Origin of the sequence: Streptomyces sp. NPDC057287, from assembly GCF_042667905.1 — a bacterium.
In the GTDB taxonomy this organism is placed as follows: Bacteria; Actinomycetota; Actinomycetes; order Streptomycetales; family Streptomycetaceae; genus Streptomyces.
Map to the genome: position 1 here is coordinate 1 of NZ_JBHUYV010000016.1, position 115,343 is coordinate 115,343.

At 71.9% G+C, this 115,343-nt stretch carries 97 protein-coding genes, 1 rRNA gene and 1 pseudogene (1 of these 99 running past the window's edge); 69 read left to right on the top strand and 30 right to left on the bottom strand.

The genetic code is table 11. The annotated features are described in order from the left end of the window. Positions 1-92, top strand: a 5S ribosomal RNA gene (rrf, locus tag ACFUNE_RS27315); the annotation flags it as partial. 6 nt (positions 93-98) lie between these two features. Here rrf and ACFUNE_RS27320 read toward each other — a convergent pair. Then, positions 99-1,811, bottom strand: a complete 1,713-nt coding sequence (locus ACFUNE_RS27320) for a hypothetical protein (RefSeq protein ID WP_383573458.1) — start codon at positions 1,809-1,811, stop codon at positions 99-101. A gap of 78 nt (positions 1,812-1,889) precedes the next feature. Here ACFUNE_RS27320 and ACFUNE_RS27325 point away from each other — a divergent pair, with 78 nt between their 5' ends. Further along, positions 1,890-2,660: a hypothetical protein gene (locus ACFUNE_RS27325; RefSeq protein WP_383573461.1), complete on the top strand. Its 771-nt coding sequence runs from the start codon at positions 1,890-1,892 to the stop codon at positions 2,658-2,660. A 192-nt stretch (positions 2,661-2,852) separates the two neighbouring features. Here the strand turns inward: ACFUNE_RS27325 and ACFUNE_RS27330 are convergent, their stop codons facing one another. After that, entirely contained in the window at positions 2,853-4,133 is a 1,281-nt protein-coding gene (locus ACFUNE_RS27330) for a DUF1015 family protein (protein WP_383573464.1), read from the bottom strand. Positions 4,134-4,205: 72 nt separating this feature from the next. Here ACFUNE_RS27330 and ACFUNE_RS27335 point away from each other — a divergent pair, with 72 nt between their 5' ends. From ACFUNE_RS27335 to ACFUNE_RS27350, 4 genes are all read left to right on the top strand, one after another. Next, positions 4,206-5,234 carry an HAD hydrolase-like protein gene (locus ACFUNE_RS27335; protein ID WP_383573467.1) on the top strand — a complete coding sequence of 343 codons (1,029 nt, stop codon included), beginning with the start codon at positions 4,206-4,208 and terminating at the stop codon, positions 5,232-5,234. A gap of 108 nt (positions 5,235-5,342) precedes the next feature. Continuing rightward, positions 5,343-6,359, top strand: a complete 1,017-nt coding sequence (locus ACFUNE_RS27340) for a FecCD family ABC transporter permease (protein WP_383573815.1) — start codon at positions 5,343-5,345, stop codon at positions 6,357-6,359. A gap of 125 nt (positions 6,360-6,484) precedes the next feature. Next, on the top strand, positions 6,485-7,474 hold the full coding sequence (locus ACFUNE_RS27345; RefSeq protein WP_383573817.1) for a FecCD family ABC transporter permease: 990 nt from the start codon (positions 6,485-6,487) through the stop codon (positions 7,472-7,474). 56 nt (positions 7,475-7,530) lie between these two features. Further along, complete coding sequence (locus tag ACFUNE_RS27350; protein WP_383573469.1) at positions 7,531-8,361, top strand: ABC transporter ATP-binding protein; 831 nt, start codon at positions 7,531-7,533, stop codon at positions 8,359-8,361. Here the strand turns inward: ACFUNE_RS27350 and ACFUNE_RS27355 are convergent. After that, positions 8,345-8,692 (bottom strand): alkyl sulfatase C-terminal domain-containing protein, encoded by a 348-nt coding sequence (locus ACFUNE_RS27355; RefSeq protein ID WP_383573473.1) that lies wholly within the window; start codon positions 8,690-8,692, stop codon positions 8,345-8,347. The genes ACFUNE_RS27350 and ACFUNE_RS27355 overlap by 17 nt on opposite strands. Before the next feature lie 42 nt (positions 8,693-8,734). Between ACFUNE_RS27355 and ACFUNE_RS27360 the strand changes: the two genes are divergently transcribed. The 5 genes from ACFUNE_RS27360 to ACFUNE_RS27380 all read left to right on the top strand — a co-directional run bounded on the left by ACFUNE_RS27360 (position 8,735) and on the right by ACFUNE_RS27380 (position 13,897). Beyond that, entirely contained in the window at positions 8,735-9,049 is a 315-nt protein-coding gene (locus ACFUNE_RS27360) for a hypothetical protein (RefSeq protein WP_383573476.1), read from the top strand. Positions 9,050-9,056: 7 nt separating this feature from the next. Further along, positions 9,057-9,872: a TlyA family RNA methyltransferase gene (locus tag ACFUNE_RS27365; RefSeq protein ID WP_383573479.1), complete on the top strand. Its 816-nt coding sequence runs from the start codon at positions 9,057-9,059 to the stop codon at positions 9,870-9,872. Beyond that, on the top strand, positions 9,869-10,792 hold the full coding sequence (locus tag ACFUNE_RS27370; protein WP_383573482.1) for an NAD kinase: 924 nt from the start codon (positions 9,869-9,871) through the stop codon (positions 10,790-10,792). Before ACFUNE_RS27365 ends, ACFUNE_RS27370 begins: the two co-directional genes overlap by 4 nt. Before the next feature lie 83 nt (positions 10,793-10,875). After that, complete coding sequence (gene recN / locus ACFUNE_RS27375) at positions 10,876-12,639, top strand: DNA repair protein RecN (protein WP_383573485.1); 1,764 nt, start codon at positions 10,876-10,878, stop codon at positions 12,637-12,639. Between the two features lie 175 nt (positions 12,640-12,814). Beyond that, positions 12,815-13,897, top strand: a complete 1,083-nt coding sequence (locus ACFUNE_RS27380; protein WP_383573488.1) for a glycosyltransferase family 4 protein — start codon at positions 12,815-12,817, stop codon at positions 13,895-13,897. A gap of 109 nt (positions 13,898-14,006) precedes the next feature. Here ACFUNE_RS27380 and ACFUNE_RS27385 read toward each other — a convergent pair whose 3' ends face one another. The 3 genes from ACFUNE_RS27385 to ACFUNE_RS27395 form a co-directional block, all read right to left on the bottom strand. Then, positions 14,007-15,635 (bottom strand): PucR family transcriptional regulator, encoded by a 1,629-nt coding sequence (locus ACFUNE_RS27385; RefSeq protein ID WP_383573491.1) that lies wholly within the window; start codon positions 15,633-15,635, stop codon positions 14,007-14,009. A gap of 106 nt (positions 15,636-15,741) precedes the next feature. After that, positions 15,742-17,139, bottom strand: a complete 1,398-nt coding sequence (locus ACFUNE_RS27390; RefSeq protein ID WP_383573493.1) for an FAD-binding oxidoreductase — start codon at positions 17,137-17,139, stop codon at positions 15,742-15,744. 97 nt (positions 17,140-17,236) lie between these two features. Next, complete coding sequence (locus ACFUNE_RS27395; protein WP_383573819.1) at positions 17,237-19,039, bottom strand: glycoside hydrolase family 15 protein; 1,803 nt, start codon at positions 19,037-19,039, stop codon at positions 17,237-17,239. A gap of 438 nt (positions 19,040-19,477) precedes the next feature. Between ACFUNE_RS27395 and ACFUNE_RS27400 the strand changes: the two genes are divergently transcribed. The 14 genes from ACFUNE_RS27400 (at position 19,478) to ACFUNE_RS27465 (ending at position 35,186) form a co-directional block, all read left to right on the top strand. Continuing rightward, complete coding sequence (locus ACFUNE_RS27400; RefSeq protein ID WP_383573496.1) at positions 19,478-21,148, top strand: CTP synthase; 1,671 nt, start codon at positions 19,478-19,480, stop codon at positions 21,146-21,148. 77 nt (positions 21,149-21,225) lie between these two features. Then, on the top strand, positions 21,226-21,852 hold the full coding sequence (locus ACFUNE_RS27405) for an NUDIX domain-containing protein (protein ID WP_383573499.1): 627 nt from the start codon (positions 21,226-21,228) through the stop codon (positions 21,850-21,852). 301 nt (positions 21,853-22,153) lie between these two features. Then, a complete protein-coding gene (locus tag ACFUNE_RS27410; RefSeq protein WP_383573502.1) occupies positions 22,154-24,226 on the top strand; it encodes a tetratricopeptide repeat protein in 2,073 nt (690 codons plus the stop codon). A gap of 144 nt (positions 24,227-24,370) precedes the next feature. After that, positions 24,371-25,486: an alanine dehydrogenase gene (ald, locus tag ACFUNE_RS27415; RefSeq protein ID WP_383573821.1), complete on the top strand. Its 1,116-nt coding sequence runs from the start codon at positions 24,371-24,373 to the stop codon at positions 25,484-25,486. A 359-nt stretch (positions 25,487-25,845) separates the two neighbouring features. Continuing rightward, on the top strand, positions 25,846-26,964 hold the full coding sequence (locus ACFUNE_RS27420) for a ParA family protein (RefSeq protein WP_383573505.1): 1,119 nt from the start codon (positions 25,846-25,848) through the stop codon (positions 26,962-26,964). Next, positions 26,949-27,551 (top strand): hypothetical protein, encoded by a 603-nt coding sequence (locus tag ACFUNE_RS27425; protein WP_383573508.1) that lies wholly within the window; start codon positions 26,949-26,951, stop codon positions 27,549-27,551. Before ACFUNE_RS27420 ends, ACFUNE_RS27425 begins: the two co-directional genes overlap by 16 nt. A 101-nt stretch (positions 27,552-27,652) precedes the next feature. After that, a complete protein-coding gene (locus ACFUNE_RS27430) occupies positions 27,653-28,885 on the top strand; it encodes a segregation and condensation protein A (RefSeq protein ID WP_383573511.1) in 1,233 nt (410 codons plus the stop codon). After that, positions 28,882-29,532 carry an SMC-Scp complex subunit ScpB gene (gene scpB / locus ACFUNE_RS27435; protein WP_383573514.1) on the top strand — a complete coding sequence of 217 codons (651 nt, stop codon included), beginning with the start codon at positions 28,882-28,884 and terminating at the stop codon, positions 29,530-29,532. Before ACFUNE_RS27430 ends, scpB begins: the two co-directional genes overlap by 4 nt. Further along, on the top strand, positions 29,532-30,773 hold the full coding sequence (locus ACFUNE_RS27440) for a pseudouridine synthase (RefSeq protein WP_383573516.1): 1,242 nt from the start codon (positions 29,532-29,534) through the stop codon (positions 30,771-30,773). The genes scpB and ACFUNE_RS27440 overlap by 1 nt, the downstream gene beginning before the upstream one ends. Before the next feature lie 129 nt (positions 30,774-30,902). Next, positions 30,903-31,556: a nicotinamide riboside transporter PnuC gene (gene pnuC, locus ACFUNE_RS27445; RefSeq protein ID WP_383573519.1), complete on the top strand. Its 654-nt coding sequence runs from the start codon at positions 30,903-30,905 to the stop codon at positions 31,554-31,556. Next, positions 31,553-32,632, top strand: coding sequence for an AAA family ATPase (locus ACFUNE_RS27450; protein ID WP_383573522.1), 1,080 nt, complete (start codon positions 31,553-31,555; stop codon positions 32,630-32,632). The genes pnuC and ACFUNE_RS27450 overlap by 4 nt, the downstream gene beginning before the upstream one ends. After that, the gene (locus tag ACFUNE_RS27455; RefSeq protein ID WP_383573525.1) at positions 32,629-33,372 is read left to right on the top strand and encodes an NUDIX domain-containing protein; all 744 of its coding nucleotides are present in this window, start codon (positions 32,629-32,631) and stop codon (positions 33,370-33,372) included. The genes ACFUNE_RS27450 and ACFUNE_RS27455 overlap by 4 nt, the downstream gene beginning before the upstream one ends. Further along, positions 33,369-34,391 carry an ADP-ribosylglycohydrolase family protein gene (locus ACFUNE_RS27460; RefSeq protein ID WP_383573528.1) on the top strand — a complete coding sequence of 341 codons (1,023 nt, stop codon included), beginning with the start codon at positions 33,369-33,371 and terminating at the stop codon, positions 34,389-34,391. The genes ACFUNE_RS27455 and ACFUNE_RS27460 overlap by 4 nt, the downstream gene beginning before the upstream one ends. Before the next feature lie 3 nt (positions 34,392-34,394). After that, positions 34,395-35,186 (top strand): DNA polymerase beta superfamily protein, encoded by a 792-nt coding sequence (locus ACFUNE_RS27465; protein WP_383573531.1) that lies wholly within the window; start codon positions 34,395-34,397, stop codon positions 35,184-35,186. A gap of 19 nt (positions 35,187-35,205) precedes the next feature. Here the strand turns inward: ACFUNE_RS27465 and ACFUNE_RS27470 are convergent, their stop codons facing one another. After that, positions 35,206-35,772, bottom strand: a complete 567-nt coding sequence (locus ACFUNE_RS27470) for a helix-turn-helix domain-containing protein (RefSeq protein ID WP_383573534.1) — start codon at positions 35,770-35,772, stop codon at positions 35,206-35,208. A 47-nt stretch (positions 35,773-35,819) separates the two neighbouring features. Between ACFUNE_RS27470 and ACFUNE_RS27475 the strand changes: the two genes are divergently transcribed. Next, positions 35,820-36,758, top strand: coding sequence for a class I SAM-dependent methyltransferase (locus ACFUNE_RS27475; RefSeq protein ID WP_383573537.1), 939 nt, complete (start codon positions 35,820-35,822; stop codon positions 36,756-36,758). A 1-nt stretch (position 36,759) separates the two neighbouring features. Here ACFUNE_RS27475 and ACFUNE_RS27480 read toward each other — a convergent pair whose 3' ends face one another. After that, entirely contained in the window at positions 36,760-37,452 is a 693-nt protein-coding gene (locus ACFUNE_RS27480) for a DNA polymerase beta superfamily protein (protein ID WP_383573540.1), read from the bottom strand. Between the two features lie 10 nt (positions 37,453-37,462). After that, positions 37,463-37,900, bottom strand: coding sequence for a Rieske (2Fe-2S) protein (locus ACFUNE_RS27485; RefSeq protein ID WP_383573543.1), 438 nt, complete (start codon positions 37,898-37,900; stop codon positions 37,463-37,465). A 219-nt stretch (positions 37,901-38,119) separates the two neighbouring features. On the opposite strand from ACFUNE_RS27485, the gene aroH reads away from it, so the two are divergent. The 5 genes from aroH (at position 38,120) to der (ending at position 42,583) form a co-directional block, all read left to right on the top strand. After that, the gene (gene aroH, locus ACFUNE_RS27490; RefSeq protein WP_383573546.1) at positions 38,120-38,482 is read left to right on the top strand and encodes a chorismate mutase; all 363 of its coding nucleotides are present in this window, start codon (positions 38,120-38,122) and stop codon (positions 38,480-38,482) included. Beyond that, positions 38,479-39,564, top strand: coding sequence for a prephenate dehydrogenase (locus tag ACFUNE_RS27495; RefSeq protein ID WP_383573548.1), 1,086 nt, complete (start codon positions 38,479-38,481; stop codon positions 39,562-39,564). The genes aroH and ACFUNE_RS27495 overlap by 4 nt, the downstream gene beginning before the upstream one ends. 111 nt (positions 39,565-39,675) lie before the next feature. After that, the gene (cmk, locus tag ACFUNE_RS27500; protein WP_383573551.1) at positions 39,676-40,392 is read left to right on the top strand and encodes a (d)CMP kinase; all 717 of its coding nucleotides are present in this window, start codon (positions 39,676-39,678) and stop codon (positions 40,390-40,392) included. Further along, complete coding sequence (locus ACFUNE_RS27505; protein ID WP_383573554.1) at positions 40,389-41,057, top strand: lysophospholipid acyltransferase family protein; 669 nt, start codon at positions 40,389-40,391, stop codon at positions 41,055-41,057. Before cmk ends, ACFUNE_RS27505 begins: the two co-directional genes overlap by 4 nt. A 56-nt stretch (positions 41,058-41,113) precedes the next feature. Then, a complete protein-coding gene (gene der, locus ACFUNE_RS27510) occupies positions 41,114-42,583 on the top strand; it encodes a ribosome biogenesis GTPase Der (RefSeq protein WP_383573557.1) in 1,470 nt (489 codons plus the stop codon). 63 nt (positions 42,584-42,646) lie between these two features. Here the strand turns inward: der and ACFUNE_RS27515 are convergent, their stop codons facing one another. Both ACFUNE_RS27515 and ACFUNE_RS27520 read right to left on the bottom strand, forming a co-directional pair. Then, a complete protein-coding gene (locus tag ACFUNE_RS27515; protein WP_383573560.1) occupies positions 42,647-42,952 on the bottom strand; it encodes a hypothetical protein in 306 nt (101 codons plus the stop codon). A gap of 137 nt (positions 42,953-43,089) precedes the next feature. Beyond that, positions 43,090-43,872 carry a hypothetical protein gene (locus ACFUNE_RS27520; RefSeq protein ID WP_383573563.1) on the bottom strand — a complete coding sequence of 261 codons (783 nt, stop codon included), beginning with the start codon at positions 43,870-43,872 and terminating at the stop codon, positions 43,090-43,092. A 300-nt stretch (positions 43,873-44,172) separates the two neighbouring features. On the opposite strand from ACFUNE_RS27520, the gene ACFUNE_RS27525 reads away from it, so the two are divergent. Both ACFUNE_RS27525 and ACFUNE_RS27530 read left to right on the top strand, forming a co-directional pair. Then, complete coding sequence (locus ACFUNE_RS27525; RefSeq protein ID WP_383573566.1) at positions 44,173-45,453, top strand: glycosyltransferase family 4 protein; 1,281 nt, start codon at positions 44,173-44,175, stop codon at positions 45,451-45,453. A gap of 432 nt (positions 45,454-45,885) precedes the next feature. After that, positions 45,886-46,101, top strand: coding sequence for an I78 family peptidase inhibitor (locus ACFUNE_RS27530; protein WP_383573569.1), 216 nt, complete (start codon positions 45,886-45,888; stop codon positions 46,099-46,101). A 90-nt stretch (positions 46,102-46,191) separates the two neighbouring features. On the opposite strand, the gene ACFUNE_RS27535 is transcribed toward ACFUNE_RS27530, so the two are convergent. Further along, a complete protein-coding gene (locus ACFUNE_RS27535; RefSeq protein ID WP_383573572.1) occupies positions 46,192-47,235 on the bottom strand; it encodes a phosphatase PAP2 family protein in 1,044 nt (347 codons plus the stop codon). Between the two features lie 480 nt (positions 47,236-47,715). On the opposite strand from ACFUNE_RS27535, the gene ACFUNE_RS27540 reads away from it, so the two are divergent. Together ACFUNE_RS27540 and ACFUNE_RS27545 are read left to right on the top strand one after the other, a co-directional pair. Then, positions 47,716-49,443, top strand: coding sequence for an MFS transporter (locus ACFUNE_RS27540; RefSeq protein WP_383573576.1), 1,728 nt, complete (start codon positions 47,716-47,718; stop codon positions 49,441-49,443). Positions 49,444-49,532: 89 nt separating this feature from the next. Next, on the top strand, positions 49,533-50,762 hold the full coding sequence (locus ACFUNE_RS27545; protein WP_383573579.1) for an acyl-CoA dehydrogenase family protein: 1,230 nt from the start codon (positions 49,533-49,535) through the stop codon (positions 50,760-50,762). 23 nt (positions 50,763-50,785) lie between these two features. Here the strand turns inward: ACFUNE_RS27545 and ACFUNE_RS27550 are convergent, their stop codons facing one another. Next, complete coding sequence (locus ACFUNE_RS27550) at positions 50,786-51,226, bottom strand: cell division protein SepF (protein WP_383573582.1); 441 nt, start codon at positions 51,224-51,226, stop codon at positions 50,786-50,788. A 309-nt stretch (positions 51,227-51,535) separates the two neighbouring features. On the opposite strand from ACFUNE_RS27550, the gene ACFUNE_RS27555 reads away from it, so the two are divergent. Beyond that, complete coding sequence (locus ACFUNE_RS27555) at positions 51,536-52,738, top strand: DUF5685 family protein (protein ID WP_383573585.1); 1,203 nt, start codon at positions 51,536-51,538, stop codon at positions 52,736-52,738. A gap of 21 nt (positions 52,739-52,759) precedes the next feature. Here the strand turns inward: ACFUNE_RS27555 and ACFUNE_RS27560 are convergent, their stop codons facing one another. Beyond that, the gene (locus ACFUNE_RS27560; RefSeq protein WP_383573588.1) at positions 52,760-53,704 is read right to left on the bottom strand and encodes an ABC transporter substrate-binding protein; all 945 of its coding nucleotides are present in this window, start codon (positions 53,702-53,704) and stop codon (positions 52,760-52,762) included. A 451-nt stretch (positions 53,705-54,155) separates the two neighbouring features. On the opposite strand from ACFUNE_RS27560, the gene ACFUNE_RS27565 reads away from it, so the two are divergent. The 10 genes from ACFUNE_RS27565 (at position 54,156) to ACFUNE_RS27610 (ending at position 64,623) form a co-directional block, all read left to right on the top strand. Next, positions 54,156-55,022 (top strand): amino acid ABC transporter permease, encoded by an 867-nt coding sequence (locus ACFUNE_RS27565; protein ID WP_383573591.1) that lies wholly within the window; start codon positions 54,156-54,158, stop codon positions 55,020-55,022. Beyond that, a complete protein-coding gene (locus tag ACFUNE_RS27570) occupies positions 55,019-56,860 on the top strand; it encodes an FAD/NAD(P)-binding protein (protein WP_383573594.1) in 1,842 nt (613 codons plus the stop codon). Before ACFUNE_RS27565 ends, ACFUNE_RS27570 begins: the two co-directional genes overlap by 4 nt. A gap of 40 nt (positions 56,861-56,900) precedes the next feature. After that, the gene (locus ACFUNE_RS27575) at positions 56,901-57,803 is read left to right on the top strand and encodes an amino acid ABC transporter permease (RefSeq protein WP_383573597.1); all 903 of its coding nucleotides are present in this window, start codon (positions 56,901-56,903) and stop codon (positions 57,801-57,803) included. 35 nt (positions 57,804-57,838) lie between these two features. Next, on the top strand, positions 57,839-58,591 hold the full coding sequence (locus tag ACFUNE_RS27580; RefSeq protein WP_383573823.1) for an amino acid ABC transporter ATP-binding protein: 753 nt from the start codon (positions 57,839-57,841) through the stop codon (positions 58,589-58,591). 30 nt (positions 58,592-58,621) lie between these two features. Further along, positions 58,622-59,596: an ABC transporter substrate-binding protein gene (locus ACFUNE_RS27585; protein WP_383573600.1), complete on the top strand. Its 975-nt coding sequence runs from the start codon at positions 58,622-58,624 to the stop codon at positions 59,594-59,596. Positions 59,597-59,612: 16 nt separating this feature from the next. Further along, a complete protein-coding gene (locus ACFUNE_RS27590; protein ID WP_383573603.1) occupies positions 59,613-60,686 on the top strand; it encodes an LLM class flavin-dependent oxidoreductase in 1,074 nt (357 codons plus the stop codon). After that, on the top strand, positions 60,683-61,972 hold the full coding sequence (locus tag ACFUNE_RS27595) for an NtaA/DmoA family FMN-dependent monooxygenase (RefSeq protein WP_383573606.1): 1,290 nt from the start codon (positions 60,683-60,685) through the stop codon (positions 61,970-61,972). Before ACFUNE_RS27590 ends, ACFUNE_RS27595 begins: the two co-directional genes overlap by 4 nt. 4 nt (positions 61,973-61,976) lie before the next feature. Further along, entirely contained in the window at positions 61,977-62,783 is an 807-nt protein-coding gene (locus ACFUNE_RS27600; RefSeq protein WP_383573609.1) for a DUF1684 domain-containing protein, read from the top strand. Between the two features lie 270 nt (positions 62,784-63,053). After that, positions 63,054-63,956: a S1 family peptidase gene (locus ACFUNE_RS27605; RefSeq protein WP_383573612.1), complete on the top strand. Its 903-nt coding sequence runs from the start codon at positions 63,054-63,056 to the stop codon at positions 63,954-63,956. Positions 63,957-64,143: 187 nt separating this feature from the next. Next, positions 64,144-64,623, top strand: a complete 480-nt coding sequence (locus ACFUNE_RS27610) for a hypothetical protein (RefSeq protein WP_383573614.1) — start codon at positions 64,144-64,146, stop codon at positions 64,621-64,623. A gap of 12 nt (positions 64,624-64,635) precedes the next feature. Here the strand turns inward: ACFUNE_RS27610 and ACFUNE_RS27615 are convergent, their stop codons facing one another. Then, positions 64,636-65,565 carry a DUF4231 domain-containing protein gene (locus tag ACFUNE_RS27615; RefSeq protein WP_383573616.1) on the bottom strand — a complete coding sequence of 310 codons (930 nt, stop codon included), beginning with the start codon at positions 65,563-65,565 and terminating at the stop codon, positions 64,636-64,638. A 342-nt stretch (positions 65,566-65,907) separates the two neighbouring features. On the opposite strand from ACFUNE_RS27615, the gene ACFUNE_RS27620 reads away from it, so the two are divergent. From ACFUNE_RS27620 to fxsT, 4 genes are all read left to right on the top strand, one after another. Continuing rightward, on the top strand, positions 65,908-66,585 hold the full coding sequence (locus ACFUNE_RS27620; protein WP_383573618.1) for a hypothetical protein: 678 nt from the start codon (positions 65,908-65,910) through the stop codon (positions 66,583-66,585). Between the two features lie 651 nt (positions 66,586-67,236). After that, complete coding sequence (fxsBH, locus tag ACFUNE_RS27625; protein ID WP_383573620.1) at positions 67,237-69,519, top strand: radical SAM/SPASM protein FxsBH, inactivated beta-hydroxylase extension form; 2,283 nt, start codon at positions 67,237-67,239, stop codon at positions 69,517-69,519. A 152-nt stretch (positions 69,520-69,671) separates the two neighbouring features. Next, entirely contained in the window at positions 69,672-70,976 is a 1,305-nt protein-coding gene (gene fsxC / locus ACFUNE_RS27630) for an FxsC protein (RefSeq protein ID WP_383573622.1), read from the top strand. Continuing rightward, the gene (fxsT, locus tag ACFUNE_RS27635; protein ID WP_383573624.1) at positions 70,973-74,908 is read left to right on the top strand and encodes an FxSxx-COOH system tetratricopeptide repeat protein; all 3,936 of its coding nucleotides are present in this window, start codon (positions 70,973-70,975) and stop codon (positions 74,906-74,908) included. Before fsxC ends, fxsT begins: the two co-directional genes overlap by 4 nt. 51 nt (positions 74,909-74,959) lie before the next feature. Here the strand turns inward: fxsT and ACFUNE_RS27640 are convergent, their stop codons facing one another. After that, positions 74,960-75,844, bottom strand: coding sequence for an alpha/beta fold hydrolase (locus ACFUNE_RS27640; RefSeq protein ID WP_383573626.1), 885 nt, complete (start codon positions 75,842-75,844; stop codon positions 74,960-74,962). A 437-nt stretch (positions 75,845-76,281) separates the two neighbouring features. Here ACFUNE_RS27640 and ACFUNE_RS27645 point away from each other — a divergent pair, with 437 nt between their 5' ends. Next, entirely contained in the window at positions 76,282-77,367 is a 1,086-nt protein-coding gene (locus ACFUNE_RS27645; RefSeq protein WP_383573628.1) for a S1 family peptidase, read from the top strand. An 82-nt stretch (positions 77,368-77,449) separates the two neighbouring features. Here ACFUNE_RS27645 and ACFUNE_RS27650 read toward each other — a convergent pair whose 3' ends face one another. From ACFUNE_RS27650 to ACFUNE_RS27670, 5 genes are all read right to left on the bottom strand, one after another. Then, a complete protein-coding gene (locus tag ACFUNE_RS27650; RefSeq protein WP_383573630.1) occupies positions 77,450-78,460 on the bottom strand; it encodes a hypothetical protein in 1,011 nt (336 codons plus the stop codon). A gap of 140 nt (positions 78,461-78,600) precedes the next feature. Further along, the gene (locus tag ACFUNE_RS27655) at positions 78,601-79,173 is read right to left on the bottom strand and encodes a hypothetical protein (protein WP_383573632.1); all 573 of its coding nucleotides are present in this window, start codon (positions 79,171-79,173) and stop codon (positions 78,601-78,603) included. A gap of 399 nt (positions 79,174-79,572) precedes the next feature. Beyond that, positions 79,573-80,184, bottom strand: a complete 612-nt coding sequence (locus tag ACFUNE_RS27660) for a DUF6461 domain-containing protein (protein WP_383573634.1) — start codon at positions 80,182-80,184, stop codon at positions 79,573-79,575. Positions 80,185-80,339: 155 nt separating this feature from the next. Continuing rightward, positions 80,340-80,837 (bottom strand): phospholipase, encoded by a 498-nt coding sequence (locus ACFUNE_RS27665; RefSeq protein WP_383573636.1) that lies wholly within the window; start codon positions 80,835-80,837, stop codon positions 80,340-80,342. Positions 80,838-81,140: 303 nt separating this feature from the next. Next, on the bottom strand, positions 81,141-82,187 hold the full coding sequence (locus tag ACFUNE_RS27670) for a DUF3533 domain-containing protein (RefSeq protein ID WP_383573638.1): 1,047 nt from the start codon (positions 82,185-82,187) through the stop codon (positions 81,141-81,143). Positions 82,188-82,341: 154 nt separating this feature from the next. Between ACFUNE_RS27670 and ACFUNE_RS27675 the strand changes: the two genes are divergently transcribed. From ACFUNE_RS27675 to ACFUNE_RS27685, 3 genes are all read left to right on the top strand, one after another. Further along, a complete protein-coding gene (locus ACFUNE_RS27675; protein WP_383573640.1) occupies positions 82,342-85,797 on the top strand; it encodes a DNA polymerase III subunit alpha in 3,456 nt (1,151 codons plus the stop codon). Next, positions 85,794-86,792: a hypothetical protein gene (locus ACFUNE_RS27680; protein ID WP_383573642.1), complete on the top strand. Its 999-nt coding sequence runs from the start codon at positions 85,794-85,796 to the stop codon at positions 86,790-86,792. The genes ACFUNE_RS27675 and ACFUNE_RS27680 overlap by 4 nt, the downstream gene beginning before the upstream one ends. A gap of 241 nt (positions 86,793-87,033) precedes the next feature. Continuing rightward, a complete protein-coding gene (locus ACFUNE_RS27685; RefSeq protein ID WP_383573644.1) occupies positions 87,034-87,927 on the top strand; it encodes an esterase/lipase family protein in 894 nt (297 codons plus the stop codon). 47 nt (positions 87,928-87,974) lie between these two features. Here the strand turns inward: ACFUNE_RS27685 and ACFUNE_RS27690 are convergent, their stop codons facing one another. The 3 genes from ACFUNE_RS27690 to ACFUNE_RS27700 all read right to left on the bottom strand — a co-directional run bounded on the left by ACFUNE_RS27690 (position 87,975) and on the right by ACFUNE_RS27700 (position 91,809). Next, positions 87,975-89,018, bottom strand: a complete 1,044-nt coding sequence (locus ACFUNE_RS27690) for a lytic polysaccharide monooxygenase (protein WP_383573646.1) — start codon at positions 89,016-89,018, stop codon at positions 87,975-87,977. A gap of 390 nt (positions 89,019-89,408) precedes the next feature. After that, positions 89,409-90,983 carry an alkaline phosphatase D family protein gene (locus ACFUNE_RS27695; RefSeq protein ID WP_383573648.1) on the bottom strand — a complete coding sequence of 525 codons (1,575 nt, stop codon included), beginning with the start codon at positions 90,981-90,983 and terminating at the stop codon, positions 89,409-89,411. Between the two features lie 127 nt (positions 90,984-91,110). Further along, a complete protein-coding gene (locus tag ACFUNE_RS27700; RefSeq protein ID WP_383573650.1) occupies positions 91,111-91,809 on the bottom strand; it encodes a response regulator in 699 nt (232 codons plus the stop codon). A 132-nt stretch (positions 91,810-91,941) separates the two neighbouring features. Here ACFUNE_RS27700 and ACFUNE_RS27705 point away from each other — a divergent pair, with 132 nt between their 5' ends. Genes ACFUNE_RS27705 through ACFUNE_RS27720 form a run of 4 tightly spaced genes read left to right on the top strand, consistent with a single transcriptional unit; the run spans position 91,942 to position 96,480 of the window. Then, the gene (locus tag ACFUNE_RS27705) at positions 91,942-92,925 is read left to right on the top strand and encodes a Bug family tripartite tricarboxylate transporter substrate binding protein (RefSeq protein WP_383573652.1); all 984 of its coding nucleotides are present in this window, start codon (positions 91,942-91,944) and stop codon (positions 92,923-92,925) included. Further along, positions 92,922-93,476 (top strand): tripartite tricarboxylate transporter TctB family protein, encoded by a 555-nt coding sequence (locus ACFUNE_RS27710; RefSeq protein ID WP_383573654.1) that lies wholly within the window; start codon positions 92,922-92,924, stop codon positions 93,474-93,476. The genes ACFUNE_RS27705 and ACFUNE_RS27710 overlap by 4 nt, the downstream gene beginning before the upstream one ends. A 3-nt stretch (positions 93,477-93,479) precedes the next feature. After that, complete coding sequence (locus ACFUNE_RS27715) at positions 93,480-94,988, top strand: tripartite tricarboxylate transporter permease (protein WP_383573656.1); 1,509 nt, start codon at positions 93,480-93,482, stop codon at positions 94,986-94,988. A gap of 13 nt (positions 94,989-95,001) precedes the next feature. Then, on the top strand, positions 95,002-96,480 hold the full coding sequence (locus ACFUNE_RS27720; protein WP_383573658.1) for a trifunctional class I SAM-dependent methyltransferase/NUDIX hydrolase/VOC family protein: 1,479 nt from the start codon (positions 95,002-95,004) through the stop codon (positions 96,478-96,480). A gap of 279 nt (positions 96,481-96,759) precedes the next feature. Here the strand turns inward: ACFUNE_RS27720 and ACFUNE_RS27725 are convergent, their stop codons facing one another. Then, on the bottom strand, positions 96,760-97,260 hold the full coding sequence (locus ACFUNE_RS27725; protein ID WP_383573660.1) for a DUF402 domain-containing protein: 501 nt from the start codon (positions 97,258-97,260) through the stop codon (positions 96,760-96,762). Positions 97,261-97,491: 231 nt separating this feature from the next. Between ACFUNE_RS27725 and ACFUNE_RS27730 the strand changes: the two genes are divergently transcribed. After that, positions 97,492-97,866 carry a GntR family transcriptional regulator gene (locus ACFUNE_RS27730; protein WP_383573662.1) on the top strand — a complete coding sequence of 125 codons (375 nt, stop codon included), beginning with the start codon at positions 97,492-97,494 and terminating at the stop codon, positions 97,864-97,866. A gap of 30 nt (positions 97,867-97,896) precedes the next feature. Next, positions 97,897-98,154, top strand: a pseudogene (locus tag ACFUNE_RS27735) (VOC family protein); the annotation flags it as partial. 115 nt (positions 98,155-98,269) lie between these two features. Here the strand turns inward: ACFUNE_RS27735 and ACFUNE_RS27740 are convergent. Continuing rightward, complete coding sequence (locus ACFUNE_RS27740; RefSeq protein WP_383573664.1) at positions 98,270-99,364, bottom strand: DUF5925 domain-containing protein; 1,095 nt, start codon at positions 99,362-99,364, stop codon at positions 98,270-98,272. Between the two features lie 239 nt (positions 99,365-99,603). On the opposite strand from ACFUNE_RS27740, the gene ACFUNE_RS27745 reads away from it, so the two are divergent. Next, a complete protein-coding gene (locus ACFUNE_RS27745; RefSeq protein ID WP_383573666.1) occupies positions 99,604-100,413 on the top strand; it encodes an SGNH/GDSL hydrolase family protein in 810 nt (269 codons plus the stop codon). Positions 100,414-100,492: 79 nt separating this feature from the next. On the opposite strand, the gene ACFUNE_RS27750 is transcribed toward ACFUNE_RS27745, so the two are convergent. Further along, a complete protein-coding gene (locus ACFUNE_RS27750) occupies positions 100,493-101,605 on the bottom strand; it encodes a serine/threonine-protein kinase (RefSeq protein ID WP_383573668.1) in 1,113 nt (370 codons plus the stop codon). 208 nt (positions 101,606-101,813) lie between these two features. Here ACFUNE_RS27750 and ACFUNE_RS27755 point away from each other — a divergent pair, with 208 nt between their 5' ends. Next, positions 101,814-102,077 (top strand): hypothetical protein, encoded by a 264-nt coding sequence (locus ACFUNE_RS27755; protein ID WP_104790182.1) that lies wholly within the window; start codon positions 101,814-101,816, stop codon positions 102,075-102,077. Between the two features lie 156 nt (positions 102,078-102,233). Here ACFUNE_RS27755 and ACFUNE_RS27760 read toward each other — a convergent pair whose 3' ends face one another. The 3 genes from ACFUNE_RS27760 to hmgA all read right to left on the bottom strand — a co-directional run bounded on the left by ACFUNE_RS27760 (position 102,234) and on the right by hmgA (position 105,730). Beyond that, positions 102,234-103,457, bottom strand: coding sequence for a type ISP restriction/modification enzyme (locus tag ACFUNE_RS27760; RefSeq protein ID WP_383573670.1), 1,224 nt, complete (start codon positions 103,455-103,457; stop codon positions 102,234-102,236). A gap of 136 nt (positions 103,458-103,593) precedes the next feature. Further along, positions 103,594-104,367, bottom strand: coding sequence for a GntR family transcriptional regulator (locus ACFUNE_RS27765; protein WP_383573672.1), 774 nt, complete (start codon positions 104,365-104,367; stop codon positions 103,594-103,596). A gap of 43 nt (positions 104,368-104,410) precedes the next feature. Further along, positions 104,411-105,730: a homogentisate 1,2-dioxygenase gene (gene hmgA, locus ACFUNE_RS27770; protein ID WP_383573674.1), complete on the bottom strand. Its 1,320-nt coding sequence runs from the start codon at positions 105,728-105,730 to the stop codon at positions 104,411-104,413. Positions 105,731-105,841: 111 nt separating this feature from the next. Here hmgA and ACFUNE_RS27775 point away from each other — a divergent pair, with 111 nt between their 5' ends. From ACFUNE_RS27775 to ACFUNE_RS27805, 7 genes are all read left to right on the top strand, one after another. Further along, entirely contained in the window at positions 105,842-106,471 is a 630-nt protein-coding gene (locus ACFUNE_RS27775; protein WP_383573676.1) for a TetR/AcrR family transcriptional regulator, read from the top strand. 154 nt (positions 106,472-106,625) lie between these two features. Continuing rightward, the gene (locus ACFUNE_RS27780) at positions 106,626-108,806 is read left to right on the top strand and encodes a molybdopterin oxidoreductase family protein (RefSeq protein WP_383573678.1); all 2,181 of its coding nucleotides are present in this window, start codon (positions 106,626-106,628) and stop codon (positions 108,804-108,806) included. Positions 108,807-108,927: 121 nt separating this feature from the next. Next, positions 108,928-110,337 (top strand): CitMHS family transporter, encoded by a 1,410-nt coding sequence (locus ACFUNE_RS27785; protein WP_383573680.1) that lies wholly within the window; start codon positions 108,928-108,930, stop codon positions 110,335-110,337. Beyond that, positions 110,337-111,623: an MFS transporter gene (locus tag ACFUNE_RS27790; protein WP_383573682.1), complete on the top strand. Its 1,287-nt coding sequence runs from the start codon at positions 110,337-110,339 to the stop codon at positions 111,621-111,623. The genes ACFUNE_RS27785 and ACFUNE_RS27790 overlap by 1 nt, the downstream gene beginning before the upstream one ends. Before the next feature lie 116 nt (positions 111,624-111,739). Next, the gene (locus ACFUNE_RS27795) at positions 111,740-113,074 is read left to right on the top strand and encodes an ABC transporter ATP-binding protein (protein ID WP_383573684.1); all 1,335 of its coding nucleotides are present in this window, start codon (positions 111,740-111,742) and stop codon (positions 113,072-113,074) included. A gap of 146 nt (positions 113,075-113,220) precedes the next feature. Beyond that, positions 113,221-114,615 carry an aldehyde dehydrogenase family protein gene (locus tag ACFUNE_RS27800; protein WP_383573686.1) on the top strand — a complete coding sequence of 465 codons (1,395 nt, stop codon included), beginning with the start codon at positions 113,221-113,223 and terminating at the stop codon, positions 114,613-114,615. Between the two features lie 29 nt (positions 114,616-114,644). After that, a protein-coding gene (locus ACFUNE_RS27805; RefSeq protein WP_383573688.1) for a Zn-dependent alcohol dehydrogenase crosses the window boundary here: on the top strand, positions 114,645-115,343 show its 5' portion. Its footprint extends 381 nt past the window's final position; 699 of the gene's 1,080 nt are visible here — the first part of the coding sequence; its start codon is at positions 114,645-114,647; the stop codon falls past the right edge of the window.

The window sequence follows — 115,343 nt, forward strand, 5'->3', positions numbered from 1 at the left end:
CGCCCGGTTACATTCCGAACCCGGAAGCTAAGCCTTTCAGCGCCGATGGTACTGCAGGGGGGACCCTGTGGGAGAGTAGGACGCCGCCGAACAATCTTTCAGGGCCCTTGGTCCCAGCGTTCATGCTGGGGCCAAGGGCCTTTTTTATTTTGCCGAAGCGCGTCGGATGGTCGGCTGCGCGAGAATGTCTGTGGTACCCGATGACAGGAGTCACCCCCATGTCCACCAACTCTTCCGACGACCGTCCGGAGCGCGAGCCGCGTCGCCGGGACGGCGGTGACGGGGGCGGCTTCCGGGGCGGCCGCGACAACCGGGCCGGCGCTCCTCGACGTGACGACAACCGCGGTGGCAACACCGGCGGCGGTTTCCGTCGCGACGACAACCGCGGTGGCAACACCGGCGGTGGGTTCCGTCGTGATGACCGTGCTCCGCGTCGTGATGACGAGCGTGGTGGGTACCGCGGTGGTCAGCGTGACGACCGCGGTGGTCGCCCCAGCGGTGGCTTCGAGCGTCGTGACGACCGTTCCAGCGGCCCCCGCCGCGACGACAACCGCGGTGGCAGCACCGGCGGCGGCTTCCGTCGCGACGACAACCGCGGTGGCAACACCGGCGGTGGGTTCCGTCGTGATGACCGTGCTCCGCGTCGTGACGACCGCTCCAGTGGCCCGCGCCGTGATGACAACCGTGGCGGCAGCACCGGCGGTGGGTTCCGCCGTGATGACGAGCGTGGTGGGTATCGCGGTGGTCAGCGCGACGACCGCGGTGGTCGCCCGAGCGGTGGCTTCGAGCGTCGTGACGACCGATCCAGCGGCCCCCGCCGCGACGACAACCGTGGCGGCAGCACCGGCGGCGGTTTCCGCCGCGACGACAGCCGCGGTGGCAACACCGGCGGTGGGTTCCGTCGTGATGACCGTGCTCCGCGTCGTGATGACGAGCGTGGTGGGTACCGCGGTGGTCAGCGTGACGACCGCGGTGGTCGCCCGAGCGGTGGCTTCGAGCGTCGTGACGACCGTTCCAGCGGCCCCCGCCGCGACGACAGCCGTGGCGGCAGCACCGGTGGCGGTTTCCGTCGCGACGACAGCCGTGGCGGAAGCAGCGGCGGTGGGTTCCGTCGTGATGACAGTCGTGGTGGAAGCAGCGGCGATGGGTTCCGTCGTGATGACAGTCGTGGTGGAAGCACCGGCGGCGGCTTCCGGCGCGATGACGAGCGTGGTGGGTACCGCGGTGGTCAGCGCGACGACCGCGGTGGTCGCCCCAGCGGTGGCTTCGAGCGTCGTGACGACCGATCCAGCGGCCCCCGCCGCGACGACAACCGTGGCGGCAGCACCAGCGGCGGCTTCCGCCGCGACGACCGCGACCGTGCTCCGCGCCGTGACGACGACCGTTCGAGCAACTTCCGTCGTGATGACCGTGCTCCGCGCCGTGATGACGAGCGTGGTGGGTACCGCGGTGGTCAGCGCGACGACCGCGGTGGCCGTCCCAGCGGTGGCTTCGAGCGCCGTGACGAACGCGGTGGTCGCCCCAGCGGTGGCTTCGAGCGTCGTGACGACCGATCCAGCGGCCCCCGCCGCGACGACAACCGTGGCGGCAGCACCGGCGGCGGCTTCCGCCGCGACGACAGCCGTGGCGGCAGCACCGGCGGCGGCTTCCGCCGGGACGACCGGGGTGGCGACCGGGACCGTGCGCCCCGCCGCGACAACGACCGCGGGGGCTACCAGGGGCGCGACGACCGTGGCGGTTACCAGGGCCGCGACGACCGCGACCGTGAGCCGATCAAGCGTCTTCCCATTCCGGACGACGTCACTGGCCACGAGATCGACAAGGACGTCCGGCAGGAGCTGTACAGCCTGCCGAAGACCCTGGCCGAGGACGTTGCACGGAACCTCGTGATGGTGGCTCGCCTCCTCGACGAGGACCCTGAGCGGGCATACGCGTACTCGCGCATCGCACTGCGTCTGGCCTCGCGTGTCGCAGCGGTGCGTGAGGCTGCCGGCTTCGCCGCGTACGCCACACAGAGGTACGCGGAGGCGCTGGCCGAGTTCAGGGCGTCCCGTCGCATGACCGGTTCCGTGGACCTGTGGCCCGTCATGGCCGACTGCGAGCGTGGACTCGGCAGGCCCGAGCGGGCGATGGACATGGCCGGCGGGCCCGAGGTCCAGAAGCTGGACAAGGCCGGCCAGGTCGAGATGCGCCTGGTCGCCGCCGGAGCCCGCAGGGACATGGGGCAGATCGACGCGGCGATCGTCACGTTGCAGGGCCCCGAGCTCGCCTCCAGCTCCGTCCACTCGTGGACCCCGCGTCTGCGGTACGCGTACGCGGACGCGCTCCTGGAGGCCGGGCGCGAGGACGAGGCGCGTGAGTGGTTCGGCAAGGCGCTGGAAGCCGACAAGGACGGTGCGACCGACGCGTCCGACCGGCTTGCCGCACTCGACGGTGTCGAGTTCGTCGACGCGCTCGGCGAGGACGTCGATCCTGCCGGCGCACCGGCGGACGCGGACGAGCAGGAAGACCGCGCGTACGACGAGAACTCGGACAGCGACGAGGACTCGGACAGCGACGACGACGATTCGGACGACGACGACGATTCGGACGACGACGAGGACTCGGACGACGACACCGACGTCCAGGACGACGGCGTGGACGGGCCCACGAAGGCCTGACGTCTGATCGAGCATGCATGAGGAGAGGGCGGCACCCGTACGGGTGCCGCCCTCTCTGCGTTCCGGGTCATGCCGCACGACGCCCACCCGGGCATCCGCGGCTCGCACGTCCGGCCGACGGGGGCGGCCGGAACGCGCTGCGGCCGGGCCCCTGGCCGGCGAGGCGGCGCCCCGAAGGGCACCACCTGGCCGTCAGCCGATGTCCAGGCTGCGCAGCACGAGCCCCGTGGCCGGCTTCGGGCCGAACGACGTCGACTTGCGGGGCATGGTGACGCCCTGCCTCGCAAGGTCCCGTACGACGTCCTCGCCCACCGGATGCATCAGGACCGCCGTGGCGCCGTGCCGCTCCGCCTGCTCGACCGCGGCCGCGGTGTCGTGGATGTAGGCGATGTGCTCTGGGGCGTCAGGGACGCCCCAGACGTCGTCCAGGAGTGTGAAGTGCAGCACGGTCGCGTCGAGCGCGCGCCAGGCGGGCGGCCGGTCGGCGGGGACGGTGCGGGCCAGCAGCTGTTCGTCCGGCCGGTCGACCAGGTGGAAAGAGCCGTCACCCGCGAGGAGGAAGGCGTTGCCTTCCCCAGAGGCTCCGGCGAGTGCGTCGAGCGCTCGGGGCAGTGGCCCGTCGACGGACCGGACACGGAAGCGTCCTTCGACGGCGCGGAGCGCGTCCGCGACCGGAAGCCGGTGGAGCAGCCGGTGGATGGCGCGCACGCGGAGCGGATAGCGGGCCGTGTCGACGAGCAGGACGAGCCCGAAGTCCCAGGGGCCGGGGGCGGACTGTTCCTTCTGGAGCCTGAGATAGGTGGCCCAGCGGTGGTGGCCGTCGGCGATGAGCGCCTGGCGCCGGGACAGATCCGACTCGATCTCCGCCCGTTCGCCGGGATCCGTCACGGCCCAGAGACGGTGGCTGAAGCCGTCCTCCGTCGTCGTGGTGAGGAGCGGAAGACGCCCAGCCACCCGCTCGATGACGGCCGTGGCGCCGCTCGGCCCGCCGTCACCGGCGTAGCTGAAGAGCAGGGGTTCGAGATGGGCGGCGGCGGTGCGCATCAGATCGGCGCGGTCCTCCACGACGTCGGCCATGACATCCTCGTGCGGCAGCACGATGCCCTCCGAGGCGGGGGAGAGCGCCAGAGCCCCGATCACACCGCGCTGAAGGATGTCGTCGGCCCGCTGTTCGTAGACGTAGAGCACGGGCTCCGGGTCCGGGGCGAGGACACCCTCGGTGAGCCAGCGCTTCAGGGTGTCGGCCGCCTGCCGGTGGCGCGCGGTGGCCGAGTCGGCCTGCGGGAGGATGAGCCGCACGATGTTGTGCGGGTCCGCGGACTCCAGGTGGTGCAGTCCGTCGGGCCGTACGACGACGTCGTACGGGGGTGAGGTCACGGCCGCCAGACTGCCGACCTGCTCGGGGACGTACCGCAGTCCGCGGAAGGGGGTCAGCCGCAGTCCCCGGCTGACGGCGGGCCCGGATGTGTTCATTTGTGCATCGTATGTGCGCTCCGGCGATGCGCGATGATCGGGGGAGAAGCATGGAAAGAGGAGCGCAGGCATATGAGTCAGCAGTACAGGTCCCGGCCGCTCGGGAGCAGCGTGGCGTTGAGCGAGGCGTACGACACGGCCCTGCTCGACCTCGACGGCGTGGTGTACGCCGGCGGGCACGCGATCGTCCATGCCGTCGAGTCGCTGGGCACCGCCCGCGAGGGCGGCATGCATCTGGCGTACGTGACGAACAACGCCCTGCGGACGCCGGACGCGGTGGCCGAGCACCTGACGGAGCTCGGGGTGCCGGCCGATCCTGCTGATGTGATCACGTCGGCTCAGGCGGTGGCCCGGCTGATGGCCGATCAGCTGCCCGCGGGGGCGAAGGTGCTGGTGGTCGGCGGGGAGGGGCTGCGGGTCGCGCTGCGCGAGCGCGGTCTCGTGCCGGTGGAGTCGGCCGACGACGATCCGGCCGCCGTGGCGCAGGGGTTCGGCGGGCCCGACCTCCCGTGGGGGCGGTTCGCCGAGGCGGCGTACGCGATCACGCGTGGGGCGGTGTGGTTCGCGTCCAACACGGATCTGACGATTCCGGGCGCCCGGGGCATCGCTCCGGGCAACGGCGCGGCGGTGGAGGTCGTGCGGATCGCGACCGGAGCGGAGCCGCAGGTCGCCGGCAAGCCGCTGCCGCCGATGCACCGCGAGACCGTGCTGCGGACCGGGGCGAAGCGGCCGCTGGTCGTCGGGGACCGGCTGGACACGGACATCGAGGGCGCGTTCAACGGCGGCGTGGACTCGCTGCTCGTCCTCACCGGGGTGACCGACGCGGCGCAGCTGATCGCGGCCGAGCCCAAGTACCGACCGACCTACGTGGACCGGGATCTGCGGGGGCTGCTCGCCGGCCAGCCCGAGGTGTCGGAGGAGGGCGGAGGATTCCGCTGCGGCGGCTGGACGGCCACGGTGCGCGGGGACGCACTCGTGCTGGAGGGCGACGGCGAGGCGATCGACGGGCTGCGGGCCCTGTGCGGGGCGGCGTGGACGCACGCCGGGGACGGCGCGTGCGAGCTGGACGCGAAGAAGGCCGTGGCCGGGCTGGACCTGTGAGGGGCCTAGGGCCTCGCGGTACGGGGGAATTGAGATGATACGAGGATAGGCTAACCTAACCACGTGTTGGTCGAGAGTCCCCCCGAATCGAGTTCCGGCCCCGAACCCGTGCCGGACACATCTGCGCGCGCAGGGCGCCACGCGGTACGTGCCGCGGGTCTGCTGGTCTCCGTGGGTGTGCTGGTGCTGGTATGCCTCGCGAGTGTCGCGATCGGGGCCAAGGCCCTTCCGCTCGCCGAGGTGTGGCACGGGCTGTTCCACTACTCCGGCACCAACGGCGACGTCCTCGTACGGGATGTGCGGATCCCGCGCACCGTGCTGGGGTTGATCGTCGGGGCCGCCCTCGGGCTGGCGGGCGCGGTGATGCAGGCGCTGACCCGCAACCCGCTCGCCGAGCCCGGTCTGCTGGGTGTCAACGCGGGCGCCGCGGCCGCCGTCGTCTCGGCCATCACCTTCCTCGGCGTCACCTCGCTGACCGGATACGTCTGGTTCGCGTTCGCCGGCGCCGCGATCGTGTCCGTGGCCGTGTACCTGCTCGGCGGGAGCCGCTCCGCGAATCCCGTACGGCTGGCGCTCGCCGGTACGGCGGTCACCGCGGCGCTGTTCGGCTACGTCAACGCCGTGCAGCTGCTGGACGCGGCGGCGCTGGACCGGCTGCGCTTCTGGACCGTGGGATCGCTGGCCTCCGCGAACCCGGAGACCGTCGGCAAGGTGTGGCCGTTCATCGCGCTCGGCGTGCTGCTGTCCCTGCTGATCGCCCGGCCGCTCAACGCCCTGGAGATGGGCGACGACACCGCCAAGGCGCTCGGCGCCCGTCTGACCCGCACCCGCGTCCTCGCGATGGTGGCCGTCACCCTGCTGTGCGGGGCGGCGACGGCCGCCTGCGGGCCGATCGTCTTCATCGGGCTGATGATCCCCCACCTGGTCCGCACCATCACCGGCCCCGACCTGCGCTGGATCCTGCCGTACGCGGCCGTGCTCGCCCCTGTGCTGCTGCTCGGCGCCGACGTGGTGGGCAGAGTCGTCGCCCGCCCCTCCGAGCTGCAGGTGGGTATCGTCACCGCGCTCCTCGGCGGGCCCGTCTTCATCCACCTCGTACGACGCAAGAGGATGGCCCAGCTGTGAAGGGCGCACAGGACAGCACGAGGACGGTCCACGCCTCACAGGACAGCAGGAAGCCGGTCCGCGCCGCACAGGACACCACGAGGACGGTCCGCGCCGTACGGACCTCCGGCGGCCTCTCCTTCCGGGTGGACGCCCGGGCGTTCGCCGTGATCGCGCTGCTCGCCGCCGCGGCCGCCTTCGCCGCCGTGGTGCTGATCGGCAGCGGCGACTACGCCATGTCACCCGGGCAGGTCGTCACCACGCTCTTCGGCAACGGAACCTTCCAGCAGGAGTTCATCGTCACGGAACTGCGGCTGCCCAGGGTCCTGGTCGGACTCCTCGTCGGTGCCGCGCTCGGTGTCGGCGGAGCCGTCTTCCAGAGCGTCTCCCGCAACCCGCTCGGCAGCCCCGACGTCCTCGGCTTCGGCCAGGGGTCGGCGGTCGGCGCCCTCATCGTGATCGTGCTCTTCCACGGCGGGCCCACCGAGGTCGCGGCGGGCGCCGTCGTCGGCGGCCTCCTGACCGGTGCCGCCGTCTACCTGCTGGCCTGGAAGCGCGGGGTGCACGGCTACCGGCTCGTCCTCGTCGGCATCGGCGCCGCCGCGATGCTCACCGCCGCGACCCACTACCTGATCACCAAGGCCAACCTGGTCGACGCCACCCGCGCGGTCGTCTGGATGACCGGATCGCTCGACGGCCGGGACTGGGCCCAGGTCTGGCCGCTGTTCGCGGTCTGCTGTGTGCTGATGCCCCTGGTCCTCGGGCACGGGCGGGCCCTGCGCATGATCGAGATGGGCGACGACGCGGCCCACGCGCTGGGCGTGAGGGTGGAACGCACCCGGCTCGTCCTGCTGAGCAGCGCCGTCCTGCTCGTCGCCGTAGCCACCGCCGCCGCCGGCCCCATCGTCTTCGTGTCACTGAGCGCCCCGCAGGTGGCCCGCCGGCTGACCCGCGCGCCCGGCCCCAATCTGGCCGCCGCGGCCGCCACGGGTGCGGCCCTGCTGCTCGTCGCCGACTGGACGGCCATGAACGCCTTCGGGGACCGCCAGCTCCCGGTGGGAGTGGTCACCGGTGTGCTGGGCGGCTGCTACCTCCTGTGGCTCCTCGTGTCCGAGCGCAAGGCGGGACGCGTATGAGGCCCGGGCAGCCGGACAGCTCGCAGACAACCCCCACGGACTCCGGGAGCAGGACCATGCAGCGCCTCACCGCCGAATCGGTGACCCTCGGCTACGACCAGCGGATCATCGCCGAGAACCTCTCGGTCGAGATTCCCGACAACTCCTTCACGGTCATCGTCGGCCCCAACGCCTGCGGCAAGTCGACCCTGCTGCGGGCGCTCTCGCGGATGCTGAGGCCGAGCGGCGGAGACGTCCTGCTGGACGGGCAGTCCATCCACCGCATGCCCGCGAAGAAGGTCGCCAGGACGCTCGGTCTGCTGCCCCAGTCCTCCATAGCCCCGGACGGCATCACCGTCGCCGACCTCGTCTCGCGAGGCCGCTACCCGCACCAGGGGCTGCTGCGCCAGTGGTCGCCCGAGGACGAGCGGATCGTGAAGGAGTCCATGGAGTCGACCGGCGTCGGCGAGCTCGCCGACCGCTACGTCGACGAGCTCTCCGGCGGCCAGCGCCAGCGGGTCTGGATCGCCATGGCCCTCGCCCAGCAGACCCCGCTGCTGCTGCTCGACGAGCCGACGACGTACCTCGACATCCAGCACCAGATCGACGTACTCGACCTCTGTGCCGAACTGCACGAGACGCAGGGCCGCACGCTGGTCGCCGTGCTGCACGACCTCAATCACGCCGCCCGGTACGCCACGCACCTCATCGCCATGCGTGAGGGTGCGGTCATCGCCGAGGGCGCTCCCGGCGACGTCGTCACGGCGCAACTCGTGGAGGAGGTCTTCGGGATGCGGTGCCAGGTCATCGACGACCCCGAGACGGGCACACCGCTCGTCGTCCCAGCCGCCCGCAGGAGGCGCACGGAGGCCTCCGTGCGGGGGCCCGGGGTCACAGCAGGGACTTGAGCTTCAGCAGATCGCGGAAGCCCGCCTCCAGCCGGACCCGGCCCGAGGCCCAGGCCTTCGCGAAGTTCAGTTCGCCGCCGACCATGGCCACCAGGTCGTCGCCCGTCATCGCGAGCCGGATCTCGGCCTTCTCGCGGGGTGGTCCGTCGTGCGTGTCCAGCACCTGGATCCGGCTGTTCGCCAGCCGTCCGGTGAACGTCACGTCGAGGTCCCTGATGTGGCAGCTCAGCGAGCGGTCGAGGTCGGCGGCGCCGCGCACGTCGCCGTCGGACCCTGCCAGATTGTCGGAAAGTGTGTCGAGTGCGCTGCGGCACTCCGCCATGGTCGCCATCGTCACCGACGGTACACCGGCCGTTCGGGGTAGCGTTCCCGCATGAGCGACTGGATGCCGGGGCCGGACACGGCGCAGCAGGGTGAGGTGGGCGGAGCGGCCGCCGGGCCGCCCTCCGCGCCTCCCGCGCCCTCCTTCGACCCCGCCCCGCCCGCGCCCCTCGGTGTCGCGCGCACCCCCACCGGGCACGCCGGTGTCGACGCGCGGCTGGAGCGGCTGGCCGACGCGGACCACCTCGCGGCGGACGGTCACACCGAGGTGTACGAGGATGTACACCGTGGGCTGCGCGACGAGCTGACCGCGCTGGACGCACGGCCCGCACCCGCACCGACGCCCACGCACGACAACAGGAGCTGAACCGAACGTGGCAGGAGTGGCACGTCGCCGCCTCGACGCCGAGCTGGTACGCCGCAAGCTCGCCCGCTCGCGTGAGCACGCGAGCCAGCTGATCGCAGCCGGGCGGGTGACCGTCGGCGGGAACACCGCGACCAAGCCCGCCACCCAGGTCGAGACCAGCGCCGCCGTCGTCGTCGTCAAGGACGACAGCGACCCCGAGTACGTCTCGCGCGGGGGGCACAAACTGGCGGGCGCCATCGCCGCCTTCGCGCCGCTGGGGCTGGAGGTCGAGGGGCGGCGGGCGCTGGACGCCGGGGCCTCGACCGGCGGCTTCACCGATGTGCTGCTGCGGGCCGGCGCACGCCAGGTCGTCGCCGTGGACGTCGGCTACGGACAGCTCGCCTGGTCCCTCCAGTCCGATGAACGCGTCACCGTCAAGGACCGTACCAACGTACGCGAGTTGACGGTGGAGCAGATCGACGGAGAGGAGGTGGACCTGGTGGTCGGCGACCTGTCGTTCATCCCGCTCGGCCTGGTCCTGCCCGCTCTCGCGCGCTGCGCCGCGCCGGACGCCGACCTGGTGCTCATGGTCAAGCCGCAGTTCGAGGTGGGCAAGGAGCGCCTCGGCGCCGGAGGTGTGGTCCGCAGCCCCGAGCTGCGGGCCGAGGCCGTACGGGAGGTGGCGCGCCGGGCCGGTCTGCTGGGCCTCGGCGTCCAGGGGGTCACGGCGAGCCCGCTGCCCGGCCCGTCGGGAAATGTCGAGTACTTTCTGTGGCTGCGGGCCGGCGCACCTGAGCTGGATCCCGCGGATGTCGACCGCGCAGTGGCGGAGGGGCCCCGTTGACGGAGCATGACGCACAACCAGGGAACGCGGAACGCACTGTCTTCCTGCTGGCACACACCGGCCGCCCGGCCGCGATCCGCAGCGCCGAGCTGGTCGTCCAGGGCCTGCTGAGGAACGGCCTCGGTGTCAGGGTGCTGGCGGTGGAGGCGGAGGACCTGCCGCTGCCGCCGTCGGTGGTGACGGTCACGGACGCGACGCCCGCAGCCGTGGACGGCTGCGAGCTGCTGATCGTGCTCGGCGGGGACGGGACGCTGCTGCGCGGCGCCGAGATCTCCCGCGCCTCCGGCGTGCCGATGCTCGGTGTCAACCTCGGACGGGTGGGATTCCTGGCCGAGGCCGAGCGGGACGACCTGGACAAGGTCGTCGACCGCGTCGTCACCCGCGCGTACCAGGTCGAGGAGCGGATGACGCTCGACGTCCTGGTGCACAGCAACGGCGACATCGTGCACTCCGACTGGGCGCTCAACGAGGCCGCCGTGCAGAAGGTCTCGCCCGAGCGGATGCTCGAGGTCGTGCTGGAGATCGACGGCCGCCCCGTGACCGGATTCGGCTGCGACGGGATCGTCTGCGCCACCCCGACCGGATCGACGGCGTACGCCTTCTCGGCCGGCGGCCCCGTCGTCTGGCCCGAGGTGGAGGCCCTGCTCATGGTGCCGATCAGCGCCCACGCGCTGTTCGCGAAGCCGCTGGTGACCTCGCCCGACTCGGTGCTGGCCGTGGAGGTCCAGCCGCACACCCCGCACGGGGTGCTGTGGTGCGACGGCCGACGGACGGTCGAGCTGCCCGCCGGGGCCAGGGTCGAGGTGCGGCGCGGAGCGGTGCCCGTACGTCTCGCGCGGCTGCACCAGGCCTCCTTCACCGACCGCCTGGTGGCCAAGTTCGCGCTGCCCGTGCAGGGCTGGCGGGGCGCTCCGCACTGATTCTCCGGGACGCTGCTCACACCCGCGTGAGTGAACCGGTCACCGGGGTCCGTCGCACACCGGGCTCCGGACCTCGTAAGGTCATGTCCGTGTTGGAGGAGATGCGGATACGGTCGCTCGGAGTCATCGACGACGCGGTGGTGGAGCTGTCACCCGGTTTCACCGCGGTGACGGGCGAGACCGGCGCGGGCAAGACCATGGTCGTCACCAGCCTCGGGCTGCTGCTCGGCGGGCGCGCCGACCCAGCCCTGGTGCGGGTCGGAGCCAAGGCCGCGGTCGTCGAGGGGCGGATCACGGTGTCCCCGGGCGACGCGGCGGCGCTGCGTGCCGAGGAGGCGGGTGCCGAGATCGAGGACGGGGCGCTGATCGTCAGCCGTACCGTTTCGGCGGAAGGGCGCTCGCGGGCGCATCTCGGGGGCAGATCCGTGCCCGTGGGAGTGCTCGCCGAGCTCGCCGACGAACTCGTCGCCGTGCACGGCCAGACCGACCAGCAGGGACTCCTCAAGCCGGCCCGGCAGCGGCAGGCCCTGGACCGCTACGCCGGCGCCGCCGTCGACGCACCGCACGCCACGTACGCGACGGCCTACCGGCGGCTGCGCGCGGTCGTCACGGAGCTGGACGAACTGACCACCCGGGCCAGGGAGCGTGCCCAGGAGGCCGATCTGCTGCGCTTCGGCCTCGACGAGGTCGCCGCCGTGGAACCGCTGCCCGGGGAGGACACCGAGCTCGCGGCGGAAGCCGAGCGGCTCGGCCACGCCGAGGCACTCGCCTCCGCCGCCGCCCTCGCCCACGCCGCGCTCGCGGGCGATCCGGAGGACCAGGAGGGCGTGGACGCCACCACGGTGGTCGCCGCCGCCGGACAGTCCCTGGACGCCGTACGGGCGCACGACCCCGCGCTGGCCGCGCTCGCCGACCGGATCGGCGAGATCTCGATCCTGCTCGCCGACGTGGGCGGAGAGCTCGCCGGATACGCCGACCAGCTGGACGCCGACCCGCTGCGGCTCGCCGCGGTGGAGGAGCGGCGTGCCGGGCTCACCGCGCTCGTCCGGAAGTACGGCCGGGACGGCCGGGACGGCCAGGGCATAGCTTCCGTCCTCGCCTGGGCCGAGGAGGGCGCCTCCCGGCTGACCGAGCTGGAGGGCGACGACGACCGGATCGGTGAGCTGACGGCGGAGCGCGACGCGCTGCGCGGCGAGCTCTCCGTCCTCGGCCAGGAGCTGACCGACGCGCGGACGGAGGCGGCGGCGCGCTTCGCCGCCGCCGTCACGGAGGAGCTGGCGTCGCTCGCCATGCCGCACGCCCGGGTCTCGTTCGCCATCCGGCAGACCGAGGCGCCGGACGAGGCGTCCGGCATCGACGTCGGCGGCCGGAGCGTGCTCTACGGCCCGTCGGGCGCCGACGAGGTGGAGCTCCTGCTGGCGCCGCACCCCGGTGCCCAGCCCCGGCCGATCGCCAAGGGCGCGTCCGGAGGCGAGCTGTCCCGGGTGATGCTCGCGGTGGAGGTCGTCTTCGCGGGCTCGGACCCCGTGCCGACGTACCTCTTCGACGAGGTGGACGCGGGTGTCGGCGGAAAGGCGGCCGTCGAGGTCGGCCGGCGGCTGGCGAAGCTCGCCAGGTCCGCGCAGGTCGTCGTGGTCACCCACCTGCCGCAGGTGGCGGCCTTCGCCGACCGGCAGCTGCTGGTCGAGAAGACCGTGGACGGATCGGTGACCAGGAGCGGCGTCACGGTCCTGGAGGGCGAGGACCGGGTGCGGGAGCTCTCCCGGATGCTCGCCGGACAGGAGGACTCGGAGACCGCCCGGGCGCACGCCGAGGAGCTGCTGGAGACCGCGCGGGTCGACGGATAGCGCCGTCCGGCGTCAATTTCGCGCCGCCCGTCTCACTCGTACGAGTGGGGCGGGCGCTTCCGGTGCCGACGCGTGGACGGGAGCAACGTTTCATCGGTCCCGGAACGTGCGTACGGACTGGCATCCTTGGCGCTGTACCCACCACCGACTCGGGAGCCCCGGGGAGCCGATCAACGTGTCACAGCTGCGTACGGTCCAAGTCCTGGACGGCGGCGCCGGAAGCAGCGCTCGTGTCAGTTCGCTCGCCGCGGGCCTGGTCGCCCGCGGCGTGCAGGTCACCGTCTGCGCCCCGGCCGGCTCGGGCCGCGCCCACGGCCTTCCCGCGACCGGCGCCCGCTTCGTCGCCGTGCCCCGGCGCAGCGACCCCGCGGCCGTCGCCGCGCTGCGGACCGCCTGCACCGGGGCGGACATCGTCCACGCCCACGGTCTGCACGCCGCCGTGCGCGCCGGGATCGCGCTCAGCGGCCGGGGCACCCCGCTGGTCGTGACCTGGCACACCCGCGTCCATGCCGAGGGTGCCCGCGGCCGGCTGCTGCGGCTCCTGGAGCGAAGGGCGGTCCGCGCGGCCGCCGTTGTGCTGGGCACCTCGTGGGAGCTGGTCGACCGGGCACGACGAAGGGGTGCCCGGGACGCCCGGCTCGCCCCGGCCGCGATCCCCGCGAGCCGCTTCCCCCTCATCCCCGACGACGGCAAGGCGCGCGTCGAACTGGGCGCGGTGGGAAGGCCGTTGCTGGTCTCGCTGGCAGAGCACGACGACGACACGCTGCTGGACGCCGCACGGGAGTGGCGGCACCTGGACCCCGTGCCCCTGCTCGCCTTCGTGGGGGAGGGGCCCCGGGCCGGTGCCCTGCGGCGGCGTATCGCCGACGAGGGGCTGCCCGTCGTCCTCGCCGGCGGCCGGGACGACCTCGCCGGGATCCTCGCCGCCGCCGACATCGCCGTGCTCCCCGGCCGGGGCGACGCCGGGCCGCTGCTCGCCCGGGAAGCCCTGCGGCTCGGTGTCCCGCTGGTCGCGGCCCGTACCGACGGTCTGCCCGAGCTCGTCGGGGAGGCGGCCTCGTTCGTTCCGTACGGGGACGCCGAGGCGCTCGCAGGAGCCGTCGTGCGGCTTCTGGGCGACCCCGGGCAGCGGGAGCGCCTCGCCGGCTCGGGACGCGCGCAGGCCGCGAGCTGGCCGACCGAGGACGACACCATCGCCCACGTGCTCTCCGTCTACGACGAGCTGGCCACCCCGGTCGGGGCGGGACGAGGGGCATAGGCCTCCCGTCCGGAGCATGCCGGGCCCGCGTGCCCGGGCGCCGCACCTCGCGGCGTCGCCGGACCCCGGCGCCGGGGTCCGGCGACGCCCTGCCCCCGGGCCGGGGTTCTCAGCGGGTGTGGCGGCGAGCCCGCAGGGCCAGGCTCAGGGCGAGCACCGACTGCGGATCGTCGAGGTCCGTGCCGAGCACCTCGCCGATGCGGGCCAGCCGGTTGTAGAGCGTCTGACGGTTCAGATGCAAGTCGCGCGCGGCCTCCGCCTTGCGCCCCGCGTGGGCGAGATACGCCTCCAGCGTGGGCAGCAACGCCGGGCGCGAGGTGCGGTCGTGCTCGCGCAGCGGCCCGATCGCCCGGTCCACGAAGGACTCCAGATCCGGATGGTCCCGCAGCCGCCACAGCAGCAGATCGATGTCCAGACGGCGCGCGTCGTACCAGGGACGCTCCTCCAGCCCCTGCGCGGCGGCGGCCGCCTCAGCCGCGTGCCGGAGCCCCGCACCCGCCGCCGCCCATCCGCCGGCGGCCCCGACCACCACGACGACCGGCGTACGGTCCCCGGCCCGCTCCAGGCCCGCCCGTCCGGCTCCGGCCCGCAACGCCGCCGCCACCCGGTCCGCGAGGGCCGTGCGTGTCGTACCCGGCCGCAGCGCCAGCAGGAGCAGGACCCTGCCCTCCACCGGGCGCACCCCCACCAGCACCGGTGCGCCCACCGCCGCGAGCTCCTCCGTCACGGTCCGGGCCGGCAGCGCCCAACTGCCCGAGGAAGCCGATTCCGGGGCGAGCCGCATCACGACGGGCAGCAGCGGATGCCCGCCCGGCCGGAACCCCAGAACCCCGGCCTGCGCGGGAGCGTCGTCGGGGGAGACCCGGCCCTCGGCGAGGTCCGTGAGGAAGTCACCGCGTCCCCGCGCCGCCACCTCCTCCTCCTGGCGGGCCTGCATCAGCACGACCGCCAAAATGCCCGCAGCCCGCTCGGCCGCCATCCGGTGCACCGTCACCAGCGGGCCCGCCACGGCGAGCAGCACCAGCCGGGCCCGTACGGAACCGGCCCCCGGCCCGCCGCCCGGCACCTCCACCAGGACCGCGCCGGCCGGTGGCGCCTCCCGGGCCGCGCGTGCCCCGCGCAACCCCTCCCAGACCTGGAGCGGGTCGGTGCCCGCGGGCCCCGCCCCGGGGCCGGCGGCGAACAGCAGCCGGCCGTCCGAGGTCTCCAGGAAGACCGGATTCGCGGCGAAGTCCGCCAGGATCCCCAGGACCTGCGGTACCCCGCCACCGCCTAGAACCGCCTGCGTGCACCGCCGGTGGACCTCCTCGGCCCGCTGGAGCAGCGCGTAGTGCCCGTTGACGATCTCGGTGTGGATCTCTTCGGTGACCGCCACGAACGGCACCTCGCGGTGCAGCTGCACGAGCGGAAGCCCCGCCGTCCGCGCCGCCTCCACGATCGCCGCGGGCAGCCGGCTGAATCGCGGGCCGAGCTCCACGACCAGGGCCGCGATGGAGCGGTCGGCCAGCTTCCGGACGAAGGCACGCTGGTCCGACGGCCGGGCCCCGAGGCCGAGTCCCGTCGTGAGCAGCAACTCCCCGCCCTTCAGGAGGGCGGGGATGTTGGGCGCCTCACCCGCGTGCACCCAGCGCACCACCCGGTCCAGCCGGTCCTCGCAGGCCAGTACCTCCGGGAGCCCGCCGCGCAGCCCCGGCAGCTCCAGCGCCCGCCGCACGGTGATCCCGCCCTCTGTCTCCACCGGCTCCGGCCTCGTGCTTCCCGTCGTGCGCGATCCGCGCTCGTGCCCTCGTCCAAGGGGACGCGAACGCCCCGGTCAGGAAGGTACCGGCCCCGGCCGGGGTGCGTCACACCTCGGCCACGGCCGGCTTGACGTTGTGGTTGAGGTGGAAGACGTTGCCGGGGTCGTAGCGGGCCTTGACGCGCGACAGCCGTTCGTACGCGCGCTCCCCGAAGCCGGAGACGACCCGCTCCTGGCCCTCGCGGCCGATGAAGTTGAGGTAGACCGCACCGCTCGCCCACGGCACGAAGGCGCCGCGCACCCGGCGCACCCACTGCTTGGCCTGCTCGTCGTCGGCAGCGTCCTCCCAGACACCGAACGGGTGCACCGCCCAGGGTGACGCCCGCCAGGGCAGCGGGTAGTCGGCGGGCCCCCTGGCCACCGCGCCGCCCATCGGGAACAGCACGTGCTGCGAGCCGGAGGGGACCGGCAGCGTGGAGGCGCAGGCGCAGTAGGCGGCCGCGGCCTCGTCGGGAAGACCGTCCAGATACTCCGCCGACCAGTAGTTCCGCATGCCGGGCGGGTCGTCGAGCATGCACTGAAGGTCGGCGTAGGGGATTCCGGCGATCACCTCTGCCTCGCGTTCCAGCGCCAGCAGGGGCGCGGCCACCTCGCGCAGCTCGGCCTCGGTACCGGCGTAGGTGACCAGGACCGCGCACACCAGCCGGCCCACCATGGCCTCGGGCACCCACTCCTCGGGAGGCCCGGTGATGTAGATGCAGGCGCCGCCCGCCGCGTCCGGGGCGGACTCCATCACGTCCCGGTACGTACGGACCGCCTCGGGGCCGTTCTCCGGGCGGAGGAGGAGCAGCGCCATGCTCATCGCCGGCAGGTCGTGCAGCCGGAGCGTCAGCGACGTGACCACACCGAAGTTGCCGCCGCCGCCGTGCAGGGCCCAGAAGAGCTCGGGGTTCTCGTCCGCGCTCGCGTGCACGGTGGCGCCGTCCGCCGTCACCACATCGGCCGCCAGCAGGTTGTCGCAGGCCAGTCCGAACGCGCGCTCCAGCCAGCCGGATCCGCCGCCCAGGGTGAACCCGCCGACACCGGTGGTGGAGACCCTCCCGCCCGTGGTCGCCAGGGCGTAAGGCTGGGTGGCCCGGTCCAGGTCGGACATGGTGGCCCCGCCGCCGACGCGGGCCGACCGGGCCTCGGGGTCGACGTCCACCGCGCGCATCCGGCGCAGGTCGACCACCAGGCCGCCCTCGCTCAGGGCCATGCCGGCGACGCTGTGCCCGCCTCCGCGTACGGCGACCTCCAGCCCCTCGTCCCGTGCGAAACGCAGCGCACGGGCGACGTCCGCCTCGGAGGCGCACTGGGCCACCACCGCGGGTCTGCGGTCGATCATGCTGTTGAAGACCGTCCGGGCCTCGTCGTAGCCAGGGTCGCCGGGGACGTGGATCTCCCCGCCGAAACCGGAGCGGAACCCGGCCGGAGCGGCATCCGTCGCAGGGGTTCGGGGCGTCATGTGGAGCCCCCTTCGCAGGGCGTGACAGGACCTTTCCATCGTAGGCCCGGCCGAGGCGATCGGCCGTTCCTGCGGAGGTCCTGCCACGCCCTCCGGATCAGCCCACGTACGCTCCGCTGGCCGTCAGGCGCAGTGCCGTGTCGATCAGCGGCACGTGGCTGAACGCCTGGGGGAAGTTCCCCACCTGGCGCTGGAGCCCGGAGTCCCACTCCTCGGCCAGCAGACCGAGGTCGTTGCGGAGGGACAGCAGCTTCTCGAAGAGACGGCGGGCCTCGTCGACCCGGCCGATCATCGCCAGGTCGTCCGCCAGCCAGAAGGAGCAGGCCAGGAAGGCGCCCTCGTCGCCCTCCAGACCGTCCACGCCCGCGGAGTCGCCCTCGGTGGGGTAGCGCAGGACGAAACCGTCCTCCGTGGACAGCTCCCGCTGGATCGCCTCGATGGTGCCGATGACCCGCTTGTCGTCGGGAGGCAGGAATCCCATCTGCGGAATCAGCAGGAGGGAGGCGTCCAGCTCCCGGGATCCGTAGGACTGGGTGAAGGTGTTGCGCTCCGGGTCGTAGCCCCGCTCGCAGACATCGCGGTGGATGTCGTCGCGCAGCTGGTGCCACCGCTCCAGCGGTCCCTCGGCGTCCCCGGACTCGATCAGCTTGATCGTGCGGTCGACGGCGACCCAGGCCATCACCTTGGAGTGCACGAAGTGCCGGCGCGGTCCGCGCACCTCCCAGATGCCCTCGTCCGGCTCGTCCCAGTGCTTCTCCAGGTAGCTGATCAGCTTGAGCTGGAGACCCGTCGCGTAGTCGTTGCGGGTCAGCCCCGTCATGTGCGCCAGGTGCAGCGCCTCGGTGACCTCGCCGTAGACGTCGAGCTGGAGCTGGTTCGCCGCGCCGTTGCCCACCCGCACCGGTCCGGAGTTCTCGTAACCGGGCAGCCAGTCCAGCTCGGCCTCGCCGAGCTCCCGCTCACCCGCGATGCCGTACATGATCTGCAGGTTCTCCGGGTCGCCCGCGACGGCCCGCAGCAGCCACTCGCGCCAGGCGCGGGCCTCCTCGCGGTATCCGGTGCGCAGCAGGGAGGAGAGCGTGATCGCCGCGTCCCGCAGCCAGGTGTAGCGGTAGTCCCAGTTGCGCGAGCCGCCGATGTCCTCCGGGAGGGAGGTGGTCGGGGCGGCCACGATGCCGCCGGTCGGCGCGTAGGTGAGCGCCTTCAGGGTGATCAGTGAGCGGACGACGGCCTCCCGGTAGGGGCCGTGGTACGTGCACTGCTCGACCCACTCGCGCCAGAAACTCTCCGTCGCCTCCAGGGACGACTCCGGTTCCGGCACGCTCGGCGGCTCGTGGTGCGAGGGCTGCCAGCTGATGGTGAAGGCGATCCGGTCGCCCGGGGCCACGGTGAAGTCGGAGTACGTCGTCAGGTTCTGGCCGTACGTCTCCGCCTCCGTGTCGAGCCACACCGAGTCGGGGCCCGCGACGGCGACCGTGCGGTTGTCGACCTTGTGCACCCAGGGGGTGACCCGCCCGTAGCTGAAACGCATCCGCAGTTCGGAGCGCATCGGAACCCGGCCGCTCACACCCTCCACGATGCGGATGAGCTGGGGAGCCCCGTCACGCGGGGGCATGAAATCGGTCACGCGGACCGTGCCGCGGGGTGTGTCCCACTCCGATTCCAGGATGAGCGAGTCGCCGCGATAGCGGCGCCGGTCCGCCGCGGGAGCCTCCGCCCCCTCGGGACGGGCGGGTCCCAGCCGCCAGAAACCGTGCTCCTCGGTGCCGAGAAGTCCGGCGAAAATCGCGTGTGAATCGAAACGGGGCAGGCACAGCCAGTCCGCTGTGCCGTCCCGGCAGACCAGGGCTGCGGTCTGCATGTCTCCGATGAGTGCGTAATCCTCGATGCGCCCGGCCACGTGCGTCTCCAGTCGAACGGCCATGTCGCCCCGCAGGGCGCTTACTGCTGGTCAAGGGGTCGTTGTAGTAGAACCGACGAGCTCTTGCACGGGTGAGCGGGCTGGGGTGGAGCCGCTGGGCCGGCCAACTCGGCAGCGAGTGTCCGAGCAGGATACGACGCACCCGGGAGATCCGCGCGACTGTCCGCCAGTTGTCCGTCGCCTGTCACGGGCGAATGGGTGGGACCTGAAACGGACGTGACGATCTTGTGCCGGTCGCGTCGGAGACATGGCCGGAAGCGACCCCTCTTCGTCGCTGATACCCTGGTAGCCCGTGGACCGGTGGTCGTCCCGACAGTGGACGAGGCCCCCGAACCGCAGCGACGGCGCCTCCGGAAATCTCCGTACGGCATGCCGGCACGCACCTCACGATCGCGACCACGGGAGCCCCCTTTGGCTATGCAGCCCACATCCACGACGACCAAGCACATCTTCGTCACCGGGGGTGTCGCCTCTTCCCTCGGCAAGGGTCTGACTGCCTCCAGCCTGGGTGCCCTGCTCAAGGCACGTGGCCTCCGGGTCACCATGCAGAAGCTCGACCCCTACCTCAACGTCGACCCCGGCACGATGAACCCCTTCCAGCACGGTGAGGTCTTCGTCACGAACGACGGAGCCGAGACCGACCTGGACATCGGCCACTACGAGCGCTTCCTCGACGTCGACCTCGACGGCTCGGCCAACGTCACGACCGGCCAGGTCTACTCGCAGGTCATCGCCAAGGAGCGGCGCGGCGAGTACCTCGGCGACACCGTCCAGGTGATCCCGCACATCACCAACGAGATCAAGCACCGCATCCGCCGCATGGCCACCGCCGACGTCGACGTCGTCATCACCGAGGTCGGCGGCACGGTCGGCGACATCGAGTCGCTGCCGTTCCTGGAGACCGTCCGACAGGTCCGCCACGAAGTGGGCCGGGACAACGTCTTCGTCGTGCACATCTCGCTGCTCCCCTACATCGGCCCGTCCGGTGAGCTCAAGACCAAGCCGACCCAGCACTCGGTGGCGGCGCTGCGCAACATCGGTATCCAGCCGGATGCGATCGTGCTGCGCGCCGACCGCGACGTACCGCTCTCCATCAAGCGCAAGATCTCGCTGATGTGCGACGTCGACGAGGCCGCCGTGGTGGCCTGCCCGGACGCCAAGTCGATCTACGACATCCCGAAGGTGCTGCACTCCGAGGGCCTGGACGCCTACGTCGTGCGCAAGCTCGACCTGCCGTTCCGCGACGTCGACTGGACCACGTGGGGCGATCTGCTCGACCGCGTCCACAACCCCGACCACGAGGTCACCGTCGCCCTGGTCGGCAAGTACATCGACCTGCCCGACGCCTACCTCTCGGTCACCGAGGCCATCCGGGCCGGCGGCTTCGCGAACAAGGCCCGTGTCAAGGTCAAGTGGGTCGCCTCCGACGACTGCAAGACCCCGGCCGGCGCGCTGAACCAGCTCGGTGACGTCGACGCGATCTGCATCCCCGGCGGCTTCGGCGAGCGCGGTGTGGTCGGCAAGGTCGGCGCCATCCAGTACGCCCGCGAGAACAAGGTGCCGCTGCTCGGCCTCTGCCTCGGCCTCCAGTGCATCGTGATCGAGGCCGCGCGGAACCTCGCCGGCATCCCCGACGCCAACTCCACCGAGTTCGACGCCGCCACCGGCCACCCGGTCATCTCCACCATGGAGGAGCAGCTCGCCTACGTCGAGGGCGCGGGCGACCTGGGCGGCACGATGCGGCTCGGCCTCTACCCGGCGAAGCTCGCCGAGGGCTCCCTGGTCCGCGAGGCCTACGCGGGCGAGCCCTACGTCGAGGAGCGCCACCGCCACCGCTACGAGGTCAACAACGGCTACCGCGCGGAGCTCGAGAAGAAGGCCGGACTGGTCTTCTCCGGCACCTCCCCGGACAACAAGCTCGTCGAGTACGTCGAGTACCCGCGTGAGGTCCACCCCTACCTGGTCGCCACCCAGGCGCACCCGGAGCTGCGCTCCCGCCCGACGCGCCCCCACCCGCTCTTCGCCGGTCTGGTGAAGGCGGCCGTGGAGCGCAAGGTCGCGGCGCGGGCGACGGACAGCGACGCGTAAGGCGATACGGTTGACCGGGGTACGGATCCTTGACGGGATGCGTGCCCCGGTTTCTGTTTGTTCGTGGGAGGACGTACATGGGTTTCCAGGACACGCCCGAGGAGTGGCAGGTCACCGCGACGGTGACCCCCTTCACCGGTAACAAGACCAGCGTCCGCACCGACGACGTCGTGATGCCCGACGGCAGCGTCCACAGCCGTGACTACCAGGTGCATCCCGGGTCCGTGGCCGTGCTCGCGCTCGACGCGGACGGCCGGGTCCTCGTCCTGCGGCAGTACCGGCACCCGGTGCGCCACAAGCTGTGGGAGATCCCGGCGGGGCTGCTCGACATCCCCGGCGAGAACCCGCTGCACGCCGCGCAGCGCGAGCTGTACGAGGAGGCGCACGTCAAGGCCGAGGACTGGCGGGTGCTGACCGACGTCTACACCACGCCCGGCGGCTGCGACGAAGCCGTGCGCGTCTTCCTCGCCCGGGACCTCTCCGAGGCCGAGGGCGAGCGCTTCGAGGTCGCCGAGGAGGAGGCCGACATGGAGCAGGCGCGGGTGCCCCTGGAGGAGCTCGTACGGGGAGTCCTCGCCGGAGACCTGCACAACAACTGCCTGGTCGTGGGCGTCCTGTCGCTGACCGCGGTGCTCGCGGGCGACGGGGTGGACTCGCTGCGTCCCGCCGAGGCGCCCTGGCCGGCCCGCCCCTTCGAGGCCTGACACCCCCTCCGCCCCGCCGCCGGCCCGTCCCTCCTGGGGCGGGCCGCTCGTCGTCGGGGCGCCCCACGCCGGGCCGCCCCGCCGCCGGTCCGTTTCTCGTGGGTCCGCCCGGTGCCGGGCCGTCCTCGTCGGGGCGTTCCGACGCCGGGCCGATCGTGGGCCGATCGTACGAAAAGCTGATCCGATCGAGGGACGTGTCCGCCGCGCTCGGCCGTGATCGCCCGCACCACTGAACTACGCTCGAAAGGCCCCGCCCGGAGTTCCGGCGGGCAACCGCGTGCAGCGAAGTGGAGCGTGGCCCGTGACCGATCAGGCGGTGGACACCAACGGCCCGGCCGGAGTGGCGGGGACGGCGGGAGCCAAGGAACCGCCTGCCGCCGTCCCGGCCCAATTCTTCGGCCGCGAACGTGAGTTGAAAGCCCTTCAGGAAGACGTCGAGCAGGCGGGGTTGGACACCCTGGCCGGCCGCAAATCAGCACGCGCCCGGGTCCTGCTGATCGCGGGACGGCCCGGATCCGGACGCACCGCCCTGGCCGCCGAACTCGTCCGCCGGCTGGCGGAACCCGGCGACTATCCCGACGGGGTGTTCAGGGTCTCGCTCACCGAACCCGGGGGTGAACCCGTCCCCGCGGAGCGCACCGCGCGCGGACTCCTGGACCTCCTCTCCGTCACCGCCCCGCCCGGTGCCGGCGAGGACGAGCTCTCCGAGATGGTCCGTGAGGCGTTCGCCGTGCGCCGCGCCCTGATCGTGCTCGACGACGCGGTGGACGCCGAACAGGTCGATCCGCTGCTGCCGGACAACCCGGACTGCCTGGTCGTCGCCACCGCGACCGGCCCCCTCACCGGCATCCCCGGCGTCCGCCCGTGCACCGTCGGCGGGCTGGACACGGGCTCCGCCGTCCAGCTGCTCGCGCGCACCATCGGGCAGGTCCGCATCACCGTCGATCCGCGCACCGCCGAGACGCTCGCGGAGGAGTGCGCCGGGCAGCCGGCCGCACTGACCCTGGTCGCGGGCTGGCTCGCCGCCCGGCCCGGCGCGTCGGTCGCCGACGTCGCCAAGCAGCTGCGCGACCAGCAGGACGACACCGAACAGCCCGCCGGCGCCCGGCCGCTGGCCCGCGCCTTCCGGCTCGTCCACGACTCGCTGCCGCCGGCCGCCGCCGGGATACTGCGGCTGCTCGCCCTGGCCCCCGCCGGACTGGCCGACGCGCACACCGCCTCCGCGCTGGCCGGGTGCTCGGTGTCGGCCGCCCAGACCACCCTGGACGACTTCGTCCGGTTCGGACTGCTCCGGACGAACGGTGCGCAGCTGCCGCAGTACGAGGTGCCCGGTTGTCTCGTCCCGCTGGTGCGTGCCGTGCTGGAGGAGCGGGAGCGGCCCGCGGAGATCCAGCTGGCCAGGGCCAGGATGCTGGAGCGGACCGTGCGGCGGCTCCAGGCCTGCCGTGCGATCACCGACCCGGAGGACTCCCCGGCCCGCCGCAGGCTGGCGGGGCTGCCGCGCTCCCTGCGTTTCCCCCATCCGGAGTCCGCCGCCGAGTGGCTGAGGACCAGGGAGCCGGCGCTGCTGGCCGCCGCGCGCGCCGCGGTGCGGGAGGGGGACCTGGACACCCTCGCCCGCCGGCTGGTGGCCGCGCTCGTCCGGGCCCTCGCCGTGCCCCGGGGGACCGAGGACGCCGCCCCCGTGCTGTACGGGCTGCACGGCCTGGTCCTCGATGTGGCGGAGCGCCGCGACCTGCCCCGCGAGAAGGCCGCGGCCCTGCTCAACCTCGCCGATCTGGACGCCGGGACCGGCCGTACGCGCGAGGCGCTGGCCCGCTACCGGGCCGCGCTCGACGCCGGCCGGGCGGCGAACGACCTCTACGCGACCGGCCGGGCGATGGAATCCGCAGGCGGCGCGTATGCCGAGCTGGGGGACTTCAACCGGGCCTCCGACTGGTACGGCCGGGCCCTCGCGCAGCGCCTCGGCCAGGGGGAGCGGGCGGACGAGGCCCGGCTGTACGGCCGGCTGGGAGCCGTCCACACGTATGCCGGACGCTACGGCGAGGCCCTGCGCGACTGGCGGGCCGCGGCGGCGGGGCACCGCAGGCTCGGGGACCTGCCGGCCCAGGCCCGCGCGCTCAGCGAGGCCGCGCGGGTGCAGGAGTACGCGGGGCGGCCGCAGGAGTCGCTGCACACCTGCCGGGAGGCGGTCGACCTGGCGCGCCGGGCCGGTGACGTGCGACTTCAGGCGGCGCTGGAGCTCAGGCTGGCCGACACGCTGGACCGGCTCGGGGACCCGGCGGCGGCCCGGCTCCACCGTGCGGCGGCCGACAGACTGCTGGAGGAGAAGGGCTCGGCCTACGAAATCCGTAGTACTTCCGTCGAAACTTAATGCTTTGTAAGGCTGGACAGCGAGAAGTCCTTCATTAATGATGGCTCTGCCGCGTATCTCTGTGGTGTCTCCCCCTATGCTTGGTTCATGCGGGTATCTCCCGCTATGTCCGAGCACATCTCCGAGCCAAGGACCGTGATCGACGTGAAGGTCGGCATCCCCCGCGAAGTCAAGAACAACGAGTTCCGGGTGGCGATCACCCCTGCCGGAGTGCATGAGCTCGTCCGTCACGGCCACCAGGTCCTCGTCGAGCAGCACGCCGGTGAGGGCTCCTCCATCCCGGACGCGGAGTACGTCGCCGCCGGCGCGCTGATCCTGCCCACCGCCGACGAGGTCTGGGCCGCCGCCGACCTGCTGCTCAAGGTCAAGGAGCCGGTCGCCGAGGAGTACCACCGCCTCCGCAAGGGCCAGACCCTCTTCACGTACCTGCACCTCGCCGCTTCCCGCGCGTGCACGGACGCGCTGCTGGAGTCGGGCACCACGGCCATCGCGTACGAGACCGTCGAGACCGCGACCCGCGCGCTGCCGCTGCTCGCCCCCATGTCCGAGGTGGCCGGCCGCCTCGCCCCGCAGGTCGGCGCCTACCACCTGATGCGTTCGGTCGGCGGACGCGGCGTGCTCCCCGGCGGTGTCCCCGGTACGGGGTCGGCCAGGGCCGTCGTCATCGGCGGCGGGGTCTCCGGATGGAACGCCACGCAGATCGCCGTCGGGCTCGGCTTCCACGTGACGCTGCTCGACAAGGACATCAACAAGCTGCGCGAGGCGGACAAGGTCTTCGGCACGAAGGTGCGGACCGTCGTCTCCAACGCCCTCGAGCTGGAGAAGGCCGTCGTCGAGGCCGACCTCGTCGTGGGCGCCGTGCTCATCCCGGGCGCGAAGGCGCCCAAGCTGGTCACCAACGAGCTGGTCGCCAAGATGAAGCCCGGAAGTGTTCTTGTCGACATCGCGATCGACCAGGGCGGCTGTTTCGAGGACTCGTACCCGACCACGCACGCCGAGCCGACCTTCATGGTCCACAACTCGGTCTTCTACTGTGTCGCGAACATGCCGGGCGCCGTGCCGAACACCTCCACGTACGCCCTCACCAACGCCACGCTGCCCTACATCCTGGAGCTCGCGAACCGCGGCTGGGCCGATGCCCTGCGCCGTGACGCCGCTCTCGCCAAGGGCCTCAACACCCATGACGGCCAGGTGGTTTACCGCGGGGTGGCCGAGGCGCACGGCCTCGACCACGTCGAGCTGAGCACGCTTCTCGGCTGAGCGGGTCAACCCTCTCCGTCAACCTCGCGCGTCCGGCCGGACCTTGCCCAGCAAGGTCCGGCCGGACGCATGAGAGGGCCCGGTCCAACTGGCCGGAGACGTAACCCTCCACCCGATTTGCACCCCCGCGAAAGGTGCGCCCCGGGCGCTCCGTGCTCTTGACAGAGGGGTGTTCGATTGCCGACACATCGGGCCGGGTCCGGCGGATTGTGTTGCTGCGAACCGGTGACACGCCATAGAGTCGCCAATCGTCGGCATGGTGCCACGCTGACCTATCGATAAGTTTCCTGGTCACATCCAAGGAGGTAAGACGACTTGTGAATGAGTCGACAATTACTCCCGGGGGTGGTCAACCAGGGATGCCTGCACGGGGTCTGAGCCCGATCGGGCTCGAAGCTGTCGGCTCCGTCGCTGTCCGCACCTTCGCCACCCACCAGCACATGACGACAGCCCCCCAGATGATGGACGGCCTACACGTGAACGCCATGGCCGGCAACGAAAGTGGCCGAGAGACCGCCCACTTCGCCGACTTCGCCGAGGTGCCCGAGGGGCACTTCTACGACCCCGATGCCGAATACGAGCCCGATCCGGAGTACGCGGCCACGCTCGCGCCCGACGCCGCCCGCCAGCGCCGCGAGCGGATCGGCCCGACCGGCCGGCCGCTGCCGTACTTCCCGATTCCCGGTCCGCTGACCGACCACGGTCCCGCGAAGATCATCGCGATGTGCAACCAGAAGGGCGGCGTCGGCAAGACCACGTCGACCATCAACCTGGGCGCCGCACTCGCGGAGTACGGCCGACGCGTCCTGCTCGTCGACTTCGACCCGCAGGGAGCCCTGTCCGTCGGCCTCGGGGTCAACCCGATGGAGCTCGACCTCACCGTCTACAACCTGCTCATGGAGCGGGGCATGGCGGCCGACGAGGTCCTGCTGAAGACGGCCGTGCCCAACATGGACCTGCTCCCGAGCAACATCGACCTCTCCGCCGCCGAGGTGCAGCTGGTGAGCGAGGTGGCCCGGGAGTCGACGCTGCAGCGCGCCCTCAAGCCGCTGATGGCCGACTACGACTACATCGTGATCGACTGTCAGCCCTCGCTCGGTCTGCTCACCGTGAACGCCCTGACGGCGGCTCACAAGGTGATAGTCCCGCTGGAGTGCGAGTTCTTCGCGCTGCGCGGTGTGGCACTGCTCACCGAGACCATCGAGAAGGTGCAGGAGAGACTCAACCCCGAGCTGGAGCTGGACGGCATCCTCGCCACCATGTACGACTCCCGCACGGTGCACAGCCGTGAGGTGCTCGCGCGCGTCGTCGAGGCCTTCGACGAGCACGTCTACCACACCGTCATCGGACGCACCGTGCGCTTCCCGGAGACCACGGTCGCCGGCGAACCCATCACCACGTACGCGTCGAACTCGGTCGGTGCGGCCGCCTATCGCCAGCTCGCCAGGGAGGTGCTCGCCCGGTGTCACGCCGAGTGAGTCTGCCGGGGGCCGACGAGCTGTTCCGTACCACCGGGGGCATGGGCCTCCAGGCCTCGTCCCCCGCCGAGCGGAGACGCAAGGCGAACGGCGAGGCGCGGGTGCCCGCACCGGCCGGAGGAAGCGATGCGGCGGGGGACACCGGTCAGGGCGGCTCACCGGCGAGCGGTGACACACCCGCAGCGGTGTCGCGGGAGGAGCACTCCGCGGCGGACGCCGACGGCGGCGGCTCCCGCAGCCGTGCCGACGGGGACGACCGCGGGGCATCCGCCCCGCCCCGGGCCCGTACGGCACCGCCCCAGGAGGCGGCCCCCTCCGTCCAGCCGCAGCGCGGACGCGGGGGCGGTGGCGGGAGGGGCGCGAACCGCCGGCCCAGCGGCCGGGAACGCCACGACGAGAAGATCACCGTCTACGTGTCGGCCGAGGAACTGATGGACCTCGAGCACGCGCGCCTCGTCCTGCGCGGTGAGCACGGTCTGGCCGTCGACCGCGGGCGCATCGTCCGGGAGGCGGTCGCCGTCGTGCTCGCCGACCTGGAGTCGCGCGGCGACGCGAGCATCCTCGTACGGAGGCTGCGGGGCCGCTGACCGGCGCCGCGCCGGTAGCCTGCCGGGGGAGGGCCGCCGCACGGGCGGCCCCGCCCCGGGGCCCACCGCCCGCCTCCCGCCGCACCCCTGGACCCCAGCACATGCCGACTGCCGACGACCCGCCCCGCCCGACCCGCCGCGCCCTCGGCCGCGGCCCGGGCATACGGGCTTCGGCGGCTCCTGAGGCCTCCGCGGCCCTCCACGAGGCTCCAGCGGCTCCTGAGGCCTCCGCGGCCCTCCACGAGGCTCCAGCGGCTCCTGAAGTCCCCGCGGCCCTCCCGGAGGCCCCAGCGGCTCCTGCGGCCCTCCACGAGGCTCCGTCGGCCCGGTCCGGCGCCGAGGCGCCCACGCACGCTCCTGAAGCCGTTCCGGGCGCCACCGGGCCCGTAGAGGCCTCTCAGGGCGCGACAGGTGCCCTCCTCCCCGTCGCGGAGCCGCCGGAACCCGCTGAGGCCGCCCCGGGCGGCGTGGCCGTCGGGCCCGGACCCGGCGCGGCAGGCGGGGGGACGGCCGACGACTCCGGCGGCGACCGGCGGTTCACCGTGCGGCTGGTCAACTTCGAGGGGCCCTTCGACCTGCTCCTCCAGCTGATCTCCAAGCACAAGCTCGATGTGACCGAGGTCGCGCTGTCGAGGGTCACCGACGAGTTCATGGCGCACATCCGCGCCATGGGGCCGGACTGGGACCTCGACCAGACCACCGAGTTCCTCGTGGTCGCGGCGACCCTGCTCGACCTGAAGGCCGCCCGGCTCCTGCCCACGGCCGAGGTGGAGGACGAGGCGGACCTCGCCCTCCTGGAGGCGCGGGACCTGCTCTTCGCGCGGCTGCTGCAGTACCGCGCGTACAAGAGGATCGCGGAGATCTTCAGCGACCGGCTGGAGTCCGAGTCCCGCCGCTACCCCCGTACCGTCGGGCTCGAACCCCAGCACGCCGAGCTGCTGCCCGAGGTCGTGATCAGCATCGGCCCCGAGGGGTTCGCCCGGCTCGCCGTGAAGGCGATGCAGCCGAAGGCGAAGCCCCAGGTGTACGTCGACCACATCCACGCACCCCTGGTGAGCGTGCGCGAGCAGGCGGAGATCGTGGTGGCGCGGCTGCGCGCGGAGGGCGAGATCAGCTTCCGGGCGCTCACCGAGGACGCGGAGGACACCCTCACGGTCGTCGCCCGCTTCCTGGCGCTCCTGGAGCTCTACCGGGAGAAGGCGGTCGCGCTCGACCAGGAGGAGGCGCTCGGCGAACTCCTGGTCCGCTGGGCCGGCGCCGAGGGGGCGGAGCCGGTGGTCACGGACGAGTTCGACCAAGAGGCGCGCGAGCCGCAGGAGGACGTACGGACATGAGCACAGACGACGAGGGGCGCGACACCGCGGTCGCCGGGCTCGACCTGAGGCCCGCCCTGGAGGCGGTCCTCATGGTCGTCGACGAGCCCGCCACCGAGGAACACCTCGCCAAGGTCCTCCAGCGGCCCCGCAGGGCCGTCGCGGACGCCCTGCGGGAGCTGGCCGACGAGTACACCGTCCAGCGCCGGGGATTCGACCTGCGGCTCGTCGCCGGCGGCTGGCGCTTCTACACCCGCCCGGAGTACGCGGAGGCGGTCGAGGGCTTCGTCCTGGACGGTCAGCACGCCAGGCTCACCCAGGCGGCGCTGGAGACCCTCGCGGTGGTCGCGTACCGCCAGCCGGTCAGCCGGTCGAGGGTCTCGGCGGTGCGCGGAGTGAACTGCGACGGCGTCATGCGGACCCTGCTCCAGAGGGGTCTCGTCGGGGAGGCGGGCGCGGAACCCGAAACAGGTGCGATCCTGTACAGGACGACGAACTACTTTCTGGAGCGCATGGGCCTGCGAGGCCTGGACGAGCTCCCGGAGCTCGCGCCCTTCCTCCCGGAGGCGGACGCGATCGAGGCTGAGACGCTAGAGGGTGTGCCGTCGTTCGATCCGGACGCACCGGACACCCCGGAAACTCACGCAGACGACAAGACGGATTTTTGATGCGAAGCAGTGGCAGCAACAGCGGAAGCAGCGGCGGCAGGAGCGGCGGCGGCAACAGCGGCGGTTCCAGGAGCGGCGGCAACAGCGGCTCCAGGAGCGGCGGCGGCAAGAGCGGCGGCGGCTCCAGGAGCGGCGGCAGCAGCGGTGGCGGCTGGAGCGGCGCCAGGAACAACTCCGGCACCGGCAGGAACAGCAACCCGAGCCCCAGGGTCTCCGGCTCCGGGCGGGACGACCAGCAGGAGCAGCGCCCCCGTCGGCCCCGCCCCGAGGAGCGCCGCTACGACGTCGGCTCCGACAAGCCGGGCGGCGACGGCGGCCCCCGCAAGGGCCGCGGCGCCGCAGCCCGCGGTGGGGCCAAGGGCGGCCCCAAGCCCGCACAGAACGTGAGCAAGGGCGGACGGCGCGTGGGTGCCCCGTCCCGTCCCCGCGAGCTCGACGCCAAGATCGAGCAGCGCAACCGGGACCGGTACGCCGAGAAGCCCGAGATCAGGACGCCGAAGACCCACCCGGGTGCCGAGCAGGAGGGCGAGCGTCTGCAGAAGATCCTCGCCCGGGCCGGCATGGGCTCTCGCCGGGCGTGCGAGGAGCTGATCGAGCAGGCCAGGGTCGAGGTCAACGGCGAGATCGTCCTGGAACAGGGCAAGCGCGTCGACCCGCAGAAGGACGAGATCAAGGTCGACGGCCTGACCGTCGCGACCCAGTCGCACCTCTTCTTCGCCCTGAACAAGCCCGCCGGCGTCGTCTCCACCATGGGGGACCCGGACGGCCGCCAGAACCTCGGTGACTACGTCACCAACCGCGAGACGCGGCTGTTCCACGTCGGGCGGCTCGACACCGAGACCGAGGGCATCATCCTGCTCACCAACCACGGCGAGCTGGCCCACCGTCTGACGCACCCCAAGTACGGCGTGAAGAAGACCTACCTGGCCGCCATCCAGGGACCGCTCCCGCGCGACCTCGGCAAGCGGCTCAAGGACGGCATCCAGCTGGAGGACGGGTACGCCCGCGCCGACCACTTCCGCGTCGTCGAGAACACCGGCAAGAACTACCTGGTCGAGGTCACGCTCCACGAGGGCCGCAAGCACATCGTCCGCCGGATGCTGGCCGAGGCCGGCTTCCCGGTCGAGCGCTTGGTGCGGACGTCCTTCGGGCCGATCCCGCTGGGCGACCAGAAGTCGGGCTGGCTGCGCCGCCTGACCAACACCGAGGTCGGCATGCTGATGCGCGAGGTCGGTCTGTAGACGACCGCCCCACCCCGAACGGCCCGCGGCCGGTTCCTCGTTCGTCTTTTCGAACAGGAACCGGCCGCGGGCCTTTCGCCGCCGCCGTTCCTTCTTTATAGTCAGAGTGACTATTAAAGAGGAGGCGGCGTGACGCTCGCGGACATACTCGATCCCCTGCAACAGCCCCTGGTGACGGTCCTGGACACTCCGGTCAGCTGGACCGAGGTGCTGGGTTTCGGCAGCGGTGCGCTCTGCGTCTGGCTCGTGGCCCGCCAGCATCTCGCCAACTGGCCGATCGGCATCGCCAACAACCTGTTCTTCATCCTGCTGTTCGCCCAGTCCGGTCTGTACGCCGACGCCGGCCTGCAGATCGTCTTCATCTCCCTCGCCGCGTACGGCTGGTGGACCTGGACCCACGGGGGTGGACCAGGTGCGACGGTCCTGCCGGTGCGGAGCACCTCCCGCGCCGAATGGGCCTGGCTGCTCGCGGCGGGGGCGGCCGGAACCCTCGGTCTCACGCTGCTGCTGTCCCGGGCCACGGATTCGACCGTGCCGTTCTGGGACGCCCTCACCACCTCGCTCTCGCTCATGGCGACGTACGGACAGTGCCGCAAGCGCGTCGAGTCCTGGTGGCTGTGGATCGCCGCCGACGTGGTGTACATCCCGCTCTACGCGTACAAGGAGCTCTACCTGACCTCCCTGCTGTACGCCGGTTTCCTCGCGCTCTGCCTCTTCGGGCTGCGCAGCTGGAACAGGGACCTCGCCGTGTACCGGCGCGAGGGTGCGGTGGTGCCGGCATGAAGCGCCACGGGCACGGGCTCGTCCTCGGCAAGTTCTATCCGCCGCACGCCGGCCACCACCACCTCGTCCGCACCGCGCGGGACCGCTGTGAGCGCCTCACCGTCCTGGTCTGCGCCGCGTCCGTCGAATCCGTCCCGCTCGCCGACCGGGTCGCCTGGATGCGGGAGGCGCACCCCGACGTCCGGGTGGTGGGCGCGGTCGACGACACCCACATGGACCTCGCCGACGCGGCCGTCTGGGACGCGCACATGAAGGTGTTCACCGCCGCCGTGCCCGAGCGGGTCGACGCCGTCTTCACCTCGGAGACGTACGGCGAGGAACTGGCCCGCCGCTTCGGCGCGGAGTCCGTCCTCGTCGACCCCGGCCGCACCCTGTTCCCCGTATCGGGCACCGAGGTCCGCGCCGACCCCGCCCGCTGCTGGGACTACCTGGAGCCGCCCGTCCGCGCCGCGCTCGCCCGCCGGATCGTCGTCCTCGGCGCCGAGTCCACCGGCACCACGACCCTGGCCCGCGCCCTGGCCGACCGCTACCGCAGGCGCGGCGGCGTCTGGGCGCAGACCCGTTACGTCGCCGAGTACGGGCGGGAGTTCAGCGAGGCGAAACTCGCCGCCCTGCGCGAGCGGTGGCCGGGCGCCCAGTGGGAGGACGTCACCTTCACCACCGACGACTTCCCCCTCATCGCCGAGACCCAGAACGCCAGGGAGGAGGCCGCGGCGCGGGTGGGATCCCCGGTGCTCTTCTGCGACACCGACTCCTTCGCCACCACGGTCTGGCACGAACGCTACATCGGGGGACGCAACCCGCTCGTGGAGAAGACCGCCGACCGGGTCACCCACCACCTCTGGCTGCTCACCGACCACGAGGGCGTCGCCTTCGAGGACGACGGACTGCGCGACGGCGAGGAGCTGCGGCCCTGGATGACGGACCGCTTCCGCGCCGAACTCGCGCGCACCGGAAGGGCGTTCACGGAAGTCACCGGCTCCCACAGCGAGCGCCTCGACGCGGCGGTGGCCGCCGTGGACCGGCTCCTCGCCGACGGCTGGCACTTCACCGCACCCCTGCCGGAGAACCGATGAGCACCGCCCCCGAGGGGTACGACCCCCACGCCTTCGCCCCCTTCGCCGTCACCGTCGACCTCGCCGTCTTCACCGTCCGCGAAGCACGGCTCCATGTGCTGCTGGTGGAACGCGGCCAGGCCCCCTACAAGGGGCGATGGGCGTTGCCCGGCGGATTCGTCCTGCCCCGGGAGTCCGCCGAGGAGGCCGCCCGCCGCGAGCTGGCCGAGGAGACGGGTCTCACCCAGAAGTCCGTGTGCGGCTTCCACCTCGAACAGCTGCGCACCTACACGGACCCGGACCGGGATCCCAGGATGCGTGTCGTCTCCGTCGCCTACGCGGCGCTCGTGCCCGACCTTCCGGAGCCCCGGGGCGGCGGGGACGCGGCCCGCGCGCAGTGGTGGGACGCGGGCGGCACCGGACCGCTCGCCTTCGACCACGACCGCATCCTGGCCGACGCGCACGACAGGATCGGGGCCCGGCTCGAATACTCCTGTCTGGCCACCGCCTTCTGCCCCGCCCGATTCACCCTCGGCGAGCTCCAGCAGGTCTACGAGACCGTCTGGGGCGTCGAGCTCGACCGGCCCAACTTCCGGCGCAAGGTCCTCACCACGCCCGGCTTCGTCCAGGCCGTCGACGGACCGCCGCGCCGCACCGGCGGACGCGGAAAGCCCGCCGCCCTCTACCGGGCGGGTGCCGCGACTTCCCTGCACCCTCCACTGCTGCGCCCGGAAGGACGCCCTGAAGGACGGACATCATGATCCCGACAAGGATTCTCACCAAGCAGGCGGCCACGGGCGCGCTGACCGGGCTCGCGCTCGGCGACGCGCTGGGCTTCCCCACCGAGTTCAACAACGTCCCCGCGATCCTCGCCAAGTGCGGGCCCTGGCGCCAGATGCGGCTGCCGAAGCCCGCGTTCGTCACCGACGACACCCAGATGACGCTCGCCCTGGGCCGCGGCATCCGCACCGCCATGGACCGGGGCCTGCTCACCCCGGAGCGTCTGGCGGGCCCGGTCCGCGAGGAGTTCGTCCGCTGGTCCCGCTCCCCGGACAACAACCGCGCGCCCGGCCGCACCTGCATGACCGCCTGCCGCATGCTGGAGGACGGGAGGCCCTGGCAGGAGGCCAGCCAGACCGGCTCCAAGGGCTGCGGCGCCAACATGCGGGTCGCGCCCGTCGGGCTCGTGCCGGGGCTCAGCGAGGAGCAGCGCTCCGGTGCCGCCCAGCTCCAGGCCGCACTGACCCACGGTCACCCCACCGCGCTGGCGGCCTCCGACCTGATGGCGCGAGCGGTGTTCCTGCTGGCGCAGGGAGCCGAACCGATGGGCCTGGTCGGCCAGTTGCGCAGCTACGCCTACGAGAACGGCAGCCGCTACCCGGCGCGCTGGCTCGGCGACCTCTGGCGGTACGCGGGCGACGCCTCGCCCGAGGCGTACATCCGGCGCGGCTGGGACGAGTGCCTCACCGCACTCGCCCGGGTCCAGGACGCCCTGCGGGCCCCGTCCCCCGAGACGGACCCGTGCGAGGCCACCGGCGACGGCTGGATCGCCGAGGAGGCGCTCGCGACGGCCCTGCACTGCTTCCTGCTCTTCCCCGAGGAACCCGTCACCGCCCTGCGCCGGGCCGCCTGCACACGGGGCGACTCCGACTCCCTGGGCTGCCTCACGGGCGCGCTGGCGGGAGCGCACCTGGGGGCGGGGGCCTGGCCCAAGGAGTGGTCGGAACGCATCGAGTACCGCAGTGACCTGCTGTCGCTCGCCGCGCTCTGGGACGCCTGATCCATGCACAGCGACACGGCGCTCCTGCGCCGGGCCGGACTGCCGGACACCGACCTCACCCCGATGCTCGCCGAGGAGCCCTGCCCGCTCCTGTTCGCCACGGTCTCGGGCGCCCATCTGTACGGCTTCCCCTCGCGGGACTCGGACGTGGACCTGCGGGGGGTCCACGTCCTGCCCGCGGAGGATCTCGTCGGCCTCAGGGAGCCGGAGGAGACGCGCTCACGGATGTGGGACCACGACGGGACCGAGATGGACCTCGTCACCCACGACCTCCGCAAGTTCGTCCGGCTCATGCTGAAACCCAACGGCTACGTGCTGGAGCAGCTGCTGTCACCACTGGTGGTGCACACCACGGCGCTCCACGCGGAACTCGCGGCGCTCGCCCCGGCGGTGGTGACCCGCAACCACGCACACCACTACCGGGGGTTCGCCGGCACGCAGTGGCGGCTGTTCGAGAGGACCGGCGAGCTCAAGCCGCTCCTCTACACCTTCCGCGCGCTGCTCACCGGCATCCATCTGATGCGCAGCGGCAGGCTGGTGGCCCATCTGCCGACTCTGTTGGACGAGGTGGCCGGGCCGTCCTACCTGCCCGCGCTGATCGAGGCGAAGGCCGGTGCCGAACACGGACCGGCGTCGTCGGTGGACACCCCTTCGGCCGCGCGTGACGTCGAGGCGCTCCATGCCGTCCTCGACGAGGCGCAGGCCCGGTCGGGGCTCGCGGAGGCACCCTCGGGGTTCGACGCGCTGCACGCCCTCGTCGTCCGCGCGCGACTGGGGGAGGGCGTCACCTCCTGACGGTCCGGCGGCCGCCCTCTCACTCGCGTTCGCGCAGGTGGGAGCGGCGGCCCTCGCGGTCGAAGATGCCGAGGACCTCCGCCGGGCCGCCGACGGCGCCCAGCGCGTGCGGGAGCATCGTGGTGAACTCGGCCGCCTGGCCCTCCTCCATCCGCAGCCGCCGTTCCCCCAGCAGCAGCACGACCGTCCCCGACAGCACCGTGAACCACTCCCGGCCGGGGTGCGCCTTCAGCGCGGAAGGGCCTTCCGGCGGTGGGTCGGTCAGCCGCATCCGGGCCACGGTGACGCCGGGCTCACCGCGCAGCGCCCACTGGGTGAGGCCCCGCGCGGGATGGAGGACGGGGTTCACGATCACGTCCTCCGGGGCGGACTCGACGAGCTGGTCGAGCGAGGTGCCGAGGGCCCGGGCGATCACGGTGAGCTGGTCGAGCGCGATCCTGCGGTGACCCGTCTCGATCCGGCTGAGCGTGGAGGAGCTGAGGTGGCAGCGGGCGGCGAGGTCGTCGAGCGACCAGCCGTGCGCGGCCCGCAGAGCCCGGATCCGTTTGCGTACGAGGCCGTCGAGATCACTGCCTTCTTGCGTCATGAGCAAGAGAGTATGCGCTGTGCGCAAACCTTCGTAGGCTCGGTTCCATGACACGCTCCGCTTCCCACGACCGCACCCCCGAGCCGCACAGTCCCGCCCACCACCACGGCCACGGCGACCACCACGGTCACGGAGGCGGGCACGGGCACGCGCACACAGGGCAGGACGACGCCCTCCTCGTCGCCGTGCTCGACCTCGACGCCGAGATCTTCGCCCCGTACCTCACCGCAGTGACCAGCCGGATCGCCGAGCTCGCCGGTGGCGGCGTCTCGCACGTCGTCGACCTCGGGGCGGGCACCGGGACCGGCACGTTCGCCCTGCTGGAACGCTTCCCCGGCGCCCGGGTGACCGCCGTCGACAGCTCCCCCGAAATGCTCGCCCTGCTCGTCGAGCGGGCCCGGGCGAAGGGCCTGGGCGACCGGGTGCAGACCCTGGAGACGGACGCCGGCACCGGACTCGCCGGCATCACCGACGCCGACCTCGTCTGGGCCTCGGCCTCCCTGCACCACGTGGACGACCCCGCCGCCGCCCTCGCCGGGGTCCGTGCCGCGCTGCGCCCCGGCGGACTGGCCGCCGTCGCCGAGATGGACGGGATGCCGTACTTCCTCCCCGAGGCCGCCGTCGCGGACCGCCCCGGCCTGGAGGCGCGCTGCCGCGAGGCACTCGGCGCGGTCGACGCCGAGCAGGTGCCGCACCTGGGCGCCGACTGGGGCACCCTGCTGGCCGCGGCGGGACTCGCCGTCGAGCACGAGCACACGGAGCCGCTGGAGCTGCGGCCCCCGCTGCCGGCCCAGGTCGGCGACTACGCCCACCTCGTGCTCGGCCGCATCCGCGGCGCCCTCGAAGGCCGGGCCGACCCCGCGGACCTCGACGCCCTCTCCGCCCTGCTCGACGGCGGCCCGGGCGACGTGCGCCACCGCGAGGACCTGGTCGTACGGTCCACCCGTGAGCTCTGGGTGGCCCGTCGCCCGGCGGACACCGCCTGAGCTACCCGCACGCCGACGCCCGCCGGGCCCTGACCAGGAACGCCTCCACGCGCTCGCGGTCCGGCTCCGGCGGGAGCGGGGAGCGGGAGGCCGCCTCGTCGTTCTCGTCGGCCAGGCGCGCCATCCGGCGTGCCACCTCGGTCCACGGGACCTCGCCCCGCTTCACCGCCAGCAGGTCCTCGCGCGCGTCCCCCACCCCGATCCGCAGCTCGCCCGTCCGGAGCAGGTCCCGGCAGGACGCCAGCAGCCGCAACAGGTGCATGGCGTGCTTCCAGCGCGGAGCGCCGTGCACGCGGACATCGGCCTCCAGCTTCCGGCGCTGGCCCAGCGCGTAGCGCACGAACGTCCCGTGGGCGTGCCGGGACAGGAAGGCATCGCGCAGCCCGAGGAGCTCCTCGCCCGTGGCGTCGATCCGCTCGACGAGCGGGGAGTGCAGGCACTCCAGCACATTGGGATTGGCCCGCAGAGCCAGTTCGCAGAAGCGCTCCAGCTCCCAGGAGAACTGCTCGTCGGCGGGCCCCTCGACATGGGTCGGCGGCTTCGTGAGGCCCCAGAACAACGGGGTCGGCGCGAGGAACACCCCGCGCCGGTCGGTGTCGCTGTCATCGGTGGCCAGCCCGAACGCGCGAGAGCCCATCACACACGCGTAGACGGTGTGCTCCCGCACGAGCCGCGTGCCATCGGGGGTGATCATGCGCGCGAGGTTACGCGCCCTGCCCGAGCCGGATGCTGTCGCCCTCGACGGTGATCCGTTCGGCCGGCAGGGCGCGCGTCGCCGGGCCCTGCTCGACGGCCCCGTCCTTGATGCTGAACCGGCTGCCGTGGCAGGCGCAGTCGATGGTGCCGTCGGCGACCGACGAGACGATGCAGCCCGCGTGGGTGCACACCGCGGAGAAGGCCTTGAACTCCCCGGCGACCGGCTGGGTGACCACGATTCTGCGGTCCTTGAAGATCGTGCCGCCCCCGGCCGGGATCTCGGAGGTCGTCGTCAGCTCGGCGCCCCCGGAGGCTGCCGGGGAACTCGCCTCCCCGGAGGCGGCCGGGGAGCTCTCCTCGCCGCCGTCCCCGTCGCCGGACGAGCCGCAGCCGGTCGCCAGTGCCGCCGCTCCCGCGGTCAGGACCGTCCTTCGCCGTGCGTTCATGCTTCTCCTCGCAGGGTGATCGATGCAGGGGCCGATGACAGGCATCGTCACCCCGCCCGGCGTCCGTGCCCCGCAACCCGGCGGGAGATGCGCCCGACCGGGTGGGCCGCGGAGCGGCGCCCCTCCCGCCGCGTCTCACGGACAGAGCGCGGTGACCGGCCCGTCCGCCGCCCCTCTAGGCTGAAAGGGCACACAGAACGAGGCGACGAGGGGTACGACGTGGCGGTACGAGCAGTCCGTGGAGCCGTCCAGCTGGAGCGGGACGAAGCCGGTCACATGGACGAGCGGGTGAGTGAACTCCTCACCGCGGTCCTGGAGCGCAACCAGATCGTCTCCGACGACCTGATCAGCGTGTGGTTCACCGCCACCCCCGACCTGCACAGCGATTTCCCGGCGGCCGCCGCCCGGGGCCTCGGCATCGTCGACGTACCGCTGATCTGCGCCCAGGAACTGGACATCGACGGGGCCATGCCCCGTGTCGTCCGCATACTCGCCCACGTGGAGACGTATCTCTCCAAGGCCGAGATCAGCCACGTCTACCTCGGCGCCACCGGCGCCCTCCGCAAGGACATCGCCCAGTGAGAACAGCCCTCGTCATCGGAACCGGCCTGGTCGGCACCTCCGCGGCCCTCGCCCTCGCGGGGCGCGGCATCCAGGTGTACCTGGCCGACCGCGACGCGTCATCGGCCCGTACCGCCGCCGCGCTCGGCGCCGGTACGGACGAGGCGCCCGAGGGCACCGTCGACCTGGCGATCGTCGCCGTACCCCCCGCCCACACCGCCTCCGTGCTCGCCACGGCCATGCGGGACGGGATCGCCCGCGCCTACCTGGACGTCGCGAGCGTCAAGGGCGGCCCGCGCCGCGAGCTGGAGGCGCTCGGCGCCGACCTCACGCCGTACATCGGCACGCACCCCATGGCGGGCAAGGAGCGCTCCGGGCCCCTCGCGGCCACCGCCGACCTCTTCGAGGGCCGCCCCTGGGTCCTCACACCGACCGGGGACACCGACACCGAGGTCCTCAACCTCGCCCTGGAACTGGTCGCGCTCTGCCGGGCCGTCCCGGTCGTCATGGACGCCGACGCCCACGACCGTGCCGTCGCCCTGGTCTCCCACACCCCGCAGCTGATCTCCTCGATGGTCGCCGCCCGGCTGGAGGAGGCCGACGAGACCGCCGTACGGCTGTGCGGCCAGGGGATCAGGGACGTCACCCGCATCGCGGCCTCCGACCCCCGGATGTGGGTGGAGATCCTCTCCGCCAACCCCGGCCCGGTGGCCGACGTACTGGCGGGCGTCGCCACCGACCTGGACGAGACGGTCCGGGCGCTGCGCGGTCTGCAGTCCGCCGACGAGGACGAGCGCCGCACGGGCACCGAAGGCATCGAGGACGTCCTGCGCCGCGGCAACGCCGGCCGGGTCAGGGTCCCCGGCAAGCACGGGGCCGCCCCGGCGTCGTACGAGATCGTCGCCGTGCTCATCAGTGACCGGCCGGGCGAACTGGCCGCGATCTTCGCCGACGCGGGGAAGGCCGGCGTCAACATCGAGGACGTCCGCATCGAGCACGCCACCGGCCAGCAGGCCGGACTGGTCCAGCTGATGGTCGAGCCGAGCGCCGCACCCGCGCTGAGTACGGCCCTCAGCGAGCGCGGCTGGTCGATCCGGCCCTGAGGACCGTCCCGGAGACAGGGGTACAAACGCGCTCCGCGCACTCGGTAACCTTGTGGGGAGGCCGCCCCGGTCCGCCCTGTCCCGCTCCGCCCACCCCCGCGTACCAGGAAGGTGTCCACCACCGTGGAAACCGTAAGCGCCGCCGCCCGGACCGCCCCGGCCGCAGTGATCGTCGCCATCGACGGCCCCTCCGGCACCGGCAAGTCGAGCACATCCAAGGCCGTCGCCGCCCAGCTCGGCCTGAGCTACCTGGACACGGGCGCCCAGTACCGGGCGATCACGTGGTGGATGCTGAACAACGGCATCGACGTGGACGACGCGGCCGAGATCGCCATGGCCGCCGCCAAGCCGTTCATCGTCTCCGGGACGGACCCGTCCGCCCCGACGATCACCGTCGACGGCGAGGACGCCTCGGGGCCGATCCGCACCCAGGAGGTCACCTCCAAGGTCAGCGCCGTCAGTGCCGTGCCCGAGGTGCGCGCCCTGATCACCGAACTGCAGCGCACCATCGCCGCCGAGGCCGAGCGGGGCATCGTCGTCGAGGGCCGTGACATCGGCACCACCGTGCTGCCCGACGCCGACATCAAGATCTTCCTGACCGCCTCCGCCGCGGCGCGCGCCGCCCGCCGCAGCGGCGAGCTCAAGGGCTCGGACCTCGCCGCCACCCAGGAGGCGCTGGTCAAGCGGGACGCCGCGGACTCCGGCCGCAAGACCTCGCCGCTGGCCAAGGCCGGCGACGCCGTCGAGGTGGACACCACCGACCTGACCCTCACGCAGGTCATCGAGTGCGTCGTCACCCTCGTCGGGGAGAAGCAGGCCGCGAAGTGACCGGAGCCACTGCCGCGCCGACGCTGCGCGGGGCGGCCGTCGGGCGCGGGATCGGCATCGGGCTCATGTACGGGCTGTTCAGGCCCCGCGTGCTCGGCGCGTGGCGGGTCCCCACCGCGGGACCCGTCATACTCGCGGTGAACCACGCGCACAATCTCGACGGACCGATGCTGATGGGCACCGCGCCCCGGCCCGTCCACTTCCTGATCAAGAAGGAGGCGTTCGTCGGCCCCCTCGACCCGTTCCTGCGTGGGATCGGGCAGCTGAAGGTGGACCGTACGACCGTCGACCGCACCGCCATCACGCAGGCACTCGGCGTGCTGGACGACGGCGGCGTCCTCGGGATCTTCCCGGAGGGCACCAGGGGCGAAGGCGACTTCGCCTCCCTGCGCGCGGGGCTCGCGTACTTCGCGGTGCGCGGTGGGGCGCCCATCGTCCCCGTCGCGGTCCTGGGGAGCACGGAGCGCCGTGGACGGCTGGTACGGGCACTGCCTCCGCTGCGCAGCCGGGTCGACGTCGTCTTCGGTGACGCCTTCCAGGCCGGTGACGGCAGCGGGCGGCGCACCAGGAAGGCGCTGGACGAGGCGACGCTGCGGATCCAGGCCGCGCTGACCGCGCACCTGGAAAACGCCAGGCGCCTCACCGGGCGCCCTGTTAAGACTTGAGTAGTGGGCCGCGCCATCGTGGCCCATCGATGATGATGCAAAGAGGAACGGACTTCATGAACGACCAGATTCACTCCGGCGGCTCGGACCACGAGCACGGAGCACTTGGCGATGCCGAGTACGCGGAGTTCATGGAGCTCGCCGCGCAGGAGGGGTTCGCCCCGGAGGACGTCGAGGGCGCGATCGGTGAGGCCGGTCACGGACCCCTTCCCGTCCTCGCCGTCGTCGGCCGCCCCAATGTCGGCAAATCGACCCTGGTGAACCGCATCCTCGGCCGCCGCGAGGCCGTCGTGCAGGACAAGCCGGGCGTCACCCGTGACCGGGTGAACTACGAGGCCGAATGGGCGGGCCGCCGCTTCAGGCTCGTCGACACCGGCGGCTGGGAGCAGGACGTCCTGGGCCTGGACGCCTCCGTCGCCGCCCAGGCCGAGTACGCGATCTCGACGGCCGACGCGGTCGTCTTCGTCGTCGACGCGACGGTCGGCGCGACCGACACCGACGAGGCCGTCGTCAGGCTGCTGCGCAAGGCCAAGAAGCCCGTCGTCCTGTGCGCCAACAAGGTCGACGGACAGAGCGGTGAGGCGGACGCGACCGCGCTCTGGTCGCTCGGTCTCGGCCAGCCCCACCCGGTCTCCTCGCTGCACGGCCGCGGCACCGGCGACATGCTCGACGCCGTGCTGGACGCGCTGCCCGAGGCGCCGGCCCAGACGTTCGGCACCGCCCTCGGCGGCCCGCGCCGCATCGCGCTCATCGGCCGCCCGAACGTCGGCAAGTCCTCGCTCCTGAACAAGGTCGCCAATGAGGACCGGGTCGTCGTCAACGAGCTGGCCGGCACCACCCGCGACCCGGTCGACGAGCTGATCCAGCTCGGCGGTGTCACCTGGAAGTTCATCGACACGGCCGGCATCCGCCGCAAGGTCCACCTCCAGGAGGGCGCGGACTACTACGCCTCGCTGCGCACCGCGGCCGCCGTGGAGAAGGCCGAGGTCGCCGTCATCCTGATCGACTCCAGCGAGTCCATCAGCGTCCAGGACCAGCGGATCGTCACGATGGCGGTGGAGGCGGGCCGCGCGATCGTGCTCGCCATCAACAAGTGGGACACCCTCGACGAGGAGCGTCGCTACTACCTGGAACGCGAGATCGAGACCGAGCTCGCGCAGGTCGCCTGGGCCCCCCGGGTCAACGTCTCGGCCCTCACCGGCCGGCACATGGAGAAGCTCGTCCCGGCGATCGAGACCGCGATCGAGGGCTGGGAGACCCGGGTCCCCACCGGCAGGCTGAACGCCTTCCTCGGTGAGATCGTCGCCTCCCACCCGCACCCGGTGCGCGGCGGCAAGCAGCCCCGCATCCTCTTCGGCACCCAGGCGGGCGTCAAGCCGCCGCGGTTCGTGCTCTTCGCGTCCGGGTTCCTGGAGCACGGCTACCGCCGCTTCGTCGAACGCCGTCTGCGCGAGGAGTTCGGCTTCGAGGGCACGCCGCTGCACATCTCGGTGCGGGTGCGTGAGAAGCGCGGCCGCAAGAAGTGAGGTAGCGCCACGAAGAAGCCCCGGACCCCCCGCTCGGCGGGGGTCCGGGGCTTCTTCGTGGCGTCAGGCGTCCGTGGACCCGGGCGGCAGCGCCGCGGGCCGTGCGCGCCCGGCGTGCCGTCCGACCCGCTGCCAGGAACCGGGGTTCGCGGCGCCCGAGCTGTGGCTTCCCTGGGCGTTCGCCGCCGTACGGCCGCTCAGCGGTGCACGGCTGCCGAACATCCCGATGCCGAACGTTCTGAAGCCGAGATTCTCCTCACCCGTGCGGTCCCCCGGAAGCGCCCGGAACGATCGCCTGTACTCGGAGTACAGGGCGTCGTAGATCGGGGTGGGGGACTTCCCGGCCGAGGGGTCCTGCGACGGGCGCATGGCCGGAATCGGGGTCTGCTGATGGCGAGGAGGGTCGTATGAGTGCACGTAGGTGCCAACGACCTCACCGCCCGTCGGATGCGGGCCGGACGGAGAAATCGCTGTTCGGCGGGCATCGGAGGGCGGCGGGAACATGCTCAGGTCCCGGCCAGCGGCATCGTCGCGGCGACCAGGAGCCCGTTGACCGCGGCCTTGTCCAGCGCGTCGCGGAGGAGGTCCTCGCGCGGCTGCTGGCCGATGGAGCCCGCCGGTGCGGCGAAGACCAGCACGCTCTGCGACTTGTTCGCGGCCGTCCGCCAGCCCTCGGTGACCTGGAGCGGCTGGTGGGCCTGCCACCAGGCGACCGGGCTGCCGCCGCCGGCGCCGGGCTGCAGCACGGCGTGCAGCTGGCCCATGGCGAGGAGGACGGACCAGCCGGGGAGGGCGCCCGGGAGACGGTTCAGATGCGGCGTGGGCAGGAAGCCCTGCTCCAGCAGCAACTGGAGGAACTGGTCGCCGCCGCTGCCGTCGGTGCCGGGCCGGGCGATCGGCCCCGTCGGTTCGACGACCAGGGCCGGGCGGAGGTCGTCCTCGATCAGGACGAGACCGCTGGTGATGCCGAGGACGGCCTGTTCGGGCATGAGGCCCTCCGGATTCTGTGGCTCGCTGCCGGTGATGGACCGCACGGCCCCCTGGAGCTGGTCCTCCGCGACCTGGACGACCTGCGAGGGGATGCAGCTCGCGTGGGCGAAGGCGAGCACGGCGGTCTCCTCGCCCACGAAGAGCACCGTGCTGGTGCGCTCCTGGTCGGAGTCGCCGGGAGTGCGGCACGAGGTGCAGTCGTAACTGCCTGGGGCACTGTCGCCGACGAGCAGCCGTTCGGCTTCGGCATCGCCGATCTCGGCGCGTACGTCCTCGCTGACGTCGAGCATGCGCGGCACGGGTGGCTCCTCGAACTCGGTGCGTGGGCCGGGCGGTTCCCGGCTCATGAAGAGACAACGGAAGACCCGGGGCCGGGGTCACGCGTGAATCGGGAGATTACGCACCGGAGTCGGCGGGCCGGGGAGCCGGAAGATCGCGCACGTGATCCGGAGTCAAATGTTCCGCGCAAAGGCCTCCGCAGCATGCGCGACCGTTCGAAATGTCACGGGTCTGTGCGACTCCTGTGCGAATGCTGTGCCGCCTCCTGACGGCACGTAAGGTCCGTTGCAGACCAGTCGACCAGGGGAAACGACTACGTAATGCACATTTCATTTCTGCTCCACAACGCGTACGGCATCGGGGGAACGATCCGTACCACCTTCACGCTCGCCAGGACTCTGGCGGAGCAGCACGACGTCGAGATCGTCTCCGTCTTCCGGCACCGCGACGACCCGAAGCTCGGCGCACCCGCCGGTGTGCGGATGAAGTACCTCGTCGACCTGCGCAGGTCGAGCGCCGAGTACGAGGGGGAGACCGCCGAACACGGGATGCCGGCATCGGTGTTCCCGCGCGGCGACACCAGGCACGGGCAGTACAGCAGGCTCACCGACAGACGTATAGCGGCGCATCTGGGGGGGCTGGAGGCCGATGTCGTCGTCGGCACACGTCCTGGACTCAACGTCCACATCAGCAGGCAGACGCGGCGGGGCCCGGTGCGGGTCGGCCAGGAACACCTCACTCTCGAGAGCCACGGCTACCGGCTGCGCCGGGAGATCAGCCACCGGTACCGGCTGCTCGACGCCGTCACGACCGTCACCACGGCCGATGCCCACGACTACCGCACCAGGCTGCGGCTGCCCGGCGTACGGATCGAGGCCATCCCCAACAGCGTGCCCGAGCCGGCCGGCCGGCCCGCCGACTGCGACGCCAAGTGGATCGTCGCGGCCGGCCGGCTGCACCGCGTCAAGCGCTACGACGTGCTGGTCCGGGCCTTCGCCGGGATCGCGGCGGTCCGCCCGGAATGGCGGCTGCGGATCTACGGCGCCGGTGACGCGTCCGGCAACGAGCAGCAGGCCCTGCGCGGGCTCATCGACGAGCTCGGACTCCGGGAGCGGGTGTTCCTCATGGGTTCGGTCGACCCGATGGAGGAGGAGTGGCCCAGGAGCTCCATCGCGGCCGTCACCTCCGAGCGCGAGTCGTTCGGCATGACCATCGTGGAGGCGATGCGCTGCGGAGTGCCGGTCGTGGCGACCGACTGCCCCCACGGGCCCGCCGAGATCATCGACGACGGAAAGGACGGGCGGCTGGTGCCGCTCGGGGACACGGACGCCTTCGCCGGGGCCCTGCTCGGCCTGATCGACGACGACGCCCTGCGGTACCGGATGGGCCGTGCCGCGAGGATCTCCGCCGCGCGGTTCGACCCGGAGCCGATCGCGGAGAGGCACGAGAAGCTCTTCGCCGAGCTCGCGGGCCGGGGCGGGAGGGGGCGATCGCAGGGTGTGCTGCGCAGTGCTGTCCACCGCTCCAGGGGCAGTGTGCTGGACGGGGCGTATGCGCTGCGTTACAAGGCGGCGGAGGTGATCCGCGGAGGGCGGTCCTGACCGGTGGCGCCCGGACCCGTCGTCCGGGCGCCGCTTCCCGGACCGATTCATTCCGGATGGGGTGGTGTCCGGGGGCGCGCCGGCCGGGGGCGCCCCCGGGCGGGGCACGGGAAAGTAAGGCGCGCATAAGCGCGAGTGAATTCCAGGTTGCGGTCCCGTATATTTCCCTTTCATCGAACGCGGAGAAAAGGGAACGCCGACGGAGAGGATCCCCGCGGCATTCCTGTACGGGCGGGTCCGGAGAGGCTTTTCACTCGGGGCGGTCCCATTATGTTCCGTCCCGCCCGACTGCCCGTTCGGGTGAAGTGGTCCGGCGTGAACACGTGTGGTGATCCTGTGACACGGCCGTGACCGGCGGGGTACGGAGGGCTGCGTGGTGACCTGTGGACCCACGGCTTCCGCCGCAGCGCGGGGCGGCCTACGGTGAGAGGTATGGCACCTGTACCGACCCCTCCCGCCCAGCCGGACGACACCCCCGACTCCTACGTCGGCCTCGATGCCGCGGCCGCCGAACGGCAGGCCAGATCGCGCGGCTGGAGCACGGTCCGGGCCCTCCCGCCCGGCACCGTCATCACCATGGAGTTCCGCGGCGGACGCATCAACTTCGAGGTGGACGCCTCGACCGTGACCCGCTGCTGGGTCGGCTGACGCCCCCTCCCGGACATGACGAAGGCCCCGACCGGAGTCGGGGCCTTCGCCGTCTGCGGCGACGGTGCGCGCACCGTCGCCGCAGGTCGGTCAAGGGGCGACCGGGCCGCCCGCCACCGGGCGGGACGGACCCGCGCTGCTCCGGGGGGAGCGGTCCGCGTGCGGCGGACGGCGTGAGCCGGCCGGGGTGAGCGGTGTCCTCTCCGAACGCACGGGGTGGGCGGCGTGCGCCCTGGCCCGGCCGGCGGTACCGGGATGACCCGCGATGCTCCCCGTCTCGGGTGCCTGTCCCGTGCTCGCGGCCTCCTGGACGCCTTCGGCGGCCACCCCGCCGCACAGTGCCTGCGGCAGCAGGACCGGCTCGGGTGCCACCGGCGCGGCCGGGACGGAGCCCCGGGCCCGGCGCCGTGCCCGCCACTGCTCGCGCACCGAGAGGATCCAGACCTCGGTGCGCGTGATCAGCGGCTCGAACCAGGGCAGGGCCAGCAGGATCAGCAGACCGGCCGCCCAGCCCAGCACGACGTCGCTGAGCCAGTGGGTGCCGATGTAGACGGTGGTGAGCCCCACGCCCAGGGAGACGAACGCCGAGACGGCCGACAGGTAGCGCCTGGCGCGTGGCGTGGTGGCCAGGTAGGCAAGGATTCCCCAGGTCACCACGGCGTTGGCGGTGTGTCCCGAAGGAAATATATCGCCGCCGGCGAAGAGCTCGGCCGAGCCGATCTCGGTGGCGTAGTGCGGGCCGAGCCGCCCCAGGCCGAGCTTGACCGCGCCCACCGTCACATTGAGCAGCAGCAGTGAGGTGCCCAGCGTGAGCAGGGGCCGCAGCGTGTGCTGGCGCCAGGAGCGCCAGCCGAGCCAGGAGGCGACCATCACGGCCGTGGGGCCGCGCTGGCCGAGCACGACGTAGTAGTCGAGGAAGGCGTGGAGTCCGGGCCACTGCTGGTAGGGCCGGAACAGCATGACCTTCCAGTCGAGGGCCACCAGCCAGGACGAGACCAGCACGGCGACGACGATGGCGAGATAGAACGCCAAAGTCCCGCCGAAGAGAGCGATGCGGTGACGGCTCATCCGCGGGGTCTCTATCTTCGGCGGTTCCGGCTCCCGGTCCAGACGGGCAAAGATGTCGGTACGCACGCAATGGACGTTACAGCGAGTGAGTCTGTGATCCTGCCGATCTCGCGTCTTTGTGATGACGATGTGATGTGGACTTTGTCTCAGACAGGTATCCATTACCGCGGTCCCGAGGAATGGTTTCGGGCCGTCGCCTATTCGTTCCGACCCTTATTCGCAGGAATGTTTGAGCGTCGATGAATTGGGCGCGGCGCGACCGCTGCGCTTGAGCGCGGGGCCATTCGGGGGAGCCTCCGGCCGGTGGGGCGGAGGGCGTCGCGCCCCCGGCGTGGCGGTCCGGGCGTTACCCCGTGTACAGGGAGTGAAGTGGTGTACGCCACACCTGGTGGCCGGTGAACGTATGAGCTGCACCACGCGTGACCACCTGGAACTCGCGTACGCTGACGGCTCACTCGCCCGTCGATGCCGGGCCCGGGGGATGCCGTGAGCCGGATCCCCAGCAGGTCTGCCGAGCGCGAGGGACTCATTGTGGGAGGTGCGTACATGACTGGGACGTCCACGGCCGTGAGCAGGCTGCGCGCGGCAGCCGGCGGTGCCAACCGCTGGGTCGTCCTGGTCGTCCTCTGTCTCAGTCTGCTGCTCGTCGCGCTCGACGCGACGGTGCTGCACGTCGCCGTTCCCGCCGTCACCGAGGACCTGCGGCCCAGTGCCGTCGGCCTGCTCTGGATCGTGGACGCCTATCCACTGGTCTGTGCGTCGCTCCTGATCCTCTTCGGCACGCTCGGTGACCGGATCGGCAGACGGCGCGTCCTCCTCTTCGGCTACGCGCTCTTCGGGGCCGCCTCCGCGCTCGCCGCGACGGCCGGCACCCCCGGTGTGCTGATCGCGGCACGCGCGCTGCTCGGCGTCGGCGGCGCGATGATCATGCCGGCCACCCTGTCGATACTCCGCCAGGTCTTCCCCGACCGCCGCGAGCGGGCCCTGGCCGTCGGCATCTGGACCGCGGTCGCCGCGGTCGGGGCCGCCGCCGGGCCGGTCATCGGCGGCTTCCTCGTCGAGCACTACTGGTGGGGCTCGGTCTTCCTGGTCAATATCCCCCTCATGGCGCTGATCCTCCCGCTCGGACGCTGGCTGCTGCCCGAGTCCCGCGGCGGGGCCGACGGTCCCTGGGACGTTCTCGGCGCGCTGATGGCCGCGGCCGGTGTGCTCGGCGTCGTCCTCGGGATCAAGCGGATCGGCGGGGGAGAGGGGCTGCTGAACCCCGCCACCCTCGTGCCGCTGCTCGTGGGGGCCGCCCTGCTGGCCCTCTTCGTGCGCAGGCAGAAGCGCCGTACCCATCCGCTGATCGACATCGCGATGTTCTCGCGGCCCGCCTTCACCACCGCCGTCGGCTGCATCGTGCTGGCCATGCTCGCCCTCGTCGGCCTGGAGCTGATCGCGGTCCAGTACCTCCAGCTGGTCCTGGACCTGAGCCCGCTGGAGACCGGTCTGCGCCTGCTTCCGCTGACCTTCGCCGCGATGGCGGCCGGCGCCACCGGTTCCTACACCCTGAGCCGTGTCGGTCCCCGCCGGATGGTCGCCTGGGGCTTCGTGCTCACCGCCGCCTCGGTGCTGCTGCTGACCCTGATGGGCCAGCACGACCGGCCGGCGCTGCTCACCGCCGGTTTCGTGCTGCTGGGCTTCGGCCTGCAGTCCACGCTGTTCGGGGCGTACGAGTCGATGCTGAGCGAGGTCCCCGCCGAGCGGGCGGGAGGCGCCGCGGCGATCGGGGAGACCTCGTACCAGCTGGGCGCGGGCATGGGGATCGCGCTGCTCGGCAGCGTCATGAACGCGGCCTACGCGCCCGGGCTCTCCCGGCTCCACGAGGAGGGTGTGCCCACCGCCGCCGGATCGGCCGCGTCGCATTCCCTCGGGGAGGCCTATCAGGTGGCCGGGCGGCTGGGCGGCCCCATGGGCGACCTGCTGCGGAACACGGCCCGGCACGCCTTCGTCGACGGTCTGCACATCACCCTGCTGGTCAGCGCGGGCCTGCTGCTGCTCGGGGCGCTGGCCGCGCTGCGCCTCCCGGGCGTCATGGACTGTCCTCCGGTCAAGAGTGCCTGTCGTGAGCAGACGGCCGCCGTGCCGGAGCAGGGCACCGGGCCCGACCCGGCCGGATCCGCCTCCTCCCGCCACCGGCCCGGTCCGCCGGATGCTCCCGGCCGCCGGGTCCCGCTGCCCGCCCGGCGTGAACCCGCGGAGGCCACCGGCTCTGGACGGGCCGCGCGCTGAGCCGTAACGTCGGCACGGCGCCGTAACTACCACTGCTAGTTTTAGTACCGTGGCGCGTTTCTGTACCGTGCGAGCCGCCGGAGGCACCGATGTCCACCACCGAGTCCGCGAAGCCGTCCGAACCGTCCAGGACCCCGCCGTTCGATCCGGGCGATCCCCTCGGCATCGACGACCTCCTCGATCCGGAGGACCTCGCCATCCGCGACACCGTGCGGAGCTGGGCCGCCGACCGGGTCCTCCCGCACATCGCCGAGTGGTACGAGAACGGCGAGCTCCCCGGCATCCGCGAGCTGGCCCGTGAGCTGGGCTCGCTCGGGGCGCTGGGCATGTCCCTCCAGGGGTACGGCTGCGCCGGGGCGAGCGCCGTCCAGTACGGCCTGGCCTGCCTGGAGCTGGAGGCGGCCGATTCCGGCATCCGTTCACTGGTCTCCGTCCAGGGCTCCCTCGCCATGTACGCCATCCACCGCTTCGGGTCCGAGGAGCAGAAGCAGCGGTGGCTGCCCGGGATGGCGGCCGGCGAGATCATCGGCTGCTTCGGCCTCACCGAGCCGGACCACGGCTCTGACCCCGCGGGGATGCGGACGTACGCCCGGCGGGACGGGGACGACTGGGTCCTCTCCGGCCGCAAGATGTGGATCACCAACGGATCGGTCGCCGGGGTCGCCGTCGTCTGGGCGCAGACCGACGGGTCGGGCGGCGGCTCGGGGATCCGCGGCTTCGTCGTGCCGACCGACAGCCCCGGCTTCTCCGCACCCGAGATCAGGCACAAGTGGTCGCTGCGCGCCTCGGTCACCAGTGAGCTGGTCATGGACGGCGTGCGGCTGCCCGCCGACGCGGTCCTGCCCGGCGCCACCGGGCTGCGGGGCCCGCTCAGCTGCCTCAGTCATGCCCGGTACGGCATCGTCTGGGGAGCGATGGGCGCCGCGCGGTCGAGCTTCGAGTCCGCGCTGGACTACGCGAAGTCCCGCGAGCAGTTCGGCAGGCCGATCGGCGGGTTCCAGCTCACCCAGGCCAAGCTCGCGGACATGGCCCTCGAACTCCACAAGGGCATCCTGCTCGCCCACCATCTGGGCCGCCGGATGGACGCGGGCAGGATCCGCCCGGAGCAGGTCAGCTTCGGCAAGCTCAACAACGTACGGGAGGCGATCGAGATCTGCCGCACCTCGCGCACGATCCTGGGAGCCAACGGGATCTCGCTGGAGTACCCGGTGATGCGGCACGCCACGAATCTGGAGTCGGTGCTCACCTACGAGGGCACCGTGGAGATGCATCAGCTCGTGCTGGGCAAGGCGCTCACCGGCCTGGACGCGTTCCGGTAGGCCGGTTCCGGCGAGCGCCCCGCTCAGCTCTGGTTGAAGAAGCCGTCGGCCGGCCGGCCGGCGGCTTCGCCGTTCACCACCTGGGTGTGGGCGGGGGTCAGCAGGAACACTCTGGTGGCCACGCGCTCGATGGAGCCCCGCAGCCCGAAGGTCAGTCCCGCGGCGAAGTCCACGACGCGCTTGGCGTCGGTGGGGTCCATGGCGGTGAGGTTGACGATCACCGGCACGCCGTCCCGGAAGAGCTCTCCGATGCCGCGTGCGTCCCGGAAGCTGTCCGGGGTGACAGTGGCGATCCGGCGGCCCTTGTCCTCGGCCTTCTCGGAGGCCACCTGGACCCGGGGGTCGGTCACCCAAGGCTGATTCGTGCCGGTCTCAGCATCCTCGGAGTACTCGTCGTCGTAGTACCGCTCGTCGTTGTCCTCCACGAGGCCCAGCCAGGCGCTCGCCTTGCGCACCGATCCCATGGACGCCTCCTCTCACCGCGGTTCGTTGGTGTTCCGCATCTCTTTCCTATCCCTATGGTCGTCCATGATGCGGATGGAGCGCCAAGGGGATAGTCGCCGCGCACGCGATTCGTGACGCTACTGGTGCAGAACATGTGGCGATTCGTCAGGGTACCTACCGCATCACGGGGCTTGCGGAACGAAAATATGATTCTCCCGTCCGTATGGGTGACTCCGGGGGCGTACGGGTGAACGCATCGCTCGATAGGATGCACGCCGCGCTGTCGCACATGCGCGGCTCGTCAGGTGAACGGCTCCCGGGGGATCGTCGTGTTCGGAATCGTGAGGCCCTGTACCCATCGGCTCTCCGAAGGGCTCAAGACGGAGTGGATGGCTCATCTCTGCGGGCTCTGCCTCGCTCTTCGCGCGGACCACGGGCAGTTCGCGCGGGTCGTGACGAACTATGACGGCCTGATCGTCTCGGTCCTGACGGAGGCTCAGTCCGAGCGCTCCGCCGGGCAGCGACGTACCGCCGGCCCCTGCCCGCTGCGCTCGATGCGTACGGCGCCGGTCGCCCGGGGCGAGGGGGCCAGGCTGGCCGCCGCGGTGTCGCTCGTGCTGGCGTCCGCGAAGGTGCGCGACCATGTGGCCGACCGTGACGGCCTGTTGAAGAGGCGGCCGGTGGCCGCCGCGGCGCGCCGGGTCGCCGCCGGCTGGGACAGGGCCGGAGCGCGCACCGGGGCCGAGCTCGGCTTCGACACCGCGGTCCTGGTCGACGCCGTCGACCGGCAGACAGCCATCGAGTCGCTCGCCGGACCGGGGACCTCGCTGCTGACGGTCACCGAGCCCACCGAGACCGCCACCGCCGCTGCCTTCGCGCACACCGCCGTCCTCGCGGGCAAGCCGGGCAACACCGAGCCGCTCGCCGAGGCGGGGAGGCTCTTCGGGCGGCTCGCCCATCTGCTGGATGCCGTCGAGGACCGGGAAGCTGACGCGGCGTCGGGTGCCTGGAACCCGCTCACCGCGACCGGCACCCCGCTCGCCGAGGCCCGCCGCCTGTGCGACGACGCGCTGCACGGCGTGCGCCTGGCGATGCGGGACGCGGAATTCACCGACGGCACGCTGGCGCACGTGCTCCTCGTGCACGAGCTGCGGCGCTCCGTGGACCGGGCCTTCGGACCGTCGTCGTGCGCGCACCAGCACGGCGGGCAGCCGTCGGGGTCCTTCGGCCCGGCGCCCGGCAACCCGTACGCGCCGACGCCCGGCGGTCCGCCCGGCCCGCCGCTCCCGCCCGAGCCGCCCCGCAACAGGCGCGGTCTGCTGGCCGGCTGCCTCGTCTGGGCGGGGCTCGCATGCACCTGCCAGATGTGCTGCTCCAGCAGCTTCCACGACCCGTGGAGCGGCCAGGAGCGCGAAGGGCTCTGCCACAAGTGCGACTGCGACGAATGGTGCGAGGGCTGCTGCGAGGGCTGCAACTGCTGCGGCAACTGCTGCAGCTGCTGCGAAGGCTGCGACTGCGGGTGCGACTGCTGACCGGGCGCCGGCCGTGCGGACTCAGCCGATCTCGGGCGGCGAGATCTGCGACGTCTCGATCGCCGACTCGGACGTGCCCCACTTCTTCAGGATGCGGTCGTAGGTCCCGTCCTCCTTCAGGCCGTTGACCGCGGCCTGGAAGGCCGGTGCCAGCGGGGTGCCCTTCTTGAAGGCGAAGCCGACGTCGAGCCGCTTGTACTCGTTGAGGAAGCGCAGTCCCTCCTGCTGGCTCACGGCGTAGCGCAGCCCGTTGATCGTGGACATCAGGACGTCGCTGCGGCCCTGCTGGAGGGAGATCCAGACGGCGGCCTGGTCGGCGTACGTCTTGACCTCGTACGCCTTCTTGCCGGCGTCGGCGCACAGGTGCTTGTTCTCCTCGAGGGTCGCCTCGAAGGTGGTGCCGGCGCCGGTGCCGACGGTGAGGCCGCAGAGCTGCGTGAGATCGGTGACCTTCTTCAGGCCGCTGTCCTCCCGGACGGCGAAGCCCTGCCCGTCGTTGATGTACGTGACGAAGTCGATGGTCTTCCTGCGTTCGTCCGTCACCCCGAAGTTGCCGGTGCCCAGGTCGTACTTGCCGCTGCCGAGTGCCGGCAGGATCGCCTCGAAGGAGGCGACCTCCCGCTTCAGCTTCAGCCCGAGCTTCCTGGCGACCGCGTCCGCGAAGTCGATGTCGGCGCCCGCGAGTGTCCTGCCGTCCTCCTGGTAGAACGCCCCGGGCGGAGCGCCCACGCTCGACGCGAGGGAAAGGGTGCCGGCGGCGCGCACCTGCTCCGGCAGCAGCTTCGCCGCGCCGTCGCTCTTCCTCACCGACGAGACCACGTCGGTCGTCGGGGTCTTCCCCTTGCCCGCTGATCCCGCCCCCGCCCCCGACGGCGCGGCCGCGGGGTCACCCGATCCGCAGGCGGTGAGCGTGAGGGCGGCCACGGTGATCAGTGCGAAGGCAGCGGTCTGCCGGGTTCTGGGCATGGCGGAGTTTCTCCGGGTTCGTCGACCGCGCCCCGGTGCCTGGGCGGCACGGAGCGTCGGGGCGGGAGATCAGCTGTACGAGGGGAGGGCCGAGCGATGTTGTGTACGTGAAGGAACGCAGGGGAAGCCGCTCCGGCGCCGGCGAAGGCGCGAGCGGGAGGAACGGAGACGCAGGGGGGTCAGCTCAACAGGAACAGGACCACACGCGACCGAAGTCGATGTGGGAGCGGGTGACCAGCCACAGCTGCGGATACATGGCCCAAGTGGAACAGGCATCCGGTTGCGCGTCAACCGACGTGAGACGTACGGCTCACACTGTGGACAAGCTTGACAACGGGACCGGGGTGGCGCTTTTCTCAGAGGCGGACCGGCGCTGAGGGGCCCGGTCCACGTTGTGTCACGCGCTGAAGGCACGCCCCGTGTTCGATCTCTGCATCCACGGAGCCTTCGCATGTCCGCGCAGACAGAAGTCCCTTCCCCGCCACTTCCGGCCCCGCCGGGCGGACATACGGGGGAGCCCGCCCCGCGCATCGTCCCCGTACGCCGAACCGGCCAGTGGGCAGCGGCAGTTGTCGTTCTCCTCCTCCTCGCCGGCGCCCTCGTCTCCGTCGTCCGCAACGATGCCTTCCAGTGGGACGTCGTGGGCCGGTACCTCACGACCGACTCCGTGCTGAGGGGCCTCGGCCTCACCCTCTGGCTCACCGGCCTCGTCATGGTGCTCGGCTTCGCCCTCGGCACCCTGCTCGCGGTGTGCAGGCTCTCCGCCAACCGTGTGCTGCAGGCGGTGAGCTGGGGCTACATCTGGCTCTTCAGGTCCACACCGATCCTGGTCCAGCTGCTCTTCTGGTTCAACATCGGCGCCCTCTACCCGCAGATCCTGGGCGTCGACACGGTCAACCTCCTCGGCCCGGTCACCGTCGCCGTCATCGGACTCACGCTCCACGAGGCCGCGTACGCCGCCGAGGTGGTCCGCGGCGGCATCCTCTCCGTCGAACGCGGACAGCTGGAGGCCGCCCAGTCGCTCGGCCTCCGGCCCTGGCGCCGGCTCCGGCGGATCGTGCTGCCGCAGGCCATGCGCTCCATCGTCCCGCCCGCCGGGAACATGCTGATCGGGACGCTCAAGGGCACCTCGATCGTCAGCATCATCGCCGTGCAGGACCTGCTGTACTCCGTGCAGCTCGTCTACCACCGCACCTACGAGGTCATCCCGCTGCTCCTGGTCGCCACCCTCTGGTACGTGGCGGTCACCTCGCTCCTGTCCATCGGCCAGTACTACGTCGAACGCCACTACGCACGCGGCACGGCGGGCGCGCGGTGAGCGCCGGACCGACGCTCGTCGTCATCGGGGCCGGACCGCGCGGCACCGGCGTCATCGAGCGCATAGCCGCCAACGCCGCCGAGCTGTACGGGGACCGGCCCCTGGACATCCACCTCGTCGACCCGTACCCGCCGGGCGGCGGACGGATCTGGCGGCAGGACCAGTCCCCGCTGCTGTGGATGAACTCCATGGCCGAGGACGTCACCATGTTCACCGACGACACGGTCCCGCTGGACGGCCCGGTCCGCCCGGGCCCCGCCCTCCACACCTGGGCGGCGGACGTCCGTGAAGGGCGGACCGTCATCCGGACCGACCCCGAGATCCTGGCGGAGGTCCACGCCCTCGGAGGCCAGGACTTCCCCAGCCGGCGACTGCAGAGCGCCTACCTGCGCTGGGTGTACGAGAGGACGCTCGCCGCCCTCCCGCCCGGCATCACCGTCCACGAGCACACCGGCCACGCCCTGAGCGTCTCGGGACCCCGTGACGGCCGGCAGCGTGTCAGGATCCAGGGGCGCGCCGAGCCGCTCGACGCCGACCTCGTCGTCCTCACCGTCGGCCATCTCGACGCCGAACCGGACGCCGGCCAGCAGGAACTGGCGGCCTTCGCCGCGCGCCACGGGCTGGTCCACCTGCCGCCCGACTTCACCGCCGACACCGACCTGACGGCCCTGCCCGCGGGAGAGCCCGTCCTCGTGCGCGGCTTCGGCCTCGCCTTCATCGACCTGATGGTGCTGCTCACCGAAGGCCGCGGGGGGCGCTACGAGGACGGGGTCTACGTCCCCTCCGGCAAGGAACCCGTCCTGTATGTCGGGTCGCGGCGGGGCGTCCCGTACCACTCCAAGATCGGCTACTCCTGGGAGGGTGAACGACCGCCCCTGCCAAGGCACTTCGGAGCCGACCAGGCGGACGAGATCCTGGACCGCCCCGGCCCCCCGGACTTCCGGCGCGACCTCTGGCCGCTGGTCGCCAAGGAGCTCGGCCACGCCCACTACCACCGGCTCCTGACCGCACACCCCGAGCGCACCGCCGTGGACCTGAGCGACTTCGAGGAGAAGTACGCCGTCGCCGCGCCCGGCAGCCCCGAGCTCGCGGCCCTCGTCGCCTCCGCCGTCCCCGACCCCGCCGACCGGCTCGACCTCGATGCCCTCGACCGTCCGCTCGACGGGGTGCGCCACGCCTCGTACGACTCGTTGCAGGACGGGCTGCGCGCCTACATCACCGCCGACCTCGAACGCCGGCACGACCCCCGGCGCAGCCCCGACCTCGCCGTCTTCCTCGGGCTGCTCTCCGTCTACGGGCAGTTGACCCGCTTCGGCGACATCGGCGAGCGGTGGCACGGCTTCTTCAGCTACCTCGCCTCCGGGCCGCCCGGGCCCCGGCTGCGCCAGCTGCTCGCCCTCTCGCGGGCCGGGGTCGTCCGCTTCCTCGGCGCCGGAATGACCGTCGAGGCCGACGAGGAACACGGCGTCTTCCGTGCCCGCGGCACCACCGTCCCCGGCGCGTCCACCGAGGCCCGCGCCCTGGTCGAGGCCCGGCTGCCCGACCCCTCGCTGCGCACGACGCGCAGCCGGCTGCTGCGCGGGCTGTACGAGGACGGCGCGGCCGGCACCGCCACCGGGCTGCTCTCCGTCGACCCCGCCGACGGCAGGATCCTGGACCGCGAAGGACGCCCCCACCCGCGCCGCTTCGCACTCGGCCCCTACACCACCGCGCGCTCCAGCGGGGCCTTCACCCGGCCGCGCACCGGTGGCCCGGCCTTCGGGCAGAACGACGCGACCGCTCGCACGGCGCTCGCGTTCCTGCGCGACCTCTCCTGTCGGGACCACGTCACCGCCTGAGTGCGTCCCTGTCCGTGCCACTGCCCGAAGGAACCCCGACATGTCGCTGACCAGCGATCCTCCCGTCCGTCCACCGACCCGGCCCGCCCCCGGCGAGGAGCACGTCCTCCAGGAGTACGCGGCCCTGAAAGTCGTCCCCGTACGCCACCCGTGGCGCTGGGTGGCCGTCGCGGCCACGGCCGTGCTGCTCGCCCAGTTCCTGAACGGCCTGGTCACCAACCCCGGCTGGGAATGGGACGTCTTCGCCCGATTCGTGACCACCGAGACCATCCTCCGGGCCGTATGGGTCACCCTGCAGCTGACCTTCTACGGCACGGTCATCGGCTTCGCGCTCGGCATCGTCCTCGCCTTCATGCGGCTGTCCGCGAGCCCGTTCCTCAGGGCGGTCGCGTACGCGTACATCTGGGCGTTCCGCTCGATACCGCTCATCGTCCAGCTGCTGTTCTGGTTCAACCTGGCGTACCTCTACAAGGAGCTCGAATTCGGCATCCCGTTCGGGCCCGGATTCTTCACCTTCGACACGATGAACCTCGTCGGGGCCATGAGCGCCGCCGTCCTCGGGCTCGCCCTGCACCAGGCGGCGTACGCGGCGGAGATCGTCCGCGGCGGCGTACTGGCCGTGGACAGCGGCCAGTTGGAAGCGGCCGCCGCGCTGGGCATCCCGCGGCTGCGGCAGCTGCGGCGGATCGTGCTGCCGCAGGCGATGCGCTCCATCCTGCCGAACGCCGCCAACGAGATCATCTCCCTCTTCAAGGGCACCTCGATCGTCTCCGTGATGGCGATCGGCGAACTCTTCTACCAGGTCCAGGTCGTGTACGGGCGCAACGGGCGGGTGGTGCCCCTGCTCATGGTCGCCACGGTCTGGTACATCCTCCTGACCACCGTGCTCTCCGTCCTCCAGTACTACGTCGAACGTCACTACGCCAAGGGGGCCGTGCGATGAGCGCACCCACAGAAGAAGTCAGCGGACCCGACGCCATGGTCGAGATCCGGTCCGTGCACAAGAGCTTCGGTCCGCTCGAAGTGCTCCGCGGCATCGACCTGTCCGTGCGCGCCGGAGAGGTGACCGTCGTCCTCGGCCCCTCCGGGTCCGGGAAGTCCACCCTGCTGCGCACCATCAACCACCTGGAGAAGGTCGACCAGGGCTGGATCAGCGTCGACGGCACACTGGTCGGCTACCGCAGGTCCGGCAACAAGCTGTACGAGCTCCGGGAACGCGAGGTCCTGCGCCAGCGCACCCGGATCGGCTTCGTCTTCCAGAACTTCAACCTCTTCCCCCACCTGACCGTCCTCGAGAACGTCATCGAGGCCCCCGTCGCCGCCCTCGGCCGTCCCCGCAAGGACGCCGTCGCCGCGGCGGAGAGGCTCCTGGCACGCGTGGGGCTCGCCGACAAGTCCGGGGCCTACCCCAAGCAGCTCTCCGGAGGCCAGCAGCAGCGCGTCGCGATCGCCCGCGCCCTCGCCCTGGAACCGAAACTGCTGCTCTTCGACGAGCCGACCTCCGCGCTCGACCCCGAGCTCGTCGGCGAGGTCCTCGACGTCATCAAGGACCTCGCCCACGGGGGCACCACGATGATCGTCGTCACCCACGAGATCGGCTTCGCCCGCGAGGTCGCCGACACCGTCGTCTTCATGGACGAGGGACGGATCGTCGAGCAGGGCACGCCCGCCGACGTACTCGACCGCCCGGTCCAGGAACGCACCCGCGCCTTCCTCTCCAAGGTCCTCTGAGCCATGTCCCCGCAATCAAGGAGCAGCCACGTGTCCGTCCGCCGCACCCTCACCGTCGCCCTCGCCACGCTCACCGCCGCCGGGCTGCTCACCGCCTGCGGCAGCAGCGACGCCACCGAGGACGTGATCCGCCCGAAGGGACAGAAGGACACGGGCATCAACATCGGCCCCGAACAGGACCGGATCAGAGGCAAGAAGGTGGACTCCATCGCCGCCGGGGTGCCGGCCGCCGTCCGCGAGCGCGGCACGCTGCGGCTCGGCGCGAGCGCCGATGCCTCTCCACCGCTCGGCTTCTACGCGACCGACGACAAGACCCGGATCGGCAGCGAGATCGACCTCGCGACCCTGATCGCCGACACGCTGGGCCTGGAGCCGGAGTTCGAGGAGGTCTCCTGGGAGAACCTCTTCGTCGGTCTCGACAGCTCCAAGTTCGACGGGGTCCTCTCCAACGTCACCGTGACCGAGGAGCGCAAGGAGAAGTACGACTTCGCGACCTACCGGCTCGACAACATCGCCTTCGAGGCCGCGAAGGGATCCGGCTGGAAGGTGGACGGCCCCTCCGACGTGGCGGGGAAGACCATCTCGGTCTCCTCCGGCACCAACCAGGAGAAGATCCTCGTCGACTGGAGCGAGGAGAACGTCCGGGCGGGCCGCAAGCCGGTGGACATCAAGTACTTCCAGAAGGACACCGACTACTACCTCGCCCTCCAGTCGGGCCGCATCGACGCCTACCTCGGCCCGAGCCCCTCCGCCAACTACCACGTGGCCTCGGCAGGGCAGTCCGAGATCATCGGCACGCTCTCGGGGGGCGGTGACGGCGTCCAGGGGAAGATCGCCGCCACCACGAAGAAGGGCAGCGGTCTGGCGGAGGCGTACGGCGCCGCGATCGACCACATCATCCAGGACGGGTCGTACGCCAAGGTGCTGAAGCGCTGGGGCCTGTCCAACGAGGCCGTCGAGAAGTCGGAGATCAACCCGCCCGGCCTCCCCAAGACCGAGAACTGACCCCGAGAGGTCCCGCATGTCCGCCATCAGGCCACTCCACCTCGCCGCCGAGATCGGCGGCCCGCCGCGCTACGACGCCGACTCCCACGTCGCGCTCGCCCGCCTCGCCGAAGGAGGCGCGCTCGACTTCGTCACCCTGAGCGACTCCTTCGCACGCCCCGGCCCCGACGCGCTCTCCGTACTGGCCCGCGTCGCCCCGGCCACCACCCGGATCGGCCTCGTGCCGACCGTCACCACCACCCACACCGAGCCCTTCCACGTCTCCTCCGCCGTCGCCACCCTCGACTGGGTCAGCAAGGGCCGGGCCGGCTGGCACGCCGACGTGTCGACCACCGGGGCCGAGGCCCGGCTGTTCGGCCGGCGCTCCGCCGCACCCGCCGCCGCGCTGTGGCAGGAGGCGGGGGAGGTGGCCGACGCCGGGGCACGGCTGTGGGACAGCTGGGAGGACGACGCCGAGATCCGGGACGTCGCCACCGGCCGCTTCGTCGACCGCGACAAACTGCACTACGTCGACTTCGAGGGCAGTACCTTCTCCGTCCGGGGCCCGGCCATCGTGCCCCGGCCGCCGCAGGGCCGGCCCGTCACCGTCATCGACGGCACGAGCGGACCGGCCAGGGAGCCCGCCGCGCGCCACGCCGACGTCGTCTACGTACGGGCCACCTCGCCCGAACAGGCGGCCTCGCTCGGGGACGAACTGCGCCGCGGCGCCGCCGCACACGGGCGGGACCCCGACAGCCTGCGGGTCCTGGTCGCCCTCACCGTCGATCTCGGGGACGCCGAGACGACACCCGAACCGGGTCTGGAGAGCGGTCCGCAGCTCGCCGGGCGGGGGACCTACTTCCGCGGCGGCCCGGTCGACCTCGCCGAACTCATCACCCAGTGGCACCGGGGCGGGGCCGTCGACGGCTTCCACCTCACACCCATCACACCGGAGCGCGACCTCGAACGGATCGTCAACGGCACCGTGGCCCTCCTCCAGCACCGCAGCCTCTTCCGCACCTTCTACCCGGGCGGCACCCTCCGCGAGCACCTGGGCCTGAACCGGCCGGCCAACCGTTACGCGCCCGCGAGGGCCGGGGGGACCTCATGAAGCAGATGCACCTCGCCGCCCACTTCCCGGGCGTCAACAGCACCACCGTGTGGACCGACCCCCGCTCCCGGAGCCAGATCGACTTCAGCTCCTTCGAACACCTGGCCAGGACCGCCGAACGCGGCAGGTTCGACTTCTTCTTCCTCGCGGAGGGGCTCCGGCTGCGCGAGCACAACGGCCGGATCCACGACCTGGACGTCGTGGGCCGGCCCGAGTCCCTCACCGTGCTCAACGCCCTGGCCGCCGTCACCGAGCGGCTGGGGCTCGCCGCCACGGTCAACGCCACCTTCAACGAGCCGTACGAGCTCGCCCGCCGCCTCGCCACGCTCGACCACCTCAGCGCGGGCCGCGCCGCATGGAACGTGGTGACCTCCTCGGACGCCTTCACCGGGGAGAACTTCCGCCGCGGCGGCTACCTCGACCGGGCCGACCGGTACACCCGCGCCGCAGAGTTCGTGGCAGCCGCCCGGGAACTGTGGGATTCCTGGACGCCGGACGGCACGTCCCGGCCGTTCGCCCACTCCGGGCCGCAGTTCGACATCGCCGGGGAGTTCACCGTCCCCCGCTCACCCCAGGGGCACCCGGTCGTCATCCAGGCGGGGGACTCCGCAGAGGGCCGGGAGTTCGCCGCCTCCACCGCCGACGTCATCTTCACCCGGCACGGCACCCTGGAGGCCGGCCAGAAGTTCTACGCGGACGTCAAGGGGCGTCTGGCGAAGTACGGCAGGCAGCCCGACGACCTGAAGATCATGCCCGGTGTCACCGTCGTACTCGGCGACACCGACGCGGAGGCCCAGCAGAACGCCGCCGACATCCGCACCCAGCAGGTCTCGCCGCAGAACGCCATCCTCGCGCTCGAACAGGTCTGGGGCCGCGACCTCTCCTCGTACGACCCCGACGGCCCCCTCCCCGACATCGATCCGGACCCCGGGTCGAGCCTGGTCCAGGGCAGGGTGAGGGTCGCGGACCCCCTCTCCGTGGCCGCCGAGTGGCGTGCGCTCTCGGAGGCCAAGGGCCTCTCGATCCGCCGGACGGTCATCGAGTCCACGGCCCGGCAGTCCTTCATCGGGTCCCCGGAGTCGGTCGCCGCCGAACTGGCGAGATTCGTCGCCACCGACGCGGCCGACGGCTTCATCCTCGTACCGCACCTGACCCCGGGCGGCCTCGACGGCTTCGTCGACCGGGTCGTCCCGCTCCTCCAGGAACGCGGAGCCTTCCGCTCCGAATACACCGGGTCCACGCTGAGGTCGCACCTCGGCCTCGCCGAGCCGGTATGGAAAGGTTGACCGCATGAGCACGGACGCACAGCAGGACAGCGAGGAGTTCCACGCCTGGCAGCGCTGGCACGAGGGGCGCATCGTCGCCGTGGCGGCGCCGCACGGCCCGCTCTCCCTCACCGGCACCCACTGGCTCGCCGACCACCCGGAGGGTCGAATTCCGGCCGTGCCCGGAGTGTGGCGGGGGGAGGACGACGAGGTGGTGCTCGCCGCCACCCCCGCGGACGGCCTGACCGTCGACGCGAAGCCGCTGGACGGCGAGGTCCGCCTCGGCGCCGACCGAGGCGCCATCGACGCCTCCCGGGTGGCGCAGGGCGAGCGCCGGCTGGTCGTACTGAGCCGGGAAGGCCTCTGGGCGGTAAGGGACTTCGACCCGCGGTCCCCGGCCCGGCACGCCTTCCGGACCATCGACGCCACCCCGTACGACCCGAAGTGGTCGCTGGACGGCACCTTCCGTCCGTACGGCTCCGACCGGACCGTCCGTGTGGAGAACGCCGACGGGCGCGAGCGGGGACTGGGACTCGCGGGCGAGATCGCCTTCACCGTGGACGGCGCCGAGCACACGCTCCAGGTGGCGGTCGAGCCCGACGGTTCGCTGTGGGCCGTCTTCGCCGACACCACCAGCGGGGACAGCAGTTACCGCTTCCGCTTCCTGCGGCCCGCCGCACCGGACGGCGGCGGCGGGGTCCGGGTCGACTTCAACCGCGCACTGCTGCCGCCGTGCGCCTTCGCCGACCACTTCATCTGCCCCTTCCCTCCCCCCGGCAACACCCTGACGGTGGCGGTTCCGGCGGGGGAGCGGAACCGGATCGACGCCTGATCCGTCCCACCCCGGACACGACGGCCGAGCACACCGGCCCCAGCAGCCCCAGGGCTGTCGGGGCCGGCTTCGGCGTGTGCGGGACACGGCCGAAAATGCCTCCTTGTGCGGCCCGTCGAGGCCCTCAATACTCCCGAGCAGCGCCCGTCAGGAGCACGACGCCTCCGGAATACGAACACGTTCCGGAATGCCGCAGCGCCCCATGACCGCGCCTCACGGGTCCGGCCACCCCACAGGCGGGCCCCCGATTCCCCTCGGGAGGAACGTAAAGTGAGGATCAAGCGCACCACCCCCCGCACCGGCAGCACAGCAAGACGCAGGCGGATCACCGCGGTCACCGCGGGCCTCGTCGCCGTCGCCGCACTCGCGGTCCCCGCGGCCAACGCGGACCAGTCCGGAACCTACAGCGCCGGCCGGCTCAGCGCGGCGGGCGAAGCCGTGCTCGACGCCGACATCGCCGGCACCGCCTGGAACGTCGACCCGACGACCGGACGGGTCGTCGTCACCGTCGACAGCACCGTCTCGCAGACGGAGATCAACAAGATCAAGGAGTCCGCCGGAGCCGACGCGGGCGCCCTGCGCATCGAACGAACCCCCGGAAAGTTCACCAAGCTGATCTCGGGAGGTGACGCCATCTACGCATCGAGCTGGCGCTGCTCCCTCGGCTTCAACGTCCGCAGCGGCAGCACCTACTACTTCCTGACCGCCGGTCACTGCACCGACGGCGCCGGAACCTGGTGGTCCAACTCCGCCCACACCACCGTCCTCGGCACCACGACGGGATCCAGCTTCCCCACGAACGACTACGGCATCGTGCGGTACACCAACACATCGGTCACCGTGTCCGGCACCGTCGGCAGCCAGGACATCACCAGCGCGGCCAACGCCACCGTCGGCATGTCCGTCACCCGCCGCGGTTCCACCACCGGCATCCACAGCGGCTCGGTCACCGGCCTCAACGCCACGGTCAACTACGGCGGCGGGGACATCGTCTACGGCATGATCCGCACCAACGTCTGCGCCGAACCGGGCGACTCCGGCGGCCCGCTCTACTCGGGCACCAGGGCGATCGGCCTCACCTCGGGCGGCAGCGGCAACTGCAGCTCCGGCGGGACGACGTTCTTCCAACCGGTCACCGAAGCGCTGAGCGCGTACGGCGTCAGCGTGTTCTGACCCGGCAGGCCGCCGTCGCACTCCTGTGAGCCCCCGCCGATCCCCGGCGGGGGCTCCCCTTCGGCCGGGCGCCTTTGAGAGGATGTCGGGACGGTCGGTCGCAGTGGCACCACGGGGGGCGGACGCCGTGTCGGTCCGGAGGCGTGCCCTCCGGGAGCCCCCGCAGACATCAGGGGGTTCCAGGTCCGTGAAACGCATCGGTGTGACCGGTCACCGCTCCATCCCCACGGAGCTCCACGCGCATGTGCGGGAGGAACTGAGGGCGGCGCTCCGCGGACACGAGGGCTCCCTGGAGGCGCTCTCCAGCCTGGCGGTCGGGGCCGACCAGCTCTTCGCCGACCTCGCCCTGGCCCACGGGGCCGAACTGACCGTGGTCATCCCCAGCGGTGACTACGAATCCGGGTTCGCCGACGAGGCGGAGCTCGAACGCTACCGGACGCTCAAGGCCCGGGCCGCCCGTGAGGTCCGGCTCGACTTCCCGCGCTCCACCGACGAGGCCTACTACGCGGCCGGCGCCTACATCGCCGACCACTGCGACCGGCTGATCGCGGTCTGGGACGGCCTGCCCGCGCGCGGGCTCGGGGGTACCGGCGACATCGTGACGTACGCCCGCAGCCTCGGACGGCCGGTCACCGTCATCTGGCGCGAAGGGGTGGAGCGCGGCTGAGCCCCCGCACACTCACATCCGGTGCCTGACGAGCCAGTCGGTGTGCTCGGGGGAGACGATCCGCTCGGTCTCGAAGACGGCGGCCGCCCACTGCCGCTCGGTGAGGGTGGTCTCCATCGCGGCCTGCATGCTCTCCAGGTCCTCCTCGACCAACGAGTGCGCGGTCACCAGGGGATGATGACGGCGCATCTCGTTCCACGCGAGGCAGGCGGCGGCGGCGGCGGAGAAGGTCCCCGTCAGCGCGAACGACCCGGCACCGCCGAAGGTCCGCAGCACGGCGAGGACCAGCGCCGGGAGCGTCAGCGCGGCGATGGTGCTGGACCAGACGAGCGCCCCCCGCCGCGAGACCAGTCTGCGCCTGCGGTACCAGCGCCGCTGCTCGATCAGCCGGTCGCGTACGTAGGTCTCCTTGCGCACCGTGAACGCCTTGTCCCGTAACTCCCGCATGGACGGGGTGATGAGACCGCCCCCGGAGTCCGCGAGCTCCTCCCTGGGGTCGTCCCAGCCGACCTTCCGCAGCTCCTGGAGCCCTTCCTCCAGCCGGCTGGCGAACACCGCTTCGGGGTGCTGGACGGAGGAGTCGAACGGGGAGCCGTGGACCGCGTAGCGCCAGCAGTTCGACTTGATGAACTCGGCTGCGGAGCGGTTGAGTTGCCAATGCGACTTTGCTTTGCGCCGAGAGGCCAGGTAGGTCGTGATCAGGACACCGAGGTACGCCAACACCGCTACGGCATCGAGGAGTTGGACGCCTGACCCGACCTCCGTATGCCAGGGGAGCGCGGCGGGCACCGTGCCCAGGACGAGCAGGACGAGCTGGCCGCGGGTGGTGTTGACCGCTTCACGCTGGCGCGCGACGGCGACGCCGTCGGTGTGATGGAAGAGTGCGGGCAGATCGGTGCTCCTGAAGACCATGCTCTGCAGCGGTCCTGGAATCGCCGTCATGTTCACCCCCGTCTGCGGTTGTGGCACGTCTGGTAGGGAGTACGTCCGGGCCTGTCGTGGGCGACCGCGACCCGCGAGGTGCTGCCCGGGGGCTCAGGAGGATGCGCACAGGCCTGCCGGGGCCATGAGAGTAGGTCGCGCCCACGCGTACGGCAATGGCGCCTCGGAGGAGGGCGGGCGCCTCCCGTGAGGTGGGAAGGCGCCCTCGTGCGACGCGTACTCCTGTGTGAAAATCACGCAACGCCCATGTCGTACAGCAGAGTTGCTGCACCCAGGGGATGCGATTCACTTCCGGCGGGGGGAGCGCGCGTGGTCGACGCACGTCCGGGGAGCGCTGGGTCGATGTCCTTCGCCCAGCGCAGGGTCCGGCGCAGCCCGTGGCTGTTCACGGCTCCGCTGGTGCTCCTCCTCCTGTTGCTTCTCGTCCTGGTCTGGGAGTCGGTCCGCGCCAACATCGGGCCCGGGGCGCGGGAGGACTGGCCGTGGCGCCTGCAGCTGCTCGACACGGAGGTGCTCGGCAGCCTGCTGGCCCTCGCGGCCGGAGGCGTCCTTGCGCGTGCCCAGTACGCCCGCACCGTGCGGCCGTACCTGGGATGGCGGAGCGCGTGGGTGAAGGGGCCGCTGAGGCCGGACGCCGAGGCGTGGAGGGCGGGAATCATGAACGGCGGTCAGCACATCGCGGCCGTCGAGTCCTGCGACTACGCGCTGGTCCTGGCGGGCGGCGAGGACCCCTCCCGGCCTCGCTGGAGCGACCTCTCCGCAGTGGTGGCCGAACTGGGCGGGGCAGGTCTGGCCCTCACCGAGGACTTCCGGCTCGTCGAATTCGGCCGGGGGTTCCCCCTGGTGGGGACCGGTTCGTACGAGACCGTCCTGGTGGGTGCCTTCTCGGGGGCGTTCGTCGAACGCGTCGACGCGCTGTACGTGCGACTGCGGGTGACCGACGTCGTGGGGGACACCCACGAGCGGATCGGCGACTGCATGAAAGGGGCGAGGGCGGCCGGCCGGGCCCCGCTCGACTGACGACGCAGGCCGCCGTCGCCGCGCGCCACGGCGCGCTCCGGCGCGGACTGACGCGAAATGAGCGCCGAATGAGTGAAAGTCACCCGTCCGGGGACCCGTTGCCGTGGACTTCCGCCACGGGCGGCGCGTGCTCCTGGGGTGCCGTGCGAGGTGCCGTACGGGTTGTGCGGCGGCCGGGGGTGTGCGGGGTCGATCAGGCACTTCGAGGGTGGTGCGAAGGCTTCCGGGAAGCGCTCCCGGCCGGCGGCCCGGGGAGCGTGTCCTCGATTCTCACCCGAGCGGGTGAATCGGCCTCAGGGTTTCGGGCTGCGCAATTCGGCGTAAACGCGTGATGTCGTCCCGCGGTGGCGTTTGCCGGGGCCTGCCGGGAGAGTAAAGTCATGCCGCCGGACACTGTGAATACGCAGGCGCCGGCTGTGATCCAGTGTCCAGAAACAATCATCAAGGACGGCCGTGAAGACCTACGAAACCTCCCCCTCCTTCGCCATTGCGAAGAAGAGTCGCGTGCCACTCGCCAAGATCGACGCCCGCGGCGTTGACGCCTCCAGGAAGATCGGGCGGGTAATCGGTACCTCCACGGTTCGGCCCGCGGGGACTTCGACCTTCAGCTCGTCACTCTGAGTCGAAGACCGAGGTGGCTAGACTGGGGGAATGACAGGACCCCTGGTCCCCTTTCGCGAGATTGTGCTGAAGGTGCACAGCAGGTGCGATCTCGCGTGTGACCATTGCTATATCTATGAACACGCAGATCAGAGCTGGCGCACCCGCCCTAAGTCCATCTCTGACGAAGCGATTTCATGGACGGCTCGACGATTGGCCGAGCATGCCTCGGAGCATGCACTCGATTCGATGTCAGTGATCCTGCATGGAGGCGAGCCGCTCCTGGCCGGCCCAGCGCGACTGCGCCGAGTCTGCGAGGAGCTCACGGCGGCGTTGGACGGAATCGCTGAGCTGGACCTCAGGATCCATACGAACGGTGTCCAGCTCAGCCCCCGGTATCTCGACCTCTTCGACGAGTTCGGCGTCAAGGTCGGCATCTCCCTCGACGGCGACCGCGAGGCGAACGACCGGCACCGCGTCTTCGCCAACGGCCGCAGCAGTCATCCGCTGGTCCTCCGGGCCGTCGAGCTCCTGCGCCAGGACCGCTACCGGCACCTGGACCTCGGGCTGTTGTGCACCATCGACATCCGGAACGACCCGGTCGCGGTGCTCGACGCCCTCGTTGAACTCGAACCCCCACGGGTGGACTTCCTCCTGCCGCACGCCACGTGGGACGAGCCCCCTCTGCGGCCCGACGGTTCGCCCACCGCCTACGCCGACTGGCTCCTGGCCGTCTTCGACCGCTGGACGGAACGCGGACGGCCGATGCCGGTGCGGCTCTTCGAGTCGGTCCACTCCACCCTGAGCGGTGGCCCCAGCCTCACCGAGTCCCTCGGGCTCGCTCCCACGGACCTCGTCGTCATCGAGACGGACGGTCAGATCGAGCAGGTGGACTCCCTCAAGAGCGCCTATGAGGGGGCGGCGGCCACCGGGTTCGACGTCTTCCGCAACGCGTTCGACGAGGTGGCGGCCCACCCGGGAGTCAGGACACGGCAGCTCGGACTGGCCGGCGTCAGCGAGACCTGCCGCTCGTGCCCCGTCGTACGGTCGTGCGGGGGTGGCCTCTACACGCACCGCTACCGCTCGTCCAACGGCTTCGACAACCCGTCCGTGTACTGCCACGACCTGGCGGCGCTGGTGCGAGGGATCGAAGCGCGCACGGCCCCGGTCACGGTGTCCCCGGTGCTGACCGGGGCGCACGACCTGGGCTCCGAGCAGCACGACCTGAACCGCACGCTCCTCGCCGGCCTCCACGACGCGCTGGACGGCCGCGGCGGCGACAGCTGGGACGAGGCGTGGGGGCTCGCGGGCGTGCTGGAGGCCTCCGGTGACGGCGCCGACGGACTCGATCACGTCCTCGCCCACCCGTACACGCGCACCTGGCTGCTGGACGCCCTGGAAGGGCTGCACGCCGAGCGGCCGGGAGCGGTCGGCCGGGCGCTGCGGCTCTCCGCGTACGTGGCGGCTGCCGCCGTGCGGTCCGGTCTCGACCTCCCGGTGCCCGTGGACTACCGGGACGGCAGGCTCTTCCTTCCCACGCTCGGCGAGCTGCGGGTCGCCGAGCCCGGTGAGGCCGGCCGGGTCTCGGTGCGGGCCGCCGGGGACGGCTTCTCGGTGGAGCGGGAGGGCGGGGGCGGCCGCCGGACCGTCCCGAGGGGGGCGGACGGTCCTGACTGGCTCCCCGTGCGGTACTTCACCGTCGGGGGCGGCGTGCCCCGGTTCGCCCTCGACGATCTGGATCCTCACCGGGACTGCTTCGAGGCTCCGGCGGCGCCCCGCCTCGGCGGGACGGAGGCGAAGGCCTGGGCCGAAGCCGTCGGCGGAGCGTGGCGGCTGCTGGAAAGTGCCGCACCCGAGCAGGCGGCGGAGGCCGCGAGGGACCTGTCCACGCTGACCCCGCTCGTCGCCGGCCGGAACGCGGAACGGCCGCACGGCTACGGCGCCGTGGGGCTCCCGCTCGCGGCGGATCGGGAGGAGCTCGCGCTCCGGCTCCTGCGGGGTCTGCGACGGACCAGACTGCGGGCTCTCCTGGACCTCACCGATCTCTACGCACTGGACGGGTCCTGGGAGTACCGGCCGCCCTGGGAGCGGAATGCGGAGGTCCCCTTTTCCGGGCTACTTGCCGACACCTACGAACGCGTGGGACTTTCCTTCCTCGCACCCCGATTCCTGGACGGTGTCCCCGAGGCGCTGGACATGATGGAAGGGGCGGCCGAACCCACTGTCGGAGGAATGCGGCTTCTGAAGTCGCTCCGGGAGGAAGCGCGAGGTGTACATGGGACAAGTGGGATGAACATCCTCACGAATGCCATGGATCAAGAACCTGTTCGATGAATCCTGGGTAGGGATGACTGGAAAGCGGCGTTGATTGACCGAACGCCATGGGGGTGGAGCACGGTCCGCTCCGGAATGATGAATTCGCTCGCACCCTCGCGCCACAGACCTGGGATGCGGGTGCTCACACAGGACGGGGGTCGTGTGCACGCATGACGCATCAGCGAGCGGCGGACCATCGACCGTACTTCTTTCTGAGTTACGCGCACACACCGGGGTACGGCGGTGGTTCGGACCCGGATATGTGGGTCGAACGGTTATTCCAAGATCTCTGCGGACACGTGATGGCCATGACGAACCTCCCGGCGGGAGCGCCGGCGGGTTTCATGGACCGGGAGATACGTTCGGGCGAGGGCTGGTCCGAGAGGCTGGGGAATGTCCTGGCCAACTGCCGGGTCTTCGTCCCGCTGTTCTCACCGCGCTATTTCGCCAGCGAGATGTGCGGCAAGGAGTGGTACGCCTTCGAGCAGCGCGCCATCCACCACCGGGCCCGGTCGAACCAGCCGGCCGAGGCGATCGTGCCCGCCCTCTGGGTGCCGGTGCCCGCGAACCAACTGCCGGGCCCGGCCGAGCGGTTGCAGTTCAACCACCGGGACTTCGGGGACCGCTACGTCAGCGACGGGCTCTACGGGCTGATCAAACTCACCCTGTTCGCCCAGGACTACGAACAGGCCGTCTACCACCTGGCGAAGCGGATCGTCCACGTCGCCGACACCGTGGAGATCGGCTCGGGCAGACCGCTCGACTTCCGCCTCGTCCCCAGCGCCTTCGGCGCACCGGGCAGCGGAGCGGGCGCTCCGAGGCCCATGCGGATCACCATCGCCGCACCCACCCGGCACGACCTGCCGGAAGGCCGTAATCCGGAGTACTACGGCGACAACCCGCAGGAGTGGAACCCCTACCACCCGGCCGCCGCCAGACCTCTGGCCTACGTGGCGGAGGAGCTGGTGCGCTCCCTCAACTACCAGGCCATCGTCACTCCGTTCGACGAGGACATCGGGCAACGTGAGGGCAAGCAGTCGCCGAGCACTCCGGAGATCCTGCTGGTCGACCGATGGGCCTTGGAGGACGAGGACCTGAGACGGCGGCTCGCCGCCTTCGATGCCGAGAACCGGCCCTGGGTGACCATGGTCGTCCCCTGGTGCCGGGACGACCATCAGAGCAGGGCGGCCGAAGCCGAGCTGACCGAGAAACTTGAACAGACGATGCCGGTCAAGATGCGGCAGGGGCGGGCGTTCTGCCGTGTCGCGGCCAAGGGGGTACCCAGCATGGAGGCGTTCGGCCAGATCCTTCCCCAAGTGGTCGAGGTGGCCGCCCAGCAGTATCTGAGGCACGCCACGGTCTATCCACCGGCCGGCGGACGGCACAGCGAACGGACGCGGCTGATGGGGCCCATGGGCAACACCCAGTTCATACCCGACATGCACGACCCTGCGACGGATGCGGAGGACGTATGACAGCCGGTCGTGACGGGCGCATCGTCACTTTCTACTCGTACAAGGGCGGCACGGGGCGCACCATGGCCCTGGCCAACACCGCCTGGATCCTGGCAGCCAACGGCAAGCGGGTGCTGGCCGTCGACTGGGACCTGGAGGCCCCGGGACTCCACCGGTTCTTCCACCCCTTCCTCGACCCGTCGACACTCGGGGCCACCACCGGGGTGATCGACCTGATCACCGAATTCGCCTGGGCCGCGACCAACCCCGCACAGCGCGCCGACGACTGGCACCGCGACTACGCCCGCATCCAGCCCCACGCGGTCTCGCTCAACCCCGAGGCGCTCGGCTGGGAGTTCCCGAGGGGAGGCACCCTCGACTTCGTCTCCGCGGGGCGGCAGAACCGCGAGTACTCCGCGACCGTCTCCACCTTCGACTGGGACAACTTCTACGACCGGCTCGGCGGCGGCCACTTCTTCGACGCCCTGCGGGACGACATGAAGGCCAACTACGACTACGTCCTCATCGACAGTCGTACGGGCCTCAGCGACATCGCCGACATCTGCACCGTCCATCTCCCGGACATGCTCGTCGACTGCTTCACCCTCAGCGACCAGTCCATCGACGGAGCGGCCTCCGTCGCCCGTCAGATCGCCGAGCGCTACACCGGGCGGCCCATCTCCATCTTCCCCGTCCCGATGCGGATCGACGAGGGCGAGAAGGAGAAGGCCGACGCCGGCCGCGCGCTGGCCCGGCTGAAGTTCGACCGGCTGCCCCGCGACCTCTCCGGAGACGAACTCACCGCCTACTGGGGTGCGGTGGAGATCCCCTACCGCCCCTACTACGCCTACGAGGAGACCCTCGCCACCTTCGGGGACGAGGCCGGGCTCAGCAACTCCCTGCTGTCCGCGTTCGAGCGTCTCACCACGGTCATCACCCAGCAGGAGATCACCTCGATGCCCCCGGTGGGCGAAGAGGTGCGGCTGCGGATCCGCGACGCCTTCACCCGGCGCAGGCCCGCGCTGCCCGCCGATCTCTTCCTCAGCTACGTGGCGGAGAACCGGATGTGGGCCGACTGGATCGAATCGGTCCTGACCCGGGCCGGATTCCGGGTGGTGCCGCGGGACGTCTCCGCCGACACGGGGCCCGCGGATCCCGCTCAGACAGCGGCCGAGAGCGCGGCCCGCACCGTCGTGCTGCTCTCCAGCGCCTACCTCAAGTCGCAGAGGGCCGTGGACCTGTGGGAGCGGGCGGTCGCGGAGGACCCGGGCGGCGGACGGCGCCAACTGCTCCCCCTGAGGATCAGCGACGTCCGCCTCTCCGCGCCGTACATCGACCGCAACCCGGTCGACCTGTTCCGGCTGGACGAGGTCCACGCGACGACGGCGCTCATGCGCGCCCTGGACCGGCCGGTACAGCTCGGTGACGGCGCGTCGCCCGGCCCCCGCTTCCCCGGCACCGTGCCCAGGATCTGGAACGCGCCACCGCGGAACCCGGGCTTCACCGGCCGCTCCCTGGTCCTGGAGCGGATGCGGGACCAGCTCGGTGGCGGCATGGCCGTCGTACTGCCGCAGCCGCAGACCCTGTACGGCCTCGGCGGCGTCGGCAAGACCCAGGTGGCGCTGGAGTACGTGCACCGCTTCATGGCCGACTACGACCTGGTGTGGTGGATATCGTCCGAACAGACGGACGACGTGATCGCCGGGCTCGCCGAGCTGGCCGTACGGCTCGGCGCCCAGGGCGGTGACGACATGGCGGCGGCCTCCCAGGAGGCGGTCGACCTGCTGAGGCGCGGTGTGCCCTCGGACCGCTGGCTGCTCGTCTTCGACAACGCCGACGACCCCGAACGCCTCAGGCGCTACTTCCCGCAGGGCGGCTCCGGCCACATCCTGGTCACCTCCCGGAACCAGGCATGGTCCCAGCACGGTGACGCACTGCCGGTCGACGTCTTCCTGCGTGAGGAGTCGATCGAGCACCTGCAGCGCCGGGCCCCCGGACTCAGCGTCGAGGACGCCGCCCAGGTGGCCACGGCCGTCGGTGACCTGCCGCTCGCCGTCGAACAGGCGGCGGCCTGGATCGCGGAGACCGCGACGCCCATCGACACCTACCTGGAACAGCTCGCCCGGCAGGCGCCGCAGGTCCTCGCCCTGAACCAGCCGGCCGGCTACCCGCAGCCCGTGGCCGCGACCTGGAACATCTCCATCGAGCGGCTCAAGGAGCGCTCACCCGCGGCAGTACGACTGCTCCAGCTCTGCGCCTTCTTCGCCCCCGAGCCCATCTCGGCGAATCTCCTCTACAGCAAGGAGATGATCGAAGCGCTGAAGCCCTACGACTCCTCACTGCAGGAGAAGCTGGTGCTCGGCCGGGTCATCAGGGAGATCGGCCGCTTCGCCCTCGCCAAGGTCGACCAGGTGTCGAACTCCATCCAGGTGCACCGGCTGGTGCAGGCGGTGATCAGGGCCCAGCTCAGCGAGGAGGAGCAGGCGGAGGCCCGGCACGTCGTCCACCTCATCCTGGCGGGCGCCCGGCCCGATGACACCGAGCCGATCGACAACCCGGAGAACTGGCCGCGCTTCGCCACGATCTGGCCGCACCTCGGCCCCTCCGACGCGCGCAACTGCAGGGACCACGAGACCCGCAGGCTGCTGATCGACCGGGTGCGCTACCTCTGGAAGCGCGGGGACGTCAGGACCGCGGGCACGCTCGGGGAGGAGCTCCGCGCGACCTGGCTGGAGATGCTGGGGGAACGGGACATCCAGTACCTGTACCTCTGCTTCCACCTGTCCAACATCCTGCGCACCCGCGGGCGGTACGTGGAGGCGAAGGAGCTCGACGAGTTCACCCTGCGGCTGCAACGGGAGGTGCTGGGCCCGGAGCATCCGCACACGTACATGACCACCAGCGGACTGGCCATCGACCTGGGTCTGCTCGGGGAGTACGGGCGGGCGATCGAGCTGGCTACCGAAGCCCATGACGGCTTCAACCAGATCTTCCACGAGAGGCACGCCCGGACACTGGCGGCGGCCAACAACCTGGCGCTGAACCTGCGCAGCATCGGGCAGTACGCCAAGGCCCGGGAGATCGACCAGGACTGCTACGACCTGCGGTCGGAGGTGCTGGGACAGGAGCACCCGCACAGCCTGTCCTCCGCCCTCAACCTGGCGCGCGACCTGCGCGAGGTCGGACGGTACGAGGACTCCGTCGCGCTGCTCAGCCGGACGTACGACAGCCTCAAGTCGACCCTCGGCCGGACCTATCCCACGACGCTCAGCGCCGCCAAGAGCCTCGCGGTCTCGCTGCGCAGGGCGGGTCAGCTGGAGGACGCGCGCAGGCTGACGGTGGCCACCCGGGCCAGGTACCGGGCCAAGTACACCTCGGCCAACCCCGAATCGCTGGCCTGCGACCTCAACATGGCGGCTGACCTGTTCGCCGCGGGGGAGGCCGGCGACGCCAGGGACGCCGCGCAGGAGGTGGTCGACCAGTACATGAAGGTGCCGGGCGAGCAGCACCCGTACACCCTGGCCGCTCAGAACAACCTCGGCGTCTATCTCTCCGGGGCCGGCGCGTCCCAGGAGGCGGAGCAGCTGCTGACGCGTGTGGTCGCCTCGATGCGTGAGGTGTTCGGGCGCGAGCACCCCAACACCCTGCTCTGCGTCATGAACCTGGCCAACGCGACGGCCGACCGGGGCGAGCTCGACATCGTGCTGGAGACGGAGCGCAAGGTGGCCGGTCAGCTCAGGGAGGTCCTCGGGGCGCACCACCCGGAGACCCTGGCCATGACCTCGAACCTCGCGGTCACGCTCGACGCGATGGGACGCGGTGACGAGGCGCTGAGGCTGCGGATGGAGACGGGGGACGAGCTGGCCAGGCAGCTCGGTGACGATCACCCGCTGACGCGGATAGCGAGGACCGAGGAGAGGTTCCAGCGAGAGCTGGAACCGATGTCGGTGTGAGCCGACGGCTCCGGGGCCCGGCCGTGCCGGACCCCGGAGCCGTCGCAGCGGTCAGCAGGCCGTCGCCTCCCTCTCGTCCAGCAGCCAGTTGAGCACGGTGGGAAGCACGGACAGGGCGTCGAAGTGCGCCGCCGCGGGCTCCAGGACTGCGGTGGCGCCCGGGATCTGCCCGGCCAGCCAGCGGGAGTGGCCCACCGGCGAGAAGACGTCCTTCTCGCCGTGCCACAGCATCACGGGCGCCTTGATGTCCGCCGGGTCGAACCCCCACGGCCGGCAGAACGCCAACGCGTCGTCGATCCAGCCGTACGCCGATGTGCGCAGGCCCTCGCGGAAGTTGGCCAGCAGCATCATGCGGATCCCGGCATCGTTGACCACGACACGGTCGGAGTCGGTCAGCTCCCGGCGAAGGTCGTCCAGGAGCCGTGCCGGGTCCTGGCGGATCACCGCCGAGCGGCTGATGAAGGACTCCGCCAGCCCGTCCGGATCCGTCACCGCCCTGGAGTACGCGAGCACGTTGGACGCGGCCATGCCGTCGAACCAGTCGAGCCCTTCGGCGTCCCGGGGGGCCAGGCTGACCAGGGCGGCCGCGCGGGTGACCCGGTCCGGCATCAGCGCGGCGCAGGCCAGGGCATGCGGTGCGCCGCCCGAACGGCCGACCACGGCGAAGCGCTCCAGGCCCAGCGAGTCGGCGATCGCCCGTACGTCCTCGGCGACGTCCATCACCCGCCGTCCGGGCAGCCGGTCGGAGCCGCCGTACCCCGGCCGGTCGTAGCTGATCAGCTGCATCTTCCGCTGGTAGAGGACCATCCCCCGTGGAGCCGGGCCCAGGCGGCTGCCCGGCATCCCGTGCAGGAGGAACACCGGTCTGCCTCGCGGGTCCCCCTGTCGCTCGACCATCAGATGCCGTCCGTCCTCCACGCGCACCCGACTCCGCACCCGCTCCTCCGCTCGGTCACCCCGCTCGGCCCGGGCACCAAGTGCCCGGCGTGTACTGCCAGTTCGATGATGACCCATCGGGCGCGATAGCGGCACTCCCTGTCGGAACGAGCCGGTGGTGTTCGGAAACGTCCGGAGGCATTCGGTGGTGTTCGGCTTCAGGAGCGCCCCGTACAGCATCCGGACTCAAGGCGCTGTTTCAGGACAGGACTAGTCCTCACCCGCTGCCGATGAACAGTTGCACCGGGTGTTCGCAATCGGAACCGACGTGGTGAGACACCCCGGTTGTGAACACGTCGCGGGTGAACCGGTGTCGTCGTGTGTGCGTCCGGAAGTCGACCTTGTGTGCTATCGGCCGCATCGGAATAGTGGGCGCCCCATCCTCCGTGTTCCGGGCACCCCACTTGCCCGCCACACGGCCCCACAGGAGGTCGAAGTTGAAGCACCGACGCATATCCAGGAAGCGCGTGGCCATGGCCGGATCGGCCGTCCTCGCCCTGGTCGCGGCTGGAGTCACGTTCCAGACCGCGAACGCCAGTGACGACGTACCCCAGTTCGCCCCCCGGACCCTCAACGCGCACGCGGCCGGAAATCTCGCCGCGACGCTCGACAAGGCTCTGGGCGGCGACACGGCGGGCGCGTACTACGAGGCCAAGAGCAAGAGCCTCGTCGTCAACGTCGTCGACGACGCCGCCGCCGAGCAGGTCCGCCAGGCGGGCGGCAAGGCCAGACTCGTTCAGCACACGCTCGCCGAGCTGACGGACGCCCGGCAGACCCTCGCCGACAAGGCCACCATCCCGGGCACTTCCTGGGCCGTCGACCCGGTCACCAACAAGGTGGTCGTCACGGCCGACCGCACGGTCGACGGCGCGGCCTGGGACAAGCTCAGCAAGGTGGTCGAGGGCCTCGGCTCCAAGGCCGAACTCAACAAGTCCAAGGGGGAGTTCAAGCCGCTCATCGCGGGCGGCGACGCGATCTGGGGCAATGGCGGACGCTGCTCGCTCGGCTTCAACGTCGTCAAGGGCGGCGAGCCGTACTTCCTGACCGCCGGGCACTGCACCGAGTCGATCACCAGCTGGTCGGACTCCCAGGGCGGCGGGGAGATCGGTGCCAACGAGGGCTCCAGCTTCCCGGACAACGACTACGGCCTGGTGAAGTACACCTCCGACGTGGCGCACCCCAGCGAGGTGGACCTCTACAACGGCTCCACCCAGGCGATCACCAAGGCGGGCGACGCGACCGTCGGCCAGACGGTGACCCGCAGCGGCTCCACCACCCAGGTCCACGACGGTGAGGTCACGGCCCTGGACGCCACGGTCAACTACGGCAACGGCGACATCGTCAACGGCCTCATCCAGACCACGGTCTGCGCCGAGCCCGGCGACAGCGGCGGCTCGCTCTTCGCGGGCGACACCGCACTCGGCCTGACCTCGGGCGGCAGCGGCGACTGCTCCGCCGGCGGCGAGACGTTCTTCCAGCCGGTGCCCGAGGCACTGGCGGCGTTCGGCGCCGAGATCGGCTGATCTCCGGCTCTCTCCGAGCGCCGGTGAGCCCGCCCCCTCCTGCGAGGGGGCGGGCTCACCGCTTTTCCAGCCGGGCGTCGGGTCAGCAGGCGGGGAGCCCGTGCCCGCCGCGGTCGCCGGGGGCGAGCCAGATGACGGAGAGGTAGCCGACGCGGCCGTCGGCAGACTGCAGCCGGTACCAGAGGGTGCTCTCGTCCAGACCCTGATTGAGATCGTCGACGTCCTCCTGGTCCTGGCCGTTGGTGATCCGGTCCCCGGAAAGCCGGCACAGGGCGGTCAGGCGGTCGCCGGAGGCGAGGTCGCCCGGTACCGCGCACACCGGCGTCCGGTCCTTGCAGCGTTTCACCGGCTGAGTGGACAGGTAGGCGGGGTGGGCGGTGTCCTCACGCATCTGCGTGCGTCCGTCGGTCACCAGGTTCCGCACCACCACCGTGACCTCGTCCGCGGCCGAGGGGTCGGGCCCGGACCCTGGCGTCCCGGTGGGGACTGCGGGTGACGACGGCACCTGCGCCGAGGGCGAGGCGGGCTCCGGGGACGAAGGGGCCGGGGCGTCCGGGGCAGGAGGTGACGGCGCCGGAGTGGACGGCTCGGGCTCGCCGAGCAGTTCGTTGGTGAGGTCGTTGCTGCACTCGGGCCTGCGGACCTGCTTCTCGACGGGAATCTCCGCGGAGAAGACATAGCCGCGGCGCCCCGGGTGCGGGGCGCCGGCGCCGGGGGTGACCAGGAACCAGCGCCGGTCGGTGTCCGCGCGGCCGGGGACGGTGCCGGAGTCGATCCAGCACTCCATCGTCACGACGGTGCCGTCGGGCAGGCGGTCGATGATGTCGCAGCCCGTGGTCTGCCCTGCTGCGGGCATGCCGGGGCAGGAGCGCAGGTTCACCGCGCCGGAGCCGTCGTGGGAGCGGATCGTGCTGTCTCCGGAGTCCCGGGTCACTTCGGAGGCGGCGGCCGGGTCCGCGTGGCCGGCGGCGGCCGTTCCGTCGTGACCGGTGGTCGCGATCAGGTACCCGAGGAGCACGGCTGTCAGGACGAGAGGGATGACGAGGAAGAGGCGTATGCCTCGGCGGTCGCGCGCGGTCGGTTCGGTGCTCACGGTCAGCTCCATTGCTGATCAGGGCGGATGAGAGTTCTTCCCGTAGGGATGGATCGAAAAGGCGGACCGAATGTCGGATGACAGGAGACAACGGGGTTCCCGACACGGTCGGGTGCCCCATTGTCATTTGCATGAACTCGCTAGAGATCGCTGCACTGTGAGATGTTCCCGTCATGCCCGGAGGGTGACAGGTACTTGCCGAACATCCATGCCGTGTACCGGTTTTCCCGACCGCTCACCTGTACGTCCAGGTTCGGCTTGTCCGTGGGCCAGAGGACCTTGAACCAGACGGTTCCGCCGTCCGGCTCGCCGCCGTTGAAGCCCGAGTCCTCATGGCAGACGACCCATACGGACCTGTTCTGCAGCGCCATTCCGACGGCGGCGTCCGAATCGGGTCCCGCGCAGTCGTCAGCGTTGCAGATCCTGGCCATCAGGCCTTCGTCACGGTCGTCCACGAAGGTGTTGACGACCTTGTACCGCCAAGGCCCCTGGCTCTTCGCGCGGTCGCCGCCCTTGAAGCTGTCCGGCTCGTCCGTCCCCGTGCCGGCACAGGTGACATCCCCCTTGGCGTTGACGACCCGACAGCCGTCGCCGTCCCCGCCCGCGTTGCCGTTGTCCCCGCCGCGGCTTCCCTGAATCATGATGACGGCACCGGCGATCGTTGCCGCTGCGGTAATGCCGGCTCCCCAGAGCACTACATTCTTCTTTTTCATATCCCTCGCCTTTGAGGCCCGTCGCGGAGGGCGATCGGGTACGGCAAGTAAAGCCGCTCAAGGGGATGTGCGAAGACTGACGTGAGGTTTAGACCACGGAAGGGGAGAGAGCGCTCACTGTCACGCCTTCCTGCCGAAAGGCCAGCTCATTCAAGATCGATGATGCCGTCCTCGTGTGTACCGTTGAGTAGGATCATGATTGGCGGGCGCCGGTGTGTGGTTGACATCACCGATATGCCGCGTCGGAGTAAGGGGTGAATGCCCGCCATGTAAGTGACGGACACGTCGTATTGATGTTTCCCCGGGGTGAGCGTGTGGTCGAGGTGCGCCGCCGGAACGGCTGTTCGCCTCGCGCTGTCGCTGCGCCCCCGGCTGTCCATCCGCAGGATTCGGTGCGTGCTACCCCGGCGGCTCCGGTACGCGGCCGCAGGTGAACTCCGCGGTGGCGAAGAGCTCCGGTGTCAGGCGCACGCCTGTGATGCGCTCGGCGAGCGCGAAGGCGGCCTCGGTGTGCGCCTCGTAGCTCCGGTCGTCCTCGTCGCTGAGGTCGAATCCGGACTCCCGCATGTCGAGGACCAGTTCGTCGGGGTGGGTGCCGTCGCGATGGTAGGGGAAGAGGGGCTCGAAGTGCAGGCGCGTGGCCCCGTCCTCGTACCGGTAGAAGTGGTCGACCGCGTTGACGTTCCTGAAGTGGGAGACCACCGTCCGGTCGCGGGAGAGGGGGAGCATGGCCCTGGTCTCGGTGCCCAGGAAGCCGTTGTACTCGACCATCAGCGACCACTCGCCGACCGGGCTGATTCCCACGAACTGACCGTCCGAGTCCCACGCCTCGTACGTCGGCCCGCTCAGCTCCGCGACGCCTGTGATCCGCTCGCCCGGTTCGGCGCCCAGCGCTCCGAGCAGTTCGCCGGGGGTGAGTCCCTGGACGAGCGTGATGCAGTACGCCTCCATGAAGTGCGGGTACTGCTCTTCGAGCCATCCGTAGTCGGTGGCGGTGCTTGCGTCGGCCATGTGTGCAGAATCGCAGCAGCCACTGACATCCGGTCGTCCCGCGGCTCATGTCGACTCGGCCGGGCCCCGGCGGGACGGTCGTCGTGCGGACCAGGGGTCCGTACCCCGGGTCCGCACGGCGAGGAGGGCGTGCCGCCAGGCGTGGGAGGCGAGGATCAGGCGGCTTGGGGCGCTCCGCCGATGCCCGACTCGGCCGGTGCCACCCCGAAGATGTCCACCGCGTGGTAGTACGTCCACGCCGTGCTGTTGCACGAGGTCAGCTTGGCGCCGGAGTAGGCGGCGCACACCCGCTTGAGGTCCGAGTAGAACGCGGAGTCGATGCGGGACTTGTTCGCGGAGAACGTGCCCGCGGCCTTGTAGTTGCGGTAGCCGAAGTCGTGGCGGGCGCAGGCCGTCTGGAACGGGAAGCCGAACGGGTTGTCGGGGGAGGTGCTGCAGTAGTCCGTCGACCAGTCGAAGGCGTACGCGGACCACGCGCCCTGGTTGTTGCGGGCGGAGTTCCACGCGTTGTAGCTGGAGGCGCTCGTCTGGGTCCAGGAGCTGAGGACCTGCGGCTTGTCCGACGGGGCGGCCGAAGCGGAGGCGGCCGGTACGAGGGCGAGCGGGAGCGACAGGGCGACCGCGGCGAACGGGATGGTGAATCTGCGACGCATGAGCAACCTCCGGCGGATGAAAGGGGGTTGTGCCGACCGTGCTCCTCGCGGGTCGCGCGAGGCAGCTCCAAGAATGACGTCATGCACCTGTCATGCCTAGAGGGTTCGCCGGTTGGTCGTCAGGAGTTCGCTGCGGCTCGGGCCGCGGGCAGCCGGAGGCCCCGGCCCGTGAGGGTGGGCCGGGGTCCGGATGTCGTGTTCGCGGCGTCATGCTTCCGGGCGCCGTGGCGCCGTGGCGCCGTGGCGCCGGGGTGCCGTGGCGCCGGGGCCGTACCCCGGGCCCGTGTCCGACCGGTGCCGGTCTCAGCCGGGGTGCGAGCCGCCGCCGGAGGCGTCCGTCGTCCGCGGCGTCCCGTCCGTGTCCCGGCGGCGCATCGACAGGAGCAGGGTGAGGACCGTCCCGACGACCGCCCAGGCGGAGAGCACCAGCAGCGGGCCGGTGACCGCGTTGCCCCGGAAGTACGCGATCGAGCGGGCGACCCAGGTGCCCGCGCCGGGCGGAAGGGCGGGGCCGATCGCCCGCCAGAAGTCCGGCAGCATCGGCAGCGGGAAGGCGCCGCCCGCGCTCGGGTTGCCCGCGACCACGATGAGCAGGACGGCCAGGCCGATGCCGACGATGCCGGTGAGCGCCTCCAGGGCGAGCGTGATCATGCCGACCGCGAAGACGACCAGGGCGCCCAGTCCGGCCAGGGCCCACACGCTGCCCGGCAGCGCTCCGAGAATCGGTCCGATGATGACCGCGCCGCCGATCCCGCCCGCGATCGAGTACAGCGCCATCACCGCGGTGCGGATCACCGCGCGCTGCCGGTTGGCGGGTTTGGTGCCCGCGCTGATCGCCAGGATCGAGGCGCAGAGGTAGCCGCCGACGCACCAGCCCACGACCAGGTAGAACGAGGAGAGGCCGTCGAAGTCGTCCGGGGAGGCGGGGGCCACGTCCACGGTCCGCACCGTGCGCTGCCGGGGGCCCTCGGCCTCCTTGATGATCGTGGCCAGCGAGGTGGCCAGCACGGTGCCGCCGCCGGAGGCGACGAGCAGGGTGTCGGTGGCTCCGGTGGGGCTGACGATCAGGGCGCCGTCGATGTCGCGGTTCTGGACCTGCCGGCGGGCCTCGGCCTCGCCGGAGACCGCGCGCGGGTCCAGTGGTCCGCCCGGCAGGCCGTCCAGCTGGGTGACGAGCCGCCCGGACACCTGTTGCGGGGCGACGACCCCGAAGGGGACGTCCGTCGGGTCGGGGCGGTGCAGCGCGCCGACGTAGGAGGCGATGAAGAGCAGTTGCAGCGCCAGTACGCCGACGACCAGCAGGGCGGCCCGTGCGGTGACGGCGTTCTTCACCTCGTCAGCGAAAGTCATGCCCCCACGGTCGCGGGAGGGCGGTGTTCGCGCAGGCGGGACGGGCCGAATGGCGGAGGAGTGGCCGCGCGCCCGCTTATCGTACGAATGTTCGAAACTTGGTCTATGGTGGAGGTGAGGGGGTGGTGAGTACGGATCGGTCCAGGAGGTGCGGATGTCAGGCTTCACGCATCTGCATACCGTTTCCGGGTTCTCCCTGCGGTACGGGGCCTCGCACCCCGAGCGGCTGGCCGAGCGTGCCGCCGAGCGGGGGATGGACGCCCTCGCGCTGACCGATCGCGACAGCCTCGCCGGCACGGTCCGCTTCGCCCGGGCCTGCGAGAAGGCCGGGATACGGCCGCTCTTCGGGGCGGAGCTCGCGGTGGCGCCGCAGCCGGGGGGAGAGGGGGCTGCGCGCAGGTCGCGCACACCGGCCCGCGGGGGTGCCTTTGTCGATGAATCGGCAGCCCGTGTCACCTTCCTCGCTCGGGACGGCGCACGGGGCTGGGCCGAGCTGTGTCGACTGGTCACGGCCGCCCACGCCCCCGACGCCGGCGGTCCGGACACCGGGCAGCCCCTGGTCGGCCGGGACGCGCTGGCGGCCGAAGGGCTCACGGTGCTGCTCGGCCCCGCGTCCGAGGTGGGCGCCGCGCTGGCCGCAGGCCGGCCCGACCGCGCCGCCGCCCTGCTCGCGCCCTGGCGGGAGATCTACGGCGACGCCCTGCGCCTCGAAGCCGTCCACCACGGCCGCGAGGGCACCGGCCCCGGCTCGCTGCGGCTCGCCGCCCGTACGGTCGGCCTCGCCGCCGAGCAGGGGGTGCGGGCCGTGCTGACGAACGCCGTCCGGTACGCCGACCCCGGGCAGGGCCCCGTCGCCGACGTACTCGACTCGGCCCGCCGGCTCGTCCCCGTCGATCCGCGCCGCTCCCCCCTCGACAGCGGGGAGCGCTGGCTCAAGGACGCCCGGGCGATGCGGGAGGCCGCCGAGCGGATCACCGCTGCCGCCGGGCTCGGGCAGGACGCCGGGCGCCGGCTGCTCGCGGAGACCCGGCGCACCGCCGACGCCTGCGCCGTCGACCCGGCGGAGGACCTGGGGCTGGGCAGCGTCCACTTCCCCGAGCCGCGTCTCGTGGGAGCGGGGCTGCGCACCGCCCAGCGGGTGCTCGCCTCGCGTGCCGCCGCGGGCATGGTGCGGCACGGCTACGACCGCAGGCGCGACTACTGGGAGCGGATGCACCGCGAGCTGGACATCATCGCCCACCACGGCTTCGCCACGTACTTCCTGACGGTCTCCCAGGTCGTCGACGACGTGAAGGGGATGGGCATACGGGTCGCCGCGCGCGGTTCCGGTGCGGGTTCCCTGGTCAACCACCTGCTCGGGATCGCCCACGCCGACCCGGTCGAACACGGACTGCTCATGGAGCGCTTCCTGTCCAAGCGGCGCTTCGTGCTGCCCGACATCGACATCGACGTCGAGTCGGCCCGCCGCCTGGACGTCTACCGCGCGATCATCGGCCGCTTCGGCGCCGAGCGGGTCGCGACCGTCTCGATGCCCGAGACCTACCGGGTGCGCCACGCCATCCGCGACGTCGGCGCCGCGCTCTCCATGGACCCGGCCGAGACCGACAGGCTCGCCAAGGCCTTCCCGCACATCCGGGCCAGGGACGCCCGCGCCGCGATGGAGGAGCTGCCCGAGCTGCGGGCCGTGGCCGGACAGAAGGAGAAGTACGGGCGGCTCTGGGACCTGGTGGAGTCGCTGGACGCGCTGCCACGCGGCATCGCCATGCACCCGTGCGGGGTGCTCCTCTCGGACGACTCGCTGCTGCGTCGTACGCCGGTCATGCCCACCAGCGGTGAGGGCTTCCCCATGTCCCAGTTCGACAAGGACGACGTGGAGCACCTCGGGCTGCTCAAGCTCGACGTGCTCGGCGTACGGATGCAGTCGGCGATGGCGCACGCGGTGACCGAGGTGAAGCGGGCCTCGGGGCAGGAGGTCGACCTGGACGCCGTACCGCAGGGCGACCCGGAGACGTACCGGCTGATCAAGAGCGCCGAGACGCTCGGCTGCTTCCAGATCGAGTCGCCGGGCCAGCGCGACCTGGTCGGCCGGCTCCAGCCCTCCACCTTCCACGACCTGGTGGTCGACATCTCGCTGTTCCGGCCGGGGCCGGTCGCCGCCGACATGGTGCGGCCCTTCATCGAGGCCAGGCACGGCCGCGCGCCCGTGCGCTACCCGCACCCCGATCTGGAGGACGCGCTGCGCGGCACCTACGGAGTGGTCGTCTTCCACGAGCAGATCATCGAGATGGTGAACATCATGACCGGCTGCGGACGCGGCGAGGCCGACCGGGTGCGGCGCGGGCTCTCCGACCCCGAGTCGCAGGCCCGGATCAAGGTCTGGTTCGCGCGGCGGGCCGAGCGGAGGAAGTACGGCGCCGAGGTGATCGCCCGTGCCTGGGAGATCATCGAGGCGTTCGGGAGCTACGGCTTCTGCAAGGCGCACGCGGTCGCCTTCGCCGTGCCGACGTACCAGTCGGCCTGGCTCAAGGCGCACCACCCGGCGGCCTTCTACGCCGGGCTGCTCACGCACGACCCCGGGATGTACCCGAAGCGGCTGCTGCTGGCGGACGCGCGGCGGCGCGGGGTGCCGGTGCTGCCGCTGGACGTGAACCGGTCGGCAGCCGCTCATCGAATCGAACTGGTGTCTGGCGAGAACGGTGACACATGGGGATTGCGGCTGGCGCTCTCGGACGTCCACGGCATCAGCGAGGCCGAGGTGACCCGGATCGAGACCGGGCAGCCCTACACCTCGCTGCTCGACTTCTGGCAGCGGGCCAGGCCCGGGAAGCCCGCCGCCGAACGGCTGGCCCAGGTCGGCGCGCTGGACGCCTTCGGCGCCAACCGCAGGGACCTGCTGCTGCACCTGTCCGAACTCCACCGTGCCCAGCGGAGCTCCGGCTCCGGCGCGGCGGGCGCCCAGCTCCCGCTCGGCGGCGGTCACCGCACCGGCACCGTCGGGCTGCCCGACCTCAACGAAGCCGAACGTCTCAGCGCCGAGCTCGGCGTCCTCAGCATGGACGTGTCCCGTCATCTGATGGGTGATCACCACGCCTTCCTGGAAGAGCTCGGCGCGGTCTCGGCGAAGCGGCTGCGGGAGGCCGGGCACGGGGAGACCGTGCTCGTCGCGGGTGCCAAGGTGGCCACCCAGACCCCGCCGGTCCGCTCCGGGCGCCGGGTCATCTTCACCACCCTGGACGACGGGACGGGCCTGGTCGACCTCGCCTTCTTCGACGACAGCCACGCTGCCTGCGCGCACACCGTCTTCCACTCCTGGCTGCTGCTGGTGCGCGGGGTGGTCCAGCGGCGCGGTGCGCGCAGCCTGAGCGTGGTCGGATCGGCGGCCTGGAATCTGGCGGAGCTGGCCGAACTCCGGCGCACCGGCGGCCTCGACGCGGTCGCGGCACGGCTGGCGGAGGTGCCCGCCGACGGGGAGGAGGTGCCGGACGACGGCCGCCGCATCCAGCTGCCGACCGGCTACGAGATGAACCCCTGGTCCGACCTCCAGCCGGCCGGCGAGGGGACGCCCACCGGAAGGAAGCTGTGGCACCAGAGCCAGGGGAGCGCGGGATGAGCGATCAGCCGGCCGTCCTGTGCCTGCGGTTCCGCCGGATCGGCGGCGGGCTGCCGGACAGCGCGGGGTACGAGGGGCTGCTCGCCCTCCTCGGGGCGTTCACCCCGGTCGTCGAGGCGGCCCCGCCGGGCGCCGCGCTCGCCGATGTCGGCGGCGCCCTGCGCTACTTCGGACAGGACGTGGCGGGCCTGGCCTCCGTGATCCGGGTGCGCGCCCTCGCGCTGCACGGTGTGGACTGCGCGATCGGCGCTGCCGCCAACCCCATGCTGGCCAGGATGGCCGCGCGGCAGGCGGTGGGCGGAACCACCTTCGTGGTGCCCCCCGGTGAGCACGCCGGTTTCCTCGCGTCCAAGCCCGCCGCGGCGCTGGACGGTGTCGGGGCGGCGACCGCGCGCACCCTGTGCGGATACGGGCTCGACTCCATCGGCCGGATCGCCGCCGCGCCCCTCGCCACCCTGCAGCGGATCACCGGGGTGCGGACCGGGCGCGAGCTGTGGGAGCGGGCCAACGGCATCGACCGCACACGGGTCGTGCCGAACGCCGCCGCCCGGTCGATCGCCGCCGAACGCTCCTTCCCCCGCGACGAACTGGACCCCGAGCAGCACCGCCGCGCGCTCCTCTCGCTCACCGAGGAGCTGGGGGCCAGGCTGCGCGTCGACGGGCAGGTGTGCCGCTCGCTCGCGGTCTCCGTGCGCTACGCCGACCGGACCGGCTACGCGACGCTGACCCGCAGCCGTACGCTCCAGGAGCCCACCGCCCACTCGGTGGCGCTCACCTCGCTCGCGTACCGGATCCAGGACTCGTTCGCCCTGCAGCGGGCGCGGGTGCGGGGGATCGGGCTGCGGGCGGAAGGTCTCCACGACGCGGAACGCGCCGCCCACCAGCTCACCTTCGACCCGGTGGACGAACGGGCGCGGCGGATCGAGGCGGTCTCCGACAGGCTGCGGGCCAGGTTCGGTCCGGGGGCCGTGAAGCCGGGGCGGCTCGCGGCCTGACCTCGGCGTGGCCGGCGGTGCGAGCTCGGCGTGGCTCGCGGCCCGGTCCCGGGGGCGCTCGTAGGCTGGGCCCGCGCGGTCCCGCCCGGCGCGCCGGAATCTTTTTACTGACGCGTAACTTCCCCAGCAACCTTACTCATGCGTAATTTGGCATGAGCACGTAGAGAACGTAGTTCGCTGTGGTCCGGACCGCAGGGCGCACCGACATCGCAACTCCCTTGAGCCGCAAGGAGACCACCCGATGCTGCCCTGGACCCGTGCCCCGCGCACCCCACGCGCTCGCCGGACGCTCGCCGCCCTGTTCCTCACCCTCACCGCGCTCGTCGCCGCCCCCACGGCGACCGCCGACGCGGCCGCCACGCAGGCCGCCGCCCCGTCCCGGGGCTGGAACGACTACTCCTGCAAGCCCTCCTCGGCCCACCCCCGCCCCGTCGTCCTCGTCCACGGGACCTTCGGGAACTCGGTCGACAACTGGCTGGTCCTCGCGCCCTACCTCGTCAGCCGGGGCTACTGCGTCTTCTCGCTCGACTACGGCCAGCTCCCGGGCGTGCCGTTCTTCAACGGCCTCGGCCCGATCGACAAGTCGGCAGGACAGCTCGACGTGTTCGTCGACAAGGTGCTCGGCGCCACCGGAGCACCCAAGGCCGACCTCGTCGGCCACTCCCAGGGCGGCATGATGCCCAACTACTACCTGAAGTTCCTCGGCGGGGCCGGCAAGGTGAACGCCCTCGTCGGGATCGCCCCCGACAACCACGGCACCACGCTTCTCGGCCTCACCCGGCTGCTGCCGTACTTCCCCGGTGTCGAGGACCTCCTCACCACCAACACCCCGGGCCTCGCCGACCAGGTCGCCGGATCCGCGTTCATCACCAAGCTCAACGCGGGAGCCGACACCGTGCCCGGAGTCCGCTACACCGTCATCGCGACCCGGTACGACGAGGTCGTGACCCCGTACCGCACGCAGTACCTGGACGGGCCGAACGTACGGAACGTCCTGCTCCAGGACCTGTGCCCGGTCGACCTCTCCGAGCACGTCGCCATCGGGACCATCGACAGGATCGCCTTCCACGAAGTGGCGAACGCCCTCGATCCGGCGCGCGCCACCCCGACCACCTGCGCCTCGGCCGTGAGCTGAGAACGCGCTGCCGGGCCCCCGGTGACGGGAGCCCGGCAGCCGCGGGATCAGGCGCGGTGCGCGCCGCCCGAGGACCGGCGCCGGACCGACACGAACAGGGCGCTCGCACCGAGGGCCAGCGCGGCGGCCCCACCCATCGCGAGGTACGAGGAGCTGCTGCTCCCACCGGTCTCGGCGAGCGCGTCGTCACCGGGCACGGCGCTCGCCGGGGAGGCGGCGACGTTGTTCGGCTCGGGGGCGTTCGCCCCGGCATCGTCGGCCTCGGCGGCGGGGGCCGCTTCGGTGACCTCCGCGCCGGTCGCCGCGTCGTCGTCGCCGTGGCCGCCGTGCTCGACGGACGACTTGCCGGCGCCCTCGTCGATGTCCTCCTCGGACGGGGCGGACGCGGCGGGCGCGGGGGCCGCCCCGGTGGTGTCACCGGTGCCGGCCCCGCTCCCGGCGCTCTCACCACCGAAGACCACGTCGGAGCAGGCGTAGAAGGCCTCGGGGGAGTCCGACCGCTGCCAGACCGTGTAGATCAGCTGCCGCCCCGACGCCTGGGGCACGGTGCCGTCGAAGACGTACGACCCGTCCTGCAGCGTCGGGTCGGTGGCCGTGGCGAACGGCTTCTCCTCGAGGTCGGACCACTTCAGCGGCTGCGCCGGGTCGTAGCTCGCCCGGGTCAGGTACAGCTCGAACGAGCCCTTGTGCGGAGCGGTGGCCCGGAACCGGAAGGTGTGGCTGCCCGCCTGCATGGGCGTGGACGGCCAGTCCGCACGCGGCAGGTCGAGCCCCTTGAACTTGTCGTTGCCCGCGCTGCACAGCTTGCCGTCCGGGATCAGGCCACGGTGGTTGCCCGCCGCGTTGGCGATGTTCACGCCGTTCCAGTCGTACAGCGCCTGGGTACCGCCCGCCGCCACCGCCGCCTTGCACGCCGCCGACTGCGGGTTCTCCGGCCCCTCCGCGAAACAGGCCGAGACCCGGCTGACCGGATCGCTCAGCGAACCGTGGGCGGCGGCCGGGGCGGCGGAGAGCCCGGTCAGCGCGAGCGGTGCGACACCGAGCGCGACGACGCTTCCGGCGATCCTGCGAGCGGTGGTGATGACGGCCATGATGGTGGTTCTCCTTCGGCGGCACGGCTGTTGACCAGGTGTGGTGATCAGCAAGCTAGCCGCTGCCGAGGACGGATCCGGGCGTGAAAAGGCGCAGGTGGGGAACGTTATGGTGCGCTTAAGGGGCGGTTAGGGGAGCGCTCAGGAAGGCGGGCCGTGGAGCCCGGCCCCCGACCCGGGTCACCGCGGCTTCACCTCCCTGCCCTGCCAGGACGACAGCACGGAGACCTCCGCGTCCGGGGCGAGCCGCTTCTGACCCTGTGGAACGACGGAACCGGCGGCGGGGAGATCGCACTGCCCGGCTTCTCGCCCTGGCCGGCCGTAGAACCGGGTTACGGGGCGTCAGCCACCCGGCCGGGGCGCCCGTACCCTCACCCCGGCCACGTCGGGTCAGACCTGGACGCCCGGAGTCCCGTCCTCCACGACCACGCTGGCCCGCGTGCTGATGGTGGCGTCCGGCTTCGTCACGAAGGGCAGGACGCGGAAGTCCGTCGTCCAACGGTCGCGGCCCACCGTCACGCGCGCGTAGCCGCGCTGGTTGTTGAAGAACTTCATGTGCGGGTTCGCCGCGAGGAACGTCTCGCCCTGTGCCGTCATGTCGGCGCCGTCGCCGCCGCTCGTGATCGAGGTGCCCACGAACTCCGAACCCACGGTCGCCGATTCCGGGTCGGCGTAGTCGCGCTTCAGGTCCCACGCGTAGTTCTGGTGGCGGTCGCCCGTGATGACGACCAGGTTGCGCACCCCGCGGGCGTCGGCCTCCGCGAGCACCCGGTTGCGCTCCGCGACGTAGCCGTCCCACGGGTCCGTCCAGACCGTCGTGCCGGTGCCCGGGTCCTGGTCGGTCTGGCCCATCGGGGCCTGGTTGCCGAGGATCTGCCAGCGCGCCCGCGAGCGGCTGAAGCCGTCGAGGACCCAGTCCCGCTGCCGGGACCCCAGCAGGGTGCGGTCCTCGTCGAAGCGTTCGGCGCAGTCCGCCGTGGTGCCGTCGCCGCAGGCCTGGTCGTCACGGTACTGGCGGGTGTCGAGCATGGTGAAGTCGGCGAGCCGGCCGTACGGGAGCCTGCGGTACATCTGCACGTCCGGGCCCTTCGGGAGCTGGGTGCGGCGCAGCGGCGCGTGCTCGTACATGGCCTGGAAGGCGTCGGCCCGGCGAAGCAGGAAGGTCTTCGGGTCCTCGTTGTTCTCGGACGTCTCGTCCGCCCAGTTGTTCTCCACCTCGTGGTCGTCGAAGGTCATGATCCACGGGAAGTTGGCGTGGGCCTCGCGCAGTGGTGCCTCGGACTTGTAGAGGCCGTACTGGAGGCGGTAGCGGGCGAGGTCGAGGGTCTCCGTGTGGAACTTCGGATCGGTCGTCACACCGCGCTTGTTCGTCCTGACACCGGACTCGTAGAGGTAGTCGCCGAGGTGCACCACCAAGTCCAGGTCCTCCTGCGCCATGTGGTGGTAGGCCGTGAAATAGCCGTCCTGCCAGGCCTGGCAGGACGCGAAGGCGAACTTCAGGTCACGCGGGGAGTGCCACGGCGCGGGCGTGGTGCGCGTACGGCCCACCGGGGAGATCGACGAACCGGCCCGGAAGCGGAACCAGTACGTGCGGTCGGGGGAGAGCCCGTGCACCTCGGGGTGGACCGAGTGCGCCAGTTCGGGGGTCGCCACGACGCTGCTCCGGCGCACCACCCGCCGGAAGTGCTCGTCGAGCGCCACCTCGTACTGGACGCGGACGGGTGTGGCGGGCATCCCGCCGAGGCCGTCCTGCGCGAAGGGATCGGGGGCCAGGCGCGTCCAGAGCACCACGCCGTCCGACGTCGGGTCGCCGGAGGCCACCCCCAGGGTGAACGGATCACCCTTCAGAGCGGGTGCGGCGAACGCGGACTGGGCCTCCCACGCCCCCGTCCCGAGCATCAGCGCTGCGGCTGCCGCCCCGCCGAATCCGAACATCTGCCTGCGGGACACGGAATGTGCGACCACGGGTCCTCCTCGGTTGCTCTGCGCCAACCTGGAACACGCTGCCGGGGGTTGATGTCATGTTCACACGCAGCGCATGGCCGGGGGCCGAGCGATACGTGAACAGGACAGCTACATGGGCGGGAGCGGCTCAGGCCACCGCGCGGTAGCGGCGCTCGGGCCGCCCCGTCCCGCCGTACCGCAGGGACACCTCGGCCCGCCCCGTCTCCGCGAAGTACTCGAGGTAGCGGCGCGCGCTGACCCGGGACAGGGCTCCCGCCACCGCGCATTCGGAGGCCGACAGCCCCGCCGGGTGTTCACGCAGGACGCGCTCGACCAGGTCCGCGGTGTGCGCGGCCAGGCCCTTGGGGAGTTCGCGGGAACCCGGGGGGCGGGTGCCGAAGATACGGTCGACGTCCTCCTGGCGGGCCTCCTGGCGGGACTCGTCCAGTGCGTCCAGGCGATTGCGCAGCGAAGCCACGTGCTGCAGCTGCTCCTGCAGCGCCGCGCGGTGGAAGGGCTTGATCAGGTAGTGCAGGGCACCCGCCCGCAGAGCCGCCCTGACCACCCCGGCATCGCGTGCCGCCGTGATGAAGAGCGCGTCCGCGCTGTGGCTGTCCCCTTCGCGTTCCTCTGCCGCGCGCAGCTCCCGCAGTACCTGGATCCCGTCCATGTCGGGGAGGTAGATGTCGAGCAGGACCAGGTCGGGACGCAGCCGGCGGGCCGCGCGCAGGGCCTCGGCGCCCGTGTGGGCCACACCGACGACCGTAAATCCGTCCAATGCGGACACATACCGGCTGTGCAGCTTCGCGACCATGAAGTCGTCGTCCACCACCAGCACTTTCGTCACGCCGACACGCTAGGGCGCGACCACAACGACCACAACGTCCATTGATTCCGGAACGGCGACAGCTCGTTAACGCGCAGGCAACATGTGGGCCACCTCACACCCGCTCACACCGAGCTCGAAAGGCGGCACCCGGTGCGACTGCGCACTCCCCTCGCCCTGTTCGGGGCAACGCTGCTGGTGGTCGTCGGGCCACCGCTGCTCTCCTCAGGCAGCGGTTCCGACACCGGCACGCAGATTCCCGGACTGCGCTTCATGGTTCCCAACACACCCGGCGGCGGCTACGACATCACCGCGCGCACCGCGGCGAAGAACGCCGAGGACGCGGGGCTCACCCACGGCATCGAGGTGTTCAACCTGCCCGGCGCGGGAGGCACCGTCGGGGTGACCCGGCTGGTCGCCGAGCACGGCAACGGCAAGCTCGCCATGTCGATGGGTCTCGGTGTCGTGGGCGCCGTGCACACCAACAAGTCGCCCAAGACCCTGGCCGACACCACCCCGATCGCCCGGCTCACCGAGGAGCAGGACATCGTCGTCGTAGCCGAGGACTCCCCGTACCGGACGATCGGCCAGCTGCTCACCGCCTGGAAGAAGGACCCGGGGAAGATCCCGGTCGGCGGCGGTTCCTCCCCGGGCGGACCCGACCACCTGGCGCCGATGCTGATGGCGAAGGCCGCCGGGATCGCCCCCGAGCAGGTCAACTACATCCCCTTCGACGGGGGTGGCGAGCTGCTCGCCTCGATCCTCGGCAACAAGGTCGGCTTCGGAGTCTCCGGCGTCGGCGAGTACCTCGACCAGATCGAGGCCGGTGAGCTGCGGCTGCTCGCCGTCACCGGGCCGAAGCGGGTCCCGGGACTCGACGCGCCCACGCTCCGGGAGGCCGGCCTCGACACCGACTTCACCAACTGGCGCGGCATCGTCGCACCACCCGGGCTCTCCGACGCCGAGCGGGACAAACTCGTCGGGCTGGTGAGCGAACTGCACGACTCGAAGGAGTGGCGCGACTCAATGGAGAAGAACGGCTGGGACGACGCCTTCCTCACCGGCGACGACTTCGGCGACTTCCTGGACGGCCAGGACCGCCGCGTCGCGACCGTCATGGAGGAGCTGGGACTGTGACGGACGACAGCACTCCCTCCCGCACGGACGGCAGCACTCCCTCCCGCCCCGTTACCGCGCGTTCATGGCTGCGCGAGCACTCCGAACTCGGCGTCTGCGTCATCCTGCTCGCGCTGGGCCTCCTCGTCCTGACGGACTCCCTCACGATGAGCGTGGACATCACCCAGCGCGGACCCGTCGGCCCCAGGACCGTCCCGGTCGCCGTCGGCATCGGGCTGCTGGCCGTCGCCGTGCTGCTGGCCGTCGACGTCCTTCGCGGCGGACGCGGCGAGGCGGAGGCCGGCGAGGACGTCGACCTCGACGAACCCGCCGACCGGCGCACCGTGGCCCTGCTCACCGGCGTCTTCCTCGCCTTCGCCGTTCTCATAGGCCCCCTCGGCTTCCCCATCTCCGGCGCCCTCCTCTTCTGGGGGTCGGCCTACGCGCTGGGCAGCCGCCACCACGACCGCGATCCGCTCATCGCGGCCGGTCTCTCCCTGGTGACCTACTTCGTCTTCGACAACCTGCTCGGGGTGCCCCTCCCGGGCGGCCCGCTGATGGGGGTGCTCTGACCGATGGATTCCCTCAACTCCCTCATCGACGGCTTCGGCACGGCGCTCACGCCCGTCAACCTGCTCTGGGCCGCACTCGGCGTGCTGCTCGGCACCGCGATCGGCGTGCTCCCCGGCATCGGCCCCGCCATGGCCGTGGCGCTGCTGCTGCCGGTGACGTACGGACTCGAACCGACCGGAGCCTTCATCATGTTCGCCGGGATCTACTACGGCGCGATGTTCGGCGGCTCCACCACCTCGATCCTCCTCAACACCCCGGGGGAGAGCGCGGCCGTCGTCGCGGCGATCGAGGGCAACCCGATGGCGAAGGCCGGGCGCGGCGCACAGGCGCTCGCCGCAGCGGCCATCGGCCACTTCGCCGGCGGCATGATCGGCACGATCCTGCTGGTCGTCCTCGCCCCGACCGTCGCCTCGCTCGCCGTCGACATCGGCGCCCCCGACTACTTCGCCATCATGGTGCTGGCCTTCATCGCCGTCACCTCCGTCCTCGGCGCGTCACGGATCCGCGGCCTGGCCTCGCTCCTCATCGGCCTCACCATCGGCCTCGTCGGCCTGGACCAGATGACGGGCCAGCAGCGGCTGACCTTCGGCTCGCTCCAACTGGCCGACGGGATCGACGTGGTGATCGTGGCGGTCGGCCTCTTCGCCATCGGGGAGGCCCTCTGGGTCGCCGCACACCTGCGCCGCACCTCCGGGAAGCCGATCCCCGTCGGCCGCCCCTGGATCGGCAGGGACGACGTCCGGCGCACCTGGAAGTCCTGGCTGCGCGGGCCCCTCATCGGCTTCCCGTTCGGCGCGATCCCGGCGGGCGGGGCGGAGATCCCCACCTTCCTCTCGTACGTCACCGAGAAGCGGCTCTCCAGGCACCGCGACGAATTCGGCAAGGGCGCCATCGAGGGCGTCGCGGGACCGGAGTCGGCGGCGTCCGCCTCCGCAGCCGGGACGCTGGTCTCCATGCTCACGCTCGGCCTTCCGACCACCGCCGTCGCCGCCGTCATGCTGGCCGCCTTCCAGCAGTACGGCATCCAGCCCGGCCCGCTCCTGTTCGAGCGCGAACCCGAGCTGGTCTGGGGCCTGATCGCCTCGCTCTTCGTCGGCATGGTGCTGCTCCTCGCGCTGAACCTGCCCCTGGCGCCGCTGTGGGCGAAGCTGCTGCGCATCCCGCGCCCCTACCTCTACGCGGGCATCCTGTTCTTCGCCGCGGTCGGCGCGTACGCCGTCGGCGGCGAGTCCGTCGACCTGGTGATCCTGCTGGTGATCGGGCTGATCGGCTTCGGGATGCGGCGCTACGGACTCCCGGTGCTGCCCGCGATCATCGCCGTCATCCTCGGCCCGTCCGCCGAACAGCAGTTGCGGCGCGCCCTGCAGATCAGCGACGGCAGCGTCACGGGACTGGTGAACACCCCGTTCTCCGTGACCGTGTACGTCATCGTCGCGCTGATCCTCGGGTGGCCCCTGGTGCGGAAGGTGCTGGTCCGTCATCGGGCACGACGGACTGTCGGTCGCGGCTGAGAGAATGGCGGGTATGACCACGATCGACTGGGACGCGGCCGCCGACTCCTTCGACGAGGAGCCCGACCACGGGCTCCTCGATCCGGTGGTCCGCAGCGCCTGGGCCCGGAGGATGGAGACCTGGCTGCCCGCCGCGCGCTCCGCGGTCCTCGACCTCGGATGCGGTACGGGCAGCCTCTCCCTGCTCGTCGCCGGCCAGGGACACCGGGTCACCGCCGTCGACCGGTCCCCGCGCATGGTGGAGCAGGCGCGGGCCAAGCTGGCGGGGACCGGCACCGAGGTGCTCGTCGGCGACGCGGGGCACCCTCCCGTGGGCAAGCAGCGCTTCGACGTGATCCTCGCCCGGCACACGGTGTGGCTGCTGCCCGACCCCGCGGCAGCCCTGCGGCACTGGTTCTCGCTGCTGCGGCCGGGCGGGCGGCTGGTGCTGATCGAAGGCGTGTGGAACGGCACCGGGCTCTCCGCCGCCCGCCTGACCGCACTCCTCGGCGAGCACACGGAGCGCGTCCACCACGAGCCGCTCTCCGGCGACCCGCTGCTCTGGGGCAAGGAGGTCGACGACGAGCGGTACGCCCTGGTCGCCCGGGCCGAACCGCCCCTGCGGCACCGCGAGGTCGTCGACGTCCACCTGATCCTGCGCAGGGGCCCCGACGTGCTCCTCGCCCGGCGGTCCGGCACGGGATACGCGGACGGGCTGCTCCACGCCCCCTCCGGTCACACGGAGGACGGCGAGGACGTCCGGGCGGCGATGATCCGGGAGACCGCCGAGGAGATCGGCGTCGAGCTGGATCCGGACGAGCTCCGGGTGGCGCTGGTCACGCAGCACCGGGGGCCGGGCGGGAACCCCCGCATCGGCTGGTTCTTCGAGGCGGCGTACGACCCCGCGCGCCCGCCCCGCAACGCGGAGCCGGACAAGTGCTCCCAGCTGGACTGGTTCCCCCTGGACGCGCTGCCCGACGACATGGTCGCGTACTGCCGTGCGGCCCTCGACGGATACCGCGCCGAGCAGCGCTTCCTGATCCACTGGCACGAGGACGCCGACACCGTCGCCCACGCACCGCGGGCGACGCGGCGCGCCGTTCCGCTGCCGGTCGCGGCAGCCCCCACCGGCCGGCTGCACCACGTCGAGCTGCGGGTGCCCGACCTGGCCGAGGCCGACGCGGAGTGGGGCTGGCTGCTGGGCCGGCTCGGCCACGTCCCCTACCAGCGCTGGGCGCTCGGCCGGAGCTGGCGGCGCGGCGACGGCTACGTGGTGGTCGAGGAGTCGCCCGACGCGCCCTGCGGCAGCCACGACAGCCCGCTTCCCGGTGCCGGCCGCCTGGCGTTCCACGTCGGGGACCGCGACCAGCTGGACACCCTGGTGGCCCGGGCCCCGGACCACGGCTGGCGGCTCCAGGCGCCGGACTGCCACGTGTACGCCGGCGACAACGGGCCCCGCATCGCACGTCTGCGGAACACGGCGGGACACGAGGTGGAGCTGGTGGCGCCGTAGGGCCCGCCCGCCCCGGGGCGCGCCCCAGGGTCCAGGACGCATCGGCTTGACCTCGACCGGACTTGAGCTACTACGGTCCTGGCACGACCCGCACGAGGTGCGTGCGTCGGACCGAATGCCTGGAGGGGACCTCCCATGACGGTTCGCACGCTTCCCTCAAGCCCAGTGATGTTCGAACAAGTGCCTTGCATCTTACAAATCCTGACGGATCGTCAGGCGTGGGGATGTCGCTACCCCGGCCGGAGGGCGGCCGGCCGGGGAACGCTCAGCGGCGGGAGATCACCGCAGAAGGCCCGCGAGTCCCTCGGTACGGGCGAGACGCTCCAGGTCGTCCAGGGCACGGACGGCCGCCTCCGCCGCCAGAGGGTCGCGGCCGGCGAGGCCGCTCTCCTCGAACTCGTCCTCGTCCAGGCGCAGCACGGACCGGCCGTCCGCGGACACCCACAGGTCCAGGTCCAGGTCCTCGACCAGGAGCTCGGTGCCCCGCAGCACGGCGGGCCGGGTGATGTCGCAGTACCAGCCCTTCAGCTCCCCGCCGCCGGTGCGGACCTCCTTCACCGCGTACCACCGGTCGCGCCAGTAGTGCTCCGTGAAGACATCGCCGGGCTCGAACCGCACGAAGCCGAAGTCGCGGACCCCGGGGGCCGCCCACGGGGCACGGACGGTGATGCGGGTTCCGTCGTCGCCGATCGGTTCGGCCGGATAACGGATCTTGGTGCGACCGCCCTTGACCAGGGCCACCGTCAGAGTGGAACCGGGCTCGGCCGACGGTGCGGACATGATGTACCTCCGTGGCACAGGTCTCGTAGCCGAACCGGCGGCCGGCCCCGCTTGGGGCGCTCCCGGCCTCGTCGCCGGTGCCGGCATCGGTGGATGCGGCGGCACGCGCTCGGCGCAGCCGGTCACGCGGGCCGCCATGCGCGGACGTTAACCCGGGGCCCGGCTCGCCCGCCTCCGAATTTCCGGCGGTGGGGGCGGGCGAGAGGAACGCCGGTGGGAGAGAATCTGCGTGTGACCCTGAAGATCGCCGTTGACCCGGACTCCGCCACCGCCCCGTACGAGCAGCTGCGCGCCCAGCTCTCCGAACAGGCCCGGTCGGGCGCCCTGCCCGTCGGCTACCGCCTCCCGACGGTGCGCGGCCTCGCCGGGGAACTGGGCCTCGCCGCCAACACCGTGGCCAAGGCCTACCGTGCGCTGGAGACCGACGGCGTGATCGAGACCCGCGGCCGCAACGGGACGTTCGTCGCCGCCGCGGGTGACGCTGCGGCCCGCCACGCGGCGACGGCGGCGCAGGAGTACGCCGAGCAGGCCCGGCGCCTCGGCCTCGCCCGGGCCGACGCGCTCGCGCTGGCCGAGGACGCCGTACGGGCGGCCTACGAGAGCTGAGGTCCTCCGCCCGGATCGGACCTGCCCCGGGTGGGTACCCGCACCGTCCCGATGTTCGCTCCGGGCTCCGCCCGCCCGGCGGACAACCACAGCGTGATCATCGAGTTCCTCGTCGAGGACGTGGACCCTGTGGACGGGAACCTGACCGGCTGCGTCGCCGACTTCGTCAACGAGCCCACGACGATGCCCTGGGGCAACCGGGCGCTGCTCTTCCGCGACCCCGACGGCAACCTCGTCAACTTCTTCACCCCGGTCACCCCGGCCGCCGTCGAGAAGTTCGCCCGCTGACGCAGGCTGCCGTCGCCCGCGCGGGAGAACTCCCGGACGCCGGGCCGCGGACCGGTGGTGACGGACCGACCGGCCGGGACGGGGCTACGAGCCCAGCCGGGGCGGGGCGCCCAGCTCAGAGGTACAGACCCGCGTCCGCCCCCGCGTCCTGCTTCGGCACGGACGGGGGGCCGCTGCCGCGCCGCAGGGCGTACAGCTCCGCGAGTGTCGCGCCCTCGCGGCCGATCCCCTCCTCCGTGCCCAGCCAGGACACCGACTCGGCGCGGGTCAGCGAGCCCACCTCGATGCGCGCCAGGCAGCGGCCCGGCCTGACGACCGCGGGATGCAGCCGCTCCAGGTCCTCGTTGGTCGTCACCCCGACCAGGACGTTGCGGCCCTGGCCCAGCAGCCCGTCCGTCAGATTGAGCAGACGGGACAGCGCCTGACCGGCCGTGTGCTTCGCCTCGCCCCGGATCAGTTCGTCGCAGTCCTCCAGGAGCAGCAGCCGCCACCGGCCCTTCGCCGAACCGTCGTCCTCGCCGATGGCGATGTCCATCAGATAGCCGACGTCGTTGAAGAGCCGCTCCGGATCCAGGACGCAGTCGACCTGGCACCAGTCGCGCCAGGACCGTGCGAGGGTGCGCAGTGCGGAGGTCTTCCCGGTGCCCGGAGGGCCGTGCAGCAGGAGGAGCCGGCCGGAGATGTCGTCGGGGGTGACCTTCATCAGCCGGTCCATGGCGCCGGCCACCGGGGCCGTGTAGTTGGACCGGACCTCGTCCCACGTGCCCGCGGCGATCTGCCGGGTGGTGCGGTGCGGGCCCCGGCGCGGCGAGACGTACCAGAAGCCCATCGTCACGTTCTCGGGCTGCGGCTCCGGCTCGTCCTGAGCTCCGTCGGTCGCCTCGGACAGGATCTTCCGGGCCAGCTCGGGGGTGGTGGCGGTGACCGTGACGTCGGCGCCCCGGTTCCACCGCGAGACCAGCACGGTCCAGCCGTCGCCCTCGGCGAGGGTCGCGCTCCGGTCGTCGTCACGGGCGGACCTCAGCACCTCGGCGGCCTCGGGCAGCAGGGTCGCACCCGACTTGACCCGGTCGAGGGAGGAGCTGTGCGAATACGGCTGCTCGCCCGTCGCGAAGCGACCCAGGAACAGCGCGTCCACGACGTCGGACGGCGAATCGCTGTCGTCGACGTTCAGCCGGATCGGCAGGGCGGACTCGGGGTTGGCTGACATGGCGCCCATGATCCGGCACGGCGGCACCCCACGCACCCAGGTTTCAGGAGCTGCCCCCGGGTGGCGGACGGGGGCACCGGATCAGGAGTGACTTCACCCCGGTACGCCGAGGAAAACCGTGACGCGACGTCATGACTACTTCTGGGAAGTCCTGTTCAGCAATTTGGCATGGACACTTCCGAAATACCGGCCAGTACTGCTACCACGGAGTAGGCAGAGATCCTGCCCAAGGAGGTTCCATGAAAATGTCCAGACTCGTGGCGTTCTCGTCCTCTCTCCTGCTCGGTACCGTCCTCGCCCTGACGGGCGCGGGCGTGGCCCAGGCCCAGACGTCCGCGGCGGCGGTCGACTACGTGGCGCTGGGTGACTCGTACTCGTCAGGTGTCGGTGCCGGCAGCTACGACAGCGCGAGCGGCGACTGCAAGCGCAGCACCCGCGCGTACCCCGCCCTCTGGCAGGCGGCCAACAAGCCCGCCTCGTTCGCCTTCACCGCGTGCTCGGGAGCCAGGACCGGTGATGTGACGGCTGGTCAGCTCGCCCCCCTCAGCTCCTCGACCGACCTCGTCTCGATCTCCATCGGCGGCAACGACGCGGGCTTCGCCGACGTCATGACCACCTGTGTCCTTCAGTCCGAGGCCACCTGCCTGAGCCGGATCGCCACCGCCCGCGCCTACGTCGACTCGACCCTCCCCGGCAAACTGGACTCCGTGTACACGGCGATCAGCGCCAAAGCGCCCTCGGCCCGTGTCGTCGTGCTCGGCTATCCCCGCTTCTACAAGCTCGGAGGCGGCTGCATCGCCGGTCTGAGCGAGAAGGAACGCTCCGCCATCAACGGTGCCTCCGACTACCTCAACGCCGCCACGGCCAAGCGTGCGGCGGACCACGGCTTCACCTTCGGCGACGTCTCCTCGACCTTCACCGGGCACGAGATCTGCTCGGGCAGCGCATGGCTGCACAGTGTGAACTGGCTCAACATCGGTGAGTCCTACCACCCCACCGCCGCAGGGCAGTCGGGCGGCTACCTGCCGGTCCTCAGCTCGAAGGCCTGACCCCACTCCCGCGGTGCGCCGGCCGGCCCGGTCGCCGGCGGAGGAGGGGGCCCGTCCCCACGGGCCCCCTCCTCACGCGTCAGGCCGAAGACACCGAGGAGACGGCCGTCGGGGCGCTCCCGTCACTCGTCCCGCCGGAGCCGTCGTTGCCCGTCAGCGCCCAGACGAGGCCTCCGACGACGAGCAGCGCGAGCAGTACCGCTCCGAGCGCGAGCAGCAATCCCGTGCGCCTCGTACTCCCGTCCGGTGCCGGCGGCTCCGGACGGGAGCCGGGTTCCCCGCCCGTCGCGGCCGCCTCGTCCGGCGGAGCCGGATCGCCCGGCGGGGGCGAGGTGCCTGCCGCGCCACCACCGGGTGATCCGGTCCCGCCCGCGGCCAGGACCCGCAGCCGGCGCTCGGCCTCCGGGGCGGTGAGCCGTTCGGCCGGGTCCTTGCGCAACAGCTCCTCGACGACGGGGGTGAGCGGGCCGGCCCGCAGGAGCGGCGGCGGCTCCTCGTCGGCGACGGCGCGCAGGGTGTCCGGCGGGGTGTCCCGCCGGAACGGAGACCTTCCCTCGGTGGCGGCGTACAGAAGCACGCCGAGCGACCAGAGGTCGGACTCGGGCCCCGGCGTGCGCCCCAGCGCGCGTTCGGGTGCCAGGTATTCCGGGGCGCCGACCGGTTCACCCGCCGCGGTGAGCGCGGACGAATCCTCGGCCGTGGTGACGCCGAAGTCCGTCAGCATCACCCTCCCGTCGTTGGCCAGCAACACGTTGCCCGGCTTCACGTCGCGGTGCAGCACGCCCGCCCCGTGGGCGCCGCGCAGCGCCGCGAGCACCTCCGCGCCGATGCGGGCCGCACGCCGCGGGGACAGCGGGCCGTCGGCGCCCAGCACGTCGGACAGGGTGAGCCCGCGGACCAGCTCCATCACGATCCAGGGCCGGGAGTCCTGGGTGACCACGTCGTGGACGGCGACGACATTGCGGTGCGAGACGCGGGCCGCGGCCCGGGCCTCCCGCTCCAGGCGCGCGTACAGCCGTTCGGCCTCGGCCGCCGGCAGGTCCGCAGGGGCCCGCACCTCCTTCACGGCCACCTCGCGCCCCAGCACCTCGTCCCGGGCGCGCCACACGATGCCGGCTCCTCCCGCGCCCAGGGCGTCCAGGAGGCGGTATCGATCCGCGATCACACGTCCGGTGCCCGGGACCTCGCTCATCGGTGACCCTCCATCAGCAGCGTTGCGCGGTACGGACGAATCCCCTCCAAGCTAACTCAACCCGTCCCGGAACCGACAGGACGCGGTAACGGGACGTCAACACCCGTATACGGGAGTGCAATCCTGCGGCCGGGATACACGTGTGTCATCGCGGGACGATAGGGTTAACCTGCCCGGGCCGGGTGCCCTCGTACGGGTGGGGAGTGACATGGAACAGATAACGGTGCGCAGCAGGCCGCGTGTGCCTGCCATTACATGTGGGAGCGGTGCGACCAGTTCGCGCCTCGACCGCCATCTCGCAGTGCTGGGCGGCCCCGCCGTTCCGCAGCGCGAGTCGGCGGAGGCGACGCTGCTGATGCTCGAGCTCACCTCGCGCGACGCCGCGCACACCCGCAGGAGCAGGAGCGCGCGTGTCTCGCTCTTCGCCCCGCTGCGGCGACTGCGGCGCTCGCTCTTCGGCAGCCGCCGCTGACAGACGGCTGTCACGACCGGTCCGGCCCTGTGCTCAGGGCCGTGTCCACGATCACTCCGTCCCGGCGCAGTGCTGCCGCATGCCCGTCCCTCATCCCCAGGGTCCGCAGCGTTGCGTCGGTGTGTTCCCCAGCGCCGGTACGGCACCCATCGGCCTTCACAGCAGCGCGAACTGCCCCTCTGGGCCCTCCTCCTGATGATCCAGCACGGACGCGGGGCGACGGGCCGACGCGGCGACGGGAAGCACCCCGGCCGTGCGCAGCTCCTCCCGGGTCAGGGCCGGGGCCTGTTCGATCCGTTCCCACAGCGCCTGCTGCCGGGGCCGCAGCGCGGCGAGCAGTGCCAGGACCGTGATCAGCTCCAGCAGTTCCGAGGTCCGCTCGCGAGGCCAGCCGCGCGGCCCCACCGCGGCCAGCCCCTCCGCGGGCGCTGTGCGCCGCTCGAACCAGAGCTCCAGCATCCGCACCCCGCTGACCCTGAAGTCCCATGCCCCGGAGGGGACGGGGGAGACGCGTCCCTCCCCGAGGACGAGCGCCTCCTCCTCGGCGTCGTAGCGCAGCTCGTCCGGCCGGGGCGGGATCGCGGCCCGCACGTACGGGCGCCGGCCGCCCGGCAGCCGTGGGCGCTCCCCGCCGCGCGCCCCGCGCAGCTGGAGCCGCAGCAGCTCCCGGCCGAGCTCGGCGCCCTCCGCCCAGAGGGCGCCGTCGGCGGGCAGCGGAACGAGAGGCCCGCCGGGGGAGGGGCGGGCGACGGCGAGGACCCAGGCGAGGACGGCTTCGGCGCCGACCGGCGCCCCGTACCGGGCGGACAGCAGAGCGGTGAGGCCCGGCGCGAGATTGGGTTCCTGGCCGCCCGGCCGCCGGTAGAGCGGCCGGATCCGGCCGGGACGCCCCGCGGGGGAGTGCCCGTCGGGCAGGAGCACGGTCGCCGACAGGGCGGGCCCGGCGTCCTGGGGGAGGTATCCGTGCTCGACGGCGAAGAGCTGGTGTCCGTCGGCGACCCGCCACAGCTCCGGGCGGGCCGCGTCGAGCAGCCTGTGGTCGGGAATCAGCCACTGCTCGTCGAAGGGACCGTGAAGGATCCGCACCGGTTCGGGATACGGGCCGGGGTCCCGGGCGAAGGCGCTCGTCGCCGTGGACCTGCCCGGCAGCGCCGCGGCCGGGGTGAGCGGCGTACGCGAGCGGCTGGGCAGGAACAGCCGCTCCCGCTCGGCTCCCTCGGCCCGTACGAGCAGGTCCCAGCGGGCCCGGAGGGAGGCGGCGTCGGGCGCCGTCACCCACGGGCGGCCCGGTCTCAGGGGCCGTACCGACCAGGGCATGAGGTCGTCCAGCAGCGGGAGCGCGTCGCCCCCGCCGGTACCGGCCGCCACCCGTGCTGCCACCGTGTCGTCCTCCCCGTCGCCACGTCCGCCGCCCTCGGCATCGTAACGACCGCCCGGCGCGGGCCTGCCGTCAGTGCGCCTCGGCGGTCACGTCAGAGGACGTCGGCGGTCAGGTCAGTGCGCCTCGGCGGTCACGTCAGTGCGCGTCGACGGTCACGGAGAAGGCGAAGCGGTCGCCCCGGTAGCGGATGCGCGCCACGTCCACCACGGTGCCTTCGTCGTCGTAGGTCACGCCGGTGTAGTGCAGGATCGGGCTGAGAAGCGGGACCTGGAGCAGCTCGGCCGTGACGGGGTCGGCGAGGCGCGCCTCGACGGTGTCGGTGATCCGGGAGATCCGTACGCCGACGGCGTCGCGCAGCACCTTCGTCATCGGCCACCGTTCCAGGTCGGCCACGTCGAGCCGGGCCGCGATCTCCGGACGCACGGCGTTCTCCGCCCAGTTGGTCGGCTCGCCCGTCCCGTCGTCGCAGCGGAGCCGCCGGTAGCTGACCACCTCGGGGCAGCCCGGGAAGAACTCGGAGAGATCACCGGGGACGGGCACCCGGCCGTGGCCGAGCACGGTCGTGCGCTCGCCCGACTGCTGGGCGACGATCGCGTCGATCGAACCCAGCAGCCGGACCGGCGACACCCGCCGGGCGCGCGGCTCGATGAACGTTCCGCGCCGCCGGTGCCTGCTGATCAGTCCCTCGTTCTCCAGCTCCTTGAGGGCCTGGCGCATGGTGAGGACGCTGACGCCGTAGTGCACGGCGAGCTGTTCCTCGGTGGGCAGCCGCGTCGAGGCGTCCTGGGGACGCCCCAGTATGGAGGCCCGCAGGGACTGCGAGACCTGGTACCAGAGGGGCAGCTTCCGGTTCAGCACCAGGGAGTCGGGGGCGAAGCCGGGCCGACTCGCCTCGTTCACCTGATCCATCCGGTTCGTCCGATCTCTCCGCGCTGCGGCCGGCCGCGGGGTCTCACGGCCGGAAGTTGCGGCTCAGACCCTGCCACACCTCGTCGTATCCGCGCTGCAGATGGCCGGCGCCGGCCGCCTGCGCGGTCGCCGTGACCGGCCAGCGGGTCTCGAACATGAACGCCAGGCCGTCGTCGATCCGCTGCGGCTCCAGCTCCGCCGCGCTCGCCCGGTCGAAGGTCTCACGGTCGGGACCGTGCGCCGACATCATGTTGTGCAGCGAACCACCGCCCGGGACGAAACCCCCGGCCTTGGCGTCGTAGGCGCCCTCGATCAGGCCCATGTACTCGCTCATCACGTTGCGGTGGAAGTACGGCGGGCGGAAGGTGTCCTCGCCGACCAGCCAGCGCGGGGCGAAGACGACGAAGTCGACGCCGGCCAGCCCCGGGGTGTCGGACGGCGAGGTCAGCACGGTGAAGATCGACGGGTCCGGGTGGTCGTAGCTGATCGTGCCGAGGACGTTGAAGCGGCGCAGGTCGTAGACGTACGGGGTGTGGTTGCCGTGCCAGGCGACGACATCGAGCGGGGAGTGTCCGTACGTCGCCGACCAGAGGTTCCCGCAGAACTTGTTGACCACCTCGACCGGGCCCTCGCGGTCCTCGAACGAGGCGACGGGGGCCAGGAAGTCACGAGCGTTCGCCAGGCCGTTGGCGCCGATCGGTCCCAGGTCGGGCAGGACGAACGGCTGGCCGTAGTTCTCGCAGACGTAGCCGCGTGCCGTGGTGTCCAGCAGCTCGACGCGGAAGCGGACGCCCCGGGGGATCAGCGCGACCTGGCCCGGGCCGGCCGCGAGCAGCCCCAGCTCGGTGCGGAGGAGCAGGCCGCCGCGCTCGGGGACGATCAGGAGCTCCCCGTCGGAGTCGCTGAACACCCGGTCGGTCATCGAGGTGTTCGCACTGTAGAGGTGCACGGCCATGCCGGTGCGCTGCGCGGCGTCGCCGTTGCCGCCCAGCGTCCACAGGCCGGTCAGGAAGTCGGTGCCGGGCGCGGGGTCGGGGAGCGGGTCCCAGCGCAGCCGGTTGGGGTCGGGGACCGCCTCGGCGAAGGGAGCGGTGCGCAGGGTCCCGTTGTCGACGCGGACGAAGGCGGGATGGGCGGCGGAGGGGCGGATCCGGTAGAGCCAGGACCGGCGGTTGCGGGCGCGGGGCTCGGTGAAGGCCGAGCCGCTGAGCTGCTCCGCGTAGAGCCCGAGGGGGGCGCGCTGGGGGGAGTTGCGGCCGTGCGGCAGTGCGCCGGGGACGGCCTCCGTGCTGTGCTCGTTGCCGAAGCCGGACTGATGGGCGAGGGTCTCCGCCGTCTTCCTCGCCTGCTCGATGCCGCTCATCATGCGCTCCCGGTGGATGGGGATCCCGTGGACCCCCCTGACGAAGAATCCTATGGAACACCGTAGGAATCGAAACGTGGCCCGTCAACGGCATACAGGCATCATGGAGCCGTGTCCCGTGCTCATACGAACCTCCGACGCGTCCCCGTGCAGCAGCGCAGCGCCGACCGTCTCGCCCGCATCCTCGACGCCGGCGCCGCACTGCTCGACGAGACCGGCTACGAGCAGCTCTCCACCCGGGCGGTGGCCGACCGCGCCGGCGTGCCCATCGGCTCCGTCTACCGGTTCTTCCCCAACAAGAGAGCGCTGGTCGACGCCCTGGCCGAGCGCAACCTGGAGGTCTACGCCGGGCGGGTGGTCGCCAGGCTCGAGGCGATCCCGGAGCGGGAGTGGCGTGCGGCCATCGACGCGGTGCTCGACGAGTACCTGGCGATGAAGCGCTCCGTCCCCGGCTTCGCCCTTGTCGACTTCGGTCCGCCCGTGCCCACCACCGGTCCGCTCGACGCCGAGGTGAACCAGCTCGTGGCGGGGCGCCTGATGGAGCTGCTCTCCGGCCATCTCGGGCGCGGGCGGGACGGCGCCACCTCCGATGCCGCACTGCTCCGCACGGTCCTGGTCTGCGTACAGGCCGCCGACGCCCTGCTCCAGCTCGCCTTCCGCGCCGACCCCGCAGGGGACCCGGAGCTGATCGCGGAGACCCGGATCCTGCTCCGGGCCTATCTCGGGGGGATCCTGGAGTAGCCGCCCGGGGGTGGCGGGGCAACGGGGTGGCTCCAGGCCCTCGCCACCATCCGTACCGGTCGGTATGCTCGGTCCGCCGGGAGCCCGCACCCGCCGAGCTCGCCGCGGGACGCCGGATCACGCCCGCGTGCCACCGCCGCCCCGGGGAGGGCCCATGTCCCACGACTCCCGTACCGCTCTGCGCGTCTGCCCGCTCTGCGAGGCCACCTGCGGACTCACTCTCACCATCGAGGGGACCGAGGTCACCGGCGCCCGCGGTGACCGCGACGACGTCTTCAGCCAGGGGTTCATCTGCCCCAAGGGCGCCTCCTTCGGAGGGCTCGACGCCGACCCGGACCGGCTGCGCACCCCGCTCGTCCGCACCGACGGCGTCCTGCGCGAGGCGACCTGGAGCGAGGCCTTCGACGTGATCGCCGCGAGGATCCCGGCTCTGGTCCAGGAACACGGAGCCCAGGCGGTCGGGGTCTTCCTCGGCAACCCCAACGTGCACACGACGGCGGGCGGGCTGTATCCGCCGCTGCTGCTGTCGGCGCTGGGCACCCGCAACGTCTTCACCGCCAGCACCCTGGACCAGATGCCCAAGCACGTCTCCAGCGGGCTGCTCTTCGGCGACCCCCACGCCATCCCCGTGCCCGACCTGGACCGCACCGCCCACCTGCTGCTGATCGGCGCCAACCCGCTCGAATCCAACGGCAGTCTCTGCACCGCCCCCGACTTCCCCGGCAAGCTCAAGGCGCTCCGCCGCCGCGGTGGCACCCTCACCGTCATCGACCCGCGCCGCACCCGCACCGCGCGCCTCGCCGACCGGCACGCGGCCATCAGGCCAGGCACCGACGCCCTGCTGCTCGCCGCGCTCACCCAGGTCATCGTCGAGGAGAAGCTCACCGACCCCGGCGCACTCGCCGAGCACCTGGACGGCTACGACGAACTGGCCGAAGCGATCGCGGACTTCACGCCGGATGCGGTGGCCGCCGCCTGCGACCTCGACGCGGACACCATCCGGGAGATCGCCCGCGAGCTGGCCGCCGCCCCCGCCGCGGCCGTCTACGGGCGCATCGGCAGCTGCACCGTCGAGCACGGCACGCTGGCCAGCTGGCTCGTCGACGTGCTCAACATCCTCACCGGCAACCTCGACCGCCCCGGCGGGGCCCTCTTCCCGCTCTCCGCCACCGCCCGCGCCCCGCGCGCGGCCGCGCCGGGAAAGGGCTTCGCCCTGGGCCGCTGGAGGAGCCGGGTCTCCGGACACCCCGAGGCCAAGGGGGAGCTGCCCGCCGCGGCGCTCGCCGAGGAGATCGAGACGCCGGGGGAGGGCCGGATCCGGGCCCTGATCGTCATCGCGGGCAACCCGGTCCTCTCCGCCCCCGACGGGAACCGACTGGACCGCGCCCTCGCCGACGGACTCGACTTCATGGTGAGCGTCGATCCGTACCTCAACGAGACCGCGCGCCACGCGGACGTCGTGCTGCCCCCGCCGCCGCCCTCGCAGAGCGCGCACTTCGACTTCGCGCTCAACTCCCTGGCCGTCCGCAACCAGGTCCGCTACAGCCGCCCCGCCGTGCCGCTGGAGGACGGGCGGATGGACGAGAGCGAGATCCTCGCCCGGCTCGTCCTCGCCGTCGGCGGCCGGCACGGCGCGCCGCACGGTGCCGTCGACGAGCTGGCCATCACCACGGCGCTCGACCGGGCGGGGGTCCCCGGGGAGTTCGCCGCCGAGCTGACGGGCCGCACCGGTGCGGAGCGGCGCCTCGACCTGATGCTGCGGCTCGGCCCGTACGACCTCACGCTGGAGCAGCTCCTCGCGCACCCGCACGGGATCGACCTCGGCCCGCTGGAGCCGCGCGTTCCGCAGGTGCTCAGGACCCGCAGCGGCCGCATCGAGCTGTTCCCGGCGCCGATCGCAGCCGATCTGCCCCGGCTGCGCGCCTCGCTCGGCGAGCGGCCCGCCGGACTCGTCCTCGTCGGCCGCCGGCACCTGCGCTCCAACAACAGCTGGATGCACAACGTCGCCGCACTGCGCGGCGGCTCGAACGTCTGCACCCTTCAGATCCACCCCGACGACGCGGCCCGGATCGGACTCGCCGAGGGCGACACGGCCCGGATCACCGCGGCGGGCGGCGAGGTGGAGGCGCCCGCCGAGCTCACCGACTCGGTGCGGCCCGGGGTGGTGAGTCTTCCGCACGGCTGGGGCCACAGCCGCCCGGGCACCCGTATGCCGGTCGCGGAAGCGGAGCCGGGGGTCAACGTGAACCAGCTCCTGGACGGCACCCTGCTGGACCCGCTGTCCGGCACCGCCGTACTCAACGCCGTCCCCGTCTCCGTCACGCCAACACGCTGACCTGGTGTTTTGCTCGTATTGCTCACACGTCAACATCTTGTTAACGCTGCTTCAGGGCCCCTAACGTCATCCGGACCGCCGGCACCGGTGAGAGTTCAAAGGTGAACGTGAGGTATCCCATATGTTGACAATCCTCGGCTTTGCCATGATCGCGACCTTCCTGGTCCTGATCATGATGAAGAAGATGTCGCCCATCGCGGCGCTGGTCCTGATCCCCGCCCTGTTCTGCGTGGCCGTCGGACAGGGCGCGGAGCTCGGCGACTACGTCATCGAAGGGGTCGGCACCCTCGCGCCGACCGCGGCGATGCTGATGTTCGCCATCGTCTACTTCGGCGTGATGATCGACGTCGGCCTCTTCGACCCGATCGTCCGGGGCATCCTGCGCTTCTGCAAGGCCGACCCGATGCGGATCGTCGTGGGCACGGCGCTGCTCGCCGCGGTCGTCTCGCTGGACGGCGACGGCTCCACCACCTTCATGATCACCGTCTCGGCGATGTACCCGCTGTACAAGCGGCTGAAGATGAGCCTCGTGGTCATGACCGGTGTCGCCGCCACGGCGAACGGGGTCATGAACACCCTCCCGTGGGGCGGTCCCACCGCCCGTGCGGCCACCGCCCTCAAGGTGGACGCGGCCGACATCTTCGTCCCGATGATCCCGGCCCTCGCCGTCGGTCTCCTCGCCGTCGTCCTCCTCGCCTTCGTCCTGGGCCGCCGCGAGCGCAGGCGCCTCGGCATGCTCACCCTCGACGAGGCGCTGGTCACCGAGCCCGAGACCGTCCTGGTCGGCGCGGGCGGCGGCAACGACCGCCTCGCGAAGGACCCGAAGGGCACCGGCTCCGGCGGTACGGAGGCCACGGACGCCGGCGAGGACGGCGAGGCGGACGAGGAGTTCAAGGGGCTCGACCCCCACAGGTCCACCCTGCGCCCCAGGCTCTACTGGTTCAACGCCGGCCTCACCGTCGCCCTGCTGGCCGCGATGGTCCTCGAACTCATGCCGATCCCGGTGCTCTTCCTGCTCGGCGCGGCCCTCGCGCTCACGGTCAACTTCCCCGACATGAAGGACCAGCGGGCCAGGATCGCCGCCCACGCCGACAACGTGCTCAACGTCTCCGGCATGGTCTTCGCCGCGGCCGTCTTCACCGGCGTGCTCACCGGCACGGGCATGGTCGAACACATGGCGGACTGGCTCGTCGGGGCCATCCCCGAGGCGATGGGTCCGCACATGGCCGTCGTCACCGGGGTGCTGAGCCTTCCGCTGACCTACTTCATGTCCAACGACGGCTTCTACTTCGGAGTTCTGCCCGTGCTCGCCGAGGCCGGCGCCGCGCACGGCGTCTCCCACCTGGAGATCGCCCGTGCCTCCATAGCGGGACAGCCCCTGCACATGTCGTCCCCGCTCGTGCCCGCCGTCTACGTCCTGGTCGGCATGGCCAAGGTCGAGTTCGGCGACCACACCCGCTTCACCGTCAAATGGGCCGTGCTCACTTCGCTGGTGGTCCTCGGCGCCGGAATCCTCTTCGGAATCATCTGATGCCTCCGGAACCACGGCCCGGCAGGGGCTGGCTGCTGCGCCTGGTCATCGCCTTCGCCTTCGCGCAGGGGGCGGTGTCGATGGCGCGGCCCGCCGTCTCCTACCGGGCTCTCTCACTGGGCGCGGACGAGCGCGCGATCGGCGTCATCACGGGTGTGTACGCGCTGCTGCCGCTCTTCGCCGCCGTACCGCTCGGCCGGCGGACCGACCACGGGCGCTGCGCGCCCCTGCTGCCGGTCGGGGTCGTCCTGATCGGCGGCGGCTGCGCGCTCAGCGGCACCTCGGGCTCCCTCGCGGCGCTGGCCGCCTGGAGCGGGGTCATGGGACTCGGTCACCTCTGCTTCGTGATCGGTGCCCAGTCGCTCGTCGCCCGCCAGTCGGCTCCGGCCGAACAGGACCGCAATTTCGGCCACTTCACCATCGGCGCCTCCCTCGGCCAGCTCGTCGGCCCGATCGCCGCCGGCTACCTGATCTCCGAACGTGACGGCGCGATGGTCCGTACGAGCGCCCTCGCCCTGGTGGTCGCGGCGGTCGTCGCCGCCGTCTCCTTCACCTCGCTGTGGCGCATCGAGCACCGCGGGGCGGCCGGTTCACCCCGCAGGGCGGCCGAGAAGGTGCCGGTGGGCAGCATCCTGCGCACCCGGGGCGTCCCGGCCGGCATCTTCATCAGCCTGGCCGTGCTCTGCGCCACGGACATCCTCACCGCCTACCTGCCGGTGGTCGGCGAGCACCGCGGCATCGCCCCCGCCACCGTCGGCCTGCTGCTCAGCCTGCGGGCCGCCGCCACCATCGCCTGCCGGCTCGTCATGACACCCATGCTGCGCGTGGTCGGCAGGGCGGCCCTGCTCTCCACGACCTGCCTGCTCGGCGGACTCCTCTGCGCGGCCGTCGCCCTGCCCGTCCCGGTGTGGGGGCTCGCCGTCATGCTCGCCGTGCTGGGCTTCTGCCTGGGGGTCGGCCAGCCGCTCTCCATGACCACCGTCGTCCGGGCCGCCCCCGCGGCTGCCCGCTCCACCGCTCTCGCCCTCAGGCTCACCGGCAACCGGCTGGGCCAGGTCGCCGCGCCCGCGTCCGCCGGGCTGATCGCCGGGGTCGCGGGCACCGCCGCGCCGTTCGTGATGCTGGGCGCCCTGCTGATCGGGGCGGCCGGACTCGGCCTGCGGGGGGACCGGAGCGCGACCGGGGACCCCGACCCGGCCGGGCCCGACTCCCGCGCCGGGGACCCCGCCCCCGCCGCGCCCGTCCACCGTGCCGAGAGACCCCCCGCCAACCGGAACCACGCCTGACAGTTCCCGGAACCGATGGGTCCTGCACGAGACGTTCCCACACCCCGCCGGGTGGGTTAGCTTCGGGCCACGCAGCCGCTCCCCACGCGTACGCTCACTCCTTCCCGGGCGGAACCATGTCTCGTGCCATCTCCCTGCACCACGTGAGCAAGACCTACGGACGGTCCCCGCGCGCCGTCGACCGGTTCTCGCTCTCGGTCGCCCCCGGTGAGTTCGTGGTGCTGCTGGGCCCCTCGGGCTGCGGCAAGTCGACCGTGCTCCGGATGATCGCGGGTCTGGAGGACATCTCCGAGGGGGAGCTGCTGCTCGACGGCGAGCCGGCGAACGAACTGCCGCCGCGCGAACGCGGTATGGCCATGGTCTTCCAGAACTTCGCGCTCTATCCGAGCATGACCAACCGGGACAACATCGGCTTCCCGCTGAAGCTGGAGAGCCCCCGCGACGACCACACCGAGCGTGTGGAGTCCACCGCCAGGATGCTCGGCATCGAGAGCGTGCTGGACCGCTACCCCCGCCAGCTCTCCGGAGGCGAACGCCAGCGGGTCGCGATGGGCAGGGCCATCTCGCGGCGGCCGTCCGTCTTCCTGATGGACGAACCGCTCTCCAACCTCGACGCCAAACTGCGCAACCACCTGCGCGCCGAGATCGCCCACCTCACCGCCGAACTGGGCGTCACCACCGTGTACGTCACGCACGACCAGTCGGAGGCCATGTCGCTCGGCGACCGTGTGGCCGTGATGCGCGGCGGCGTGCTCCAGCAGGTAAGCACGCCGCGGGAGGTCTACGCGCTGCCGGAGAACGTCTTCGTCGCCGCGTTCATCGGCACCCCGAGGATCAATCTGCTCCAGGCTGTGGTCCACGCCCCGCTGGAGGGGATGATGTCGATCGACCTCGGCCGGCAGCGCCTCCCGCTCCCCGAACCGCTCAGCGCCGACCACCAGTTGCTCCGCATCCAGCAGGGCCGCCCGATCATCGTGGGTCTGCGCTCCGAGGCCGTCCGGATCGCCCCGCGCAGCCATGCCCGCCCCGGCGAGGTGGCGCTCAGCGGCATCGTCGAGCACGTCGAGTACCAGGGGCACGAGGCGCTCGTCCACCTCAACACCGGCTCACGGCCGGCCGTGGTGCCCGACCTGGAGTCCGCCCGGCCGCAGGCCACCCTGCGGCGCCGTGCCGGGGGCGGCGGAACCGGTGTGCTGGATCGCCTCAAGCGGCGTGCCACCGGGTCCGTCGCCGTACTCGACCCGCCGGCCCCGGAGCCGTACGCCGCGCGCGGTCCCGACCGCCCGGCCGTCACGGCGAGCGACCTCGTGGTCCGCACCGGCCCCGACATGCGGCTTCGCACCGGCGGACAGGTGCCGCTCCTCGTCGATCTGGCGCATCTGTACGTCTTCGACCACTCCGGGCGCAGGATCTGCCCCCTGCCGAGGGACATTCCCGGCCTCGACGTGTGACCGCTGCCCGCGGCCCGTGCGTGATCTGTGTCTCCAGCGGTTCCCTGGCGCCGAAAAACTAACAGCGCTAGTTTGGGGCCGGGACGGATCCGTCCGTACGACGCACGGCTTCGGCGGCAGGCACAGCGAGCCCGGGAGGAACAGCCATGAAGGCACATGACGGGATGTACATCGGCGGGGAGTGGCGGCCCGCCTCGGGCCAGGACACGATCGCGGTCGTGAACCCGGCGGACGAGCAGGTCATCGGCCACGTCCCGGCGGGCACCGCCGAGGACGTCGACGCCGCGGTACGCGCCGCACGCGACGCGTTCCCCGGCTGGGCCGCCACACCGCCCGCCGAGCGCGCCGCGAGGATCGGCGCCCTGCGCGACGTGCTCGCCGCCCGCCAGGACGAGATCGCCGAGACGGTCACCGCCGAGCTCGGCTCGCCCCTGCCGCTCTCCCGGGCCGTGCACGCGGGCGTACCGGTCCTGGTCGCCGGTTCGTACGCCGAGCTGGCGGCCTCGTACTCCTTCGAGGAGAAGCTGGGCAACTCCACCGTCCTGCTGGAGCCCGTGGGCGTCGTCGGCGCGATCACGCCCTGGAACTACCCGCTCCACCAGATCGTCGCCAAGGTGGCCCCGGCACTCGCCGCGGGCTGCACCGTCGTCCTGAAGCCCGCGGAGGACACCCCGCTCACCGCGCAGCTCTTCGCCGAGGCCACCCAGGAGGCGGGTCTGCCCGCCGGTGTCTTCAACCTGGTCACCGGCATCGGGGCGGTCGCGGGCCAGGCGCTCGCGGAGCACGAGGGCGTCGACCTGGTCTCGTTCACCGGCTCCACGGCCGTCGGCAGGCAGATCGGGGCCACCGCGGGAGCGGCGGTCAAGCGCGTCGCCCTGGAGCTCGGCGGCAAGTCCGCCAACGTGATCCTGCCCGGAGCCGACCTCGCCAAGGCGGTCAACGTCGGCGTGGCCAACGTGATGTCCAACTCCGGCCAGACGTGCAGCGCGTGGACCCGGATGCTGGTCGACTCCGAGCGTTACGAGGAGGCCGTGGGCCTCGCCGCCGCGGCCGTCGCCAAGTACGTCCCGGGGGAGCGCGTCGGCCCCGTCGTCAACGCCAAGCAGCAGGCACGGGTGCGGGGTTACATCGAGAAGGGCGTCGAGGAGGGAGCCCGTCTCGTCGCGGGAGGCCCCGATGCGCCCAAAAACCGGGGCTACTACGTCAGCCCCACCGTGTTCGCCGACGTGACGCCCGACATGACCATCGCGCAGGAGGAGATCTTCGGACCGGTGCTCTCGATCCTTCGGTACGAGGACGTGGACGACGCCCTGCGGATCGCCAACGACACCGTGTACGGGCTGGCCGGCGCCGTCTGGGGTGCGGACGACGCGGAGGCCGTGGCCTTCGCCCGCCGCATGGACACCGGGCAGGTCGACATCAACGGCGGCCGCTTCAACCCCCTGGCCCCCTTCGGCGGCTACAAGCAGTCGGGGGTGGGGCGCGAGCTCGGCCCGCACGGCCTCTCCGAGTACCTCCAGACCAAGTCCCTCCAGTTCTGATCCCCGCCGATCCACCGAGGAGTCTGTTCGTGGTCCGCGCCGCCGTACTGCCCGCCGTCGGAGCTCCCCTGGAGATCACCGACATCGAACTCCCGGAGCCCGGCCCCGGCCAGGTGAGCATCTCGCTCGCCGCCGCCGGTGTCTGCCACTCCGACCTGTCCCTGTCCAACGGCACCATGAGGCTGCCCGTCCCCGCCGTTCTCGGCCACGAGGGCGCCGGCACGGTGCTCGCCGTGGGCGAGGGCGTCACCCACGTCGCCGCGGGCGACGCGGTCGTCCTCAACTGGGCCCCGTCCTGCGGTGAGTGCTTCCACTGCGGGATCGGCGAGGTCTGGCTCTGCGCCGACGCGCTCAAGGGCGCGGCGAACGTCCACGCCCGTACGGCCGACGGCACCGAGCTCCACCCTGGCCTGAACGTCGCGGCCTTCGCCCAGGAGACCGTCGTCGCCGCCAACTGCGTGCTGCCGGCCCCGGCCGGCATCCCGCTCGACGACGCGGCCCTGCTCGGCTGCGCGGTCCTGACCGGCTACGGGGCGATCCACCACTCCGCCCGGGTGCGCGAGGGCGAGAGCGTCGTCGTCTTCGGGATCGGCGGGGTCGGTCTCGCCGTCCTCCAGGCCGCGCGCATCGCCGGGGCGTCGAGGATCATCGCCGTGGACGTGTCGCCGGAGAAGGAGGAACTCGCCCGCCGGGCCGGTGCCACCGACTACGTCGTCGCCTCCGACACC

Excerpts from the sequence above, each read along its gene's own strand:
- ACFUNE_RS27325 (WP_383573461.1), top strand. The coding sequence starts at position 1,890 with ATGGTGGCTCGCCTCCTCGACGAGGACCCTGAGCGGGCATACGCGTAC.
- ACFUNE_RS27330 (WP_383573464.1), bottom strand. The coding sequence starts at position 4,133 with ATGAACACATCCGGGCCCGCCGTCAGCCGGGGACTGCGGCTGACCCCC.
- ACFUNE_RS27335 (WP_383573467.1), top strand. The coding sequence starts at position 4,206 with ATGAGTCAGCAGTACAGGTCCCGGCCGCTCGGGAGCAGCGTGGCGTTG.
- ACFUNE_RS27350 (WP_383573469.1), top strand. The coding sequence starts at position 7,531 with ATGCAGCGCCTCACCGCCGAATCGGTGACCCTCGGCTACGACCAGCGG.
- ACFUNE_RS27355 (WP_383573473.1), bottom strand. The coding sequence starts at position 8,692 with ATGGCGACCATGGCGGAGTGCCGCAGCGCACTCGACACACTTTCCGAC.
- ACFUNE_RS27360 (WP_383573476.1), top strand. The coding sequence starts at position 8,735 with ATGAGCGACTGGATGCCGGGGCCGGACACGGCGCAGCAGGGTGAGGTG.
- recN (WP_383573485.1), top strand. The coding sequence starts at position 10,876 with ATGTCCGTGTTGGAGGAGATGCGGATACGGTCGCTCGGAGTCATCGAC.
- ACFUNE_RS27390 (WP_383573493.1), bottom strand. The coding sequence starts at position 17,139 with ATGACGCCCCGAACCCCTGCGACGGATGCCGCTCCGGCCGGGTTCCGC.
- ACFUNE_RS27400 (WP_383573496.1), top strand. The coding sequence starts at position 19,478 with ATGCAGCCCACATCCACGACGACCAAGCACATCTTCGTCACCGGGGGT.
- ACFUNE_RS27405 (WP_383573499.1), top strand. The coding sequence starts at position 21,226 with ATGGGTTTCCAGGACACGCCCGAGGAGTGGCAGGTCACCGCGACGGTG.
- ACFUNE_RS27420 (WP_383573505.1), top strand. The coding sequence starts at position 25,846 with ATGCCTGCACGGGGTCTGAGCCCGATCGGGCTCGAAGCTGTCGGCTCC.
- ACFUNE_RS27430 (WP_383573511.1), top strand. The coding sequence starts at position 27,653 with ATGCCGACTGCCGACGACCCGCCCCGCCCGACCCGCCGCGCCCTCGGC.
- scpB (WP_383573514.1), top strand. The coding sequence starts at position 28,882 with ATGAGCACAGACGACGAGGGGCGCGACACCGCGGTCGCCGGGCTCGAC.
- ACFUNE_RS27440 (WP_383573516.1), top strand. The coding sequence starts at position 29,532 with ATGCGAAGCAGTGGCAGCAACAGCGGAAGCAGCGGCGGCAGGAGCGGC.
- ACFUNE_RS27450 (WP_383573522.1), top strand. The coding sequence starts at position 31,553 with ATGAAGCGCCACGGGCACGGGCTCGTCCTCGGCAAGTTCTATCCGCCG.
- ACFUNE_RS27455 (WP_383573525.1), top strand. The coding sequence starts at position 32,629 with ATGAGCACCGCCCCCGAGGGGTACGACCCCCACGCCTTCGCCCCCTTC.
- ACFUNE_RS27460 (WP_383573528.1), top strand. The coding sequence starts at position 33,369 with ATGATCCCGACAAGGATTCTCACCAAGCAGGCGGCCACGGGCGCGCTG.
- ACFUNE_RS27465 (WP_383573531.1), top strand. The coding sequence starts at position 34,395 with ATGCACAGCGACACGGCGCTCCTGCGCCGGGCCGGACTGCCGGACACC.
- ACFUNE_RS27470 (WP_383573534.1), bottom strand. The coding sequence starts at position 35,772 with ATGACGCAAGAAGGCAGTGATCTCGACGGCCTCGTACGCAAACGGATC.
- ACFUNE_RS27475 (WP_383573537.1), top strand. The coding sequence starts at position 35,820 with ATGACACGCTCCGCTTCCCACGACCGCACCCCCGAGCCGCACAGTCCC.
- ACFUNE_RS27480 (WP_383573540.1), bottom strand. The coding sequence starts at position 37,452 with ATGATCACCCCCGATGGCACGCGGCTCGTGCGGGAGCACACCGTCTAC.
- ACFUNE_RS27485 (WP_383573543.1), bottom strand. The coding sequence starts at position 37,900 with ATGAACGCACGGCGAAGGACGGTCCTGACCGCGGGAGCGGCGGCACTG.
- der (WP_383573557.1), top strand. The coding sequence starts at position 41,114 with ATGAACGACCAGATTCACTCCGGCGGCTCGGACCACGAGCACGGAGCA.
- ACFUNE_RS27515 (WP_383573560.1), bottom strand. The coding sequence starts at position 42,952 with ATGCGCCCGTCGCAGGACCCCTCGGCCGGGAAGTCCCCCACCCCGATC.
- ACFUNE_RS27525 (WP_383573566.1), top strand. The coding sequence starts at position 44,173 with ATGCACATTTCATTTCTGCTCCACAACGCGTACGGCATCGGGGGAACG.
- ACFUNE_RS27530 (WP_383573569.1), top strand. The coding sequence starts at position 45,886 with ATGGCACCTGTACCGACCCCTCCCGCCCAGCCGGACGACACCCCCGAC.
- ACFUNE_RS27540 (WP_383573576.1), top strand. The coding sequence starts at position 47,716 with ATGACTGGGACGTCCACGGCCGTGAGCAGGCTGCGCGCGGCAGCCGGC.
- ACFUNE_RS27545 (WP_383573579.1), top strand. The coding sequence starts at position 49,533 with ATGTCCACCACCGAGTCCGCGAAGCCGTCCGAACCGTCCAGGACCCCG.
- ACFUNE_RS27550 (WP_383573582.1), bottom strand. The coding sequence starts at position 51,226 with ATGGGATCGGTGCGCAAGGCGAGCGCCTGGCTGGGCCTCGTGGAGGAC.
- ACFUNE_RS27560 (WP_383573588.1), bottom strand. The coding sequence starts at position 53,704 with ATGCCCAGAACCCGGCAGACCGCTGCCTTCGCACTGATCACCGTGGCC.
- ACFUNE_RS27565 (WP_383573591.1), top strand. The coding sequence starts at position 54,156 with ATGTCCGCGCAGACAGAAGTCCCTTCCCCGCCACTTCCGGCCCCGCCG.
- ACFUNE_RS27575 (WP_383573597.1), top strand. The coding sequence starts at position 56,901 with ATGTCGCTGACCAGCGATCCTCCCGTCCGTCCACCGACCCGGCCCGCC.
- ACFUNE_RS27580 (WP_383573823.1), top strand. The coding sequence starts at position 57,839 with ATGGTCGAGATCCGGTCCGTGCACAAGAGCTTCGGTCCGCTCGAAGTG.
- ACFUNE_RS27590 (WP_383573603.1), top strand. The coding sequence starts at position 59,613 with ATGTCCGCCATCAGGCCACTCCACCTCGCCGCCGAGATCGGCGGCCCG.
- ACFUNE_RS27595 (WP_383573606.1), top strand. The coding sequence starts at position 60,683 with ATGAAGCAGATGCACCTCGCCGCCCACTTCCCGGGCGTCAACAGCACC.
- ACFUNE_RS27600 (WP_383573609.1), top strand. The coding sequence starts at position 61,977 with ATGAGCACGGACGCACAGCAGGACAGCGAGGAGTTCCACGCCTGGCAG.
- ACFUNE_RS27615 (WP_383573616.1), bottom strand. The coding sequence starts at position 65,565 with ATGACGGCGATTCCAGGACCGCTGCAGAGCATGGTCTTCAGGAGCACC.
- ACFUNE_RS27620 (WP_383573618.1), top strand. The coding sequence starts at position 65,908 with ATGTCCTTCGCCCAGCGCAGGGTCCGGCGCAGCCCGTGGCTGTTCACG.
- fxsBH (WP_383573620.1), top strand. The coding sequence starts at position 67,237 with ATGACAGGACCCCTGGTCCCCTTTCGCGAGATTGTGCTGAAGGTGCAC.
- fsxC (WP_383573622.1), top strand. The coding sequence starts at position 69,672 with ATGACGCATCAGCGAGCGGCGGACCATCGACCGTACTTCTTTCTGAGT.
- fxsT (WP_383573624.1), top strand. The coding sequence starts at position 70,973 with ATGACAGCCGGTCGTGACGGGCGCATCGTCACTTTCTACTCGTACAAG.
- ACFUNE_RS27655 (WP_383573632.1), bottom strand. The coding sequence starts at position 79,173 with ATGAAAAAGAAGAATGTAGTGCTCTGGGGAGCCGGCATTACCGCAGCG.
- ACFUNE_RS27660 (WP_383573634.1), bottom strand. The coding sequence starts at position 80,184 with ATGGCCGACGCAAGCACCGCCACCGACTACGGATGGCTCGAAGAGCAG.
- ACFUNE_RS27665 (WP_383573636.1), bottom strand. The coding sequence starts at position 80,837 with ATGCGTCGCAGATTCACCATCCCGTTCGCCGCGGTCGCCCTGTCGCTC.
- ACFUNE_RS27670 (WP_383573638.1), bottom strand. The coding sequence starts at position 82,187 with ATGACTTTCGCTGACGAGGTGAAGAACGCCGTCACCGCACGGGCCGCC.
- ACFUNE_RS27675 (WP_383573640.1), top strand. The coding sequence starts at position 82,342 with ATGTCAGGCTTCACGCATCTGCATACCGTTTCCGGGTTCTCCCTGCGG.
- ACFUNE_RS27680 (WP_383573642.1), top strand. The coding sequence starts at position 85,794 with ATGAGCGATCAGCCGGCCGTCCTGTGCCTGCGGTTCCGCCGGATCGGC.
- ACFUNE_RS27685 (WP_383573644.1), top strand. The coding sequence starts at position 87,034 with ATGCTGCCCTGGACCCGTGCCCCGCGCACCCCACGCGCTCGCCGGACG.
- ACFUNE_RS27690 (WP_383573646.1), bottom strand. The coding sequence starts at position 89,018 with ATGGCCGTCATCACCACCGCTCGCAGGATCGCCGGAAGCGTCGTCGCG.
- ACFUNE_RS27715 (WP_383573656.1), top strand. The coding sequence starts at position 93,480 with ATGGATTCCCTCAACTCCCTCATCGACGGCTTCGGCACGGCGCTCACG.
- ACFUNE_RS27720 (WP_383573658.1), top strand. The coding sequence starts at position 95,002 with ATGACCACGATCGACTGGGACGCGGCCGCCGACTCCTTCGACGAGGAG.
- ACFUNE_RS27725 (WP_383573660.1), bottom strand. The coding sequence starts at position 97,260 with ATGTCCGCACCGTCGGCCGAGCCCGGTTCCACTCTGACGGTGGCCCTG.
- ACFUNE_RS27740 (WP_383573664.1), bottom strand. The coding sequence starts at position 99,364 with ATGTCAGCCAACCCCGAGTCCGCCCTGCCGATCCGGCTGAACGTCGAC.
- ACFUNE_RS27745 (WP_383573666.1), top strand. The coding sequence starts at position 99,604 with ATGAAAATGTCCAGACTCGTGGCGTTCTCGTCCTCTCTCCTGCTCGGT.
- ACFUNE_RS27750 (WP_383573668.1), bottom strand. The coding sequence starts at position 101,605 with ATGAGCGAGGTCCCGGGCACCGGACGTGTGATCGCGGATCGATACCGC.
- ACFUNE_RS27755 (WP_104790182.1), top strand. The coding sequence starts at position 101,814 with ATGGAACAGATAACGGTGCGCAGCAGGCCGCGTGTGCCTGCCATTACA.
- ACFUNE_RS27765 (WP_383573672.1), bottom strand. The coding sequence starts at position 104,367 with ATGGATCAGGTGAACGAGGCGAGTCGGCCCGGCTTCGCCCCCGACTCC.
- hmgA (WP_383573674.1), bottom strand. The coding sequence starts at position 105,730 with ATGAGCGGCATCGAGCAGGCGAGGAAGACGGCGGAGACCCTCGCCCAT.
- ACFUNE_RS27780 (WP_383573678.1), top strand. The coding sequence starts at position 106,626 with ATGTCCCACGACTCCCGTACCGCTCTGCGCGTCTGCCCGCTCTGCGAG.
- ACFUNE_RS27785 (WP_383573680.1), top strand. The coding sequence starts at position 108,928 with ATGTTGACAATCCTCGGCTTTGCCATGATCGCGACCTTCCTGGTCCTG.
- ACFUNE_RS27790 (WP_383573682.1), top strand. The coding sequence starts at position 110,337 with ATGCCTCCGGAACCACGGCCCGGCAGGGGCTGGCTGCTGCGCCTGGTC.
- ACFUNE_RS27795 (WP_383573684.1), top strand. The coding sequence starts at position 111,740 with ATGTCTCGTGCCATCTCCCTGCACCACGTGAGCAAGACCTACGGACGG.
- ACFUNE_RS27800 (WP_383573686.1), top strand. The coding sequence starts at position 113,221 with ATGAAGGCACATGACGGGATGTACATCGGCGGGGAGTGGCGGCCCGCC.